We start from the raw sequence: 83,446 nt of genomic DNA, 5'->3' as shown, positions 1-83,446 counted from the left end.
TGAAGGCTGCCTGGATAAACGTCTGCCCATCCTGGATCGCGAAAAACGATGCGGGAGTGCCGTTGATGTCGTTGACCACGGCGAACCTGTCGGCATTGATGATGAACTGGCTCTGCAGGCCCGCTGGCCCGTTCTCGATGCCTAGGCCGATACCGGCAACAACGTACTTGCCTTGCGAGTTGAGCTGCATCTTCACAGCCCACATCGTCGAGGCCTTTTCATCGGCATTGACCTGGGCCTGGCTGATCGTCTGCACGGCCGCCGTCGTGTCATTCATCGTCGCTTCAAGCGTCTCGGTCTTGCGCACGATGACTTCATCGCGAGAGGCGCTGACCTTCACTTCCTCTGCAAATGCCGCTGTCGCGTCCCACTGGTGCAGCGCGCCGGCCAGATCGCCTTCGGCATCGGCGTCACGAGCAGACGCCCGCAGAGCCTGCAGGCTCTCGGCTGTCGCCGTGACCTTGCCGTCGACGGTCTCGATGTTGGTCTTGTTCGTCTGCACCTGCTGTGCAAGGCCGTTGGCCGCTTGCACAGACTGACCAACATCGATCCAGAGGTTCGCGTTCGGTGGAGAATTTGCACCCGAGGCATCGGCAGGAACAGGGCCTTTTGCCTGGTAGATCCGACCATCGACCACGACCATCTGGTCTTTCACGTATGGCTCACCTGGGTCGTATGCCTTGAGCCCGTCCAGCGCATCGATCTGGTCTTGCAGGCCATCGATCTTGTCGATGAGCTCCTTGCCCAGCTCAGTCTCGCCAATTTGCCCTGCAATGAGGTCGAGGATCGGCGAAGCATCCATGCCGCTCTGCCCCAGTACGCCGTTGCCCACGGGATACCACGGCCCGATGTTGCCAGTGCGGTCGACGAGGCGTGCCCAGAAGAAGAACGACACGCCCGCAGCCAGCCCCTGCAGCATGAAGTCACGCTGCGGGTAGGCCAGGTCGGTGAGTTTGGTTGCCACCGACAGGTCATTGCTTGGGCTGTACCAGATCTCGGTACGCTGTGTGTCCTCGGCGCCGGGCGGAAAGCCCCAGCGCAGGCCGATTGCGAACAGCTCGCTCGAGGCGTTCAGATAAGACACCGCCGGTGGCAGGCCTTCCTTGCCCTTGAGGTCGGTGAGTATCGAGTCTCGCCAGATCGACGAGATATCGAACGCGCTGACTGCGCGAACCCGGGCGAGGTACTGACCGGCGTAGATGCCAACCACATCGACTGACGCGGTGCCGGTGCGTTGAAGCCTGATCCAGTTGCCATTGTCCTTGCGCCACTCGACGTCGTATCCCACGGCCCCTTCCACCGCAGGCCAGGAAATGGTCATCGTGCTGACAGCCAGGCCCTGGCTGATCGCGTAGTCCGAGGTCAGGGTGACGCTCGCCGGCGGCGGAACAGTGGTCACCGGGATGACGCTGATCGGGCGCTCTTCCAGCTTGGCGCCGGTGTCGATCGCTGCAAACTTGCTCGGATTGAACTCCAACCCGGTGATCTCGTACTCGCCCTCTGCAGTGCGCGCAGTCTTCAGGACGCGAAACAGCTGGATGGCCAGGTCGTCGGCGTCGATGGCCCACTGTAGTTCCGGCTCCGGCTGGACCGAATAGGCCGTGGTCACGGTCACAGCACGACCGGCCACAGACTGCACGGTACGGCCCTGCGCGCTGCCGTTGGGCAGGTTGATGATCAGGCGGTCGCCGGCCTTGATCTGAGTGTCACGGTCCAGGGTCACGACCTTGCCGACCGCCGCAGCGATGCGGCCGCCATTGGGCCGTCCAGACAGCAGCTCATCGGCTACCGGGATGACGTGGCCAGGCAGCGGGATGCGACCCTCCATGCCAGTCTTGAAGGTGACAGTCCGATCCTGGTTGTTGCTCAGCAGCGCCCACTTGCCGCGGCGCTGGGCCTCGCTGGCCCTGGTGCAGCCAATAGCCGAGATCTCGATTGGGCGATCCTGGTACCGGCGCTGGAGCGCCAGGTCGGTGACCGGAATCACATCGGTATCGTAGTTGTTGCCGGGGTTGTCGTAGCTGACCAGGGCCCGGCTGTAGTGCGTGCTGCGCTCGGCGCCGCCGTAGGTGAACTCGCCATCGATGACGTTCGCGCGAGTGAACACATAGTCGAAGTCCTGTGCGCGTGGCATGTCGGCCTGCATGAACAGCGCGCCCTGCGCCCAGTACACCATGCCTCGGTAGATGGCAGAGAGATCACGCAGCAGCGTCCAGGCCTCGGCCTTGCCCTGCAGGTTCAGGTCGCACAGGAAGCGCGGTTCCTGCCCTCCGACGCCGTTTGGCACCCGCTGGTCGCAGTACTGGGCTATGCGGTACATCTCCCACTTGTCGACCATCCACGACTTGATGCGCTTGCCCAGGCCGAACCGGTCTTCCACGCACAGGCCATAGGTGACGAATGCAGGGTTGTTGGTCCACGCCTGCTTGAAGGTACCGTCCCATGTACCGGTATAGGTGCGGGCAATCGGGTCGTAGTTGGTCGGCACAGGCCAGCGGCGCGCCTTGCACTTCACCGTCACAGACGGGATGTTCTGGAACTGCTCAGCGTCGAACTCGATGTAGAGCAGCGCAGTGTTGGTATAGCGCAGTTTCTGGTCGATGATCTCGGTGTAAGCCGCCACGGTCATGGTGTCGGCGATGGTCCCGGTATTCGCGTTCGGTGTGATGCGTCGTGCGCGCATCACCCAGCCGGAAGTTGCCGGAGGCAGATCGACGCGAACCGACCGCTGATAGCCGTTGCTTGTCTTTCCTCTGACCGCCCCGCGGTTCGCTTCGACGAAAGCGCCACCGTCAGTTGCGATCTCAATGGCATACTCGATGGTGTAGCCACCCGTGCCGCCATTGCTTGGGTTTTGCTGGAGCAGCCGCGGCCAGGCGAAGCGCAGGCGCACTGCCGAGAGCTGAGTGTTGCTCAGTGCGCGAGTCCACGGCTGATCGCTCCGCAATTCAACGCCGACAGACGTTTCACTCTCGATCGCTGGGATACCCTGGATGTAGTCCTGCTCAACCGAGCCGCGACGGAACTCCCACTTCACGCCAGGGAAGTTCACGTTGCCGCTGGCATCCATGATCGGTGTGTTGTCGAGGTAGATGTCGCGGTCGGTCGGCGTGCCGTCAAACTCGCCCTCGCCCACCGCCAGAAGTATCTTGGCGATGTTGGTTGACCGCAGGCTGTCGGGGGCCTCGTAGGAAGCCTTGGTCTTCTTGCTGCCGCCTTTGGCGCCAGTGACGTCAGGTGGGAGTGCTGCGCCCATGCTTTCCTCCGGGCCATAAAAAACCGCCCGAAGGCGGCTTGTCATCTGTTCTAAGGCTACGCCTTGTCTTCGGCGTAGATGGACGCGGAAATGATCGCCCCACCCCACCGGCGCTCGCCGATGCAGATTGGCACGGGGTTTCCGCTGGCGGTGGTGTTGTTCGCACTGCCGAAGGCATAGGAAGGCCTGTTTTCTGGGGACGCGCTCATCGATAGACCCTTGGCCTGCGGGCTGAGCATCTGGATCACGCCGCCGATGGCCAGCGAAACGCCAACCGCACCAGTGATACCCCAAGCACCGCCAGCACCGATGGCCCCCAGGCCGGCCGGCGCGAAAATAGCAACCGCAGCGATCAAAGCGATACCGACCACTGTCTGTAGCAGGCCGCCGCGCTTGCTACCGCCGATCACCGGAACGATGCGCACCTCGCGCGCGCCGCCGCGACCGAAGTCTTCGGCGCCCACGTTCTTGCGGTTGCGGAACACGGCGAACCGCAAACCCATTCCATCCAGGCGCTGGATCTCGGCCTCAAACCCCTCCAGCGTTGCCTTCAGGGCCTTGAATACCTCCCACACCTCGCCGCTATCGATCTGTCGGCGGTGGGTGCGCCCGAACTTCTGGGCCAGCGATCCGGATAGCTTGATGATGGTCATGGGTGCATAGACGATGGTGCTCATCGGGCCTCCTTGTGGCGCAGGATCAGGCGCGCCCGGTCATGCCAGGGGCCGCCGTAGATGATGACCTCGGACGGCCTTCCGTACAGGTGGTGCAGCAGGAACGGACCCTGGCCGAACACCTGGACCTGCTCGCCGGGTAGTTGCGGGTCGGCGCCCAGGTAAATCCCAGCATGGTTAGGGTGCGACGTGCGCCCCACCTCCATGACGATCATGTCGCCGCGCTGTGGTCGGTCGACCTGGTAGAAGCCTGCCGCCTCATAGGCTTGCTCGTACAGGTTGGGCCCGGCGGCCTGCTCCCACCAACCGTCCTCCCGGGCGTAGGCCGGAAACTCCAACCCCCACTCCCGCTGATACCAGTCCGCGCAAACCTGCCAGCAATCCCAGGCGCCATGCACAAATGGCCGTCTCAGCAGCGGCGTGCTGCCGCCTGGAGTGATCGTCCGCAGGTCACCTTCCGGCCAGGACAGGATGTGCCAAGGCAGCCCGGTGGCCTCGCACATGGCCAGGTCACGCGGCGAAGGCCTGCTGGTGGCGTCCGGGTGAGAGTGAACGACGCCGATCACCTGTCCCTGGTCTTCCGCGCCGGCGTACTGCTCCGGCGCAATGCGGAACTCCTCGGTCGGCTCGGTTGCCACGTTCGCGCAGGGGAAGTACACCTGCCTCCGGCCCACGGCCAAGATTAGCCCGCAACACTCGCGCGGGTACTCCGCCGCAGCGTGCTTCTGCACGGCAGCAAGGATGTGTTTCAGCATGATCAGCTCCTGGCGATCAGGGAGACGGCAGGGAAGCCGCCGAAGGGCAGTTGGTTGCCTTGGCCGAAGCGCACCACGCAGCCAGTGTCGAGACAACCGTTGCACTGATCCTTGGCCGGGTCATCCGTGCGGTTGCCGTCGAAGTCGAAGTACGGCCCGGTGTACCCGCAGTTCGGCCCCCGGTAGCCGTTCGTCATGGCCCAGTGGCACAGCTGGGTCATCTGTCGGCCAATGCTCTCGCCGCCGACATCACCGGGGCTGGCCAGCTCCCACGACACGGTGGTGCCGTTTTCCGACACTTTCTGGTCGATGTACCAGACCTCAATCGCTTCCTCGGTCGGGTCTGCCTCTGGGTTGCCTCCCGGGAAGTTGATCGGGTCCAGGTACCGCCTCATCGTCTGCCGAATTGTCAGCTTGAACTCCAGCAGGTTGTCGAAGGCCAGGCACAAGGCTGTGATCCGCCCGTTGACGTTGCCGACCGAGATCGTTGGACGTACCGCAGTCCCGTCCGAATTTGCCTCGATACCTTCGACCTGGATGGGCCAGGCACCGTACTCATGTCCCTGCCACCAGATCGACTTGGCCGGCAGTTGGTCTGCGTTGACGCCGGCCGCCGCCAGCTCTTCAGGTGTATGGGGGATGGCGTGGCCGTGGAAGCGCAGAACATCAGCCCCCCAGTCCGAGCCATCCAGTTCAAACAGCAGCACCTCGCTGCCCGGCTGGAGCAACTGGATGTCTTTGATCAGGCTCATATGGCCTCACGGATGGAATGATTGCTGAAAGGTAGCGGTCAGGGTGTAGTAGTCACCCAGGCCATCGCTTAGGCTCGGGGGACCTCCCAGGTACATTCCCAGTTCGCCCAGCGGTGGCGTCCAGAGGAAAGACTTGGCGCCACCGTGTCGGTCCAAGAAGTTCTTGATCTCCTTGATGACAGCTCCCTTACCGCTGATAGAGACGTTCCACTCTTCAGATACGTTGTTTGGCCCATCCGCAACCACTTGCTCGTAGCCGCCGCCAAACCTGCTTGATCTGGTGGCATAGCTCGTGGTCCCGGATGACTGCGCGTGCACGCACCAGGTGAAGGTTTCCATGGCCATCACGCCCTCCCACTTTTCTGTCTGAAGCTAGTGCCGCCTGGGCGCCATGACCTGGCGATAGCATCTTCGGCGATGGCGCGCATCTGGGCCTGTTGCGCCTGCAGGTTTTGCTGTAGTGCCTGCTGATCCAGCTGCATACCCTCATCGCTGCGGTCGCGCACGCTGATGCTCATTGGCATGTTGATGGTCACCGATGGGGCCTGTCCTTGCCCGCCAGGTGCCGAAGACACGTATCCGCCAGAGGCATAGCCCTTCTTGTTCAGCCGGTCCAGGTGGTCCCGCATGCCAGGCTGGCTGACGACCTCTTTGCGAACCACATACTCGCCGCCGTGAACGACACCCTTTGGCTCGAACTTGCCGCCGTCGCCGGTGTAACCGCCAGACGAGAAGCCGAACTTGGTCGAGTACCCTGCGGCAGACGCTCCTAGCTTGGACGAAACTTCACCCGCGCTCCCGGATGTAAGCCCGTTTGCCCCGCCACTGAACCACCCCCCGATCGCACTCCCTGCGATACTGGCAAAAATGCCAGTAGCTGCCTGCCGCGTGGCGATCCTGGCCATATCAGCAAGAATCGACTTTGTGAAGTCCGAGAACGAGAGCTTGCCCGAGATGGCGAAGTTCGCCACCGCGTCCTCCATGGAACTGAAGGCGTTGGTGAAGAACGCGCGCGACTGGCCAGCAACGTCTCTGGCACTGTCCAGGTAGTCCTGGAATGCACCGCGCGCGCCGGCGCTCCAGCTAGATTGGGCCTGGTCAAGTTGTGCCCACCCTTCTCGCTGCACCGCCACGCGCTTGCCCAAGTACTCACGCTCGAGGTCGATCTGAGCCTGCAGGTCCTGACGCTGCTTCTCGCCCTTGGCGTTCGCCAGCTCAGTCTGCAACTGGAGGATGCGGTTGTTGGTCTCCTGCTCAAGCTGCAGGCGCTCTTGCATCCGCGCAGCATCCTTCTGCCCCATGCCTACGGCGTCAGCCTTGGCGGCATACTCCATCCGTTCAGTAGCCAGCCTGCGCTCCATCTGCGCCCGGTACTGCTCCGCCTGGGTCAGGCCCTGCGCGCCTTTGATCGCGGCTGCGTAGTTGATCGAGGCCTGGGCCAGGGCCTTGCCGTACTCCTCCTGGCTGATCTTGCCCCTGTCGAGGGCAAGCTGAAGCTGGGTTTGCTCCTTGGTCAGTGCCCGCGCCGCCTCTGCCGCTGGATCGTACTGAGCGTAGAGCTTGGCGAAGGTGTTCATAGCCTCCGGTACGCCCTTCAAGGCAGCGGAATTGGCTTTGGTGGCTGCCGTGGCTGCCGCTTTCGAGGCCTTCTCAGCTGCAACCTTTGCGTCTTTTTCCTCGGCGTACTTGAGGAGCAGCTTTTCCTGTTCCGGAAGCAACTTCCCTATTTCTCCCGTCTCAATGGCATAGCGAACCTTGGCAGCCTCGCTATTTTGCCCCTGTAAGGCGGCCTGTTTCTTGAGGTTGGCGAGGAGCTTTTCGTACTCCGCGTTGACTGGCGACACCGGGTTCTCGCCCTGCGGCTTTTGCGACCCGGTACCGGCCGCTGCCTTCTCCATTTTGGACACTATCGTCCGAATGGTTCCGGCCTTACCCTCCAGTTCGGCGATCTGCGCATCGATTTCCTTACGGTCGTAGAACTTGAACTTGAAGAAAACGGTATCGCTCGGATCGTCCTTTGCGAGTCGGGACCGAACGTCGTGCAGATCTCGAATACCGGACAGCGTGACGCTCAACTCGGCGTTGAGGCCCGCGACGGTCTGTTTGTCAGCCCTGAAGAAGTCGAGGAACTCGCCGGAGTTGAATCCATCCATGGCTCTTGCCAGGGACGCGATACCAGTTGCTAATCGGCTACTTGCGCCAGCGGCTTCATCCAGACGTCCCACGGTGGCGACGAGCGAATTGTTGAAGGCAGTGATCGCCTGGCTAACTGTAATGTTCAAGCTGGAACTGAGCTGATCAACCTGTTCTTTCTGGTCCTGCAGGGCCTTTACGATGGCCTCGGATGTCAATTTTCCTTCTGATCCAAGGGCTCGGAGCTGACCAATAGTCACGCCAAGGCCGCGCGCGATGGCCTGTGCGAGTGCAGGGGTTTGCTCAAGGATGGAGTTCAGCTCATCCCCCCGCAGCGTCCCAGACGCTAGGGCTTGGCCGAACTGAACCATGGCGGCATCTGCTGCCTGCGTGCTGGCCCCGCTCAGGGCAACGGTTTTGGCTACGGTCTCGGTAACGCTTGCAACGTCGGCAAAGCTTAGCCCAAGCTGGCGCCCGTTCTGAGCAATGCGCTGATAAACCTGAGCGGTTGCCTCAAGTGGCTGCCTGGCGTTCTGGGCGACCTCGTACACTGATTGCTGAGCATATGCCAGTTGCTCAGCTCCTTCGGTCACGAGCCTCAGGCGGTTTGTGAGGTTGGTGTACTGCTCTGAATACTGAGCAATTTTCGTAACGCTGAACGCGGCCGCAAAGGGTGCAGCCAGTCCTCCCACGACGCCGAGTAACTTATCAGTCTCGGCAGCCAGGCCGCCGACCTTTCTTGAACTGGCATCAGAACGTCGCCCGGCCCCTTCGATAGATGCGCCAGCCTTGTCCATTGCCGGCGCTACACTATTACCAGATGACTCAAGAGCCTCGAGCTCTCTTCTCATGGACGCTGCGTCACGCTGCGCGCCGCGCGAGTCAATCGTTACGGCTAGCCGCGATTCTTGGTCCATGCAATATCTCCAGGCATAAAAAAACCCGCGCTTTGCGGGTTCATTTTCATTGGGTCTCAGGTCACTCTTTGACCGGCTCGAGGTCGGATTGGCAGTGCTTGCACTTGACGGCTTCCTTTTGCACCACCTCTGCGCAGAATGGGCACTTCCGGTAAAGCGAAGAGACCCCAAACTTCCTGGCGATCTCAATGCTCTTCTGCTTGTCCACTCCCAGCGGATTTACCAGCCATACAGCGATAAGTCCAATTGCTGGGAAGATAAACCCAAGGATGAACCAGCCAACAGGATCTCTGCCTTTCTGCTTCGCGAAATAGGCAGTCACGCCAGCCAATGCCAGCCAGATGATAAACAGTTCCATGAGCCCTCCTTGTTGATGAGGTCAATCTACCATTTCATGATCGCCATGGGTTAGCCTTGCTCCACCTGTAATGGCTTAGTAGGTTGCCTTCGTGAACTGGCTAAAGCGTATTTTTTCACCGAAGGGCGCGGACAACTTCATCGATCAGCCCGTGAAAATTTCGGACATTGGTGACGACCTGTACCCCAAGGCGGTTGACCTTGTAATAAGGAACAAAACAGCCTCTGTGTCGCTCGTCCAGAGGGAGCTGAAAATTGGCTTCGCTCGTGCAAGTCGCTTCATTGAGGCCATGGAAAACGACAGGATCGTCAGCTCTATAGGCCCTGAGGGGCATCGGCATATCATTTCTCCTGACCAAAGATCTGAGACGGCTCAACAGCCTCCCGCTGTGCCGGTCAAGCGCCCAGCTGCCGATAGCGCGTTTGACCGTGAGCACTATTTTTTGCCCTTCCCATCCTTAACCACGCCGCACTCAGACCTCGTCCTTGTTGGCACAAAATGCTATCTAGGCGACAAGACATATGAGGAGCTTCTTGCCCGGCACGGAAGATGGGTCCCTTCCACAAAAGAAGGGAAGATTTCCGACGTATTCACCCACACGGATATTGGCCAGCTCGACTTGGCCATCAACGATTACATCAATTTCCTGATTCGAATCCGATCTGTGGCTGAAAGTGATATCCCAGTCAACAGCAAGATAGAAATGATACGTGCCATCTCAGAGCTGACGGGGCCCGAGGGGCATAGCCATTCTGAGTTTGTCCGCGCCCATGGGGGGCTCAGTCATGTCATCGAAAAGCTGATCGGCTGAGACCGGCGCTCGCCCCTCCCTGTCCACCCATCCACCCTGGACGGAAAGCCAGTACGTGGGCTGGGCTACGGCGTAGTAGCGTTGTGCCTCCCAACGAACCGCCCCGGTCCGCTGCCGGAAAGCCCATGGACTGGGGTCTGCACAAAAGGAATTCCTATGAAGAACAGTAAGAAGGTCGTCCACGAGTTGAATTCCGCTGTTCAGAAATTCAACCAGACGATGAGGTCCGTCGGCTCAAGCCGGCCAGATGCTCAGGCTGCAGCAGATTGCTTCAATCGGCTTGTAGCAGCCATTTCCGACATCGACCAACGCCTTGTAGAGCTGGAGGAGGCGCACGAGAGCGCCCAGCTAAAGGGGAAAGCTAGCTCAGTACCGCAGTGAACTCGATGGTGACATCTCCGTAACCTTCAACATCTGGAAGAATCCTTTCCAAATGCATTCGGGTCATCTCTCCATGATCGAACGACGGGTCGTTGCCGTACTTCAGACGGAGTGCGGCGATGACCTCCTCGGCGCTGAGTATGAACGTATCGATCCGGTGATGAATGGTGGTTGTGGTCTTGCCCATGCCCCTCTCCTGCGGACTGGCCGCGTCAGTCGTGGCTGTTCTGATCCGCCCATCTGGTGCGGAATTCTTCGTCCAAGGCGAACACCACGGCCTCGAGCTCTCCGCGATCGATGGCGGTCGGGTGTTGAGCCAGGTACTCGCTGACCATTCCTGCGGTGATCGGCGCTGGGGCGGCCATCATTCCGACGTACTGCCGGGACCGACTGATCGCGTTGTAAGCGTCGAGCAGCTGGTCAGTGACCGGGTCAATCTCCGGGGCCGACGGAACCGCGCCTACGCCGCTCAGGCGCTCGCGTTTCCAGCGCTTTTTCTCGTTCTCTTCGCCCGCCCAGTCGCGGCCCCATCGGTAGACGGCGAGAGCTTTCCCACCGACTCCTTGACGCGCTCCTCGACGCGGTTGGCGATGTCGACGCCGGTGCGCAGGGCCAGGAAGTAGACGCTTGGCATCTGCTCGATCAGGGCCTTGCCCAGTTCCGGAGTGTACGCCGCCGGCTCGCCCGGGCGTTCGGCCACGTCGACGCCCTCCCAGCCCTTGATCAAGTGGTGCGCCACCAGGTCCATGTAAAGCTCGTCATCGACCTCAATCTCGGACTGGGGCATCTGCGCGACGCTGAACTGCTTGGTGCCGACGCCGGTTTGGGAGTCGACTGCCGCCAGGTGTCGGTTGATCAGTGCGCGGTGGGATCGGTATACGGGGTCGGCGACGGAGCCAACCAGGATCTTGGCGCCCGGGGCGAACTCGACCCAGCGCTGGCCGTGGAGGTCCAGCTCGGGCTTGAGAGCAATGGTGAATCCCATGTTCTTCCTCTGCGGTAAAAGGCCCGACGCACCCCGCAGGGTACGCCAAGCGAAGGGTTACGCCGTGACGGTGATCGCCGCGGTGCCTTTCTTGGTGCCATCCACGGTGCTGGTGGCCGTGATGGTCGCGGCGCCGGCGGCCACACCAGTCACGACGCCGGAGGCGCTGACGGTGGCCTTGCCCGTATCAGAGCTGGACCAGATGACGGTCTGGGTCGCGCCGGCCGGAGCGACGGTAGCGGCCAGATTGGTGGTCGCGCCTTCTGCCAAGCTGGTAGTCGCCGGGGCCACGGTCACTCCGCTTGGTGCAGGTGGTGCCGGGCGGCGGGTGATGGTCGGCGACACGCGGCGGGCGGTGTAGGTCAGCTCAACTTGGATGATGTCGGTGGCGCCGCCATCCGGCCAGGACCCGCTGATCTCCATCTCGGGGATCAGGAAGTCATAGGCGCCATCGGCATTGCCCAGCGTGAACTCGAAGCTGATCGCGTCACCAGTCTGCTGCTTCTTCCACAGCTCGTAGGCCGTCTTCGACCAGCTCAGGGTGATGCTGCCCGATGGGGTGAAGATGGTTGGGATGATGTTGCCGGCGAATGGGTTGCCGTTGCCGATGCAGCGCTGGGTCTGGACGGCGTTGTCGAATTGCAGGTTGAAGGTGTCGACGCAGACGTTGTTGTCGCCGACCTGGACACCGTTGAGCTTGAGGCCAGAGACGTCTTTGAAGCCGTATCGGCGCTGGAACGCCTCAGCCACTGGCGTGAGGACGAAGTTGGTGTCGTCGGCCTTGTCCTGCCAGCCGGTAGCGGCGAAGGTGGTGGTCACCTCGATCTCGCCGTCGTTCGGCACCTGGATATTCATGGTGGCGACCTGGGCACCGGTGGCCTTGCCGGCGATGCCGACATCCGCGGCGTAGTAGCCCAGGCTGAAGCTGATGCGATCGTTGCCCATGGTCAGGACGTTGCTGTCCCAATCCTTGCCGAAGCAGGATGCCATGAACTCGTCCATCGCGCCGAAGCGCATCTTTGTACCGACGTCGCCGGCCACATCCACGGTGGTCTGTGCCGTGCCCTGCGACATTCGGTCTTCGCCAATCTCGTTGTTCTCGGCGGTGTTGTAGGCGGGACCGACCCCGAAACTGGTCCGCGTTAGAACGTTCCAGGGGCCTGGCGGAGTAGCGCCTGGTGTGATTTCACGAATCCAGGCCGTTGCAACTTTTGCTCCCGAACTCATCGGAGCCTCCTTAGATCATAATGATCCGGGGAGGCGTAGCGATCAGAGGGGCCTTTCGGCGTGTCTGGTCAGCGTGCCCGGTGAATTTGGGGTTTTAGATGTTCAGCTCGACCTCAACAGAGGTCAGGAGCTGCCGGCTTACCTCGCCAAAGGCTGTAAGGTCCGCGTACTGGAGATTGACGTATTGGACGCTGATCCCGGTCTTCTCGTTGAATGCCTTGAGAGCGCCATGGATCTGCTCGGCCAGAAGGCGGCGCTCTTCGCGAACCTGTTCGATCGTCATGCTTTCACTCATCGCTCTGCGCCTTCGATGTCAGCCAGCGCTCCCAGGCGGCAAGCGCAGCCTTGGCCGCACGGATCAAGCTGCGATGCAGCTCCACGGTTGTCTTGGACATGTTTGCCTCTCAGTAGGCCCTGTATGGGATGGACACATTGACCTGGTACCAGCCGTGGCCGTCGTCGCCCACAGTGCTGGCCGATGCCGCGTAGCAGTCGAAAGGCCCGGTAGGGTCGCTATAGAACTCGAAGTGCTGCACCAGCGTGTCGGCAGCCTTGGTGATGGCCAGGGTGCCCTTGTAGCTGGGCACGAACAGTTGAATGATGATGATGCCGGTCCGGCGCACGCAGGGGCCGATACCGACCTCTGGCGCACCAGCAAGCCCTGGCACATCAGCCAGTCGAGCCCAGATCGCTTTTCCGGCCGGGTCGAACGGTCCTTGCGGGCTATTCGGATAATCGACGGCAGCCGCGGGAATTCCCGCCCACTGCGTCATGCGGGCAGTGACGATGGCCCGGATCTGCTCAAGGGTCATGTCCTGTAGGCCTCGGCGACGCCGTTGAACGACACCGCGTAGATGCCAGCCGGCGCCTGCTTGGAATGGCCATCCTCAAGCGGGCCTGCATACGGCAGATTGTTCTGGATGAAGACCTGCGTGTATGGCTCCAGGCCGGTGATAGCCCGGACGCCGGCCTGGATGGTTTCTGCGCCCGTTGGATCGACGCTCACAGTGCTGGTGTAGACCGGCGCACCCACGCTGACGATGTTGTTACCCCGGAAGCGCCCAGTATCCACCGGTGAGCGAATAACGATTTCGTTGAGTAGCGCCATGGCGATGACTCGCACGCGCTGGCTCAGCTGCTCCTCAACTACGCCCGCGAACATGCTTGGCGGCGTACTCCACCCTCTTCCCTTTGCCATGGTCACTTCCTCAGCTGGATCTCGTAGTGGGCCTTGGCCGGGTCAATGCCAGGGCTGACGATGCGGTACGTGGCCTGCTGGCCGGTGAGAAGGTCTTCGGCGGCGATCTGGTGGCCAACCGCCGGCCTGTCCGTTACTTCATTGGCCAGGCAGATCAGCAGCACGTCGCCCACCAGGATGTTCACGCCGTCGATGCGTCGGCTGTCGTAGCTGTCGAGCACTCCCCGGCCGGAGTAGGTGACTGGCTGAGCGGTGGTCGTCTCGGTGACGGGATCGAACACGCCAGGCCCCATGTACTGCCCCGAGAAAGGCACAACTGCGTCTGCCAGGTCATCATCGAAGGCAGCGGCCAGGTCGATCTGGATATCGTCACGAAGCCCCATGCCCTACCCCCTCGACACTCGGAACGCGAATGGATTACTGCGCCAGGGCGAGAGCAGGGCCAGCGCCAACTGCACGCACGCCGGCTGGGCGGCCGTGCTGGTCTTGTCGATCGATCCGAAGGTCTTGCTGGTCGATACCGAACCAGCCTTGACAGTCTTCGCCTCAAGCGAACCCTCGGTCTGCTGCTGGTACAACTTGCCCTGGGACGCACACTTGGCCAGGCGGGCGCCGGCCTTCTTTACGTCTTCGGGAATGTCGTCCATGTCGATGCCGACCAGGTTGAGCGCGGTCAGGTAGGCATTCGCCTCGAACGCCGCCTCTTCCTTGAGCTCGTCAGCCGCCCAGCCAGCCCCGAGGATGCTATCCACGTCGGCCACAGTGATGTAGGTAGCCATCAGGCCTCCGCTTGAATGAGTTGGGCCAAAGCCCCTGTGTTACTGCTTGTCGAGCTCGGCGACCTGCTTCTGGAGCGACTCTTTCGAGGCGTTGGCGCGGTAAGTCACGCCGGCCTTGTCCAGGGCAGCCTTCAGCGCCTCGACCTCAGGGTCGGCGGCAGCAGCTTTGAGGGCCTCGATCTGCTTCAGCAGGCCGACCTTCTCTTGCTCCAGGTCGATTACCTTCTGGGCTTCGCCGTCGCGCTCGCGCTGCAGGCTGGCGATGCCGGCATTGGCCGCTTCCAGCACCTGAAGCAGGCGATCTGCGGTTTCGCCCAGCTCGCCCTCTGGACGATCCAGGCTCTGCTCAGCAAACGATTCGACGATCACGCCAATCGCGGCCAGCTCAGCCGTCAGTTGATCGACCACGTCCTGGCTCAGCCCACCAGCCTCGACAACCACAGCCACGGCCTTCAGCTCGGGGCGAATGGTCACCTCAGGCACGTCTTTGGCCTCGCCCTTGCGACTGGTAGCAGCGTTGGCATCAACGATTACCAAGCCGGCTTCCTTAGCCAGTGCCTTCACGTTCTCCTGATACTGGTGGAACGGCCCCGCCAAGTACCAGATGTTGTTTTTGCTCATGCTCACGTCCTCAGCGGGCCAGGCCGTAGGCCCAGCCCACCATCAGGGTTACTTGGAAGCGTCACCGATCAGAGCGACACCGGCGGTGTGCTTGATGCTGGTGGCGGTCTTGTCCCAGTTGGTGCCGGTTGCCAGTTCGGCATCGGTTGGGGACTTGCCGCCGGCGGTCACATCCCAGGTGTAGCCCTTGAGGCCCAGACCGAAGCTGTAGTCGGTCTGCAGTGTGGTTTCGATCCGCTCTTTGCCGTTGGTGGTCTGGACGTTGCTGATGATGTCGCGACCGTCGTGCACCAGAGCCGCACCCTGGACCAGGGACAGGATGATTTCCTTGTCCGGAGTGCCGTCCTGCATCAGCGCCGGGGCATCGGTCACAACCGAGACCTTGCCCAGAATGTCGATCACGCGGACGTTGCCGGCCTGGAACAGCTGCTGCTGGTTGGCCAAGTTCTGACCGACCAGCTTGTGGTAGGTGGTGCCCTGCATCACCTGGGTGACCAGATTCTGGCTCGCATCACCGAATTTCGCGTGCGCGTTGTTGAGGCCGGCGTAGGTGATGCCGGCGGTGGCCGACACATCGTTGACGGCAGCGGCCTGGGCAGTGATCGCTGCGACCAGGGCGGCGATTGCGGTGTTCAGCTGGTCCTTCAGCAGGATCTCGGCAAATGCCCGGGATGCGACCTCGATGCCTTGGGCGGTCGGGCGCTCCAGCCAAGTCATCTGCGAAGGCTCGTAGCGGATCGGGCCGAAACCACCAGCAACCTTCACCGAGGTGTTTTTCAGCTCGGTCAGGTCGGTGATCGGTGCGGTGCCGTTCGCAGCGTAGCGGTCCACGCGGCGCTGGGCGGCGGCCAGGGTCTGGAAGAACGACTCTTGCAGGAAGTCGCCGGTGAAGCCGTCCGGGGACAGCACGATGGCGCCGCGGCTGGCGGCGTTGAACGCAACGAGCATCTGGTCCAACGTCTCGATGGTCGCCGGCATGATGTATTCGTTGAAAACCTGCATTTGCGACAGGGACATGGGTGTATTTCCTTATTTCAATGGAAGGTCTGGGAACCGGCTGGCCAATGCCGCCGTGCGCTCCTCTTTGGTGCCGCCGATGTTGCCTCTTGCGGCCCCGCCGCCTTTTCCAGCACCCCCGGCCCCGCCACCGGATGCCTTGCTGCCAGCGATCAGTGGACCGAAGGCCGGATCGTTGGTGAATTCTGCTTTCAGCTCATCCAGCGTTGCCGCCGAGAGCTTGCCGGCGGCGTCAAGCACGACGACGGTAGGTTTACCATCACGCTGCTCGACGCTCAGCCGGCGTTCGATGTGGGGAAGCAATGCCTTGGCGCTGCCTGGAACAGCCAGGGTGGTAGCGATCTCGGTCGCGGTGCGCCCTACGGTCAGATCCCGGATCTGGCCTTGCAGGGTACTGTTGGTGCTTTCGAGTTGGGCGGTCAGCTCAGCTTCGCGGCGGGCGAACTTCTCGGACCAGGACTTCTCCAGGCCCTCGACGTCGCCGGCTTTGCGGGCGGCCTCTTCTGCCTCGGTGCGCGCCTTCTCTTCGGCCTCGCGACGAGCCTTCTCGGCGGCCTTCTTCTCACCCAACAGTTCTTCCACCTTGGCCTTCAGGCCGGTGACGTCTTCCTGCTGCGGAAGCCCATCAATGCCGAGAACGAACTTGCCGTCCTTCTCGACGTACAGGGCCTGGATGGATTCGTCGACGCCGTCGAGGCTGTCCAGTTGAAATTTCAAGGTCATTGCTGTCTCCCAGAGACGTTGAGCAGGCCCTGCCTGCGGTTTTGATTTGAAGCCTTGAATCGGCTTCATGTTTTTCGTATATTTCAGTTGGGAAATGAAAAGAGGAAATCACCATGACCCAAGAACTGAGCGTTCAGCTCATTAACGACAGCAACGGAAAGCCCGCCTTCGCTGTCCTCCCATACCATCAATTCGAGGTCCTTATGGCCAACCACCCACTGGCAGAAACACTGCCCCCCCCCTTGATAAGGGATGACCGCTACATTGATTTGCCGGAGGCGTCCGGCGAGTGCATCGACTTGGTTCGCCTTGTCGATTACTGCCTGCGTCAAGCAACCGTATCCATGGGCGCCGACGATGACCGCGCACAGAACCTAGAGCAGTACCGGGAAAGCCTTCCGGTGAATGCTAGGACCCAGGCCCTAGAGCGGTTCGACGCTCAGTTTTCCGGCGGTCTTGATCCGCTGATCCGCCGCTACTTCTTGAGCAAGGACTCCCCGTACCGGAACACCATGCAGGCAACAAAGGAGGTCGTAGATGCTCTGGTCAAGACCGGCATCTTCAAGCGGACCAAGCGGAAGTTCGACTTCTACAGGCCGGTCAACGCTCTGGACTTTGATGCAGAAGCTGGCGAGGCGTACCTTGCAGGCAAGCCTTCAGCGACCGACCCAATCCCGACCTACTTCTGGCTTGTTAAGGAGCCAGGCCAGTAAGTCACCCGTCCGATCGCAAGAACGCCAGCGGTTCGCGATCACGCAGTTGAGCCAAAGTAAGGGGCTTCCCATCGTCGTCGACAAAACGGTCGATGGTGAGCCCCCCTTTTCTGAACAGCTTGTACCTGGCGGGGCCAAGCACATCCTCTTGGAACGCTGCCGGCTGCCCTGCCAGCCATTCGCCGTAGCTGATCTTACTGCTCACTTGCTCAACGCCATCAGGGCCGACTGAGGACCGGGTGGAGCCAGGAATCTCCCGGGTGAATTCGTCTTTCAGCACAGGGATGACCGTGGTCCGGCACCGCCAGTGATACGGCGGCTTCGGCCCATCCAGCGGGATGACCGTCTGGTCGATGCTCATGCAGAACAATGTGGTCCGACTGTCCAGGGTGGCGATCCGGCGCATCCCCTTGAGAATGTCGTCGTTGTCCTTGAGCACTTCGACGCGCGCCGTGGTGGCGATGTGGTTGGTCATGGTGTTGACCAGGGCCTGAGCCTGATCGCGCTGCTGGACGCCCAGTGACGTCAGCCGGCGACTGATCTGGTCGGACGTCTCGCCCAGCGCGGAACCCATTCGGATCTCGCTGATGATCTCAGCGCTCTTCTTGGTGCCGTACTGGTCGAGCGCGCCGTTGATGCTAATGCGCTGCCGGCCCTTGCCGACCTCCAGGTCGAGAGGGTCAGCCAGCGCCGCTGCGGCAACCTGCACGATGTTCGGCCTGTTCAATTGCACGACCGCCTTCACGACCTTCCCAAGCAGGGTCATATTGAATTCGGCCTCGTAGCCACCGAATTCAGTCAGGTCCAGGACGGCCTGTTGCTTCATCTCGCCGTACACGCCCGCCAGATCGCCCTGTAGCTCTTTGATCTGCTTCTCGTACCGTTGGGTGCCGTACCGGCTCAATCCATCGGATACGCGCGATTTGGCGGTACTGATGGCCTTGGTGATGAACTTGGCCAGGCGCTTTAGGCTCCCCCCGGCATAGCGCTGGACGTACACCTGGTGGCGGGTCGCTGCGTCGGACAGGTAGCCGTCACTGCTCATCCTCCCCGCCTCCGGTGTCGTTGCCAGTCACTGGCGGCTGCTGGGCCAAGTCCTCGTCGATCAGCTCGTCGGTACGGTCAGCTTCAAGCACGCCGCCCTGGCGCAGATTGACGCGCACATCCTTCTTGGCGATGAAGCCCTGCTGCCACAGCTGGATCTGGGCAATGATGTCCTGGGCGGTCATGGTCTCGTCGAAGAACGACTGGTTGAGCCAGAACACCGTCCCAGCCTCGTCCGGCTCGCCCATCATGAAGCGCTCAGCATCGAGAATGGCCCGCTTCAGGGCCTCAGACACGTTGCCGGCGATGGTGCCCAGCACACTGTTGTCCGAGCTGTAGCGGATGCGCACCGCCTCGGCGGTCTCGGCGCCGCCCGCCTTCTGGACGATGCGAGCGCCGATCATCAGCATCTGCTCTTCCTTGTCCTTCAGCAGCGTCCGAGCCAGCTGGCTCTCGGTTGCCTGGACTAGGTTTGCGGTACCGCTCTTCCCGAGGTTGTAGCCGCGAGTCGAGCCGATATGCATGCCGTTCGGGTTCAGCTTGGCGAACTCATCTGCGCTGATGTCGGTCGTAATGAACAGGGTAGGCTGGCTGCTGATAAACCCGCTCTCCTCCACCGTGGCGCTGTTACCGTAGTGCAGGATGTTGACGTCGGCCAGGTCTTCCAGGGGCGACTTGTCGACGCTGGCGTCGTTGTTCTGGGCGCCGTAGAAGCTGAACAGGATGTGATCAAAGGGGCGGCCGTTCTTGTCGAGAGGCGCGACCTCGGTGTAGGAATTGCCGTCTTCGGTATAAACGCGCTGGACGTAGCGGCCATCAACCAGCAGCAGCACTCGGAACTGGGTGCCCATGGTCCGCTCCAGGCTCTCTGCACTGAACTCGGACACGCTCTCCAGCAAGCAGACATAGACAAGACGCTTCACGCCATCAATCACCTGCTCGTTCCAGTCGATGATCGACTCGGCACCGTAGTGGTGAATCAGCGCGCTTCGGCCTTTCATGTCGGCCATCGAGGAAACGCCCTCAACTGCCGGGAAGTCCACCAGGAACCCACCACGGCCGGCATCCAGGCATTCGCCTACCGCTTCCTTCGAAAGCTGTTCCAAGCTCGTGCCGTCGCCGCTGGCGTTTTCCTTGAGGTACTCGACCCCAGCAGGCAACTGTAGCTCGGCAGTCTTGCGGAACACCGCACCCAGCAGGCCGGTGCGCGTGCACCCGGTAATGTTCAGGAACATCGCCCGCTTCTTGTACTGCTTGTACCGCGCATGGTTCTCCGGTGATTTGTTCTCCGGGTCCGGCATCGGCAGATAGATATCGTGCTTGCGCACCTCTCGGGCGCCAGCCACGCAGCGCTTGACCAGCTGCCAGCCGGGCAAGGCCTCCGAGTACTCTGCCCGGGGGAGGAAATTAGGCATGGATGGCCTCAGAAAGTGAACGAGATCGGCACGTGAGTGACCGGCCTGCTGATCGGGTAGTCGTGGTGGATGAAGTAGCCGCCAGCGTCGTTCGCGTGGTCCACGCCGGATTTCTTGTCGGGCTCGCCGTTGGCTGCCCACACCTGCTGCTCCAAGCCATCCGCATAGGTCGGGCAGCGCAGCGGATTGATCAGGTAGCGGCGCTCGCCATTCGCGTTGCAGAACATCGCGTTCATGGCGTTGATGCGGTCTTTCACTGGCGGGTTGGCGTCGGGAGCGATCACGCCGAAGCCGGCCTGGCGAAGGATTGCGATATCGGTCTCGCTGGCATTGACCGACTTACGGGAGCCGCCCGAGGCATCCGGGTAGATCCTGATTTCGCAGGTTTTCTCGAAGTCCTTGCCGTTGTGCCGCCAGTAGCGCTCCTTGATGCGCCGGATCATGTCAGGGGTATCAAAGCCATCGATCAACTCATCAACCGCCCTGGGTTTGCCGTCTGCGCGCTTCACGTGCGTGATCGCAGCCATCTTGCCGACGTTGAAGTCCATGCCGATGAACAAGGGCTCGCCCGGCTCGACCGTGTCGAAACAGGAATTCAGCTTCCGGTCGTAGGCGTGGTAGATCGAGCCCGCGTTCAGGTTGACGAACTGGCCATTCAGGTACGCCAGGATCAACTGGGCCGGGTATGACTCCATCAGCGACGGGATGTAGTCCGGGGGCAGGTTCAGCTCGTTGTCGAACGTGCTGGCCTGTACCAAGCCGTACATGCCCTGTAGGGCTGGCTTCTCGCGCAGCTGCTTCACGAACTGCTGATAGACGAACTTGAATCCCTCGGGGGTGGTGGTCACATCAACGCCGTTCTTCAGCCCGGGCACGTTGTAGCGCATCCGGGCAATGATCTTGCGCCAGGCGTGCTCGGCCTTCAGCGCTGGCAGAACATCGAGCTCGTCGACCAGAGCGTGCCCGATCTTGAAACCCACGATGGTTTGCGGCTTCTCCATCGAGCGGCAGATGGTCGTGCTGCGGTACTGACCGCCGCTGTAGAACTCGACCTCTTTGTCGCTCTCCTTCGTCTTGACCTTCAGGCCCCAGTCGAAGGCGACCTCCTCGATCGTCGGGAAGAAGATGTCGCGGATCTGCGGGTAGGTAGGGGCGAAGTAGCCGGAGTCGATCCGAGGCCACTCCCACACGTGCTTGCACAGCGCGGCGCAGCCTACCCAGGTCTTGCCCGAGCCAAACCCAGCCACGAAGCCACGGAACTTGTTCTCCATCCGGAGGAAGTTAGCCTGGGGCACGTTAAGTGACGGCATCAGGCTTCCTCGCATCCACCACGTCTACCTGCACCCGAGTGGGCGGCACGTTGTCGTGGGGGTTTTCGTTCTTGGTCTGGCGATTCACGTAAACATCGCCGACCTCTTTGGCCGCCTGCTCCAGCAATTGGGCAGTCAGGGCCATATTCTTCATGGACTCAGCCTTCTCGGCCATCCTTCCCAGCGCTCGGAGCCGGAATGCCCGGTTGGCAATCGGGATCTCAGATGTCTCTTCACGGAACCGCTTGCGCGTGTCTTCGAACAGGATCCGCCAGCGCTTGGCCAAGTCTCGACCTGCACTCTTGGTCGGGTCATGGGACTCGCACTGCTGGCGGCTCACCTCTATGCCGAATTCTTCTCGGACAGAGGTCGCCACCTGTGCTGGGGTATCGAAACAGGCCAGGGCCTGAACGATAAAGGCTTTCACCTCGTTGCTCAGGGCCGCCATAGGTTCAATTCCGTCTTAGGTCTGTCAAAGGTCAGGCAGACTTGAGCAGACAGGTTCCGCAGGCCCTCGAAATGTTGATCTTGGCCACCTCAGGCGGCCGGCTTGCAGCTTCAATCAGCTGCTGAACGTCTTCCCCTGCTCCATAGCGGCGAACCACACCGACGAACTCTTCAACGTCGTGCCCGCGCATCTGTAACTTAGGGAGACCTTCTTGGGTGAACTTGGGCGCGCCGTACTGATCGGTCGCCTGGGCTATGTGGTAAAGCTCGTGCTCGACCAGGGCGCAGAACTCCGCGTCGGTGCATTGTGCGCAGTAGTCAGCGGCAAGGGTGATCAGGTATTCCGGCACATCGCCGAACCAGTCCCGAATCTGCTGCTCTTGGCGAGCCTTCTGCCAGCCACCGGCGCGGAACATGACCTGCTCGGCCTGGCCTAGCACCACCCTTCCCTTCTTGGTGAATCCAGAGGATGCCCAAAGCACGCCGATGTTGGCGTCGATCAGGTGAGCGTGGTCTTCGTTGTGGATGCTGCCGGTCTCGGCCAGGATCTCGCGCTGTATCCACCCCCATACATCAGATGCTGGCTGGAGCGTGAGCCACACTGAGTCGAGCAAATCTATCGTCGGTAATGGCCTGTTCATCCTGCTGGTCTCCACCGGTGCAAGTAGTAACTGCACCATGTTGAATAGCGCCTGCGTGCGCGTGGTGATTCAATCGACAGGCACTTAACAAAAGGAGATGTGCATGGAATTTTTGAAACCCCTGAGTATTTTTACTTTTGGCGCCTACTCCGCTGCCGGCGTAGCTGCAATGATCGCTCTCTACTTCCTCTTCTACGGGGCGCGATGCATGGACTTGTGGATGAAGCGTCAGCCAATGCCTTCTGACCGCGTTTGGGCATATGTCGTCATTGCCGCAGTGCTGGGTCTTATTGCTGGTAGCTTTGTTCAAGGGTTAGCAGACATCTACGCAGGGTGCGCGGCCTACGGACAGCCTGTAGGGCCATGCCTATTCCAGCAGATCGTCCAATAGGCAAACAGTCGAACCTGATTGGTTGGCGCTTTCGATCGCCTCCCAGTCGGGTTGCTTCGCAGACAAGGCTACCTACCTATTGAAATATGTCTGTTTCCCGGTAATTGTGAGCGTTTTACGACCTAAGGAGCCGAAAGGCCCATGACCGACATCACACGGCAAACACCTGACGAAAAAATGATCGAGATCACCGCTGAGTTTTTTGCAGCGCGCCTGGTCCTTGGCCAGTCACACCGCGCCTCCAGACCGGAAATTGACCGTGCTCAAAAAATGAACGACTCGCTTACCAACTTTTTGATAGGCGGCGGGTACGCACCAAACCTTGCCCATATGGGAACAATGCCGCAAAACGCCGATGGTTCATTCATCGTGGTCATCGGGCAAGACGGGGTACTCCCGCTCGCTGACAAAGTCGGGACTTATCGCGTTTCGGGGGAGGCGATTAAGTCGGTGATGGCCAGCCATTACAGCAAGTGGCTTCAGACTTGGGGCTAAGCATCAGCCTACCGCCATCCGCACGGATTGTGCCGCGCCTACCTGCGGCACTACTACTTCGCCCCAGGAGACCACATGGATATTGACCGACACGAGGCTGCCGCGATCAGAGATGAGCTGCAGCGATGGCACGACGAAGCCCGAAGCCTGATCAGTGACGCTTCTGACAAGTCGAGGCTTTCTGCAAGCAGTATTGAACACCTGAAATCAAGGCTTGTAACACTGAAAGCCGAGATCAAGGAAGCTGCAAAACATGAGACGCTTTCCCGGCGCAAGGCTGAGAGAACAGATCTCGAACGATGCTACTTTGGTCCGGCAGTCAGAAGCACCTCAGCGAACTTCCACATGCGAACAGACACCAATCCACGCAGTGAGCTTTGGTCGAGAGGGCTTTTCGAGGTGGAGATGGAGCTTTCATACAAGCTGCACGGTATCGAGAAGTTGCTGAACGACCAGTCTTAGGTTCGCGCCACGAAACGGCGCACTGCTATTTTGTGGCGCGGATCAGCCGAAGACGTGCCCGCGACGGGCCCAGGCATAGGCCACCACGCCGGCATGAAGCATCACACCGAATGGATTTACCCATTGCCCCTGCAGGGCGGTAGCGAATGCACCGAACCCGCCGATGGCAACCAGGTAGAAGGCGATGCTCAGCAGGGGCTGGTCAGCCGGGCGGACCTTGCGCAGGTAGTCACACGCTGCAGCCACCACCAGAACGCACAGGAACACGTCCAGAGCGGTCAGCGCTGAACCCAGGATGTTGTTCATATCAGGCACCTCGCGTCGCAGGGAATGCCCCTATGACTGCTTTGATGGCCGGGATGATGTTCATTGCCGTAAGGCCAAGCACGAAAGCCACGCCACACAGCAGGTCATCATTCACCCCCAAGTCAAGCTTGGGGGCCAGCCAGAGGGTTACGGGCTGGGTCAGGTACACCGAAAACCCGAAGCCGGTAGCTACAGCGGTTGCCGCCTGCCCTCGCGTCAGGTCCTTCAAGAAACCCAGGGACAGGATCGAACCGATGAAAGCAGCCATGACCACACCGTACTTGACCAGCACTACGCTGGCGGCAGTGCTCGCTGGTTCTGCCATAAAGGTCACTCCGAACAAATAACACAAAAATGTTGTATTACCACAAAATCGTGGTAGAATGGACTCATCCAAACAACGAGGCGAGGTGATGAAATACAGCGAGTTCAGACGATGGTTGAAGGCCCACGGGGTGACCTTCGAAGCCGGCAAAGGTAGCCACTTCAAAGTCACCGCCCCAAACGGCAAGCAAACGGTCTTTGCGGACCACGGCTCCAAGGAAATGAAAGAGCCAACCCGCAAAGGAATCATCAAACAGCTGGGGCTTGAATGAGCCCCCAGCTCACTCGCTTAGATCATCTCGCCTACAGAGAGGGCTGCACCATGTATGACTATCCCGTGATCATTCACGAGGACGAAAACCCAGGGGTGGCGGTAACCGCGCCGGACCTTCCAGAGTTCAACAGTGCCGGGGACGATGTCGCCGATGCGCTGCGTGAATCCGTGGACGGTATCGAAACTGCGCTGTCGATCTACGTTGATCAGCGTCGCGCCATTCCTGCCGCGTCCGAGCCCGCACCAGGCCAGCACGTCGTGCGACTGCCAGCGGTGACTGTGGCGAAGATCGTGCTGTGGAACGAGATGATGGCGCGCGATATGCGTAAGGCCGATCTATGCCGCCTGCTGGGCTTGGCCCAGACCCAAGGCGATCGCTTGGTCGACTTCCTGCACACCTCGAAGATGGAGGCTATCGAGAAGGCTTTGGCTGCGCTCGGCAAACGCCTTTCGGTTTCTGTCGAGGCTTTGCCCGAATTCATCGATTACGAGGTTCGCTACGTTCTGGATGGAAAACCAAGCGTTCTCCACTTCAAATGGAACGTTAATGCATCTGCCGATATTGCATGGAGCGTGATACAGAATCAGCTAAAACTGACCACCCCAGACGGCCTGGATGATCCAGCCCCTGAGAGCGTGTGTCGCGCCCATGGAATAACTGATGCCACCCTTCGGGCGATCTAGCGAAGACGAAAAAGCCCCGTTCAATGTCAGGACCCTGAATAGGTACGCGGTCTTTCCCGCCGTCCGCCAAGGACCATCACGCCGCCGGCACCCTGCCGCACCAGTCTCGGCGATCCAGTCTCGCGCCACCCATGAAGCGTACCGGGCATGGGTGCGCGGGCTGCCAGTGTTACTCCGTAGCACTGTACTACCGGCTTATCAGTGTCCAGGCCTCCCTAAGGCTGCCCTGGCTGCAGTGAATTCAAGTGGCTGGCGAGATATCCACGTAGTAGGCCTTGCCTACCTCCATCTTCTCGGCAACCTCAGTGACGATGCCGGCGCGGAACTCGCCATATGGCGTGTACTTGCCGTAGATCGAATCTTCGGTGGCTGGATCACTGGAGTAGATGGCGCCGAGCCGAACAGTGCAGAGCTGGCCCTGGCTGTGTTCGTTCGGGGTAACTTCGTGGCAGATCATTTTGCAGCGCATGCGATGCGACATAGCGGTTCCTCTGATGAAAGCAGGTGGGCCTATCAGTCTTTCGCCTGCTGAAAACGAAAATCCCGGCGCAGTGGCCGGGACTCTTGAGGCCCTCTTGGGGCAACAAAAAACCCGGCACTTGGCCGGGCTCTTTGTGGTCACTCCTAAACGCGCAGGAATGACAGGATGGGTTAATATTCGGCGAACCGGCAGGCCCTGTCAAGGCCCTCTATGCAACATCTTGCTCATCGAAGAACACTCCCTCCTTGGTCAGGAGCTCCCCAGCCTCAAGGAGCGCCTGATTCACCAGCGTATCCAACCCCTTGAATATCTTCCTGCGCCAGTCACGCCTGGTGCGCTCCGGCGTGCCATCGACGTCCCAGGTGTTCATGTCGTAGTTATGGGCTGGCAGGATGATGACTCCTTCACATGGCGCCTCATGACGCTGCTTGAGCTTGGCGTTGATAGCCTTCTGTGATTTCTCCACAGCCGCCTTTCTCCAGGCCGGAGCGTCATCATCCACCTCAAGCGTCACTTTCTCCACAGGCGCCCGCTCAGCGCCTCCCAGCTGCGGATACGCCCACGCTGTAACTGCCTTGGTCAGGAATAGGCGCGGGGCAGGCGAAGACACATGCGATACGATCCGCCCGATAGCGCCGACCTTCGATGCCATGTGCGTTGAGTAGCAAGCGTTCAAGGCCATCCAGTGCTTAGGCTCCAGGCAAGAGTGAAGTCTGCCAAACACCCAGCAGTCGGTGAGAAAGGCCGCCTCTTTGCCCACGATCTCGCCTTTGAGCTTGCTGGCCTGGATTTTTGGCGTGTAATCGCAGCCGCCGGCGCTATTGATCGTCTCGGATGCCAGTGCACGAATTACTGCAGAGATAACGTCGCGATAGATCATTGCCCACCCCCTGCTCGCTTGGATTTCCTCAAAATGAATTCTTCGTAGCTGCGCTTTCGGGCGACTGCGGCGCCCCAAGCAATCACGGCGCCGGATGCCACAAGCATCACGGCCAGAATGAAAAACGCCAATGCTGTGGTCATGCTGCAGCCTCCTTCAGCTGTTTGATCTTTGCCCGGTACTCGGCCTTGATGGCCTTGAGGTCGTCGATGGTGTACTTGCGGGCCTGATGAGGGCCTTCGAGGAAAGCCACCTGGTCGGCACCGATGCGCTGCACCAGCCGGATGCGGTACTCGACCGCGTTACCCGACAGATTGCGATTGCACTTCACGCACTGGCGGTGGACGTTGAGCGGCTCGAACCGCAGTTCCGGGCACGCGCCCACCGACCGGTAATGCCCGGCGTCCCAGCGGCTGCCGGTGATCAGGTCGTGATCGCTGGGCAGCGAGTCGCAGCTTATGCACGGCAGGTGCTGGTCGCGCAGGCGGATGTAGGTGTTGAATTCGGCCTGGGCCTCGCGCATGTAGTCGGCGCGGCTCTTCAGCTTCTCCTTGCGCACCTGGATCTCGCGGCGCTCACGCTGGTCGATGGCCTTGCGAGCCTTGTCACGGCTCGCCGGCGCGATGGCCAGGCCGCAGGCTGGACTGCAGACAGCCTGACCCAGGCGGCGCGGCGGGAAGCTGATGCCGCACGCGGGGTTCTTGCACTTCTTCGGGCGCGGTTGTTTGGTCGGGAGACTCATGCGGCCCTCCCCCGGCGCTCGCCGTAGATCGCCATCATCAGGTCATCCGGGTGTGGCAGCAGGAGCTGCAGATGCTCGGCGCAGTAGGCGTCCAGCAGCTCCAGGTAGGTGGTCATCTGCTGGGTGTTGAACTTGCGGGTCTTGGCCCGGCCTACGCGGTACCGGGTGCCGTCGGGCAGCTCCACCGGATGCACCTCGGCAGGCCAGAGCTTGGCCACGAAGATCTCGTGCCACTCTTCGGCGCTGGCCAGCTGGCCGTGTGAGTCGCGCAGGTGCGCCTGGATAAGCCCGTTCCACATCCACAGCAGGCGGTTCTGGGCGTCGCTGCGCTTGTTGCGCACTTCGACGATGGTCAAGCGGCGCGGCTTGGCCAGGTCCAGGCCGGTGAGGTAGCCGATCAGGCGGGCTCGATCTTGCTCGGTGCGAAGCATGAGGTCAGCCATGGGATGTCTCCTCGGCCAGTGCTGCATCAATTTTTTTCAGGACTTCAAGGGTGTGCCCACGGAACCCAACTGAGCGCTTCAGCTCCTCCAGCTCATCTCCAGATTCGGCAAGTAATCTGCGTAATGCCTTGGCCTCAGCCCTCGCATCATTCAGCGCAAATGCCAGCCTCATCTTGTCAGCGGCGTAGGCGTCGCGCGCTTCGCCAGCAAGATTCAGCTCTGCCAGCAGTTGGAGAGCGACCTCCTCCACGGTGTGCGCCCCAAGGAATCCATCCAGAGCGTCGGTATGCACCTGCAGATCCTGTTCTCCAGCCTTCCAGGCGCCTACCACCGCCCATAGCAGGGGCTGGAGCTTTGATTTGTCGATGGTCATGGGGACACCTTCAGGCCCTGGGCCTCGATGGCGGCCCTTACGTCCGCACAGAACCGCACTTCGTCGAAACCGCGAAGACTGCAGTACTTTCCTTCCTTGCGATTCGGCAGCTCCACCACCACGGCCTCGCTGGAGGCCTGCCAAGCCCACCATGCTGAACGCACGTTGACGGTGTTTTGCTCGAGCATGTGCAGGGCTGAGCTGCGGAACCCTTCGCCAAGCAGGCGAACCTCTTCCTCGACGAATGCTGCCTCGAACTCAGCGCGCATCTTGTTGGTGTCCATCAGTGCTTCTCCCAAGGCAGCAAGATCGCTTCGCAGGCGCGCGCGATCTCCGAAAAGTCTCTGCGGTTTTGCCAGAGCACAGCAGCCGCGAAAATCAGGGGCATCACGGGCAGGATCGTCAGCAGGTACATGCGGGCCAGCCAAGGGAGCCGGATCATCCACGGCTTGATGCCACGCGGATTGAACTTGCGCATCACACGCCCTCCCCGGCCGGCTGCCCGGCGCGCTTGATGTTCAACTTGGCCAGCAGGTGTGCACGGCACGCGGCGGCGCTGGATGGGATCTGCTGGACCTCGAGCAGGCGGGCCTGCTTCTGCCTTGCATGCTCTTCGGCAAGCTCGGCGGCGCTCTTCTGGCTGTCGTGGCCGATGCCGGTGGCGATCTTGCCGTCCAGTGGCTGGCCGTCCTGGGCGCGGCGCAGCACGATCTGGTAGGCGCGGTCGAAGCGCGCTTGCAGACCCTTGTCGCTTTGCTGGGCGGCGCGCAGGTCGAACAGGCCGGTGGCCACAGCGGCGATCTTCACGCCCTCGTGGCTGTACATGCCCATCAGCGCCTCAATCCAGGCGTCGGCCGGCGCCGGCATACCGAAGTCCTCAGGAGTCGGCTGGCACATGGCGATGAACTCGCCCACGCTCGGTGCGAAAGGCTTCTTGAGCCTGCGGCACTTCTCGATGCCGAACTCGATCTGCTCGATGGTGCGGATGCCTTGGGCGGCGAACTCCTTGATCCATTCTTCCTTGGCAGCCGCCAGAGCCTCTGTGGAGGGCCAGGCTTGGCGCCAAGCAGGGAAGATGCCCCGTAGGCGCCTGAACAGGCCGTTAACCACCTCAGCGGTCTCCAGGGAGACCACAACGGGGCCGCCATGCAGCTCTGGTGGCCGGTTGTTCATTGACGTCATCAGTTGGTTGGCTGATCTCATGTGCGCACCATCAGCCCTTCGGCCCAGGTCGAGTCGTTGAAGTCGGGTTCGTTGGAGCGGGTACCGCGTTGCTGTGCACCCGGCAGCACCTTCTCCGGGAACAGGCCGGTCCAGCCGTTGCTGATCGACTGGTTGATCACGGCGTCGGGTGCCGGGTGGTTGGCCAGGGCTTTGGCCTGCTGCTCGCACGTCTTGGCGGTCAGCGGCTTGCGGATCTCAACGCGGTGCTGGCACCAGTCGGCCCAGGTCTGCTCGCTGACGTTGCCGGGCTTGGCAGTCAGGGGATTGAACTTGGCCGACTTCTTCGCCCGAGAGGGAGCGTCAGCGACCGTGGGCTCAGTCCTTGATTGAGTAGAAGAATCCTTTATTGAGTAGTTGTCGGTTTTCCCACAGTTCGGAAAACCCACACTTCGGTTAACCGAATACTCGGAAACCTGTAGGTTCGGTTCGTAGTGGACGATGATGCGGCGACCCAGCACCTTGCCCGACCCTTCCTCGCGCATGACCTCATGGGTTACCAGGCCAATCTCGCGCAGGTAGGCCATGGCTTTCGAGTAGCGGTCGCGGCCGATGGAGAACCGGTCTTGCAGGTACGAGCCGATCACCTTCCAGTCGCTGGAGCGGGTTTGCAGGTAGATCCAGATGGCCAGGGCGTCTGGGTTCTCGATCAGGGCAACAACGTCGTTGCTGACCGAGCTGTATGGGGCCTGCTTGGCGTACAGGATGGTCGGCGTGGCCTTTTCCACGTTCACAGGCTTGGTCATTGGCCGCGCTCCTTGGAAATAGCTACGGCGGCCGCCCATACCTTGCACCAACCGCACTCAGTTCCAGCCCGGTCGCCGTTGTCTTCATCCCATATCCCTGGGACGGCATGGCAGTGACCAGGCGCATTACCATCGTTACGAGTAACGCGGCTGGGCACTTCGTTGATGACCGCTTGAATCGCAGAAACCAGCCTTTCGTTCTCGGTCTTGAGCTGGTCCCGCTCATCAAGAGCGGTTTTAACCCCCATGCGGCGACCCTCGTCGTAACCGGATTGCCACTCGCTCTTGTCCGGCTGGCAGCCACCGTGGAGTGAGCACATGCCCGGATGCTGGCAGCGCTGCATCGACTTTCTGCAAATCCAGTCGCTCATGCTGCACCCCGCACGGCCTTGTCGTGGGTGTGCAGGCCGTCCCAGTTCTTCTTCATGGGCAGATCGCCGGCCAGGTACAGCTCGTACAGGCGCACGGCGCCCTTGCGCAGCAGCACAGGTGTGAAGCTGATGAAGGGCTCCCTGCCGTGCGGGGTGATCTCCTGCTGATGCTCGGTCATGTACTTGTCGCGGGCGTACGAGCCGACGCGCCAGCGGGTGCCGGACTTGCTCTCGTTGTAGAGCCAGCTGCGGCCTTCCAGGTAGTGGCCGATCTGCATGACGTTGACCCCATTGAGGCCCTTGCAGAACTGGGTGGCGGTCATGCCTTCCTTGAACAGGTTTTCGAGGTGCTCAATCTTGGTGGCCTGGGCCTTCAATTCGACGGTCAGCAGAACGCGGGCCTTCTCCGACTCCAGCGCCATCTGGAGGATTTCCAGCTTGCTGAGGTCGGCGGGCTGGGCGGGGGCGGTATAGCCACCCGTTTTGCGAATGCTGGGCAGCACTTCGCTCACCACCCACTCCTCAAAGCGTTCGGCTTGAGGCATCTTCGAGCGCATTACCAGCCGGTATACGTCACGCTCGGGGATGATGTTTGCCGAAGGGCCAAGGGTGAACGAATCGTTCACCCCCACCGGGCGCGGGCTTTTGCAGTGGTCGCGCACGGCTTTTTGGGGATTGGAATAGCCGAGACCTTCAGCGACATCGCGGGCAGAGAACCAGGGCTCACCATCAACGAGCACGACACGAACGTCGAACCCCTCGAAATTGAACAGGTTTACTGTGCGCGCCACGAAATCGTGGTTCGCATTTTGTGGCGCGAGGGCGACGGTATTGCTTTGGATGGTCTGGTGCATATATGATGACCTCACACAAGCGTTACGAATGCAGTACAAGAAGCCGGTCTAGCCACCGGCTTTTTTGCGTCTGCGGTTTGGGTGTTGGTGTTTTCAACGGCAGTTCCTCATGAGTCCCTCAGGGGCTTATCAGCCCTTTCGAAACGACCGAACATTGCTTCGGCCGGGCTCTGTTCTCGTCATCCGGTCGAGAGCCTCATTGATGATTCGTGCCGCCAGTTGCTCAGGGGTTAAGCCCTTCTGCCTGGCAAGAAGCTCCAGATCTGAATTGCCCTTCCCGTCGAGCTGGATTCCCAGCTCTTTGCTTTCTGGCACAGGGCCTCCTCGGCCACTTCAGGCCGCGTCAGTGTTCGCGTTAAGCTCTTGCATCATCTGGTCGAGACCGCGCTCCAAAATTTCCCTGGCGAGCACAGCCTTCTGCGTGCGCTTGAAACGAGCCATCGCCGAAAGCAAGTCGTCGGCAGCCTCATCCAAGCGAACCTTGGTGGGCTTGTTGTGCAAGTGGTCGGGGTCGAAGTACGACACGGTGGGTTCCTTTGTGGTTGAAAGTGGTTAAGCAGCGGTTTTCTTGGTAATGGCGCTGGACTGGGAAGCGTCTTCCTTGGCTTCTTCCTCCAGGGCCTTGAAGACGTCTGGGCGAGCCACGCGCAGAAACATCATTCGGGCACGAGGAATGCCGTGCTTTTTCCAATCGCTCACCGATGGCGGGCGTACCTCGCACAGCTCGGCTACGCGAAATGTCCCACCCAGAGCGTCGATAATTGCGCTGGGGTTCATGCCTAGTCTCTCCGGCTGGAATCTTAGGTAGAGATATTAGGCATACCTTTTATCCAGGTCAATAGGAATACCTTAGATGCGCAGTGTTAGGCTGACCTAATGAGCACACTTCAAGAACGTTTGCGGCAAGTAATGGCTGGACCTCCGAAAATCTCGCAGGCTGCTTTGGCTCGGGCGTGCGGTATCAAGCCGCCGTCCGTGAATGATTGGATTTCTGGAAAAACCAAGACCATTGAAGGGCAAAATCTGCTTCGCGCTGCCGAATTTTTGAAGGTAACGCCAATGTGGCTGGCGACGGGAAAGGGTGCGATGCGAAAAGCAGGCCCTGCAGTTGCGCCAGTCTCGAATGCCGCCATGCTCGGCCCGATTTCCGTGTGGGACGACGACACCCCGCTGGATGATGACGAGGTTTACGTGCCGTTCCTCAAGGAAGTTGAACTGTCCGCAGGATCGGGACGCACCGTTATCGAGAAGTCGAGCAGTAGAAAGCTCCGCTTCGGCAAACAGACGCTACGCAACCAGGGCGTGCAGTTCGACCAGGCCGTGTGCGTGACGGTGCACGGCAATAGCATGGAGCCAGTCCTGCCGGACGGCAGCACAGTCGGTGTCGACAAATCATCGACCGCAGTGAAGGACGGCAAGATGTACGCGATCGACCACGGCGGCGAACTGCGCGTGAAAACGCTTTACCGGATGCCAGGCGGCGGTCTGCGCTTCCGCAGCTTCAACCAAGATGAACACCCTGACGAGGAGTACACCGCGCAGCAGCTGGCTGAGAGCGGGATCAGCGTGCTGGGCAAGGTGTTCTGGTACTCCGTCCTGCTCTGATCACCACCCTGGTGAAGAAGCCTAGGAATGAGAAGGTGCATGGGAAGGGCCCACTCGACACAGAAACTAGCTACCCTTTCCAGTCTCGTGTAGTTAAGGAAAACAAATGATCGAAGATTCTGAAACCTATTTAGGAAGGACGCTTTCCTTTGGTGATGCCGTACGATTCCTGGAGACGGTATGCCAGCCGGGTGTTTGCCCAATTTGCAATGCCAAATCTTGGCAGATCCCAATGCAGTCTGCGGAAAGTCCGGTCAGCCTGGTGCAGTCAGGATTGACATTTCATTCAGTGCCCGAGCTTGAGCTCAAAATGTTTTGTAATAAGTGTGGTTTTCTAAGGTCTCACAGCTTGTCATTCATTTTTAACTGGTTAGATCAAAACCCTGCGGATGGCGATGGTAGCAATGAGTGAGTACGGGAAATTAATACAGATGCCAGGTGTCCCTGCAGGTGACATATCGCGTGAGAAAGCTAATACTGAAGCCATGAACGATATCACCCGGGAAGAACTGAACGCGCGCCTTGAGAACCAACAACTCAAGGCTGACGCTCGCCTGAAAGATTTTGAAGGCCGGATTGCTGACGGATTCACGCAGATCAATCACAGCCTACAGCTCCTCGATAAGGACCTTTCAGGCGTAAAAGGACTGCGCGGCACGATCATCACGAATTCAATCGTCTCCGTGATAGCTATCGTCGGCATTGTTATCGCCGTAATGGCCTACGGCGTCTCTAATTTTGACTCGGGGCGAGACACCGCCGCAGCGATTCAAGAGGTCAAGCAGCAATCAGCAGAAGCAAAGGCTCTACTTGAACAGATCAAAGCGCAGCAAGCCAAGAGCACCGGTCCGTAAGCTATCAAATTCCAATTAGAGCCCGCCTGCCCCGCGGGCTTTTATTTGTCCGGATGATGACAAACGGCCGGAGTGTTAGGATGGCGCCTTCATGAAATGGAGGTCTTCCGGTGGAATCGCCTGACAAGAAGTGCCCTTACTGCGCCGAGGATATCAAGGCCGAGGCCATTCGCTGCAAGCACTGCGGCATGAGTTTGCTTACTGGCACCCATGATGGACAAGTTCCGGCAAAGCCTCGCAAGCCGATCTGGCCATGGATAGTTCTAACTCCCATCCTGCTGCTTGGGGCCCTGATGATCATCGGCGCCCTTTCAGGACCTCCAGACGAGAAAAGCAAGGCTAGAGCGGCCATCGACCTTTGCTGGAAAGGCGTGGATGACGAACTGCAATCTCTGGATGCTCGCAGGTTCGTCCGCGGCACTTGCCAGATGATGGTGGAAAAATTCGAAAGGCAGTACGGCCGATCTGCCTCGCTCCGTCGCGAATAACCCCGGCCTTCTCGCAACACGAGCCCGCCTAATGCGGGCTTTTTTGTGTCCGAACAAAAAAAGTTAGGAATACCTATTGACTGAAAAAGAAGGAATGCCTAATGTTCACCCCATCGAGGCGCTACACAGCCCCTCGGGAGGCCCTCAACCGGGCCGCCGCTCTTTCACATCGATGGGAACCTCGCGGATCGATCCCGGCAACGGTACAGCGCGAGCAATAAATTCGATCCCCATGCCAGCTCTGGAACTGGCTACTGCGAAGTGAACCTTCGCCTGCTCAACGTCACGACGAGCGCCAGTCAGCCAGGAACACAGGGTTGGCCGCGCAAGACGGGCCGAGGGTTGCGCTTCAAACCGTCTCCCTGAAAGGTCCAGCTAAAAGGGCATCTATAGGCGCTTGGAGTGACCGCAACATGAGATTTTCTCGGTGCCCTTCTCGCGAGGGGCATCCGGAAAATCAACCGGAGGGATTCACGATGTTCAACATGGCAACCATGGCGGCTGATGAATGCCGCATCGACGCTGAAGAGCGCGCCTACTACCGCTGGATCGACAAGGCATCCAAGGTGCTCGGTCAGCAGGTGGCCTTGGGCTCGCAGGAAGAAAGCGACCTGGGCGATTTCTACGCCGATGGCTGCACCCCGGCCGAGGCCGTAACTGAGCTGTTGGCGCAGCAAGCGCTTGAGCGCGCAGCCTGAACAACCAGCGCCACGTCAGCCTGACGTTAACTGCCCGATGCCCTGCTCCCCATCGCAGGCTGCATCGGAGGTGGCAATCCCGCTGAGCGGTTCGATTCCGCAAGCCGAGAGGCGATCAATGGTGCGGCCCGGATTGCCACCCCCGATGCAGTTTTCATCGATTTAAAGCGCATCACCGTATGCCGTATGCAAGTTAAGGCTCACCGCAGCAAACATTAATCGACGTACACGCAGGCGAATCCGGGGCCAGCCGGCCAGGCCAGATGCATGTGAGGTAGCGCTCACCGCCTGCACCCCTTCCCTTCACATCGACCGCATTGGCAGGCGCCAGGCCACCTTTCACGGTGGGTTTGGTCACCCGCGCCTGGCTCCTGACCAATGCGGTTGGCTACCGAGGTTTACACGATGAGAAAAGACACAAGCGGACCGGCATTTCCGGTCCCGCTGCCGAATGGCGAGTCATATCAGGGTCACCTTCCTCATGACGGCATGACGCTGCGCGATTACTTCGCAGCCAAGGCGCTGGCGGGTTTCTCTGCCAATCCGTCGATGATCGACAGCAACGACAGCAAGGCGATCGCCTACATGGCTGACTCTGCCTACCAAGTTGCCGACGCCATGCTCGCCGCCCGGGTGAAGCCATGAGCGGCTGGATCAAGTGCAGCGACAGGCTTCCTCAGCTGCCCAAGGGTGGCGGCAAGGCCTGGGTTATCGCCTACACACCAGCACGAAAAGCACAGAGCGCCTTCAACGGCGCCCGCTTCCTCTACTGGAACGGCATCGACTGGCGTTATGGCGATGGCTCACGTTTCGAGCACTGCGTGACGCACTGGCAGCCACACCTCACCCCACCCACCGAGTAACCCACCACCTGGAGGCCGCCATGGGCGCACTTCGAGCAGCACAGTTTGAGTACGACAACCGGCAGCCGCCTCCAGTGATCGATGCTCTGGCGGATGCGCGCTTGGCCTGGCAGGAAGAAGCCGGGGAGCAGTTGGCCCGGGGCTGCGACATCAAAGTGCAGCGCCGCCTGCGGGCGCCGCGCATCGTCACCTTCGCTGAGTTCAAGACCCACATCCAGATGCTCCTGCTGAAGCGCTGGGAGGACGGCGAGGACAAAGGCGACTGGTTGGCTGAGATCGTCATCCAAGCGGCCTTTGGCGAGCCCTGCAGGACCACAGCAGCGAGTCTGCTGGGCGACGACAAACCGGATCGTCGTCTCATCGATGTGGCGGCAGAGTTCCTTGAGCCGCTGGCCGATGACGCACTGATCGCCCAGCAAGAGGATGCCGAGCTATGAGCCCGCACATCCTGATCGACCAGGAGCTGGATGCTATGTCGCATCCAGGCACCCCGCTCAGCTGGAGCGTCATGCTCCAGCGCCAGCTCACCGAAATGATGGCGGATCAGCGCATCACCATCGAAGAGTTCAACCACTACTGCGCACGACTCAACAGGGTTGTTGATGGGCGCAAGGAGGCTGCATGACCACGCCAATCGTGAAGACGCTCATCGACGAGCAGGTCGAAGAAGTGAACGCCACCCAGGTGCGCGGCACCCTGCGGTTCCCGGTGGGCATGCGTGTCGCGGACCTGCCGTACCCGATCAAGGCCGACTGGCTGAAGCGCCGGCCAATCGCGCGGCCGAGGCCATGCCCATGACTGATCTTCTCAACATGGAAAAGATCAATGCGTTACCTCAGCCGATTTTTGCATGGCTGCACAGCGGCTGGTGGCCTGTGCACGACATTGAAGTTCAGACCGGAATGATGCGAATCGACGCGTGCGGAATGCTCGACGTGATGAGCTTTAGCGATGCACTGATGATCCGCGATGACGCTGGCCAAACCCACGATACCGACGATTTCTATCTGGAAGCTGGAGTCGGGCCATGACCAGCTACCAGCGCGCCCGCCGTCTGGTCATCTGGCGCGGCAGCTTCACCACCCTCTTCATCTGCACTGCCTGGATGCTTGCGAGCGCCCTGGCCGGCACCCTCACTTCCTGAATTCACACCCGGCGCACGGCGGGCCCCATCGGGGATAACCGTACCCCTCCGGGAGCGTAAGCGGCGAGAGCGCGCAACCATCCACCGCAGCCAGGGCCTGGAGCGTACCTCCAATCTGGGTGACCTGGCATTTCCCTATTCCAACTGACGGCGCCGGCCTGGCGCGAGGTGCACCAATGTCCGAATCCAACATGCGCATCTGGGCGCAGGTCGACAAGACCGATACCAGGTTCACCAAGGACGCCAAGGTCGGCGGCCAGCAGATCACCAGCCTCAATGGCACGGCGATGATCATGAAGGCCACCGAGGTCTTCGGCCCGGCCGGCATCGGCTTCGGCTGGAACGTGGTTGAGGAGCGCTTCGACAAAGGCGCCGAAATGTTCAACGGTGAAGGAGACAAGCGCGTAAGTCTCGGCTTCGAGCTGAACCACACCATCAAGATCACCTTCTGGTTCGTTCTGGACGGCCAGCGCGGCGAGATCGAGCAGTACGGCTGCACCCAGTACCTCTACAAGTCCAAGTACGGCACAACGACCGATGGCGAGGCGCCGAAGAAGTCGCTGACCGACGCCATCAAGAAGGCCCTTTCCATGCTTGGCTTCAGCGCCGACGTGTTCCTGGGCATGTTCGACGACGTGAACTACCGGCAGCAGCTTGAGGCTGAGCAGGCCATCGAGCAGGCAGAAGACCGCGACGCTGAAATCGAGCGACAGAAGCAGGAGCGGCTGGACTACATCAAGTCGGCGGTGGATGCCATGCAAGGCGCCCAAACACTGAGCGAACTCAAGAGGCTCCATGACGCCGCGGTGCGCAAACTCACTGCACGCAGAGACGAGCCGGGCGTGAAGCGCATCGCCAAAGAACTCGCGACTCTTTCACCGAAGTTCAACCAGGAGGCCGCAGCATGACCCAGCTCTACAAGCTCACCGGCCAAATGGCCGAGCTGGCCGCAATGTGTGAGACCGACGATGAAAGCCTGATCCAGGCCATTCAAGACACCATGGCTGGAATCCAGGGCGAGTTTGAGGACAAGGCTGACAACATCGTCATGCTGCGCCGGAATCTCGAGGGAGACATCGGCGCTATCGACGCGGAGATGGCTCGCCTCGCTGAGCTCAAGCGCATCAAGAGCAACAGCGTGACAGAGATAACCGACTACCTGCGCCGCAACATGGACGCGGCCAACATCAAGTCGATCAAGCGCCCGCTGTTCACCATCAGCTTGGTCTCTGGAAAGGAAAAAGTGATCGTAGACAACGAGCAGGCCCTCCCTGATGAGATGACCACGGTCGCCACCAAGATTGTTCCCGACAAGAACGCCATCGCCGCCAAGCTCAAGGCTGACCGCGAGCACAACGTAGCAGTTAAAAAGCGCATGGACGCCGGCGAAGACTGCGAGCACGAACTCATCCCTGAGCCAGCCTGGGCCCACCTTGAGCGCGGCGAGAGCTCCATCCGGATCAAGTGAGGATGCCATGACCGACAATCAAATCATCGCCGGCGCCCAGCGCCAGGCAGAACTGGAGGCAGCTAAGGCTGCCTTCTTCGCATCTGGCGGCCGGGTGGTCGAGCTCCAGGGGTTCAACTACAAGCCGCGCCCGCCCAAGGCAGCTGGCTCCGATCAGATCTTTTCCATCAAGTCGGAGGCCCAGAAGAAGCGCGCGGCAGAAGCCAGGCGAATCGCGGAAATCCGCGAAATGTCGAAAACCATGACGCAGGCCGAAGTGATGGAGTCCACGGGGTTATCCAGGAAGCAGCTGTTCAAGCTCTCTGAAAAGTACGGCATCGCTTTTCAGTCGGCCAAGGCCCGAGAGCACGAAGAATGCCGGCGGCGCCGGGAAGCGCTTTCAGGGTTCGTGCGGTACTGCGCAGAAGATCAGGGCATGAACAGGACCGATACCGCCGAGGCGCTGGGTGTCAGCCGGGCGCTGATCTCGACCATCCAGAAAGAGTTCGACATCAAATTCCAGGCGGCCCAATGAGGCGCATCAACAACCGAGTGCAGCAGCGCCGCCGGCAGTTGCACGTTCACTTGCCGCCCAGCGGTTTAAAGGGGGTGCCGTATGGCGATGACGCCGCAAGAGCGCGACGAGAAGCGCAGAAAGAAAGAGACGAAGGCCGGCATTGAAGACCTGAGGATGAAGGCCGGCCAAGGCACCCGCCAGGCCCTGGCCGAAATCATGGAATGGGCCAAGGTCGAGGAAAACGGCGAGGCCATGACCCTGATGATCCACCGGATCCATGAATTAGGGCCTGAAGCGGCCCGCCACTTCCTGAGTGCGCCGCGCCACGAAATCACGCTTTCGAGTTCTGTGGTGCGCAAACTCGACCAGTTCAGGCTGAGCCGCGAGCTGCGCGCTCCCGGCCTTGAGCTCGGCGACGACCCGGACGATACCGGTCTGATCCTGCTCGCAGAACGCGCCTGACTGATTCCGAATCAGAGCCCAAGTTCTGAGTAATGGGTGTCAATTACAGTCTGCGCTCGGCTCATAGCAGTTGTGGCGTAGCGGTAGAAAATCTGTAGTTCGTCATAACCAAGACCATTCAGCTCATAGTCTTGAAGCTGCCTGCATCGAAGCAGGGCAGTCTCAATAAGCCCGTAGTCCAAAATCTCGTTCGCAACTTCCTGACCTTCTGCGGCTCTGATTGCTTGAGCGATATTGCCCACCTCTACCAGTTTTGCCTGAGCGGCCTCGCTCCCGCCAATTTCAAGGTGACGGATCTTTTCCCACACAGAATCGATAACCGGATTTCTCACACCAACTCCTTTTGTCCGGCCCCATGCCGGTCACCCGTAATACCCCATCCCAACCCAAATTGCCACCATGCCGCATCCGGCCACGGAGGGCGGCGCATGCATGGAGAAAGCCATGAGCCAGTTCTATCTTCAAGACAGCCGACCGCACGCCTACGTCGGCGACGGCCTGTCGTTCTGGGGAGTCGGCGGATCAGGGTATGTCACGGACCTGGACAGGGCTCAGCTGTTTACCCAGGACGGCGCCCTCGATCACCGCGACACCGACATCCCATGGCCGAAGGACTACGTCGATGCACGAACCCGCCTGGGCGTCGACCACCAGTGCATCAGCCTGGAGGATGCCTTCGAGCAATACCCGAACTCAGCCGAGTTCTACCTGCAGAGGCCGAAGGTCTGGAACGGCAACAACCTGATCTGGCTGGGAGAGATGGTGAACTTCTCCAGCGACCTGAAGCTTGCCATCAAGGTGCCTGCGGCTGACGTAGCGACGGTTTCCAGGCGCCTAGGCCACCACGGTGCCGTGGCCTGGCCCTGCGCCTACATCGACGCGCACAGCCGCCGCCTGGTCGAGCGCGACGACGTCGATATCAAGGAGGCACTGCGCGGAACCGGCATCGTACTGCCCCAGCAGAGGAAGCCCCGAATGATGATGTTCAACTGCCACGGCTGCGGCCGCTTCATCAGCGACCGCCAGCGCTTCGAGAACAACTGCCGCAACTGCGGAGCGGACAACAGGCCATAGCCGGCTGACCCCGCGCTGCCCGCCAGCGCCTTCCCCTATTCAACGATAACTCCTGCAAGGATCTTGCACGATCTAGGCCTCACTCAAGAATGCCCGGATTCTTCCTCCACTCTCGATTAGGCATGTCATCTAGGGCCTGCTCACACCGGCGCCAATAATCAACAATGGCGTGCTTCGCCTGATCTACAGAGCCATAAGCGCTAGCAGGCAGATCAACACCTTCGACCGAATGATCAACTTCCACGAAGAATCTGTGATGGCCTACCACCTGTACTACTCGACCGGCAGTACGACTAGTCCCATTCGCGAAGTTTCCAGCCCGCAATTCGGCAACGATCTCGATTACTTCAATCACTTCTAACCCTCCATTGGTAAGCAGTGCAATTTAGCATGCTGCGAGGTATCCCCATGCCCACAGAAAACCGATCCAGCAACACCGAACAGATGGTCAGCGTGCCGCGCAGCCTCCTTGAGGAAGCGTGCAACGGACTTCGAATCACCCAAGATCGAGCGCGGAAGGAACTGCGCGCCCTTCTCGCCCAGCCAGCCGCCCAGCACCAGGGCGAGCCGGTGGCGCTGCCTGCGCGCAAAGACCCAACTCAGCACTGGGCTGAACCTGGTGGGGTCCACAAGGCAGAAGGCTGGAACGCCTACCACGACGAACTCGCCAGGCTGGGGCCGCTCTACACCAACCCCGACGCTGGCGAGCTGGAGCGCCTGCGCGCTGATGTTGAAACGATGCGGCGCAAGAACAACGAGTACTGGCACGAAAGCGAGGCTCTGCGCGCCCAGCTGGCCGGGCATGATGCGCTGCTAAATCGTTGGCTGGACGTTCCGCGACATCTCGGCAATGAGATGGCAAAGCTGGCAAACGACACTGAGGCCGCCCTATCCGCCAGCGCAGAGCCGAAGGTGAAGCTGTGAAGGTCCGTGAGCTGATAAAGCGCCTACGCAAGGAAGACCCTGACGCTACCGTATTGGTCCAGAGCCACGATCAAGGCGAAGACGAAACGGATGGCGGCATTTGCGCTGTCGAGGCAAGCGATAGCGTCGTGCTCCAAGAACGCTGTAACGGCCCTGTGGTGGTGATTCGATGAACGACAAATCAAGCGGTACTGACGCGGTTATCGCCCTGCGTGCCCAGTTTTCCGAGCACCTGGCGGCCCTGGATGCCCTGACCGAAATTGCAACCGGGTATAAGCGCGACCTGGACGAGGCGCATGCGCTGCTGCGTGGAATCCACGACGGTGAAATTTCCGGCTTTGAGCGGTACTCAAAAATCGAAGCACTCCTATCCGCCAGCGCAGAGCCTATCGCGCAACAACGCACTACTGGCAGCGATTACTTCGAGACTGCTTTCAGCCAGGAGCCGAGCGCGCCGGTTGAGATCGATGAGCGGGCGAAAGTACAAGAAGCGTTGTTTTGGCTGGACGACTTTGTGGCTCGATGTAATGGTGATGACCGTGGTTCCTGTTCTGCAATCGAGACCCTGCGCGCCGCCCTGGAGCGCAAGCCATAGCAGGAGAACATTTGTACTCCACCCGACGAACCGCCATCGACGGCTGAGCAATGCAGGAACAAAATACTGTTTATTTGAACAGTACTCTCTATGCACTTCCTCATCGTTCCAATGCGCGTGCGCGGCGTGCCGCGTAGCCAGAAGGAGATCCGCGCATTCAATCCGATCCGCGGCGACGTGCACCTGCGCCTGGATGAGTTCGCGCCGCTGGGTCGGGCTTCGAACTCGGCGTCGATCCTCAAAGTTCACCCGGGCGAGCCTGATTTGCCACCCTTGTATGAAGCAGTCATGACTGGTATGTCCACTCTGGGCGCGACGTTCACAGGAATCGAGATCATCGAAGGCGTTGCTTACGCCCAGAGTTGGTGGGTTCGCATCCCTTGAGATTTAGGCCTGCTTCGCAACTGCCCGAGCTGGTTCCTGCTCAACTGCAATGCGGCGAGCTCTACCTACGCCCCATGCCAAGGCGCGTGTCATTGATTCTTGCGGGCGTGAATCGTAAGCCTCTTCGAGAATGGCCACACCACATGCCGCATACACACCGATAAACATTTGTGTGGTGCCCGTCCTCGACAGCCTCACTTGAACGTCGATGGTTGTACCGTCGTCGAGCATTTCGTCGTGAGTTCTGGTGTGCAATCGAGGATCCGCCCACGCCCAGTAACACTCCCCACGATGTCTCATTTCGGACTCCTTTTTCCGGTGGTTAGCACTTGATCGTATTCAAAATGGCGAGTCTGGCCAGCCTATTAGGAATCTCTTTTTCGTATTTCAGACGACCGGACAAGTAACTTCTACATAACCTGTACACCTACAAATAAACGTACAACTTAAATCATTTGCTGCGGCCTGCGGCAGGAGAGAGTCATGCCTGAAGAAATCAAACTGATCCAGCCGGCGCCGGTCGTGCGCGACGAATACGGAATGTTCCAGCACCCGGACCTACCCGACTTCGACGAGGGTGATGGCGACAAGTGCAAGGCCTGGATTGCTGAGCAGGGCCTGGAGGTCTGCAAGGTCAGCCTGGAATACGCCGACGAGGCCATTGCTGACCGGTATTTCGAAAGCCACGACCCGGACTGCAGCTACTGGGAACCCTACCGGCCCGATGGCGATGGCTGGTTCTGCCTGGCCATCCACGACACCGACGACGGTCCGGTGTGCTGGTGGGGTCGTAGAGTGGTGACGCCATGACCGACCTGATCGAACTGAAGACGGCCGACCTGGTGGGCGAGCAACTGGCCTGGGCGGTCGCCAAGGCCGAGGGGCTGGATGTGCATGTGGCCAAGCCGCACTACGGCGCGCCGGCCAGGGTGTTCGTCCAGTACCGCGGCGAAGCAACCGAACGCTGCGAGCGGTACAACCCGCAAGAGAACTGGGTGCTTGGAGGGCCGCTGAAGACAAAGCATCAGATCGGCGATGGCCCAGTGCGGGGCGGATGGACGGCCTACCCCAGCAGGCCGAATGAGCCCACCGACTGGCTGATGGGCCCGAGCCCGCTTGTAGCGATCTGCAGAGCCGTCATAACCAAAATCACCGGCTGGACAGTCCAGGTGCCGAAGGAGCTGATGCCATGACGGAACAAAGCACCAAGGAATTCTACTCTGTCGATCAAGCCTCTCAGCATGCTGCTGAATGGTGCAAGCGCAATCCCGCATGGCGCAGGATCTCCGTGTTCGAAAAAACCTACGATGAGATCCCAAAGCGCGAGCGCGCCTACTGGGAAAAGAACGGCGGCGAAGAATGCTGGCGTGAATTCGGCGCCGGGGGAACCAAGGTGCCTACCGGATTCATCTCTGGAAAGGGCGAGTTCTTCGACCACGTCCTCAAAGTTCCGCTCCATCACAACATGATGATGGTTTACCGCGTGGGCAAGAGGTGGAAGCCATGATCGCCCTCGCCTATATGGCCTACCTGATCTACAGGGGGCCGCGATGAGCCGCGAAGTGACAGAGCTGGACTTCAGGAAGCCGGAATTCCGCGACGCAAAGGTTGAGGATTACGAGTTCCGCGAAGACGGCGCGCTGGTCAGAAAAGACCGGTGGCAAACCGGCATGTGGCGAGTTGCATCGCTTGTCGGCCAGTCGCGTGGCGGGTTCGAGATTGACACCGTTATCGAGAAGGTCCGCAAGCTCGCAGGAAATTGGTGCCCGCCAGATCCAGAGGAAGACCCTGGCCTCGAGCGGATCGATATCAGGCTTTCCTGCGGCACCATCCTGGCCAGCTGCGAGCGCACCGGCCCATTCGCCTACCGCTGGCCTTTCGGGAACATAACCTTCACCAGCAAAGACTTCGGCGCCGACATCGTCGAGTGGCAAGAGTCAGCCGCGCCGAAAGCCTAACCCCTCCCCCTACTACTCAAGCCCGCCGACATGCGCGGGCATGGAGAGCTATTGCCATGACGAAAGAAGAACTAGCCGGCCTGCCAGAGAAGGTGCGTGTGGCCACCGAGGCCGGCACCGCTGCCGCCAACGAATGCCAAGACGACGGCGGCAGCGCCAACCTGGACCGGGTAGTCATCCCCCTGCGCGGTCTGCGCTCCAGCCAGATCAAAGGCCTGCCTGGCGAGGTTTACCCGGCAAGCACTTATCACCCGCGAGGCCTGCACCTGTCGGCACCGTTTTCAGGTATCGGCAACCGTCGGTATGCCGGTGTGCAGGCCATGTACCGGTCGCTCAAGGACCAGGGCGTCGATTGCTACGTCTACTACCAACTGGACTGACCACCAACCTGCCGCCGCCGGCGGCGTGGAGACACGCATGGCGAATGCCACAGCAGCAAAGCCCTCAAGCATTCAGCCGCGGTTCATCCGGTTCGGCGATGCGCCTGGGTATCTCGGCATGTGCCGGGATGAGTTCAACAAGACGGTCAGGCCGAACGTTCGGGAATTCCCCATCGGAAAACAGGGCGTGGCCTTTGACCGCCAGGAGCTTGATGAGTGGGCCGACGCCTACATCGAGGCCAAGGCGATTGAAAAAGCCACCGGACAGGACAACAATCGGCCCCGCAGCGAGCGCCGAGGAGATGATACATGGCGCGAAAAACGATCACCGGCCTCTACGAGAAGGGCGGTGTCTGGCAAATCGACAAAGTCTATAGAGGGGAGCGAATTCGAGAGAGTACTGGCACTGGTGACCGGGAAGAGGCAGAGCAGTACCTGATCCACAAGCTCGAGCAGCTACGTCAAAGGAAGGTGTATGGCGTTCGGCAAGTGCACACCTGGGAGGAGGCGGCAATGCGCTACCTCCTTGAGGTCAAGGATCAGCCCTCCATTCACCTGACTGCCCTGTGCATGAAGCAGCTTCACCCTTACCTGGGCCACCTGCCGCTGACGCACATCGATGACCAGGCGCTGGAGCCGTTTATCAGGGATCGGCAGACAGAAAAGGTTCTGCCGGATGGGACCATTGAAAAGGCCGTGAGCAACCGGACGATCAACATCGCCATCGAGCGCGCGGTCCGGGTTTTGACGTTATGCGCCAGGAAGTGGCGAGACGATGATCGCCGGCCATGGCTGGACAGTGTGCCCATGCTGAGGAAGCTCGAAGAGAAGAAGTCGAGCCGCAAGCCCTACCCAATGTCATGGGAAGAGCAGTCGATCCTCTTCAACGAGCTGCCTGGTCACCTGCAGACGATGGCCTTGTTCAAGGTGAACACAGGCTGCCGGGAGCAGGAAGTTTGCAAGCTGAGATGGGATTGGGAGATATCGGTGCCGGAACTGGGAACCAGTGTATTTCTGATCCCCGCTGACTTCGGCGGGAGACACGCCCGGTCGGGCGTAAAGAATGGCGACGAGCGCCTGGTGGTGTTGAACACCGTGGCCAAGTCGATCATTGAAAGGCAGCGCGGGATCAGCAAGGAATGGGTATTCCCATACAACGGCACCGCGATGCACCGAATGAACGACTCGGCCTGGAAGAAGGCGCGGGTGAGAGCGGCGAAACTCTGGCAGGAGGAAAACCTTCGCCCCGCTCACCCTGGATATGCCTCTATCAGGATTCACGACTTGAAGCACACATTCGGTCGCCGGCTGCGGGCAGCAGGCGTTACTGAAGAGGACCGGAAGTCACTGCTCGGGCACAAGAACGGCAGCATCACCAGTCACTATTCCGGCGCTGAGCTGGGCAAGCTGATTGAGGCTGCAAACATGGTATCAACAACCGACTCGCGCGGGCCGGTGTTGACGATCTTGAAGAGGAAAATCGGATGATGTCCCGAAAAAGTCCCCACACGCAGAAATGAAAAAGCCACCCGAAGGTGGCTAAGTCATTGAAATATATGGTCGGGACGGAGTGATTCGAACACTCGACCCCTTGCACCCCATGCAAGTGCGCTACCGGGCTGCGCTACGCCCCGACTGGGCTTGAAGCATGTTCCCCTTGTTGCTGAGAACGATGAAGAATTTACCTTAACCTTTTGAATTATGGAAGCTTTTTTTCCAAAATTCCTGAAACGGCCTCGGTCACTTCTTCAACACCACCAGCACATCCTCCAATTCGACAATCATCTGCCGAATCATCTGTTTGTACTGGGTCGTGTCATCCTTGGCTTCATCCCCCGACAGGCGCAACCGCGCACCGCCGATGGTGAAGCCCTGGTCGTACAACAGCGCCCGGATCTGCCGGATCATCAGCACGTCCTGGCGCTGATAATACCGTCGGTTACCGCGGCGCTTCACCGGGTTAAGCTGGGGAAACTCCTGCTCCCAGTAACGGAGCACGTGCGGTTTTACCGCACAAAGCTCGCTCACTTCACCAATGGTGAAGTAGCGTTTGCCTGGAATCGGCGGAAGCTCGTCGTTATGACTTGGTTCCAGCATAGGCCTCAACTCGGGCTTTCAACTTCTGCCCTGGACGAAAGGTGACGACTCGACGCGCCGTGATCGGGATCTCTTCACCCGTTTTCGGGTTGCGGCCCGGCCGCTGGCGCTTGTCACGCAAGTCAAAGTTGCCGAAACCCGACAATTTGACCTGCTCGTTGTCTTCAAGAGCGTGCCTGATCTCTTCAAAAAACAGCTCGACCAATTCCTTGGCCTCGCGCTTGTTCAGGCCCAGCTCCTCGTACAGCCGTTCGGCCATCTCAGCTTTCGTCAGAGCACCCATACGCTATTTCCTTAACGTGGTGTTCAACCTTTGTTCAAGCGAGGTGAGAATGTTTTGCGTGGTGGCGTTCACCTCATCGTCGTTAAGAGTGCGCGATGGATGCTGCCAGGTCAAGCCGACGGCCAGGCTTTTTCTATCAGGATCAATACCTTTACCCTGATACACATCAAACAGCCTGAGGTCGGTGAGCCACTCGCCTGCGTTTTCACGGATTACATCCAGCACCGCGCTGGCCGCCACATCACGCCCTGCGATCAACGCCAGGTCACGGCGTACTTCGGGGAAGCGCGACAGTTCGTGGAACTTCGGCAGGCGCCCTTCCACTACATCCGCCAGCACCAGCTCGAACACATACACGGTGCGATCCAGGCCCAGGGTCTTGACCAGCTCGGGGTGCAAGGCGCCCAGGTAGCCGACTTCGACGCCGTCACGCTCGATGCGCGCGGTCTGGCCTGGGTGCAGCGCCGGGTGTTTGCCGGGCACGAAGGTGAAGTCGTCGAGCGAACCGGAGAAGCCCAGTACCGCTTCAACGTCGGCCTTCACATCGAAGAAGTCGATGGTGTCGCGGCCGTTGGCCCAGCCTTCCGGCAGGCGGCTCCCGCAGACCACACCAGCCAGCATCGGCTGTTGCTTGAGGTCGCCCAGCTGGCCGACGAAGCGCTGGCCGCTCTCGAACAGGCGCACGCGGTCTTGCTGGCGGTTGAGGTTGTGCTGCAGTGCCTTGACCAGGCCCGGCCACAGGCTGACACGCATGGCCGCCATGTCGCTGGAAATCGGGTTGGCCAGCAGCAGCGGCTCTACGCCAGGGTTGAACAGCTCGAACTGCTTGGGGTCGATGAAGCTGTAGGTGATCGCTTCCTGGTAGCCACGGGCAACCAGCAGGCGACGCAGCGCAGGCAGTTCGCCACGCACTTCAGACCTGGCCTGCGGGGCCAGGCGCGCTTGCGGGTAACGGACCGGCAGGCGGTTGTAGCCGTACAGACGGGCCAGCTCTTCGATCAGGTCCACTTCCAGGCTGATGTCGAAGCGATGGCTGGGTACTTCGACCTGCCACTGCCCCGCCTCACCGCTGGTTTTCAGGCCCAGGCCGTTGAGCAGTTGCTCGACTTCGGCGCTGTCCATCTCCATGCCCAGCATCTGGGTGATACGCTCGGCACGCAGGGTGACCGGGGCGATGTTGGGCAAGTGCTCTGGGCTGACGGTCTCGATGATCGGGCCGGCTTCGCCGCCTACGATATCCAGCAGCAGGCCAGTGGCGCGCTCCATGGCTTCGCGGGCCAGTTGCGAGTCGACGCCACGCTCGTAGCGGTGCGAGGCATCGGTGTGCAGGCCGTAGGAACGGGCCTTGCCAGCCACCGAGATCGGCTCGAAGAAGGCGCTTTCAAGGAAGATATCCTTGGTGGTGGCCGCAACGCCGCTGTGCTCGCCACCCATCACGCCGGCAATGGCCAGGGCGCGATCGTGGTCGGCGATGACCAGCGTGTCGGCACGCAGGGCAACTTCCTGGCCATCGAGCAGGACGAGCTTCTCGCCCTCCTCGGCCATGCGCACTCGGATGCCACCGTTGATTTCAGCCAGGTCGAAGGCGTGCAGCGGCTGGCCCAGCTCGATCATCACGTAGTTGGTGATGTCGACGGCAGCATCGATGCTGCGCACGTCACTGCGGCGCAGACGCTCGACCATCCACAGCGGGGTCGGGCGTGACAGGTCGACGTTACGGATAACGCGGCCCAGGTAACGCGGGCACGCGGCCGGCGCCAGCACGTCTACCGGGCGCACGTCGTCGATGCCTGGCGCAATGGCCGGCACGGTCGGGCGGGTGACCGGGGCGCCGTACAGGGCACCGACTTCACGGGCGAGGCCGGCCAGGGACAGGCAGTCGCCGCGGTTCGGGGTCAGGTCGACCTCGATGCTGGCATCGTCCAGGTCCAGATACCCGCGAATGTCCTGGCCAACCGGGGCGTCTGCCGCCAGTTCCAGCAGGCCGTCGTTCTCTTCGCTGATCTGCAGCTCGGCGGCCGAGCACAGCATGCCGTTGGACTCGACGCCACGCAGCTTGGCCTTCTTGATCTTGAAGTCGCCTGGCAGTTCGGCGCCGATCATGGCGAACGGGATCTTCAGGCCAGGGCGCACATTCGGCGCGCCGCACACTACCTGGAAGGTCTCGCTGCCATTGCTGACCTGGCACACGCGCAGCTTGTCGGCGTCGGGGTGCTGCTCGGTGCTCAGCACCTCGCCCACCACGATGCCGCTGAATTGACCGGCGGCCGGGGTTACGCTGTCGACCTCAAGACCGGCCATGGACAGACGTGCCACCAGCTCGTCACGGGATACCTGCGGGTTGACCCAACCGCGCAGCCACTTTTCACTGAATTTCATCCTGCTCTCCTAAAGATTCGTTACGGGTGCGCGACCTAGCGAAATTGCGCAAGGAACCGCAAGTCGTTGTCGAAGAACAGGCGCAAATCGTTGACGCCGTAACGCAGCATGGCCAGGCGCTCGGCCCCCATGCCAAATGCGAAGCCCGAGAACTCTTCGGGGTCGATACCAGACATGCGCAGCACGTTCGGGTGCACCATGCCGCAGCCCATGACTTCGAGCCAACCGGTCTGCTTGCACACACGGCAGCCCTTGCCGCTGCACATCACGCACTGGATATCGACTTCAGCCGAAGGCTCGGTGAAGGGGAAGAACGACGGACGGAAACGTACCGCCAGCTCTTTTTCGAAGAACACGCGCAGGAATTCTTCGATGGTGCCTTTGAGGTCGGCAAAATTGATGTCGCGATCGATCAGCAGGCCTTCGACCTGGTGAAACATCGGCGAGTGGGTAATGTCCGAGTCGTTGCGGTACACGCGACCCGGGCAGACAATGCGAATCGGCGGCTGAGTGGACTCCATGGTCCGCACTTGCACCGGCGAGGTGTGGGTGCGCAGCAGCATGTTGGCATTGAAGTAGAAGGTGTCATGCATTGCCCGGGCCGGGTGGTGGCCGGGAATGTTGAGCGCTTCGAAGTTGTGGTAGTCGTCTTCGACTTCCGGGCCTTCGGCGATGCCGTAGCCGATATGGGTGAAGAACTGCTCGATGCGTTCGAGGGTACGGGTGACAGGGTGCAAACCACCGGAGGTCTGGCCACGGCCAGGCAAGGTGACGTCAATGCACTCGGCAGCCAGGCGAGCGCTGAGCTCGGCTTCTTCATAGGCGGCTTTGCGGGCGTTGAGCACCTCGGTAACGCGTTCCTTGGCTTCGTTGATCAGCGCGCCGACTTTGGGCCGCTCTTCAGCCGGCAGGTTGCCCAGGGTCTTCATCACCTGAGTCAGTTCGCCTTTCTTGCCAAGGAATTGAACCCGGATCTGCTCCAGGGCATTGATGTCTTCAGCGCGCTCCACAGCCTCGAGGGCTTGGGAGACCAACGCATCCAGGTTTTCCATGTACAGACTCCAGATACAAAATAGGGGAAGAGCTTACAGGCTCTTCCCCTATCTATGACGTTTAACATCCGCCGCCGACATCGACGGCGAATGATTGTCGTGGGTACTTAAGCCAGAACGGCTTTAGCCTTTTCGACAATCGCAGCAAACGCCGCTTTTTCGTTCACTGCCAGATCAGCCAGAACTTTGCGGTCGATTTCGATCGACGCTTTTTTCAGGCCAGCGATCAGGCGGCTGTAGGACAGACCGTTGACGCGAGCACCAGCGTTGATACGAGCGATCCACAGAGCGCGGAACTGACGTTTTTTCTGGCGACGGTCGCGGTAGGCGTATTGGCCTGCCTTGATGACCGCTTGCTTGGCAACACGGAATACGCGCGAGCGAGCGCCGTAGTAACCTTTAGCCAGTTTCAGAATTTTCTTGTGACGCTTACGAGCGATGACGCCACGCTTTACACGAGCCATGAGTAATTTCCTCTATCTATAACCAAAAATTAACGAAGGCGCAGCATGCGCTCGACTTTTGCAACGTCCGACGCGTGCAGCAGGCTGCTACCGCGAAGTTGACGCTTACGCTTGGTCGACATTTTGGTCAGGATGTGGCTCTTGAAAGCGTGTTTGTGCTTGATGCCGTTAGCCGTTTTCAAGAAACGCTTGGCTGCACCGCTTTTGGTTTTCATTTTTGGCATGTTCGGATACTCCGCATTCAGTTGATAAACATAACCGCAAGGCCTGCCGTGCCCTGGTGGTTATTTCTTTTTCTTGGGGGCGATGACCATCAAAAGCTGGCGTCCTTCCATCTTAGGATGCTGTTCGACGGTCCCGTATTCGGCAAGATCAGCTTCGATCCGCTTCAACAGTTCCATACCCAGCTCCTGGTGGGCCATCTCACGACCACGGAATCTCAGAGAGATTTTGGTCTTGTCCCCATCAGTAAGGAAACGTACCAGGTTGCGTAGTTTTACCTGGTAATCCCCTTCCTCCGTCCCTGGACGAAACTTGATTTCTTTGATCTGGATGATCTTCTGGTTCTTCTTCGCCGCAGCCTGCTGCTTTTTCTTCTCGAACAGGCTTTTGCCGTAGTCGAGGACTTTGCAGACAGGCGGAACGGCGTCAGCAGAAATTTCTACCAGGTCCAGTTTCGCTTCTTCAGCGATACGAAGCGCTTCTTCAATCGAGACGATGCCCAACTGCTCGCCGTCAGCGCCAATTAACCGAACCTCACGTGCCGAGATATTCTCGTTGATCGGGGCTTTCGGTGCAGCTCGTTTATCTTGTCTCATATCACGCTTAATAGTAATTACTCCGAATCTTGGCGACCACGCCGGGAAACCGCTTGCGCGAGCAGGTCCGCAAATTGGGCGACGGGCATGGAGCCCAGGTCAGCACCTTCGCGGGTACGCACAGCGACAGTTTGCGTTTCGACTTCCCGATCCCCGATAACCAGGAGATAGGGAACCTTGAGCAAGGTATGCTCGCGGATTTTAAAGCCGATTTTCTCATTTCTCAAGTCGGACTTGGCACGGAAGCCGCTTTCGGCCAGAGTTTTTTCCACTTTCTGGGCGAAATCCGCTTGTTTGTCGGTGATATTCATGATCACCGCCTGCGTAGGCGCCAGCCAGGCTGGGAATGCACCTTCGTAGTGCTCGATGAGAATTCCGACGAAACGCTCGAACGAACCGAGGATGGCACGGTGCAGCATCACCGGATGCTTGCGGCCGTTGTCTTCGGAGACGTATTCGGCGCCCAGACGGATCGGCAGGTTGAAGTCGAGCTGCAGGGTACCACACTGCCACACACGACCAAGGCAATCCTTCAGCGAGAATTCGATTTTCGGGCCGTAGAACGCCCCTTCACCCGGCTGCAGGTCGTACGGCAGGCCGGCGCTGTCGAGCGCGGCGGCCAGTGCGCCTTCGGCACGGTCCCACAGGTCGTCGGAACCCACGCGCTTTTCAGGGCGCGTCGAGAGCTTGAGCTCGATGTCCTTGAAGCCGAAGTCCTTGTACACGTCCAGGGTCAGCTTGATGAACGCGGCGGACTCGGACTGCATCTGTTCTTCGGTGCAGAAGATGTGCGCATCGTCCTGCACGAAGCCGCGCACACGCATGATGCCGTGCAGGGCGCCCGAAGGCTCGTTGCGATGGCAAGCGCCGAACTCGGCCAGACGCAGCGGCAGCTCGCGGTAGCTCTTCAGGCCCTGGTTGAACACCTGTACGTGGCACGGGCAGTTCATCGGCTTGATGGCGTAGTCGCGGTTCTCGGACTGGGTGGTGAACATGTTGTCACCGTAGTTGGCCCAGTGCCCGGACTTCTCCCACAGCGTGCGGTCGACCACTTGCGGGGTCTTGATTTCCAGGTAGCCGTTGTCGCGTTGCACCTTGCGCATGTACTGCTCGAGCACCTGGTACAGGGTCCAGCCATTGGGGTGCCAGAACACCATGCCCGGCGCTTCTTCCTGGAGGTGGAACAGGTTCAGGCGCTTGCCGATCTTGCGGTGGTCGCGTTTTTCGGCCTCTTCGATGCGCTGGATGTAGGCGGCCAGCTGCTTCTTGTCAGCCCAGGCCGTGCCGTACACACGTTGCAGTTGCTCGTTCTTGGCGTCGCCGCGCCAGTAGGCACCGGACAGCTTGGTCAGCTTGAACGACTTGAGAAAGCGCGTATTGGGCACGTGCGGGCCGCGGCACATGTCGACGTATTCTTCATGGAAGTACAGGCCCATGGCCTGTTCGTTCGGCATGTCTTCGACCAGGCGCAGCTTGTAGTCTTCGCCACGGGCCTTGAACAGCTCGATCACCTCGGCGCGCGGGGTGACCTTCTTGATGACGTCGTAGTCCTTCTCGATCAGCTGCTGCATGCGCTGCTCGATCGCCGCCAGGTCTTCCGGGGTGAAGGGACGCTCATACGCGATGTCGTAGTAGAAGCCCTCGTCGATGACCGGGCCGATCACCATCTTGGCGGTCGGGTACAGCTGCTTGACGGCATGACCGACCAGGTGAGCGCAGGAGTGACGGATGATCTCCAGCCCCTCTTCGTCCTTGGGCGTGATGATTTGCAGGCTGGCGTCCTGCTCGATCAGGTCGCACGCGTCGACCAGCTTGCCGTCGACCTTGCCGGCCACGGTGGCCTTGGCCAGGCCTGCACCAATGGATGCGGCGACCTCGGCTACGGTTACGGCCTTGTCGAACGAACGTTGACTGCCATCGGGAAGAGTAATAGTGGGCATGGCGCCTCCTCTCCTAGTGGTGACCCCTACCAAAGGTCACGTGGGTTGGGATGAGCCAGTACGCGATTCGACCCTGTCTTTGCAATGCAAAGCCTGCCTCACAGTGGCAGAAGCCCAAGGGCCTGCCAGGGTACGAACCAGAGTGACTGGATACATATATATAGAAAGATTTGAGCGGCAAGACGAATCGGCCAAATCCTGAGCCAGGCATGCTAGCACAAAGCTTTCGGCGCGTAGGGCCATGGGCCGGGGATATGCAGAAATATTCTGAAATTAGACCGATGCGGTGAACTTGAGCGGTTTTTTTCCGCTCAGAGATTAGGAAGCGACCTACTCTAGATACACCCGACCTAATAAAGGAGTGACCGGTATGCGACTTCATTCTCTTCTGGCCTTGGCGGCCACTGGTGCCCTGCTGCTGCCGCTTGGCGCCAACGCAGGCACTGTTCCACCAGGCTACCTGACGTCCTGCGTGGCCACCGCCTCTGCCCAGCCGGGCATGACGAAACAATCCGCCGAAAAGCACTGCAGCTGCAGCGTGAATGTGATCGAAAAAAACTTTTCGGACGCAGAGATCAAAGAGCTCAACAGCACTGACGGCGTAGACCAGAAGCTCATAGACAAGGCAACCCAGCTGGTTACGAAGGCCTGCAAGCCCCAGAAATAAGGGCGCAGGCCATACAAAACTCAGTTAATTTGCGCCAGATCAGCATTCGGCACACGTAAAAGTCACCACAAGCGCAAAATTAGACTATGATGCCTCTGTGCACCTTGTTGGCCTCGGCGACACCGCACTACTGAAAAACATCATGTTTCCTGGAGATACACCCATGTCCAATCGCCAAACCGGCACCGTCAAATGGTTCAACGATGAAAAAGGCTTCGGCTTCATCACTCCACAAGGTGGCGGCGACGACCTGTTCGTACACTTCAAGGCCATCGAGTCTGACGGCTTCAAGAGCCTGAAAGAAGGCCAGACCGTCTCCTTCGTTGCCGAAAAAGGCCAGAAGGGCATGCAGGCTGCACAAGTTCGTCCAGAGTAAGTTCTGACGAATTAAAAAAACCCGTCCTTGGACGGGTTTTTTTGTGCCTGCCGTTTATGCAACGGCAGGCCCGGGGCGGAATCAGCCGCAGTTGACCCGGGTGACCACGCCCTTGTCGTCGGCGTTGAGGTTCAAGCGCTCGGAACGGTACTCCAGGGTGATCATGTCGGTCGGCTTGAGCACGCGGGCGATCTGCGCCCCGCTCGCCTTGCGCGCCTGCTCCAGCAGCTCGGGGGTTGCCGGCTTGCCGACGGTGAATGCGGCGTTGCTGGCATCGCAGCGACCATCGAGGTTCGGTGCTGCCGCTACCTCTGGCGCCTTGGACGATGAGCCATCGGTACTGCAACCTGCCAGAACCACGGCTGCCAACAGGCTCGCCAATGTTGCACGCGTGCGGAACATGAATCCTCCTTTCAAATACTGGAATGCTGTCTGATACGACAGTTTTAAGCACTTTTGGTTGCAAAAACGTCCCAGTCTGCCTGAGACGTGCTCGTCAGGGAAACCTCAATCGTGACCGGATTTTGCCTGAGCGCAGCGGTTCAGTAGATATCGATGTAGTCGCTGGCGGGCTTGGGCCAGTTGCTGGCCAGCACGTTGTACACCTGCATGACCCAGCGTTCGTCGTCGGCGGCAACAGGGCCCACGCAGCCCGAGCCGGCGGCCCAGGTCTCGAGGCGAAACAGCAGGCCATCGAGCTCGCGCCCGCCGGTAATCTGCGACAGGTAGGCAATGCCGCCGCGGGTGACGCGCAACTGGTTGTGGATTCGGTCGTTGCCTTCGGCCAGCAGCTGGCGCACCTGCTGGGGGATGAGCTGCTCGGGGGTGTTCAAGTCGATCTGCACGGGGTGTCCTCGGGCGTGCGCGGTGGCTGTGGGGTGCAGGGTACATCAGGCGGACTCTGTACGCCCTCTTCGCTGGCAAGCCAGCTCCACGGCTACCGCGCCGACCCAAGTGCCAACGAAGAATCGGTACAGACGTCACGAATAGGCGAACCCAACCACCATTTAGTTTGCCTAGCCCCGCTGCTTATGCATAAGTAGCAGTGCCGGCCCTGTTGCAACATGTTTAACTTGTACCAGTTGGCGGAGCGCAATCATGCCCCCGCTGTAGACGCCAGGGCCCGGCATCTGCACCAAACAGCACGCGTATTTTCGATCGAGACCCCCATGAATAGCCCCACCCTGGACACCAACATCAAGGTCACATGGCCTGACGGCCATCGTTCCTACAGCCCCGGCACCACCGAAGAGCTGTTCATCATCGCCGCCGACCTGCTGCTTCAAGACCTCGGCCACGAAGCTGCCCGCACCTTCGTCGACCAGGTGTTCGAACGCCACTGGCCCGCGACCGAACACCAGCCCACACCCATTACTGCAATCGAGCAAGACGCTCGCTGAGCAAATCGAAAAAGCCCTGGGCATCGCCGCTCTCGATCCACATCACATTGGCCGGTAGCTCGAGCGTGCCGTACCAGTCCGCAATGGTCTGACCAAAGGTCGGGCCTTCGCGGCTATCCACGCTCATGTGAATCTGCCGGCCACTGAACAGCTCGGGCTTGAGCAAGTAGGCAATCACGCTGGCATCGTGCACCGGCCCACCCGGCAGGCCGTAGTGCGCCATGTCCCCCTTGACGTAAGCATCCAGAATATCGCCCACCAGCTTGCTGGCGTGGTTGTTCAACCCGCGAATCTGCTTCAGGCGCGCCTCGCTGGTGAGTACCTTGTGGGTCACGTCCAGCGGCAGGTAGGTGAGCTTGACCCCGCTGCGCAACACGACCTCTGCCGCCTGTGGGTCGGCGTACAGGTTGAACTCGGCCACCGGGGTGATATTGCCGCCATTGAAGTGGGCACCGCCCATCACCACCACTTCCTTGATGCCCTTGACGATCTGCGGGGCCTGAATCAGCGCCAGTGCCAGGTTGGTCTGCGGGCCGAGCATGGCAAGGGTGATGCTGTTGGGTTCAGCGCCACCGAGGGTGTCGATCAGGTACTGCACCGCGCTGCCCTGGGCCAGGCCCTTTTTCGGCTCGTGCACCGCCACGCCAGGCAAGCCCTCCTCGCCATGGATGTTCTCGGCATAGATGGGCGTGCGCACCAGCGGCGTGGGCGCGCCGGCGTACACCGGCACCTCTTCGCGCCCCGCCCACTCCCGGGCCAGCCGTGCGTTGCGCGAGGTCTTGTCGAGTCGCACATTACCGGCCACGGTGGTAATGGCGCGCACCTTCAGTTCCTCTGGCGACGCCAGGGCGAACAACAACGCCACCACGTCATCCGCGCCGGGGTCGGTATCGATGATCAGGTCGCGGGGCGCGGCCAGCACGGCAGCACTCGACAGGGCAGACATAAGCACTACACCTCGCAGCAAACGTTTGGCTTTTTGGACACGTTCTGGCATCGGGCACTCCTTGTGCTCAGGGGACAACAGTCAAAAGGTCACGCCCGCCACCAGCGCGATGTTGGTATAGGGCTGGCATTCGCCGGTGCGCACGATGGCCCTGGCCTGCGCACCGAGCTGCTTGAACGCCGCATGGCTCATCAAATGGCGCGCGCCCAGCTCGCCGCGGGCATGCAGCAGCTCGATGCCTGCCAGGGCCGGCGGCCTGTGTTGCAGGGTCTCGTCGGCCAGCACGTGGCTTTCGACCTGCATTTCGGCCAGCACCGTGTGCAAGGTACTAATGAAATCCGGTATGCCGGGCGTCAGTGCAAGGTCGATCAGCTCGACACCGGCAGGCACGGGCAGGCCGGCGTCGCCGATCAGCACCACATCGCCATGCCCCAGCGACGCGATCAGGCGCGACAGGGCGATATTGAGCAACGGGGTCTTCTTCATGGCGTGCTCCCCTGCAGTTCGCTCAGATACGGAATGGAGGGCTGGGCACCGGCGCGGGTGACCGAAATGGCGGCGGCCTGCTGGCCGAAGGCAATGGCCTCGCGCTCCGACCTGCCAGCGGCCAACGCAGCGGCAAAGCCACCGACGAAGGTATCCCCGGCCGCCGTGGTGTCCAGTGGCTGCACCCGCGTCGCCGGAAAATGCGCAAAACCCTGGCCATCGGCGAACAGAGCGCCTTGCGCGCCCAGGGTGACGATCACCTTGCCCACCCCCAGCGCCAGCAGTCGGCTGGCGGCTGCCTGCGCCTCCTGCAGCGAAGCCACCGGCAGCCCGGTCAGGGCGCTGGCCTCGCTCTCGTTGGGGATCAGGTAGTCGATGTTGGCAAACCAGTCAGCCGGCAGCGGCCCGGTGGCCGGTGCCGGGTTGAGGATCACGGTCTTGCCCAGCGCCCGGCCACGGGCCAGGGTATGTGCCACGGTGGCCTGCGGTACTTCGAGCTGGCAGATGATCACATCGGCAGCCTGCAGCAGGCTGTCCAGGCGCTGTACCGATGCCGGCAGCAAGTGCCCGTTGCCACCGGCCACGATGACGATGGCGTTCTGGCTGCTGGCATCCACCACGATCAGTGCCACACCACTGGAAACACCCGCCGCCGTGTCCACGCCCTGGCAATCGATGCCCTCGTCGAGCAGGGCCTGACGCAACTGCGCACCGTAGGCGTCCTCCCCCACACAGCCGATCATCGCCACCGCTGCCCCCAACCGAGCAGCTGCTACCGCCTGGTTGGCGCCCTTGCCGCCCGGCACGGTGCCGAACCACTCGCCGGCCAGGGTTTCACCCGCCTGCGGCAGGCGCTCGGCGCGGGTCACCAGGTCCATGTTCAGGCTGCCTACCACCACTACATTCGCTTGCATGGCATGTCGGTCCTAGCGGTAATCATTGAAGAGGTCGGGACGCGGCCCGGTGGACTCGCGCAGCACGATGCTCGGCGCGACGATGCGCTGCTCTACCCCACTGCGCTGCGGCTCACCGATACGCCGCAGCAACAGTTCGGACGCCATCTCGCCCAGCTCGCGGATCGACTGCCCTACCGTGGTCAGCGCGGGGTAGACATACTGGCTCATCTGGATATCGTCGAAACCGATCACCGACAGTTCGCTGGGCACGCAGATGTTGCGCTCGGCCGCGGCACGCAGCACGCCCATGCCGATCATGTCGTTGGCCGCGAAGATCGCGGTCGGGCGGTCGTGGCCCAGCAGTTGCGCTGCGGCGCCATAGCCGCCCAGGCTGGTGAAGTCGCTGTCCACCACGCGGCCCTCGCGCAGGGGCACCCCGGCCTGGGCCAGTGCCCGGTGAAAGCCGGCCAGGCGCATCTTGGCCACGCTGGTGTGTGCCGGGCCGTTGATGCAGGCGATGTCCTGGTGTCCCAGCTCCAGCAGGTGCCGGGTGGCCAGGTAGGCCCCCTGCTCGTGGTCGATGCGCACCAGGTCGGCGTCGACGCCCGCCAGCGCGCGGTCGACGATCACCATGGGCGTGCGCACGCTGGCCAGGCTGTCGAGCAGGTCGGCCTCCTCGCCCACCGAGGCCACGATCAGACCGTCGATGCGTTTCTCCAGCAGCACGCGCAGGTAGCTGCGCTGCTTGCGCGGGTCGTCGTCGGAGTTGCACAGGATCACGCAGTAGCCATTGCGCTCGCAGCCATCCTCGATGCCCCGCGCCAGTTCGGCGAAATACGGGTTGACGCTGTTGGGCACCAGCAGGCCGATGGTGGCCGTGCAGCGCGCCTTGAGCGAGCGCGCCACCGCACTGGGCACGTAGTCCAGCTCGGCAATCGCCGCCTCTACCTTGCGCCGCACCGGTTCGCTCACCGGGCGGGTCTTGTTCAGCACGTGGGAAACGGTGGTATAGGAAATACCCGCCAGCGCCGCTACATCTTTGATGGTTGCCATTGTTCAGGTCCGCCGGCGCGCGCGCCGGCTGCGGTAAGTGTCGAGAACCACGGCGATCACGATGACCGCCCCGGTGATGATGCGTTTGGTCGGCTCGCTGGCGCCGATCTGCGCCAGCCCTGCGGCCAGCACCGAAATGATCAGCACACCGAAGAAGGTGCTGATGACCGAACCGCGACCGCCCATCAGGCTGGTGCCGCCGATCACCACGGCGGCAATCACCTGCAGCTCCAACCCGGAGCCGGCGTTGGGGTCGGCGGCCTCCAGCCGCGAGATCTGGAACAGCGCCGCCAGGCCGGCCAGCAGGCCCATCAGCGAGAACACCAGAATCTTGTACGGGCGCGGATCGATGCCGGCCAGGCGCACGGCCTCTTCGTTGGTGCCGATGCCGATCAGGTAACGGCCGAACACGGTGCGGGTCAGTACCAGTTGCGCCACCACAATCACCAGCAAGGCGATGATGAAGGCCGGCGAAATGCCGAAGGCCACCGGCTCCGACAGCCAGGCAAAGGCATCACCGATGTACGCGGTGCGCGAGTCGGTGAGCTGGTAGGCCACGCCACGCGCCATTTCCAGCACACCCAGCGAGACGATGAACGAAGGGATGCGCCAGGCCACGGTGATCGAGCCGGTAAGGGTCCCGGCCAGTGCCGCGCACCCCATGCCGAGCAGTGCCGCCGGCAGGACGCTCCAGCCCCAGCCCAGAATCGCCACACTGACCGCCGACGCGGCCAGGGCCAGTACCGATCCCACCGACAGGTCGATGCCGCCGATGATCAGCACGAAGGTCATACCCACCGCCAGCACCATCAGGTCGGGGATCTGGTTGGCCAGGGTGCTGAAGGTGCCGTACGACAGAAAGTGGCTGCTCAGCAACGAGAACAGCACCACCATCGCCAGCAGCGCACCGGCCAGGCCCAGGTAGGTCCCCAGGCCGAGGTAGGTACCGCTGCGCCGGGCCGGTGGGCCAGGCGGTGTGTCTATCGGGGAGGTGTTCATGCGGGGTTCCTGGGCACTGCGTCTTGCAGCAGCGCGTCACGTTTCTGATAGCCGGCAAAGGCAGCGGCCAGTAGCTGGTCCTGGCTCCAGTGCTCACGCTCGAAGGTTTCAATCAGGCGCCCTGCCGAAAGCACGCCGATGCGATCGCAGATCAGCATCAGTTCGCGCAGGTCGCTGGACACCACCAGCAGCGCCTTGCCCTGGCGGGTCAGCTCGGCGAGCAGCCCATAGATGTCGAACTTGGCGCCCACATCGATACCGCGCGTGGGTTCGTCGAACAGCAGCACGGCGCAGTCGCGCTCCAGCCAGCGGCCGATCACCACCTTCTGCTGGTTGCCACCCGACAGCTCGCCCACCGTTTGTGCGGGCCCGGCGCTGCGGATGCGCATGGCCTGGATCTGGCGCTCGGCCAGGGCACGCTCGGCAGCACCATCCACCAGGCCCGCGCGTGAGATCGCCGGCATGTTGCCCAACGCCAGGTTGGCACTGACCGACTGCGACAACAGCAGGCCTTCGCCCTTGCGGTCTTCGGTAATCAGGGCCACGCCGTGGCGCACTGCAGCCATGGGCGAGTCGATACGCACCGGGCGCAGCGGGCTGCCCAGCTCGATGCTGCCACTGTCGGCCGTGTCGGCACCGAAGATCAGGCGCAGCAGCTCGGTACGCCCGGCACCGATAAGCCCGGAGATGCCGAAGATTTCGCCGCTGCGCACCTCGAACGAGACGTCCTGCACCTTGTCGCCCCGGCCCAGGCCGCTGACACGCAGTACCGGCTCGCCGATCGTGCGGCGCCCCAGGTCGATATGCTCGCCCAGCTCGCGCCCCACCATCAGGTTGACCAGTTGCTCGCTGCTGTAGCGCTGCATCGGTTCCACGCACACCAGCTTGCCGTCGCGCAGCACGGCAATGCGCTGGGCGATGCGCTTGAGCTCTTCGAGGCGGTGGGAAATGTAGATGATCGACACACCCCGTTGCTGCAGGCGCTCGATCTGGCGGAACAGCAGCTCCACCTCGCGTGCGGTGAGCATCGCGGTGGGCTCGTCGAGAATCAGCACATGGCAGTCGCCGATCAGGTTGCGGGCGATCTCCACCATCTGCTGATGGCCGATGCCAAGCTCGCCGACCAGCGTATCGGGGTCGATCGCTTCGAGCCCCACCTGCGCCATTGCCGCGGTCGCCAGTTGGCGCAGGCGCGTGCGATTGACCCAGCCGGCGCGGCTGGGCAGGTTGTGCAGAAACAGGTTCTCGGCCACGCTCAGGGTCGGCAGCAGGTTGAGCTCCTGCATCACCATGCGCACGCCCTGGCGCTCGGCCGCGGTGCGGCTGGCGGGCTGATACACCTGGCCCTGGTAGAACATCTGCCCGGTGGTGGGGGTTTCGAGCCCGCCGATGATCTTCGACAGGGTGCTCTTGCCGGCACCGTTCTCGCCAGTCAGGGCCAGCACTTCGCCGCGCAGCAGGGACAGTTCGATATCGCCCAGCACGGGCTGAGCGTAGGTCTTGCCGATTGCACTGACCGACAACACGACATCCGCAGTCGCCGACATAAGGTGTTCTCCTGGCGCCCGCACCACGGCAGGCACCGTCAGCGGGCTAGGGCTGCTTGACCAGCTCGACCGGGGTCTGGATGACGTTGTCGGCATCCACGTCCGGCTTCTCGCCGCGCAGCATCTTCAGGGCCGCCTCGATACCGAACACCGCCTGCTTGGCGGCGTATTGATCGGCCGTGGCCAGCACGCGACCGTCGCGCAGCATCGGCTGGATCGCCTTGATGTTGTCGTAGCCCACCACCTGCACCGCACCGACCTTGCCTGCCGCGCGCACCGCCGACACCGCGCCGAGCGCCATGCTGTCGTTGCCGGCCAGCAGCGCCTTGAGGTCGGGGTATTCGTTGAGCATGGCCGAGGCCACGGCATTGCCCTTGTCGATCTCCCAGTTGCCCGATTGCACCGAGACGATCTTGATCTTGGCTGCCTCCATGGCGTCCTTGAAACCGGCGGTACGCTGCTGGGCATTGGTGGTGGTCGGCACGCCCTCGATGATGCCGACCTGATCGCCCACGCTCAGGCGGGTGGCCAGGTACTCGCCCACCAGGCGCGCGCCCTTGCGGTTGTCGGGGCCCACGAAAGGCACGCTGAGGTTCTTGCTCTTGAGTACATCCGGGTCGAGGCGGTTGTCGATGTTGACCACGGTGATCCCCGCGTCCATGGCCTTCTTGACCACTGGCACCAGGGCCTTGGAATCGGCCGGGGCAATCACCAGCGCGTTGACGCCGGAGACGATCATCTGCTCGACGATGCGGATCTGATTGCTGGTATCGGACTCGTCCTTTATGCCATTGGACACCAGGTCGAACTCGCCTGCGTGGTCTCTCTGGTAGGCCTTGGCGCCGTCTTCCATGGTGAGGAAGAACTCGTTGGCCAGCGACTTCATCACCAGGGCCACCTTGGGCTTGGCGGTGTCGGCATGGGCGTGGCTGAAGGGTACGGCGGTGGCGAGGGTGGCCAGCATGGCAACGGCCAGCAGGCGTCCAGCGAAGGGCAGCGTCATGGGTTCACTCCGAATCTTATGATTTTTGTCGGGTCGCAAACGTTTGCGGTTAACAACTATGGAAACGCTACCGGGTTTTGTCAAATCTGCCGACCGCCCTTCATGGCCCCAATAGTGCCGGGAATTATCCTTAAAATCTTCGGAAAACCGAACATCCGGCACCGCAATAATTCGGGTTTCCGAAAACAGTGCCGGGCAGCACGGGGCATAAGCCCAAATAAATTTCTTATAAATCAATGAATTGACGTGAACGCTCAGTTAATTGGGCAACTGGTACGCTTTCTGCTGAACTTGTGTGGGCAACACAGCAATTTCACTCATAAGGAACAATAACGATGAAAGCTGCGCTTCACTCCTTCGCTCCGGCCGCCCTGGCCCTGTTCATGTTCTTCCCTGCTGGCGCCTACGCCAAGGAAGCCGAAACCCAACAGAAACTCGCCAACGTGGTTATCCTCGCCACCGGCGGCACCATTGCCGGTGCTGGTGCCAGCGCCGCCAACAGCGCTACCTATCAAGCCGCCAAGGTGGGCGTCGACAAGCTGATTGCCGGTGTTCCGGAGCTGGCCAACCTGGCCAACGTACGCGGCGAGCAGGTGATGCAGATCGCCTCCGAAAGCATCACCAACGAAAACCTGCTGCAACTGGGCAAGCGCGTTGCCGAACTGGCCGACAGCAAGGACGTGGACGGCATCGTGATCACCCACGGTACCGACACCCTCGAAGAGACCGCCTACTTCCTCAACCTGGTGGAAAAGACCGACAAGCCGATCGTGGTCGTGGGCTCCATGCGCCCCGGTACCGCAATGTCGGCCGACGGCATGCTCAACCTGTACAACGCCGTGGCCGTGGCCAGCGACAAGCAATCGCGCGGCAAGGGCGTGCTGGTGACCATGAACGACGAGATCCAGTCCGGTCGCGACGTGAGCAAGTCGATCAACATCAAGACCGAAGCGTTCAAGAGCGCCTGGGGCCCGATGGGCATGGTCGTGGAAGGCAAGTCGTACTGGTTCCGCCTGCCGGCCAAGCGCCACACGATGGATTCGGAATTCGACATCAAGACCATCAGCAGCCTGCCTGCCGTGGACATCGCCTACAGCTACGGCAACGTCAGCGACACCGCCTACAAGGCCCTGGCGCAAAATGGCGCCAAGGCCATCATCCATGCCGGTACCGGCAACGGTTCGGTGTCTTCGCGCGTAGTGCCGGCCCTGCAGGAACTGCGCAAGAACGGCGTGCAGATCATCCGTTCGTCCCACGTCAACCAGGGCGGGTTCGTGCTGCGCAACGCCGAGCAGCCTGACGACAAGAACGACTGGGTAGTGGCGCACGACCTGAACCCGCAAAAAGCGCGCATCCTGGCCATGGTCGCCCTGACCAAGACCCAGGACAGCAAAGAGCTGCAGCGCATCTTCTGGGAATACTGAGTGCAGTAGCCCGGCAGGCCGCCCTTCCTACAGCGGGGCGGCCTAACCTCTTGTAACCTCGCCACTTTTATTTTGCCCACGGTGCAGCAAAGCCTGCGCCGTGTGGTCACATGGGTTCTTTGAGCGACACGCAGTTGCGAAAAGCCTTACAGTAAAATACTGTATGCGCATACAGCAAAAACAAGGAACCTGTACCTGTGGCCACCTCCTCCGCCGCCAAGCCCGTCAGCAGCTACGAGCAACTGGGCATCCGCATTCAGAAAATCATCAACTCGCCAACCGCGCAGAAGTCCCGCGCGGCGCTGATCTTTCGCCTGGAGCACGAGTCGCCTGCCGACTGGGAGACCCTGCTCGAGGAAATCGCCGAAAACGACAACGTCACCCTGGCCTACCGGGATGACGGCGGCGTGCAGATTTTCTGGGTTGTGCCCAAGGAAGACTGAAGCCGTCGCCAGGCGCTGCCCGCCCACCCTGCTCCGACTTGTCGCCCTTCTGGGCGATGGTGTTATCCGTAGAATCTGGAAGTAATGATGTTCAAGAATCTTGCAGCTGCAGTGATGCTGCTGATGTTGTTGTGTGGCCAGGTGTTTGCTGAAACGCGTATCGGCACCTGGAACCTGGAACACCTGAGCGACCGCCCCAACAAGGACTTCAAGGCCATTGCCAAGGTCGCCAAAAATGTGGATTTTCTGGCTGTGCAGGAGCTGATGAGCGAAGCGGCCCTGGACAAGCTGGCCAGGGAACTCAGCCGCCAGAGCGGCGAGCCCTGGAGCCACATGGCCTCCGATGCGGTAGGCAGGTCTTCGTACAAGGAAATGTATGGTTTCGTGTGGAAGGACAGCAAGGTCGCCTATGAAGACGGTGCGGTGTCCTACCTGGACCGCAAGAAGATCTTCGAGCGCGAGCCCTACTCCGCGCGCTTCAAGTCACTCACCGACAATGCCTATTTCGTGGTGGCCACGGTGCATATCGTGTACGGGAAAAAGCCGTCTGACCGGGTCGCGGAAATCGATGCGCTGTCGAGCTACTGGACCTGGCTGAAGGAAGTCTACCCCGGCAACAATCACATCCTGCTGATGGGCGACTTCAACATGCCGCCCACTTCACCTGCCTGGAAGTCGCTCAATGCCGCCGCCAGACCACTGGTGGTCGCAGGCGCCAGCACGCTGTCAACAACCGACGGCAAATTCGCCAACCTTTACGACAATATCTTCGTCAGCCATTCCTCGCCGCTGAAGGTCAACAGCGTGGGCGTGTACGACTACCCGAAACACCTGGGCATGACTCACCAGCAAGGCCGGGCGAACATCTCCGATCACGCGCCGATATTCCTGCGTGCAGAGCTGGGGCAAGGCAAGGGCACGGCCACGACCGCCGCTTCACCAGCAAGACCCGCCGCACCCGCCAAAACCAAGGCTGCAACCGTGGCCGACGCCACCGGGCAAGTGCGCGGCAACCGGGCCAAGAAGCTCTACCACCGCCCGGACTGCCCGTCGTACAACAGCATTGCCGAAAAGAATCGGGTCGAGTTCAGCAGCGAATCTGCCGCCCAGGCAGAGGGCTACAGCATCGCCGGCAACTGCCAGAAGGCCAGCTGAGGGGATAACGGTGCAGCCTTGACGCCAAGGCTGCACCTGAAGATCACTTGACCAGCTGGAACTGACTGGCGCCCTGCAACTCCAGACGCGGCACGCCTTTGTACTGCTCGATACGCCCTATCACGCACACCGTGCGCCCCTCCAGCGGCTGCGCCAGCAACGAGGCGAACGCCGGGCGATGCTCGCCCCATACCACCAGCCCCAACCGTCGCTTGCTGGGGAAGCTGGCACCCAGGTCGATCCAGGTCGGCTGGCCCCTGGACGACGGTTTGTAGGTCACCTTCATGATCGGGCCCAGCACCGCAGCGCTCTGCCCGATATGGTCGGCGGCCTGACGCCAGTCCAGCGGGTTGTCGCAGGTGGCGCCCTGCAAGGTGGCGGGTGACGCCGGCGCCGCCACTGCCTGGCTGACCACGGCCGAGCCTGCAACCGACTCGGTGCCCTTGAACGCAAACACCACGATCAGAACCCCGATCAGCGCAGTGAATGACATGATCGTGTACTTCATGACCGAAACCTCCTTGTTGAGCCCTTTGATCCGGCTGCCCTGCGCCTGCGCCAACTGCTGCACGCTGGCGCTCTGGCGCGTGCTCGACAGCAGGTCGTGGGCTTTTTTTCGCTCGGCATCGAGCAGTACGCTGATATCCCGAGCACAACGCTGCGGATGATCCCTGACGTCGCGGTTGGCAAAGCGCAGCACCCGCCAGCCCTGGGAAGTGAGTGCAGACTGTCGCCGCTGCCAGTCGATGAACTCGGGGTGCGACATGCCGGTACCCGTACCGCTTTTGTCATAGCCATCGATTTCGATGGCGATGCGCACGTCTCCCTCTTCATTGATGACAAGGTCGCAGTAGCGTTGCTTGCCATCATTGTCCTTGAAGGGGTATTGCGCACTCAGCGACTCGTAACGGATGCCCGCCACGAGGCTGAGCACGTTGCTGGCGAACAATCGTTCGTAGTCACTGCCGAACCGCGCCGCATTGGCCTTCAACCACTCGTCCTGGGTCATGTCCTGTCGTCTGCGCTGGAAAGTCGGGCCGGTGCAAAAGCACCCACTCTCGACCGATGCAGTCAAAAAGCCATAACGCAGCCGAGCCGCCGATTCTGGCCGACTCTGTAGGAAAAGTCGATTTTCAAGTGGGATCAGACGGCGGTCATTCGGGCGACTTCGCCGGCAAGGCCGGCCCGTGCAGGGGGTGACCGGTGGCGCTCAACATGGCTTCGCCCACTGCTGGTTTGCCCGACGCCTTCAACCCCTGGGCGGCGCCCTGGATATCCCGCGCCTCCTTGTTCTGGCCCAGCTTGAATTTGCCGACCAGACGGGTGATCTCGATCTCGAGCCCGACGATGGCCTTGAGCATGTCGCGGATGTAGTCCTTCGGCGCGTCGGACATCTTCCACGGCACGGGCTGGGATGCTTCGTGGGTTCGCGTGAGCAGCGCCACCAGGCCACGCACGTAGTGCTCGTCATCGTGCAAGGTGACGCGGCCATGGGCGTGCACCACCTGATAGTTCCAGGTGGGCACCTGTTTGTGGGTCTCGTGCTTGCTGGGGTACCAGTTGGGCGAGATGTAGGCATCGGCGCCGCGGAAGATCACCAGCACTTCATCTCCATCCTTGAGTTCACGCCACAGCGGGTTGGCCCGCGATACGTGAGCATGCAGCACCCCCTGCGTGCCCTCCTGCGGCTTGAAGTGGAACGGCAGATGGTTGGCATCCAGCCCACCCTCGCCGTGGCTGACCAATACACCCAGCGGGTTCTGCATGATCAGTTGATGCAGCACCTCGGGGCGCGACTCGTTGAAAGACTGCGGTACGTACATGGTTTGCATCCATCAGGCACAGGGCGATGGCAAATTGTGTGGCGCAACTGGCCCATGGTATAGATCCACTATCGAACAAAATGACTGGACCAGAAAACATGGCGCGCAAAGCCAACGTGGTGGATATTCCTTCGCTGGGCACGCTGGACCGCAGCAGCGGCCAACTGGGGCGCCAACTGGCCCAGGCGCTGCGTGCGGCGATCCGGCGCGGCGACCTCAAGCCCGGCGAGGCGCTGCCCTCGACCCGCATGCTGGCCAGATCGCTGATGATCGCGCGGGGCACGGCCATCGAGGCGTTCGAGCAACTGACGGCCGAGGGGTTTCTGGAGTCCCGCGGCCGTGCCGGCACGCGGGTCGCGCACAGCCTTGAAGAGCCACCTGCCGCGCACACGACAGGTGTGGCGCGGCCCGCCGCCAGCTCGGCACGCATCGAACGCTTTGCACAACTTGCCCGCCGCTTCGGCGAGGTACCCCAGGTACCGTTCGCCGTCTCGGTACCGCTGGGCAAGGCCGCGCCGGATGATATCTGGCGGCGCCTTGGCAACCGGGTGCGCGCCCGCGGCCCGGGTGCCCCTGCCGGCTATGGCGACCCGCTGGGGGAAATCGAGCTGCGCGAGGCGGTGGTGGACTATGTGCGCAAATCCCGCTCGGTACGCTGCGAGGCCAGCCAGGTGATCATCACCTCCGGCACCCAGCAGGGCCTGTACCTGGCCTGCCAGGTGCTGCTGGACATCGGCGATTTCGCCTGGGTCGAAGACCCGGCCTACCGCGGTATCACCGCCATTCTCGAAAGCGCCGGGCACAGCGGGCAGATGGTGCGCGTACCGGTGGACGCCGAGGGCATGGACGTGGAACACGCCGTCGCTACCTGCCCCCACGCCCGCGCCGCCTTCGTCACCTCTTCGCACCAGTACCCGCTGGGCATGCCGATGAGCATGACCCGGCGCGAGGCACTGCTGAGCTGGGCCAGAACCCACAATGCATGGGTGATCGAGGACGACTACGACGGCGAGTTGCGCTATGCAGGGCACCCGTTCCCCTCGTTGCAGGGGCTGGACCCTGAACGGGTGATCTACCTGGGCACCTTCAGCAAGATCCTGTTCCCGTCACTGCGCCTGGGCTATGCGATCGTGCCGCCGGACCTGGTGGACGCCTTCTGCGGTGCCCGCGTGCTGATGGACCGTCATCCGGCCAACGCCGACCAGCAGGTACTGGCGGCCTTCATCAACGAAGGCCATCTGGACCGGCACATCCGCCGCATCCGCGGTGTGTACGCCACCATCCACCGCCAGGTGAACGAAGCGGTGGCGCGCTGGCTGGAGCCTGAGCTGGCCTGGTTGCAACCGACCGACCAGGGCATGCACCTGGTGCTGTGGCTGGCAGCCGGTATCGACGACAGGCAGGTAGCGGACCAGGCCGCAGAGGCCGGGGTGGTGGTGCGCGCGGTATCCCCCATGTATGCGGGGCCGCACGGCAGGCCCGGGCTGGTGCTCGGCCTGGGTGGGTTCAGTGGCGAAGCCATCGATGCGGCGATGCAGCGCCTGGCACGGGTGATCGAAAGCGCCAGCGTTCAGGCCAGCGCCTGCAGGTAGGCGCTGGCCTGTTGATAGCGCTGCAGGCGCGCGATGTCTTCGGGGCCGGGCATGGCGATGCGCGAAAGGTCGCTGTTGTCGGCAAGGTCGGCAAGCTTTACCACCCGTGCCAGCGGGTCGCTGCCCAGCCGTGCGACGAAGGCCTCGTAGCTTTCGTCATCGCGCCGGCTCAGCGCCTGCACCGCCGCCAGTATCTTCAGGGCGAAGCCTTCGCGGGCCAGGTCCGACAAGCTCATGCTGGTATCTTCAAGCACGTCGTGCAGCACCGCGACGATGCGCTGTTCGGTGGTCTGCACCCTCAGCATCACCCGCAACGGGTGCAGGATATACGCAGTGCCGCCCTTGTCCTGCTGCCCTTCATGGGCCCTGGCGGCAACCGCAATGGCTCGCTCCAGTGTGGACATAAGCCCCCTCCTCTAACCCTCGCGCCGTCGCAGGCGCGCCATGCTGCAGGCATCGGTGAACACACCGTCACGTAAAGCATAGTCGCGCAAATGCCCTTCCACCTCGAAGCCGTGGCGCCGGTACAGCGCCAGTGCCGGCTGGTTATCGGCGTAAACAGTGAGTTCGACGCGCTGCAGGCCCATCCAGTTGTCCGCCACCTCGAGCACCGCCGACAACAGCCGTGTGCCCACCCCCTGCCCTTGCCAGGCCGGGGCGACGCCCATGCCGATGCCGCCGCAATGACCGCGACGTACACGTATGAACTGCTCGAGCGTACAGCTGCCGATCACCTCGCCTTGATGTAAGGCCACCAGAAACACCATTCGTTCGTTGTCGGTGGCGATGCGTTTGCGCCACAGGTCGGCGCTCTGATACGGCATCTGCAGCACCTGCCGCGCCACCTGTGGGTGGTTGTACAGGGCCGTGAGCCCCTCGACGTGCTGTTCGGTACAACGTTGAAGGGTAATGGCGAAGGGCGAATCACTCATGACGGCTCATCCTTGAAGACAAGCCGTGAGTGTAAGAGGCGCCGCCGCGTGCTGGCTAGCGCTCGGCGCCGTGCTGGATGACCACCGAATCGGTACCCAGGCGCGCCATCACATCGTTCTTGCTGGCCAGGGCCTCCTCTTTTGTCGGGTAAGGGCCCAGCAGTACCACCGGCTTGCCGTCGCGGTACACCACCGAGGATGGAATCTGTTTTTCGATCAGGCGCGCGGTCATGTCGCTGAGGGCGCCCATGTTCGGGCCCTGGATGATCTCGACGTCCCAGCCTTCGGGCGCGCGCTGGTCGGCCAGGGCATCGGCACGGCGCTGCAGGTCGGCACCACCGCAGATTTCGCGGATGCGCAGGTCGCCGCCGGTTTCGTCGATGATGATCTGGTAGTCGTCGCCCTGCTTGATGGCCACGTAGCTGCGGTAAGGCTGGAACACACCGGCCGCGTCCTTGCCACGGAACTGGCCGCAGATATCGCCCTGCTTGTTGAATCGCACGTTGGCGAACTTGGCCGTCTTCGGGTTATCCAGATGCTCGGCAACCTGCTTGTGTACCCGTTCGGCATCGTTGTCACAGCCGGCCAGGGCCAGCACTGCCATTACCACCGCCACTTTGCGCACGCGTCTATCTCCAGGTTTCAAGCGGCGGATTTTAGCATCTGTGCAAGGCCGGGGGTTACAATCGCCCGGCCTCGAACTTCCATAGGGCATTCCATGCGCCAGGTACTGCTGATTATCGACGTACAACCCTCGTTCAACCCGCCGCAATGGCTGGTAGACGGCATAGCATCACTGATCGGCCGCATGCCGTCGGTGGCGAGCGTGGAGCGCCATGATGAATCGGTGACCCCGTTTCAACGTCAGCTGGGCTGGCAACCGGCGGCGCACGACCAGAGCCTGGTGGCGGCAGATCGTATCTTCATCAAGCATGGCTACGCCCCGACGGCCGAGATGCTGGATTACCTCAGGCAATTGAACCCCGAGCGCGTGCTGGTGTGCGGCATACAGACCGACACCTGCGTGCTGGCGGCGGGGTTCGCGCTGTTTGATGCGGGGCTGCAGCCGACCCTGATCAGCGACCTCACGGTAGGGTCGTCGCTGGATCGCTCGGGGCAGTTGGGGGTGAGCCTGTGGCGGCATCATTTCGGGCACGTGGTGAGTACGCAACAGTTGCGGTGAAGGCTTCGCCGGCAAGGCCGGCGAAGCGGCCAGCACAAACCATCCCTCATTCGCGGATGCAATCCACCGTATACACGTCCCCCACCTCATGCTGCAGCCCGTGCACATCGGCCACAAACCCGGGGAACCCACGGTCGAACGCCCGTGCAAAGCCCAGGTAGTCGATGATCGAGCGCGTCGACTCGGTAAAGCGCTCCCCGGGCATGATCAACGGAATCCCCGGCGGGTACGGCACCAGCATCACCGCCGCCACCCGCCCGATCAGGCGCTCGATCGGCACCGCCTCGACCTCGCCGCGCACCAGCTTGTCATACGCATCCCCCGGCTTCATCACCACCTCGGGCAAACGCGTGTACAAGCGCTTGAGCTGCTTGGCCGTGGCGTTGGCGCGGTAGCATTCGTGCAACTGCTCGCACAGGTCGCGCAGGCCCATGCCGTGGTAGCGCAACGGGTCCAGTTGCGCCACGCACGGCAGGCTCTGCAGCAGCGCGGTATTGGCGTCGTAGTTGCGCTTGAACTCCAGCAGTTCGGTGAGCAAGGTGCTCCACTTGCCCTTGGTGATCCCCATCGAGAACAGCACCAGAAACGAATACAGGCCGGTCTTCTCCACCACCAGCCCGCGCTCCCACAGGAACTTGCTGACCACTGCCGCAGGAATACCATGCTCACCCAGGCTGCCGCCCGCATCCAGCCCCGGCATCACCAGCGTGACCTTGATCGGGTCGAGCAGCACGTAGTCTTCGCTCAAATCGCCAAAACCGTGCCATTCGGCCTGGGGTTGCAGCAGCCAGTCCTCGGTCGCCACGCGGTGAATGCCACCCACCTGCGGCGGTTGCCAGATACTGAACCACCAGTCGTCGTCGGCCAGGTGCTCGCGCAGGTTGGCCAGCGCACGCCGAAAGCTCAGCGCCTCGTCGAACATTTCCTGCAGCAGCGAGCGCCCAGCCGGGCCTTCCATCATCGCCGACGACACGTCCAGCGAGGCCAGGATGCTGTACTGCGGCGAGGTGGAGATATGCATCATGAACGCCTCGTTGAATCGATCACGGTCGAGCTGGCGTGCACCGCCGTCCTGCACGTGGATCATCGAGGCCTGGCTGAACGCGGCCAGCAGCTTGTGGGTGGAATGGGTGCTGAACACCAACGGGCTGTCGGCACTGCGCGAAGTACCCATGGCGTAACGCCCGGCAAAGAATTCGTGAAACGCCGCGTAGGCGTACCAGGCCTCGTCGAAATGCAGCACCTCGACACTGTTGCCCAGCACCTGCTTGATCATCTCGGCGTTGTAGCACAGCCCGTCATAGGTGGAGTTGGTCACCACCGCCATCTTCACCCGCGGCTCGCGCCCTGCGGCCAGCGGGTTGGCCTCGATCTTGGCCTGGATCGCCTCGCGGCTGAACTCGCTCAGCGGGATGGGGCCGATGATGCCCAGTTCGTTGCGCTCCGGACACAGGTACAGGGGGATTGCGCCGGTCATGATGATTGCGTGCAGCACCGACTTGTGACAGTTGCGATCCACCAGCACCAGGTCGTCACGCCCGACCATCGAGTGCCAGACGATCTTGTTGGCGGTGGAGGTGCCGTTGATCACGAAGAAGGTGTGGTCGGCGCCGAAGTTGCGCGCCGCACGCGCTTCGGCCGCCGCCAGGGGGCCGGTATGGTCGAGCAGCGAACCCAGCTCCGGCACCGACACCGACAGGTCCGAACGCAGGGTGTTCTCGCCGAAGAACTGGTGAAACGCCTGGCCCACCGGGCTCTTGCGATACGCCACGCCACCGCCATGGCCCGGCGTGTGCCAGGAGTAGTTCGATTGCGCGATGTGCTGCACCAGGGCCTTGAAGAACGGCGGCAGCAGGCCGTCCAGGTAGTTGTGCGCCGCCCGCGCCACTTGCCGGGCCAGAAACGGCACGGTGTCTTCGAACAGGTAAAGGATGCCGCGCAACTGGTTCAGTTCGCTCATGGCGTCGGCTGGCGCGTTCTCCAGGGTCACCTGCTCGCCCAGTGCGAAGATCGGCAAGTGCGGTGCGCGCACCCGCGCCAGGCGGATCAGCTCGACCATGTTCTGCAGCAGGTGGGTGTTTTCCCCCGCGCCTTCGGCCGCAATCAGCATGCAGGCCAGGCCGTGGTGGGTGGCCGCTACCAGGCGGCCCTCGGCGTAGTCCACCGCCGGCAGAATGGTAAAGCCGTCCTGGGCCAGTTCCTGGGCAATGCCGCGCACGCGATCACCGGCCACACTGTCGGCCTTGATATCGCGGTGCACGATGAGTATCGGAAACTTGAGGTCCTTGTACATGGGCGCCGGCACCTTCTGAGCGACAGGCCGTGAGGCCGTTCATTTCAGGGTAGAAGGTCGGCGCCAGGTACGCGGCGGGATTTGCTTCAGCGGGCCTCGAGCAGTTGCTGCCACAAGGCCGGGCCACCGGTGGATTTTGCCACTGCTTCAAGGCGCGCCATGTGCGCTTGCAGCTCTGCCTCGGTGGCCGGGATGATGCGCCCCGGCTGACGCCCCACCAGCCGACGGATCTCGCTGCCCTGGCTGGACTGGCCTTCGCCCTCGCTGTCGCTGCCGGCCAGTGACAGGCTGGTCTGGCCGCCGGTCATGGCCAGGAACACGTCCGCCAGCAACTCGGAGTCGAGCAACGCGCCGTGCAGTTCGCGGCCGGAGTTGTCTACGCCATAGCGTTTGCACAAGGCATCGAGGCTGTTGCGCTGGCCGGGGTGACGCTCGCGGGCCATCAGCAGGGTGTCGAGCACCTCGCAGTGCTGTGCGATATCGGCGCGATCGTGCTGGCCGAGCATGGCGAATTCGTTGTTGATGAAACCAACGTCGAACGCCGCGTTGTGGATGATCAGCCGCGCGCCCTTGATGTACTCGAAGAACTCGTCGGCGATTTCGGCGAAACGCGGCTTGCCCACCAGGAATTCGTCGGTGATGCCGTGCACCCCGATCGCGCCCTCGTCGCTTTCGCGGTCGGGCTGCAGGTACACGTGGAAATTGCGTCCGGTCATGCGCCGGCCGACCAGCTCGATACAGCCGATTTCGATGATGCGGTGACCATCGGCCACCGGCATACCGGTGGTTTCGGTGTCGAGCACTACCGACCTGTTGTTCTGCATCTCCACGTCGGTCATCTCCTGCCGCGTACTGCCTGAATATTGAAAGCGGCGAATTTTACCTCACCCGGGGCAGGATGTGGCGAATTCGCTAAAGGGAGGGTTCAGCGTTGCTTGCGCAGATCGTCGACGCCACGGTTGGCCAACTGGTCGGCACGCTCGTTGCCGGCGTGGCCGACGTGCCCGCGCACCCACTGCCATTTCACGTTGTGGCGGTTGACCTGTTCGTCGAGCTGCTGCCACAGGTCGGCGTTCTTGACCGGCTCCTTGGCGGCGGTCTTCCAGCCACGCTTCTTCCAGTTGACCATCCACTCGGTGATGCCTTTCATCACGTACTGCGAGTCGGTCACCAGCAGTACATCACACTGGCGCTTGAGCGCCTCGAGGCCCTTGATGGCGGCCATCAGTTCCATGCGGTTGTTGGTGGTTTCGCGCTCGCCGCCCCACAGCTCCTTTTCGACGCCCTTGCAGACCAGCAGCGCGCCCCAGCCGCCCAGGCCAGGATTGCCCTTGCAGGCACCATCGGTGTAGATCTCGACGCTTTCGACGCTTTCGCTCATGTACAGCCTTTACTCATCATTGAAGGTGCGGCCCTCGGGGTGAGGCGTGCGCCGGTTGACCTTGGCCATCGGCAACGGCAGCAGCTTGCCCATCGGCTCGCGGCGCACCTGGCGCAGCGGGCGCAGGCCCACCACCATCTTGCGCGCCACCAGCACGTACACACCGCCACCGGATATCTGCCAGCGCCCGGCAGCACGCTCCCAGCCAGACAACCGTGCCTGCCAGGCCGGCGAGGCAAGCGGCGGACGATAGCACCCGAAGCGGCGTTTCTCCAGCGCGAAGCCCAGCAGGTTGAGCCAGTCGCCCACCCGCGACGGCGAGATGCAGCGCGCTTTGCGCAACGCATCATGGGCAAACACCCGGCGCAGGCCCCAGGTGCTCCAGGGGTTGATCCCGACGATCAGCAGGTGCCCGCCAGGGCGCACGCTGCTGGCCGCCTCGCGCAGCAGGCCGTGGGGCGAGAGGCTGAAGTCCAGCCCGTGCTGCAGCACCACCACGTCGGCGGCGTGCTCGCTCAGGGGCCAGGCCTGTTCTTCGCACACGATCTCGACGCCCGGCAGCGGCGCCCCCAGGCGCACGTTGCGTTGCACCTGCGGGGCATTGGGCGGTGCCTCGGCGCAAGGGCCGTAATGCACCAGGTAGCCACCGAAGAAGCGCCCCAGCTCCTCTTCGAGCAGGCGCTGCTCCCCGGCGAGCAGCTGCTGGCCCAGCGGGCCGGCGAACCACTCGCGCGCCTGGCTGATCAGCTCGAGCCACTGCGGGTCGGCCTGGGCAAAGGCTTGATCGGTCATTGCTGTCTCCCTTGGAAGGTTCTCGACAACGCACATAGCTACTAAGATGCACCCATGTCCACCGTTTGGCGAATCGCACGATGATACAGATACAGGCCCTGCCCGCTTTCAGTGATAACTACATCTGGTTGTTACAAGATGCCGTGAACCAGCGCTGTGCGGTGGTCGACCCGGGCGATGCCGCCCCCGTGCTGGCCTGGCTGCAGGCGCATGCCGACTGGCAACTGACCGACATTCTGATCACCCATCACCACCACGACCATGTGGGCGGCGTTGAGCAGCTCAAGGCGCACACCGGCGCCCGCGTCAGCGGCCCGGCCAACGAACGCATACCCGCCCGCGACCAGGCCCTGAACGACAATGACCGCCTCGAGGTACTGGGGCTTGAGTTCCAGGTGTTCGCCGTACCCGGCCACACCCTGGGGCACATCGCCTATTACTGTGCCCAGCCGCAGTTGCCGATGCTGTTCTGTGGCGACACGCTGTTCGCCGCCGGCTGCGGGCGCCTGTTCGAGGGCACGCCGGAGCAGATGCACCACTCGCTGGAGCGCCTGGCAGCGCTGCCGGCGGCCACCCAGGTGTATTGCGCCCACGAATACACCCTGAGCAACCTGCGCTTTGCCTGTGCGGTCGAGCCGCAGAACCCGCACGTTATCCAACGCTTCGAAGACGTTACCGCACTGCGCGCGCAAGATCGCATCACTTTGCCCTCCACCATCGCGCTGGAGAAGCTGACCAACCCGTTTTTGCGGGTAGCAGAAACATCCGTTAAACAAAAAATAGACGAACGGGTGGGCCGCATAAACCCTACGCCCAGTGCTGTTTTTGCAGGGTTGCGGGCCTGGAAAGACACGTTCTAAACAAGCGCTGTGAAGGTCGGAAAATTCTCAAAGGTTGACCGATGGGGGGTGCCTTTCTAGAATCGCCCGACATTTTTGCCCGGAACTTTCCCCCAGCCAATGTCGTCCCCTAGCCGCAGAACCTTCAATTCCGTTGCCCTGACGCGCCTGGCCCAAGCCAGTGCGCTGGCCCTGGCCGCCACCCTCGTGGGCTGCCAGAGCACGCGCCAGGTCGATGAATCCGATAGCGTTCGCGCGCACAACTTCCAGGCGCGGATCAAGCAGAAACCGATCTTCGTGCATGACAAGAAGCCGGTCGAGCCAGCCGTGGCCCAGGACGTCTGGGAACGCATGCGCCAGGGCTTCCAGTTGCAGGACGGCATTGCGGTGAACCCGCGCATCGAGCAGCAGCGCCTGTGGTTCGCCAGCAACCCTTCGTTCCTGGAAGGCGCCGGCGACCGCGGCAGCCTGTACATCCACTACATCGTCGAGCGTCTTGAAGAGCGCGACATGCCGCTGGAGCTGGCCCTGCTGCCGGCAATCGAAAGTGCCTACAACCCGATGGCCTATTCCCGCGCCCACGCGGTGGGCCTGTGGCAGTTCATCCCGTCCACCGGGCGCTACTTCAACCTGCGCCAGACGCGCTTCTACGATGGCCGTCGCGACATCACCGCCTCGACCAACGCGGCGCTGGACTACCTGACACGCCTGCACGACATGTTCAACGGCGACTGGCTGCTGGCCCTGGCGGCCTACAACGCCGGTGAAGGCACGGTCAGCCGCGCCATCGAGCGCAACGAGAAGCTCGGCCTGCCAACCGACTACTGGAACCTGCCGCTGCCCAAGGAAACCCGTGACTACGTGCCAAAGCTGCTGGCCCTGTCGCAGGTGGTACTGACACCGCAGGCGTATGGCGTGAACCTCAACCCGATTGCCAACGAACCCTACTTCGAAGCCGTGGCGATCAAGGACCGGCTCGACCTGTCGCGGGTCGCCGCACTGGCCGAGATCGACGAAGACGAACTGTTCCAGCTCAACCCGGCCTTCAAGAAACGCATGACCGTGGACGGCCCGCAGCAGTTGCTGGTACCCACCGCCAAGGCGCAACTGCTGACCACCAGCCTGTCGAACATGAAGCCCGAAGAGCTGCTCAGCCTGCAGCCGAAAAAGGCGGTATTCGAGGCAGCCCTGGCCGAAGCCTCGACGCCGGTGCGCAACAGCCGCTACCGGGTCAAGCGTGGCGACAATCTGGGCAGCATCGCCCGGGCCAACAAGGTCAGCGTCAAGGACCTGCAGCGCTGGAACAAGCTGCGCGGCAACAACCTCAAGGTCGGCCAGACCCTGGTGATGCAAGGTGCGCAGCCTGCCAGCGCGGCCGGCAACCAGAAGAAGCCTACCCAGTACAAGGTGCGCAAAGGCGATTCGCTGTACATGGTGGCCAAGCGTTTCAACGTTGAAATGCAGCACCTCAAGCGCTGGAATCCGCGCAGCGGCCACGCCCTCAAGCCCGGCCAGACCCTCACCGTCTACCTGCCGCACTGAGACCCGGGCCAGGCCCGCCTGGCCGCGGCCCCGGCGATCTCCGGGGCTGCTCTTTTTCCTGCCGATACAAGCTGTTACTGTAGCCGCAATAAAGCCCAAGCCCGGATCGGATCGCCGACTTGATACGTCCCCTCCTGTTGCTGTCATTCAGCCTGGCCTTGAGCTTTCCCGCGGGCGCGACCATCAGCGAAAGTCACGGTTACGCCCAGTTCGGCACGCTCAAGTACCCAGCCAAATTCACCCATTTCGATTGGGTAAACCCGCAAGCGCCCAAAGGCGGCACCTTGCGCGCCATGGCATTCGGCACGTTCGATTCCCTCAACCCCTATACCTTCAAGGGCTCAAGCCCGGTCACCACGCCCAACTTCCTGCAGTACGGGGTGAACGAGCTGAACGAGACCCTGATGGTGGGCACCGGCCAGCGCGACCCGTCCGGCGATGAAGCCACCTCCAGCTACGGGCTGATCGCCCGTTCGGTGGAGTACAGCGAAGACCGCAGCTGGGTGGTGTTCAACCTGCGTCCCGAGGCACGCTTTCACGATGGCCGGCCGATCACCGCCGCCGACGTGGCGTTCTCCTACCGCACCCTGCTCAAGGAAGGCCACCCGCTCTACCGCACCAACCTGCAGGAAGTGCAGCGGGTCGACATCCTCAACCCCAAGCGCATCCGCTTCGTGTTCAAGCGTGCCGGCAACCCGCTGCTGATCTTGCGCCTGGGCGAAATGCCGGTGCTGCCCCAGCATTACTGGAAAGGCCGCGACTTCAAGGCCACTACCTTTGAACCGCCACTGGGCAGCGGCCCGTACCGCATCACCCAGGTACAGCCAGGTCGAAGCCTGGTGTTCGAGCGGGTCAAGGACTACTGGGGCAAGGACCTGGCAGTCAACCGCGGCAAGTACAACTTCGACCGCGTCGAGTTCGAGTTCTACCGCGACAGCGATGTGGCCTTCGAGGCATTCAAGGCGGGTGAATTCGATGTCTACATCGAGCACCAGGCCAAGAACTGGGCCACCGGCTACAACTTCCCCGCTGTGCGTCGTGGCCAGGTGATCCAGGCGCAGATCGCCCACCAGATCCCGACCCAGACCCAGGGGTTGTTCATGAACAGCCGGCGCGCCGCCTTCAGCGACGACCGCGTGCGCCAGGCGCTGGGCCTGATGCTGGACTTCGAATGGACCAACCGCACCCTGTTCAGCAGCGCCTACAAGCGCGCCAGCAGTTACTACCCCAACAGCGAGTTCAGCGCCACCGGCCTGCCGGTGGGCAAGGAGTGGCTGCTGCTGGCGCCGTACCGCGACCAACTGCCTGCCGCCCTGTTCACCCAGCCCTACAGTGTGGGCAAGACCAACGGGCGCGGTATCGACCGCGATACCCTGCGCCAGGCCCTCAACCTGCTCGGCCAGGCAGGCTGGAAGCTCAGCGGCCAGCGCCTGCTCAACAGCAACGGGCAACCGCTGAAGCTGGAAATTCTGCTGGTGAACCCGAACCTGGAGCGGATCCTGCAACCTTATGTCGAAAATCTTGCCAGCATCGGTATCGACGCGCGCTTGCGCACGGTAGACCGGGCCCAGTACAAACAACGGCTGGACCAATTTGATTTCGACATGATTCTGATGACCCTGAACCAGACCCTGAGCCCGGGCCTTGAGCAGTGGCTGTATTTTCATTCCAGCCAGGCCGCCACCAAAGGCAGCAAGAATTACGCGGGCGTGAAGAGCCCGGTGGTCGACCACCTGCTAGAGTCCCTGCTCAATGCACAGAGCCGCGACGACCAGGTGGCTGCGGCGCGCGCCCTCGATCGAGTGCTGCTATGGCAGCACTACATGGTTCCCAACTGGTATCTCGACTATCACCGCCTGGCCTACCGCAACCGGTTTGCCTTTGTCGCCACGCCGCCCTACACCCTGGGGCTGAACAGCTGGTGGCTCAAGCCCACGGAGAACGCCCAATGATGCCATTGCCGTGCCTGCGCCTGATCGCAGGCGGCCTGCTGCTGGCCAGCCTGAGCCTTCAGGCCCTGGCCGCCCCGCAACATGCAGTGACCCTCTACGACGAAGCGCCCAAGTACCCGGCCAACTTCAAGCATTTCGACTATGTGAACCCCGACGCGCCCAAGGGCGGCACCTTTCGCGTCAACGGCTCCGGCAGCTTCGACAGCCTCAACCCCTTCATCAACAAGGGCGTGCCGGCCGACAACATCGATCTGGTATACGACACCCTGGCGCGCAATAGCCTTGATGAGCCATTCACCGAATACGGGCTGCTGGCCAGGCAGATCGAAAAAGCCCCCGACAACAGCTGGGTGCGCTTCTACCTGCGCCCCGAGGCGCGCTTTCAGGATGGCCATCCGGTTCGTGCCGAAGACGTCGTGTTCACCTTCAACACCCTGGTCACCAGCGGCGCACCGCTTTACCGCGCCTACTATGCCGACGTCGACGAAGTGATCGCCGAAGACCCGCTGCGTGTGCTGTTCAAGTTCAAGCACAAGGGCAACCGTGAACTGCCGCTGATCCTCGGCCAGTTGCCGGTGCTGCCCAAGCACTGGTGGGCCACCCGCGACTTCACCAAAGGCAACCTGGAGATCCCCCTGGGCAGCGGGCCGTACAAGGTCGCCGAGGTCAAGGCCGGGCGCTCGGTCCGCTACGTGCGCGACCCCGACTACTGGGGCAAGGACCTGCCGATCAACCGCGGCTTCTACAATTTCGACACCATTCGCGTCGACTACTACCGCGACAATACCGTGGCGCTCGAGGCGCTCAAGGCCGGCCAGTTCGACTACTGGCTGGAGGTCAGCGCCAAGAACTGGGCCACCGCCTACAACATCCCGGCAGTTCGCCAGAACCGCCTGATCCGCGAAGAGATCGCCAACGGCAACCCGACCGGCATGCAGGGCTTCGTGTTCAACCTGCGCCGCCCGATCTTCCAGGACGTGCGCGTGCGTGAGGCACTGAGCCTGCTGCTGGACTTCGAGTGGACCAACAAGCAGCTGTTCAATGGCGCCTACACCCGCACCACCAGCTACTTCGAAAATTCCGACATGGCGGCCAGCGGCCTGCCGGATGCGGCCGAACTGAAACTGCTGGAACCGCTGCGCGGGCAGATCCCCGACAAGGTGTTCACCGAAGCGTTCAAGAACCCGGTCACCGATGGCAGCGGCATGATCCGCGAGCAGCAACGCCAGGCCTACAAGCTGCTGCAGGAAGCCGGCTGGCGCATCCAGGACGACAAGATGGTGGATGCCCAGGGCAAGCCGGTGGTGATCGAGTTTCTGCTCGCCCAGACCGAGTTCGAGCGCATCCTGCTGCCCTACAAGCGCAACCTGGCCGACCTGGGCATCGAGCTGAACATTCGCCGGGTGGACGTATCGGAGTACATCAACCGCCTGCGCTCGCGCGACTTCGACATGATCGTGGGCGGCTTCCCGCAATCCAACTCGCCGGGCAACGAGCAACGCGAGTTCTGGCAGAGCGCGAGCGCCGACAAGCCCGGCAGCCGCAACTTCATGGGCCTCAAGGACCCGGCCGTGGACACCCTGGTGGACGGCCTGATCAATGCCGACTCGCGCCAGAGCCTGATCGAACACACCCGTGCCCTGGACCGCGTGCTGCAATGGGGCTACTACGTGGTACCCAACTGGCACATCAAGACCTGGCGCGTGGCGTACTGGAACCATATCGGCCACCCGGCCACGCCGCCCAAGTACGACATCGGCATCAACACCTGGTGGATCAAGCCGGACGTGAAACCGGTGGTGCCGGGGGCCGCAGATGCCGCCCCAGCCGATGCTGCCCCAGCGGGCGAGGCACCTTGACATGCTGGCCTATATCTTTCGCCGCCTGTTGCTGATCATCCCCACCCTGCTGGGTATCCTGATCATCAACTTCGTGATCATCCAGGCCGCGCCCGGCGGCCCGGTGGAACAGATGATCGCCAAGCTCGAGGGCTTCGACGGCGCCACCAGCCGCATCGCCGGTGGCGGTTCGGAAGTATCCGTGGCCGGCTCCAACTACCGTGGCGCCCAGGGCCTGGACCCTGCCCTGGTCAAGGAAATCGAGCGCATGTACGGCTTCGACAAGCCGGCGCCGGAACGCCTGTGGATCATGATCAAGAACTACGCCCGGCTGGATTTCGGCGACAGCTTCTTCCGCGACGCCAAGGTCATCGACCTGATTGCCGAGAAGATGCCGGTGTCGATCTCGCTGGGGCTGTGGAGCACGCTGATCATGTATCTGGTGTCGATCCCCCTGGGCATCGCCAAGGCCACGCGGCACGGCAGCCACTTCGACGTGTGGACCAGCTCGGCCATCATCGTCGGCTATGCGATCCCGGCATTCCTGTTCGCCATCCTGCTGATCGTGCTGTTTGCCGGCGGCAGCTACCTGGACTGGTTCCCCTTGCGCGGGCTCACCTCGAACAACTTCGATGAACTGAGCACCACGGGCAAGATCCTCGATTACTTCTGGCACCTGACCCTGCCGGTGACCGCGCTGGTGATCGGCAACTTCGCCACCATGACCCTGCTGACCAAGAACAGCTTCCTCGACGAGATCAACAAGCAGTATGTGATCACCGCCAAGGCCAAGGGCCTGAGCCCCAACCGGGTGCTCTACGGGCACGTGTTTCGCAACGCGATGCTGCTGGTGATCGCGGGCTTCCCCTCGGCATTCATCGGCATCTTCTTCACCGGCTCGCTGCTGGTGGAGGTGATCTTCTCCCTCGACGGCCTGGGCCTGATGAGCTTCGAGGCGGCCATCAACCGCGACTACCCGGTGGTGTTCGGCACGCTGTTCATCTTCACCCTGCTGGGCCTGGTGGTGAAGCTGATCGGTGACCTGACCTACACCCTGGTCGATCCGCGTATCGACTTCGACAGCCGGGAGCACTGAGATGACCCTATCCCCTCTCAACCGCCGCCGCTTCGAACGCTTCAAGGCCAACCGCCGAGGCTGGTGGTCGCTGTGGCTGTTCCTGATCCTGTTCGGGCTGAGCCTGGGCGCCGAGCTGATCGCCAACGACAAGCCGCTGGCGGTGCGTTACGACGGCG

117 protein-coding genes and 1 tRNA gene (1 of these 118 cut by a window edge) are annotated in these 83,446 nt (G+C 61.5%); 48 read left to right on the top strand and 70 right to left on the bottom strand.

The genetic code is table 11. The annotated features are described in order from the left end of the window. The 7 genes from MF6396_RS03265 to MF6396_RS03235 all read right to left on the bottom strand — a co-directional run. Positions 1-3,256, bottom strand: a 3,256-nt coding sequence (locus MF6396_RS03265) for a host specificity protein J (protein ID WP_078479712.1), incomplete at its 3' end; no start/stop codon positions are given. A 56-nt stretch (positions 3,257-3,312) separates the two neighbouring features. After that, entirely contained in the window at positions 3,313-3,933 is a 621-nt protein-coding gene (locus MF6396_RS03260; RefSeq protein WP_078479711.1) for a tail assembly protein, read from the bottom strand. Then, positions 3,930-4,685, bottom strand: coding sequence for a C40 family peptidase (locus MF6396_RS03255; RefSeq protein ID WP_078479710.1), 756 nt, complete (start codon positions 4,683-4,685; stop codon positions 3,930-3,932). Before MF6396_RS03255 ends, MF6396_RS03260 begins: the two co-directional genes overlap by 4 nt. Before the next feature lie 2 nt (positions 4,686-4,687). After that, complete coding sequence (locus tag MF6396_RS03250; protein WP_078479709.1) at positions 4,688-5,437, bottom strand: phage minor tail protein L; 750 nt, start codon at positions 5,435-5,437, stop codon at positions 4,688-4,690. 6 nt (positions 5,438-5,443) lie between these two features. After that, a complete protein-coding gene (locus tag MF6396_RS03245; RefSeq protein ID WP_078479708.1) occupies positions 5,444-5,782 on the bottom strand; it encodes a phage tail protein in 339 nt (112 codons plus the stop codon). Further along, on the bottom strand, positions 5,782-8,487 hold the full coding sequence (locus MF6396_RS03240; protein WP_078479707.1) for a phage tail tape measure protein: 2,706 nt from the start codon (positions 8,485-8,487) through the stop codon (positions 5,782-5,784). The genes MF6396_RS03245 and MF6396_RS03240 overlap by 1 nt, the downstream gene beginning before the upstream one ends. Positions 8,488-8,548: 61 nt before the next feature. Further along, positions 8,549-8,845: a hypothetical protein gene (locus MF6396_RS03235; protein ID WP_078479706.1), complete on the bottom strand. Its 297-nt coding sequence runs from the start codon at positions 8,843-8,845 to the stop codon at positions 8,549-8,551. Between the two features lie 91 nt (positions 8,846-8,936). Here MF6396_RS03235 and MF6396_RS03230 point away from each other — a divergent pair, with 91 nt between their 5' ends. Both MF6396_RS03230 and MF6396_RS03225 read left to right on the top strand, forming a co-directional pair. Continuing rightward, a complete protein-coding gene (locus MF6396_RS03230) occupies positions 8,937-9,656 on the top strand; it encodes a DNA translocase FtsK (protein WP_078479705.1) in 720 nt (239 codons plus the stop codon). A 156-nt stretch (positions 9,657-9,812) separates the two neighbouring features. After that, positions 9,813-10,037, top strand: coding sequence for a hypothetical protein (locus MF6396_RS03225; RefSeq protein WP_078479704.1), 225 nt, complete (start codon positions 9,813-9,815; stop codon positions 10,035-10,037). On the opposite strand, the gene MF6396_RS03220 is transcribed toward MF6396_RS03225, so the two are convergent. From MF6396_RS03220 to MF6396_RS03165, 12 genes are all read right to left on the bottom strand, one after another. Then, positions 10,018-10,224: a hypothetical protein gene (locus tag MF6396_RS03220; protein ID WP_078479703.1), complete on the bottom strand. Its 207-nt coding sequence runs from the start codon at positions 10,222-10,224 to the stop codon at positions 10,018-10,020. The two genes, MF6396_RS03225 and MF6396_RS03220, sit on opposite strands and share 20 nt — an antisense overlap. 25 nt (positions 10,225-10,249) lie before the next feature. Then, positions 10,250-10,405 carry a hypothetical protein gene (locus MF6396_RS28895; RefSeq protein WP_202971258.1) on the bottom strand — a complete coding sequence of 52 codons (156 nt, stop codon included), beginning with the start codon at positions 10,403-10,405 and terminating at the stop codon, positions 10,250-10,252. 101 nt (positions 10,406-10,506) lie between these two features. Beyond that, the gene (locus MF6396_RS03210; RefSeq protein ID WP_238596408.1) at positions 10,507-11,022 is read right to left on the bottom strand and encodes a hypothetical protein; all 516 of its coding nucleotides are present in this window, start codon (positions 11,020-11,022) and stop codon (positions 10,507-10,509) included. 57 nt (positions 11,023-11,079) lie between these two features. After that, positions 11,080-12,249, bottom strand: coding sequence for a phage tail tube protein (locus tag MF6396_RS03205; protein WP_078479701.1), 1,170 nt, complete (start codon positions 12,247-12,249; stop codon positions 11,080-11,082). 94 nt (positions 12,250-12,343) lie between these two features. After that, positions 12,344-12,532, bottom strand: coding sequence for a hypothetical protein (locus MF6396_RS03200; RefSeq protein WP_161493024.1), 189 nt, complete (start codon positions 12,530-12,532; stop codon positions 12,344-12,346). Positions 12,533-12,653: 121 nt separating this feature from the next. After that, positions 12,654-13,061 (bottom strand): phage tail terminator-like protein, encoded by a 408-nt coding sequence (locus tag MF6396_RS03195; RefSeq protein ID WP_078479699.1) that lies wholly within the window; start codon positions 13,059-13,061, stop codon positions 12,654-12,656. Next, positions 13,058-13,447 (bottom strand): hypothetical protein, encoded by a 390-nt coding sequence (locus tag MF6396_RS03190; RefSeq protein WP_078479698.1) that lies wholly within the window; start codon positions 13,445-13,447, stop codon positions 13,058-13,060. Before MF6396_RS03190 ends, MF6396_RS03195 begins: the two co-directional genes overlap by 4 nt. A gap of 2 nt (positions 13,448-13,449) precedes the next feature. Next, on the bottom strand, positions 13,450-13,830 hold the full coding sequence (locus tag MF6396_RS03185) for a glutamate 5-kinase (protein WP_078479697.1): 381 nt from the start codon (positions 13,828-13,830) through the stop codon (positions 13,450-13,452). 3 nt (positions 13,831-13,833) lie between these two features. Then, on the bottom strand, positions 13,834-14,226 hold the full coding sequence (locus MF6396_RS03180; RefSeq protein WP_078479696.1) for a protein singed: 393 nt from the start codon (positions 14,224-14,226) through the stop codon (positions 13,834-13,836). A 39-nt stretch (positions 14,227-14,265) separates the two neighbouring features. After that, positions 14,266-14,847 (bottom strand): hypothetical protein, encoded by a 582-nt coding sequence (locus tag MF6396_RS03175; protein WP_078479695.1) that lies wholly within the window; start codon positions 14,845-14,847, stop codon positions 14,266-14,268. 48 nt (positions 14,848-14,895) lie between these two features. Then, on the bottom strand, positions 14,896-15,864 hold the full coding sequence (locus MF6396_RS03170; RefSeq protein ID WP_078479694.1) for a major capsid protein: 969 nt from the start codon (positions 15,862-15,864) through the stop codon (positions 14,896-14,898). A gap of 12 nt (positions 15,865-15,876) precedes the next feature. Next, complete coding sequence (locus tag MF6396_RS03165; RefSeq protein WP_078479693.1) at positions 15,877-16,587, bottom strand: hypothetical protein; 711 nt, start codon at positions 16,585-16,587, stop codon at positions 15,877-15,879. A 113-nt stretch (positions 16,588-16,700) separates the two neighbouring features. Between MF6396_RS03165 and MF6396_RS03160 the strand changes: the two genes are divergently transcribed. Beyond that, positions 16,701-17,300, top strand: a complete 600-nt coding sequence (locus MF6396_RS03160; protein WP_078479692.1) for a hypothetical protein — start codon at positions 16,701-16,703, stop codon at positions 17,298-17,300. A 1-nt stretch (position 17,301) separates the two neighbouring features. Here the strand turns inward: MF6396_RS03160 and MF6396_RS03155 are convergent, their stop codons facing one another. From MF6396_RS03155 to MF6396_RS03135, 5 genes are read right to left on the bottom strand one after another with little or no spacing between them, the layout of a single operon-like run. Further along, positions 17,302-18,345 carry a phage head morphogenesis protein gene (locus MF6396_RS03155; protein WP_078479691.1) on the bottom strand — a complete coding sequence of 348 codons (1,044 nt, stop codon included), beginning with the start codon at positions 18,343-18,345 and terminating at the stop codon, positions 17,302-17,304. After that, entirely contained in the window at positions 18,335-19,759 is a 1,425-nt protein-coding gene (locus MF6396_RS03150; RefSeq protein ID WP_078479690.1) for a DUF4055 domain-containing protein, read from the bottom strand. The genes MF6396_RS03155 and MF6396_RS03150 overlap by 11 nt, the downstream gene beginning before the upstream one ends. 8 nt (positions 19,760-19,767) lie before the next feature. Then, a complete protein-coding gene (locus MF6396_RS03145; RefSeq protein WP_078479689.1) occupies positions 19,768-21,069 on the bottom strand; it encodes a terminase large subunit domain-containing protein in 1,302 nt (433 codons plus the stop codon). Further along, positions 21,056-21,517 (bottom strand): DUF2280 domain-containing protein, encoded by a 462-nt coding sequence (locus MF6396_RS03140; RefSeq protein WP_078479688.1) that lies wholly within the window; start codon positions 21,515-21,517, stop codon positions 21,056-21,058. Before MF6396_RS03140 ends, MF6396_RS03145 begins: the two co-directional genes overlap by 14 nt. A 31-nt stretch (positions 21,518-21,548) precedes the next feature. Beyond that, a complete protein-coding gene (locus tag MF6396_RS03135; protein WP_078479722.1) occupies positions 21,549-22,157 on the bottom strand; it encodes a putative metallopeptidase in 609 nt (202 codons plus the stop codon). A gap of 103 nt (positions 22,158-22,260) precedes the next feature. Here MF6396_RS03135 and MF6396_RS03130 point away from each other — a divergent pair, with 103 nt between their 5' ends. The 3 genes from MF6396_RS03130 (at position 22,261) to MF6396_RS03120 (ending at position 23,505) form a co-directional block, all read left to right on the top strand. Then, positions 22,261-22,548 (top strand): hypothetical protein, encoded by a 288-nt coding sequence (locus MF6396_RS03130; RefSeq protein ID WP_078479687.1) that lies wholly within the window; start codon positions 22,261-22,263, stop codon positions 22,546-22,548. 141 nt (positions 22,549-22,689) lie between these two features. Beyond that, a complete protein-coding gene (locus MF6396_RS03125; protein ID WP_078479686.1) occupies positions 22,690-23,043 on the top strand; it encodes a hypothetical protein in 354 nt (117 codons plus the stop codon). A 75-nt stretch (positions 23,044-23,118) separates the two neighbouring features. Beyond that, a complete protein-coding gene (locus tag MF6396_RS03120) occupies positions 23,119-23,505 on the top strand; it encodes a hypothetical protein (RefSeq protein ID WP_078479685.1) in 387 nt (128 codons plus the stop codon). Positions 23,506-23,547: 42 nt separating this feature from the next. Here MF6396_RS03120 and MF6396_RS03115 read toward each other — a convergent pair whose 3' ends face one another. Together MF6396_RS03115 and MF6396_RS03110 are read right to left on the bottom strand one after the other, a co-directional pair. Next, the gene (locus MF6396_RS03115) at positions 23,548-23,811 is read right to left on the bottom strand and encodes a hypothetical protein (RefSeq protein WP_078479684.1); all 264 of its coding nucleotides are present in this window, start codon (positions 23,809-23,811) and stop codon (positions 23,548-23,550) included. Position 23,812: 1 nt separating this feature from the next. Further along, on the bottom strand, positions 23,813-24,136 hold the full coding sequence (locus MF6396_RS03110; RefSeq protein WP_058540472.1) for a hypothetical protein: 324 nt from the start codon (positions 24,134-24,136) through the stop codon (positions 23,813-23,815). Between the two features lie 88 nt (positions 24,137-24,224). Here MF6396_RS03110 and MF6396_RS03105 point away from each other — a divergent pair, with 88 nt between their 5' ends. Both MF6396_RS03105 and MF6396_RS03100 read left to right on the top strand, forming a co-directional pair. Then, positions 24,225-24,407 carry a type II toxin-antitoxin system HicA family toxin gene (locus MF6396_RS03105; protein WP_058540473.1) on the top strand — a complete coding sequence of 61 codons (183 nt, stop codon included), beginning with the start codon at positions 24,225-24,227 and terminating at the stop codon, positions 24,405-24,407. A gap of 50 nt (positions 24,408-24,457) precedes the next feature. Further along, the gene (locus MF6396_RS03100) at positions 24,458-25,093 is read left to right on the top strand and encodes a type II toxin-antitoxin system HicB family antitoxin (RefSeq protein WP_338013423.1); all 636 of its coding nucleotides are present in this window, start codon (positions 24,458-24,460) and stop codon (positions 25,091-25,093) included. 241 nt (positions 25,094-25,334) lie between these two features. On the opposite strand, the gene MF6396_RS03095 is transcribed toward MF6396_RS03100, so the two are convergent. From MF6396_RS03095 to MF6396_RS03030, 14 genes are all read right to left on the bottom strand, one after another. Further along, positions 25,335-25,574, bottom strand: a complete 240-nt coding sequence (locus tag MF6396_RS03095; protein ID WP_058540474.1) for a hypothetical protein — start codon at positions 25,572-25,574, stop codon at positions 25,335-25,337. Between the two features lie 208 nt (positions 25,575-25,782). Further along, on the bottom strand, positions 25,783-26,454 hold the full coding sequence (locus MF6396_RS03090; RefSeq protein WP_058540475.1) for a hypothetical protein: 672 nt from the start codon (positions 26,452-26,454) through the stop codon (positions 25,783-25,785). Beyond that, a complete protein-coding gene (locus MF6396_RS28765) occupies positions 26,451-26,597 on the bottom strand; it encodes a hypothetical protein (RefSeq protein WP_177346314.1) in 147 nt (48 codons plus the stop codon). Before MF6396_RS28765 ends, MF6396_RS03090 begins: the two co-directional genes overlap by 4 nt. Further along, positions 26,594-27,196: a recombination protein NinG gene (locus tag MF6396_RS03085; RefSeq protein WP_078479683.1), complete on the bottom strand. Its 603-nt coding sequence runs from the start codon at positions 27,194-27,196 to the stop codon at positions 26,594-26,596. Before MF6396_RS03085 ends, MF6396_RS28765 begins: the two co-directional genes overlap by 4 nt. Then, the gene (locus tag MF6396_RS03080) at positions 27,193-27,639 is read right to left on the bottom strand and encodes a recombination protein NinB (RefSeq protein WP_078479682.1); all 447 of its coding nucleotides are present in this window, start codon (positions 27,637-27,639) and stop codon (positions 27,193-27,195) included. The genes MF6396_RS03085 and MF6396_RS03080 overlap by 4 nt, the downstream gene beginning before the upstream one ends. Then, the gene (locus MF6396_RS03075; RefSeq protein ID WP_078479681.1) at positions 27,632-28,012 is read right to left on the bottom strand and encodes a hypothetical protein; all 381 of its coding nucleotides are present in this window, start codon (positions 28,010-28,012) and stop codon (positions 27,632-27,634) included. Before MF6396_RS03075 ends, MF6396_RS03080 begins: the two co-directional genes overlap by 8 nt. After that, positions 28,009-28,296, bottom strand: coding sequence for a hypothetical protein (locus tag MF6396_RS03070; RefSeq protein ID WP_078479680.1), 288 nt, complete (start codon positions 28,294-28,296; stop codon positions 28,009-28,011). Before MF6396_RS03070 ends, MF6396_RS03075 begins: the two co-directional genes overlap by 4 nt. Beyond that, on the bottom strand, positions 28,296-28,490 hold the full coding sequence (locus tag MF6396_RS03065) for a hypothetical protein (protein WP_078479679.1): 195 nt from the start codon (positions 28,488-28,490) through the stop codon (positions 28,296-28,298). The genes MF6396_RS03070 and MF6396_RS03065 overlap by 1 nt, the downstream gene beginning before the upstream one ends. Continuing rightward, on the bottom strand, positions 28,490-29,215 hold the full coding sequence (locus MF6396_RS03060) for a replication protein P (protein WP_078479678.1): 726 nt from the start codon (positions 29,213-29,215) through the stop codon (positions 28,490-28,492). Before MF6396_RS03060 ends, MF6396_RS03065 begins: the two co-directional genes overlap by 1 nt. After that, positions 29,212-29,979, bottom strand: coding sequence for a DNA-binding domain-containing protein (locus MF6396_RS03055; RefSeq protein ID WP_078479677.1), 768 nt, complete (start codon positions 29,977-29,979; stop codon positions 29,212-29,214). The genes MF6396_RS03060 and MF6396_RS03055 overlap by 4 nt, the downstream gene beginning before the upstream one ends. Then, positions 29,976-30,350 (bottom strand): hypothetical protein, encoded by a 375-nt coding sequence (locus MF6396_RS28380; RefSeq protein ID WP_153046060.1) that lies wholly within the window; start codon positions 30,348-30,350, stop codon positions 29,976-29,978. The genes MF6396_RS03055 and MF6396_RS28380 overlap by 4 nt, the downstream gene beginning before the upstream one ends. Continuing rightward, positions 30,347-31,204 (bottom strand): BRO-N domain-containing protein, encoded by an 858-nt coding sequence (locus MF6396_RS03045; protein ID WP_078479675.1) that lies wholly within the window; start codon positions 31,202-31,204, stop codon positions 30,347-30,349. The genes MF6396_RS28380 and MF6396_RS03045 overlap by 4 nt, the downstream gene beginning before the upstream one ends. Before the next feature lie 333 nt (positions 31,205-31,537). Beyond that, positions 31,538-31,729 carry a hypothetical protein gene (locus MF6396_RS03035; RefSeq protein WP_024718054.1) on the bottom strand — a complete coding sequence of 64 codons (192 nt, stop codon included), beginning with the start codon at positions 31,727-31,729 and terminating at the stop codon, positions 31,538-31,540. Between the two features lie 27 nt (positions 31,730-31,756). After that, complete coding sequence (locus MF6396_RS03030; RefSeq protein WP_058540486.1) at positions 31,757-31,981, bottom strand: hypothetical protein; 225 nt, start codon at positions 31,979-31,981, stop codon at positions 31,757-31,759. Positions 31,982-32,080: 99 nt separating this feature from the next. Here MF6396_RS03030 and MF6396_RS03025 point away from each other — a divergent pair, with 99 nt between their 5' ends. From MF6396_RS03025 to MF6396_RS02965, 15 genes are all read left to right on the top strand, one after another. After that, complete coding sequence (locus tag MF6396_RS03025; protein ID WP_078479673.1) at positions 32,081-32,809, top strand: LexA family transcriptional regulator; 729 nt, start codon at positions 32,081-32,083, stop codon at positions 32,807-32,809. A 106-nt stretch (positions 32,810-32,915) separates the two neighbouring features. Continuing rightward, entirely contained in the window at positions 32,916-33,221 is a 306-nt protein-coding gene (locus MF6396_RS28375; RefSeq protein ID WP_078479672.1) for a hypothetical protein, read from the top strand. Next, a complete protein-coding gene (locus tag MF6396_RS03015) occupies positions 33,214-33,663 on the top strand; it encodes a hypothetical protein (RefSeq protein ID WP_078479671.1) in 450 nt (149 codons plus the stop codon). The genes MF6396_RS28375 and MF6396_RS03015 overlap by 8 nt, the downstream gene beginning before the upstream one ends. Before the next feature lie 110 nt (positions 33,664-33,773). Further along, positions 33,774-34,151: a hypothetical protein gene (locus MF6396_RS03010; protein ID WP_078479670.1), complete on the top strand. Its 378-nt coding sequence runs from the start codon at positions 33,774-33,776 to the stop codon at positions 34,149-34,151. A gap of 476 nt (positions 34,152-34,627) precedes the next feature. Continuing rightward, positions 34,628-34,849 (top strand): hypothetical protein, encoded by a 222-nt coding sequence (locus MF6396_RS03005; protein ID WP_078479669.1) that lies wholly within the window; start codon positions 34,628-34,630, stop codon positions 34,847-34,849. Positions 34,850-35,254: 405 nt separating this feature from the next. Further along, positions 35,255-35,494: a hypothetical protein gene (locus MF6396_RS28370; protein WP_153046059.1), complete on the top strand. Its 240-nt coding sequence runs from the start codon at positions 35,255-35,257 to the stop codon at positions 35,492-35,494. After that, positions 35,491-35,712 (top strand): DUF551 domain-containing protein, encoded by a 222-nt coding sequence (locus tag MF6396_RS03000; RefSeq protein WP_078479668.1) that lies wholly within the window; start codon positions 35,491-35,493, stop codon positions 35,710-35,712. Before MF6396_RS28370 ends, MF6396_RS03000 begins: the two co-directional genes overlap by 4 nt. 20 nt (positions 35,713-35,732) lie before the next feature. Next, positions 35,733-36,149 carry a hypothetical protein gene (locus tag MF6396_RS02995; RefSeq protein WP_078479667.1) on the top strand — a complete coding sequence of 139 codons (417 nt, stop codon included), beginning with the start codon at positions 35,733-35,735 and terminating at the stop codon, positions 36,147-36,149. Then, positions 36,146-36,337, top strand: coding sequence for a hypothetical protein (locus MF6396_RS02990; RefSeq protein ID WP_058540494.1), 192 nt, complete (start codon positions 36,146-36,148; stop codon positions 36,335-36,337). Before MF6396_RS02995 ends, MF6396_RS02990 begins: the two co-directional genes overlap by 4 nt. Then, positions 36,334-36,510, top strand: coding sequence for a hypothetical protein (locus MF6396_RS28760; protein ID WP_177332956.1), 177 nt, complete (start codon positions 36,334-36,336; stop codon positions 36,508-36,510). The genes MF6396_RS02990 and MF6396_RS28760 overlap by 4 nt, the downstream gene beginning before the upstream one ends. Beyond that, positions 36,507-36,743: a hypothetical protein gene (locus MF6396_RS02985; RefSeq protein ID WP_078479666.1), complete on the top strand. Its 237-nt coding sequence runs from the start codon at positions 36,507-36,509 to the stop codon at positions 36,741-36,743. Before MF6396_RS28760 ends, MF6396_RS02985 begins: the two co-directional genes overlap by 4 nt. A 289-nt stretch (positions 36,744-37,032) precedes the next feature. Continuing rightward, the gene (locus tag MF6396_RS02980) at positions 37,033-37,764 is read left to right on the top strand and encodes a hypothetical protein (protein WP_078479665.1); all 732 of its coding nucleotides are present in this window, start codon (positions 37,033-37,035) and stop codon (positions 37,762-37,764) included. Continuing rightward, complete coding sequence (locus MF6396_RS02975) at positions 37,761-38,324, top strand: siphovirus Gp157 family protein (protein ID WP_078479664.1); 564 nt, start codon at positions 37,761-37,763, stop codon at positions 38,322-38,324. Before MF6396_RS02980 ends, MF6396_RS02975 begins: the two co-directional genes overlap by 4 nt. Before the next feature lie 7 nt (positions 38,325-38,331). Further along, positions 38,332-38,838, top strand: coding sequence for a hypothetical protein (locus tag MF6396_RS02970; protein WP_078479663.1), 507 nt, complete (start codon positions 38,332-38,334; stop codon positions 38,836-38,838). Positions 38,839-38,919: 81 nt separating this feature from the next. Beyond that, positions 38,920-39,282 carry a hypothetical protein gene (locus MF6396_RS02965; protein ID WP_078479662.1) on the top strand — a complete coding sequence of 121 codons (363 nt, stop codon included), beginning with the start codon at positions 38,920-38,922 and terminating at the stop codon, positions 39,280-39,282. Between the two features lie 11 nt (positions 39,283-39,293). Here MF6396_RS02965 and MF6396_RS02960 read toward each other — a convergent pair whose 3' ends face one another. Further along, complete coding sequence (locus MF6396_RS02960) at positions 39,294-39,614, bottom strand: hypothetical protein (protein ID WP_078479661.1); 321 nt, start codon at positions 39,612-39,614, stop codon at positions 39,294-39,296. Between the two features lie 112 nt (positions 39,615-39,726). On the opposite strand from MF6396_RS02960, the gene MF6396_RS02955 reads away from it, so the two are divergent. Then, positions 39,727-40,356 carry a hypothetical protein gene (locus MF6396_RS02955; protein ID WP_058540502.1) on the top strand — a complete coding sequence of 210 codons (630 nt, stop codon included), beginning with the start codon at positions 39,727-39,729 and terminating at the stop codon, positions 40,354-40,356. Between the two features lie 79 nt (positions 40,357-40,435). Here MF6396_RS02955 and MF6396_RS28365 read toward each other — a convergent pair whose 3' ends face one another. Beyond that, positions 40,436-40,711, bottom strand: a complete 276-nt coding sequence (locus MF6396_RS28365; protein WP_153046058.1) for a hypothetical protein — start codon at positions 40,709-40,711, stop codon at positions 40,436-40,438. Between the two features lie 53 nt (positions 40,712-40,764). Between MF6396_RS28365 and MF6396_RS02945 the strand changes: the two genes are divergently transcribed. The 3 genes from MF6396_RS02945 (at position 40,765) to MF6396_RS02935 (ending at position 42,259) form a co-directional block, all read left to right on the top strand. Then, positions 40,765-41,280: a hypothetical protein gene (locus MF6396_RS02945; protein WP_153046057.1), complete on the top strand. Its 516-nt coding sequence runs from the start codon at positions 40,765-40,767 to the stop codon at positions 41,278-41,280. A gap of 169 nt (positions 41,281-41,449) precedes the next feature. Continuing rightward, positions 41,450-41,875, top strand: coding sequence for a hypothetical protein (locus MF6396_RS02940; RefSeq protein WP_078479658.1), 426 nt, complete (start codon positions 41,450-41,452; stop codon positions 41,873-41,875). Between the two features lie 90 nt (positions 41,876-41,965). Continuing rightward, the gene (locus MF6396_RS02935; protein WP_078479657.1) at positions 41,966-42,259 is read left to right on the top strand and encodes a hypothetical protein; all 294 of its coding nucleotides are present in this window, start codon (positions 41,966-41,968) and stop codon (positions 42,257-42,259) included. A 3-nt stretch (positions 42,260-42,262) separates the two neighbouring features. Here MF6396_RS02935 and MF6396_RS28955 read toward each other — a convergent pair whose 3' ends face one another. After that, a complete protein-coding gene (locus MF6396_RS28955; RefSeq protein ID WP_078479656.1) occupies positions 42,263-42,559 on the bottom strand; it encodes a hypothetical protein in 297 nt (98 codons plus the stop codon). A gap of 183 nt (positions 42,560-42,742) precedes the next feature. Between MF6396_RS28955 and MF6396_RS02925 the strand changes: the two genes are divergently transcribed. From MF6396_RS02925 to MF6396_RS02900, 7 genes are read left to right on the top strand one after another with little or no spacing between them, the layout of a single operon-like run. Further along, positions 42,743-43,069, top strand: a complete 327-nt coding sequence (locus MF6396_RS02925) for a hypothetical protein (protein ID WP_078479655.1) — start codon at positions 42,743-42,745, stop codon at positions 43,067-43,069. Further along, positions 43,066-43,452 (top strand): phage protein NinX family protein, encoded by a 387-nt coding sequence (locus MF6396_RS02920; RefSeq protein WP_078479654.1) that lies wholly within the window; start codon positions 43,066-43,068, stop codon positions 43,450-43,452. The genes MF6396_RS02925 and MF6396_RS02920 overlap by 4 nt, the downstream gene beginning before the upstream one ends. Beyond that, positions 43,449-43,766 carry a hypothetical protein gene (locus MF6396_RS02915; protein WP_078479653.1) on the top strand — a complete coding sequence of 106 codons (318 nt, stop codon included), beginning with the start codon at positions 43,449-43,451 and terminating at the stop codon, positions 43,764-43,766. The genes MF6396_RS02920 and MF6396_RS02915 overlap by 4 nt, the downstream gene beginning before the upstream one ends. A 43-nt stretch (positions 43,767-43,809) precedes the next feature. After that, positions 43,810-44,217 (top strand): hypothetical protein, encoded by a 408-nt coding sequence (locus MF6396_RS02910; RefSeq protein ID WP_078479652.1) that lies wholly within the window; start codon positions 43,810-43,812, stop codon positions 44,215-44,217. 56 nt (positions 44,218-44,273) lie between these two features. Further along, entirely contained in the window at positions 44,274-44,597 is a 324-nt protein-coding gene (locus MF6396_RS02905) for a hypothetical protein (RefSeq protein WP_078479651.1), read from the top strand. Positions 44,598-44,634: 37 nt separating this feature from the next. Further along, positions 44,635-45,036, top strand: a complete 402-nt coding sequence (locus MF6396_RS28950; protein ID WP_229589440.1) for a hypothetical protein — start codon at positions 44,635-44,637, stop codon at positions 45,034-45,036. Then, positions 44,922-46,085: a tyrosine-type recombinase/integrase gene (locus MF6396_RS02900; RefSeq protein WP_229589452.1), complete on the top strand. Its 1,164-nt coding sequence runs from the start codon at positions 44,922-44,924 to the stop codon at positions 46,083-46,085. Before MF6396_RS28950 ends, MF6396_RS02900 begins: the two co-directional genes overlap by 115 nt. A 69-nt stretch (positions 46,086-46,154) precedes the next feature. Here MF6396_RS02900 and MF6396_RS02895 read toward each other — a convergent pair. From MF6396_RS02895 to thrS, 9 genes are all read right to left on the bottom strand, one after another. Next, a tRNA-Pro gene (locus tag MF6396_RS02895) sits at positions 46,155-46,231 on the bottom strand. A 106-nt stretch (positions 46,232-46,337) separates the two neighbouring features. Beyond that, a complete protein-coding gene (locus MF6396_RS02890) occupies positions 46,338-46,694 on the bottom strand; it encodes a MerR family transcriptional regulator (protein ID WP_043860798.1) in 357 nt (118 codons plus the stop codon). Then, positions 46,675-46,977 (bottom strand): integration host factor subunit alpha, encoded by a 303-nt coding sequence (gene ihfA / locus MF6396_RS02885; RefSeq protein WP_002553164.1) that lies wholly within the window; start codon positions 46,975-46,977, stop codon positions 46,675-46,677. The genes MF6396_RS02890 and ihfA overlap by 20 nt, the downstream gene beginning before the upstream one ends. Positions 46,978-46,980: 3 nt before the next feature. Next, the gene (pheT, locus tag MF6396_RS02880) at positions 46,981-49,356 is read right to left on the bottom strand and encodes a phenylalanine--tRNA ligase subunit beta (RefSeq protein WP_078479649.1); all 2,376 of its coding nucleotides are present in this window, start codon (positions 49,354-49,356) and stop codon (positions 46,981-46,983) included. Between the two features lie 35 nt (positions 49,357-49,391). Further along, the gene (gene pheS / locus MF6396_RS02875; protein WP_054915262.1) at positions 49,392-50,408 is read right to left on the bottom strand and encodes a phenylalanine--tRNA ligase subunit alpha; all 1,017 of its coding nucleotides are present in this window, start codon (positions 50,406-50,408) and stop codon (positions 49,392-49,394) included. A gap of 107 nt (positions 50,409-50,515) precedes the next feature. Then, the gene (gene rplT, locus MF6396_RS02870; protein WP_043860801.1) at positions 50,516-50,872 is read right to left on the bottom strand and encodes a 50S ribosomal protein L20; all 357 of its coding nucleotides are present in this window, start codon (positions 50,870-50,872) and stop codon (positions 50,516-50,518) included. A 29-nt stretch (positions 50,873-50,901) separates the two neighbouring features. Further along, positions 50,902-51,096, bottom strand: a complete 195-nt coding sequence (gene rpmI / locus MF6396_RS02865) for a 50S ribosomal protein L35 (RefSeq protein WP_027620572.1) — start codon at positions 51,094-51,096, stop codon at positions 50,902-50,904. Between the two features lie 60 nt (positions 51,097-51,156). Next, a complete protein-coding gene (gene infC / locus MF6396_RS02860; RefSeq protein WP_173925091.1) occupies positions 51,157-51,708 on the bottom strand; it encodes a translation initiation factor IF-3 in 552 nt (183 codons plus the stop codon). Continuing rightward, positions 51,708-53,630, bottom strand: coding sequence for a threonine--tRNA ligase (gene thrS / locus MF6396_RS02855; protein ID WP_043860803.1), 1,923 nt, complete (start codon positions 53,628-53,630; stop codon positions 51,708-51,710). Before thrS ends, infC begins: the two co-directional genes overlap by 1 nt. Before the next feature lie 370 nt (positions 53,631-54,000). Here thrS and MF6396_RS02850 point away from each other — a divergent pair, with 370 nt between their 5' ends. Further along, the gene (locus MF6396_RS02850; RefSeq protein ID WP_043860804.1) at positions 54,001-54,297 is read left to right on the top strand and encodes a hypothetical protein; all 297 of its coding nucleotides are present in this window, start codon (positions 54,001-54,003) and stop codon (positions 54,295-54,297) included. 163 nt (positions 54,298-54,460) lie between these two features. Next, positions 54,461-54,673 carry a cold-shock protein gene (locus tag MF6396_RS02845; RefSeq protein WP_003179963.1) on the top strand — a complete coding sequence of 71 codons (213 nt, stop codon included), beginning with the start codon at positions 54,461-54,463 and terminating at the stop codon, positions 54,671-54,673. 81 nt (positions 54,674-54,754) lie between these two features. Here MF6396_RS02845 and MF6396_RS02840 read toward each other — a convergent pair whose 3' ends face one another. Both MF6396_RS02840 and MF6396_RS02835 read right to left on the bottom strand, forming a co-directional pair. Beyond that, positions 54,755-55,075, bottom strand: a complete 321-nt coding sequence (locus MF6396_RS02840) for an I78 family peptidase inhibitor (RefSeq protein ID WP_043860805.1) — start codon at positions 55,073-55,075, stop codon at positions 54,755-54,757. 140 nt (positions 55,076-55,215) lie between these two features. After that, on the bottom strand, positions 55,216-55,518 hold the full coding sequence (locus MF6396_RS02835; protein WP_078479648.1) for a hypothetical protein: 303 nt from the start codon (positions 55,516-55,518) through the stop codon (positions 55,216-55,218). A 324-nt stretch (positions 55,519-55,842) separates the two neighbouring features. On the opposite strand from MF6396_RS02835, the gene MF6396_RS02830 reads away from it, so the two are divergent. Next, a complete protein-coding gene (locus MF6396_RS02830; protein WP_043860807.1) occupies positions 55,843-56,073 on the top strand; it encodes a hypothetical protein in 231 nt (76 codons plus the stop codon). Here MF6396_RS02830 and MF6396_RS02825 read toward each other — a convergent pair. From MF6396_RS02825 to MF6396_RS02795, 7 genes are read right to left on the bottom strand one after another with little or no spacing between them, the layout of a single operon-like run. Next, positions 56,045-57,070: a nucleoside hydrolase gene (locus MF6396_RS02825; RefSeq protein ID WP_078479647.1), complete on the bottom strand. Its 1,026-nt coding sequence runs from the start codon at positions 57,068-57,070 to the stop codon at positions 56,045-56,047. The two genes, MF6396_RS02830 and MF6396_RS02825, sit on opposite strands and share 29 nt — an antisense overlap. 30 nt (positions 57,071-57,100) lie before the next feature. After that, positions 57,101-57,505 (bottom strand): D-ribose pyranase, encoded by a 405-nt coding sequence (gene rbsD / locus MF6396_RS02820; protein WP_043860809.1) that lies wholly within the window; start codon positions 57,503-57,505, stop codon positions 57,101-57,103. Then, positions 57,502-58,419, bottom strand: a complete 918-nt coding sequence (rbsK, locus tag MF6396_RS02815; RefSeq protein ID WP_078479646.1) for a ribokinase — start codon at positions 58,417-58,419, stop codon at positions 57,502-57,504. Before rbsK ends, rbsD begins: the two co-directional genes overlap by 4 nt. Positions 58,420-58,431: 12 nt before the next feature. Next, positions 58,432-59,454: a LacI family DNA-binding transcriptional regulator gene (locus tag MF6396_RS02810; RefSeq protein WP_043860811.1), complete on the bottom strand. Its 1,023-nt coding sequence runs from the start codon at positions 59,452-59,454 to the stop codon at positions 58,432-58,434. A 3-nt stretch (positions 59,455-59,457) separates the two neighbouring features. After that, on the bottom strand, positions 59,458-60,453 hold the full coding sequence (locus MF6396_RS02805; protein WP_054915267.1) for an ABC transporter permease: 996 nt from the start codon (positions 60,451-60,453) through the stop codon (positions 59,458-59,460). After that, positions 60,450-62,000, bottom strand: a complete 1,551-nt coding sequence (locus tag MF6396_RS02800) for a sugar ABC transporter ATP-binding protein (RefSeq protein WP_078479645.1) — start codon at positions 61,998-62,000, stop codon at positions 60,450-60,452. Before MF6396_RS02800 ends, MF6396_RS02805 begins: the two co-directional genes overlap by 4 nt. Before the next feature lie 46 nt (positions 62,001-62,046). Further along, positions 62,047-63,003 carry a sugar ABC transporter substrate-binding protein gene (locus tag MF6396_RS02795; RefSeq protein ID WP_043860814.1) on the bottom strand — a complete coding sequence of 319 codons (957 nt, stop codon included), beginning with the start codon at positions 63,001-63,003 and terminating at the stop codon, positions 62,047-62,049. 335 nt (positions 63,004-63,338) lie between these two features. On the opposite strand from MF6396_RS02795, the gene MF6396_RS02790 reads away from it, so the two are divergent. The 3 genes from MF6396_RS02790 to MF6396_RS02780 all read left to right on the top strand — a co-directional run bounded on the left by MF6396_RS02790 (position 63,339) and on the right by MF6396_RS02780 (position 66,025). Next, positions 63,339-64,427 (top strand): asparaginase, encoded by a 1,089-nt coding sequence (locus MF6396_RS02790; RefSeq protein WP_043860815.1) that lies wholly within the window; start codon positions 63,339-63,341, stop codon positions 64,425-64,427. A 197-nt stretch (positions 64,428-64,624) separates the two neighbouring features. Further along, entirely contained in the window at positions 64,625-64,870 is a 246-nt protein-coding gene (locus MF6396_RS02785; protein ID WP_043860816.1) for a DUF1654 domain-containing protein, read from the top strand. Between the two features lie 87 nt (positions 64,871-64,957). Beyond that, positions 64,958-66,025, top strand: coding sequence for an endonuclease/exonuclease/phosphatase family protein (locus MF6396_RS02780; RefSeq protein WP_078479644.1), 1,068 nt, complete (start codon positions 64,958-64,960; stop codon positions 66,023-66,025). Positions 66,026-66,068: 43 nt separating this feature from the next. On the opposite strand, the gene MF6396_RS02775 is transcribed toward MF6396_RS02780, so the two are convergent. Both MF6396_RS02775 and MF6396_RS02770 read right to left on the bottom strand, forming a co-directional pair. Continuing rightward, positions 66,069-67,034: a DUF559 domain-containing protein gene (locus tag MF6396_RS02775; protein ID WP_078479643.1), complete on the bottom strand. Its 966-nt coding sequence runs from the start codon at positions 67,032-67,034 to the stop codon at positions 66,069-66,071. Positions 67,035-67,179: 145 nt separating this feature from the next. Next, complete coding sequence (locus tag MF6396_RS02770; RefSeq protein ID WP_078479642.1) at positions 67,180-67,848, bottom strand: FMN-binding negative transcriptional regulator; 669 nt, start codon at positions 67,846-67,848, stop codon at positions 67,180-67,182. Positions 67,849-67,946: 98 nt separating this feature from the next. Here MF6396_RS02770 and pdxR point away from each other — a divergent pair, with 98 nt between their 5' ends. Then, complete coding sequence (pdxR, locus tag MF6396_RS02765; protein WP_043860820.1) at positions 67,947-69,440, top strand: MocR-like pyridoxine biosynthesis transcription factor PdxR; 1,494 nt, start codon at positions 67,947-67,949, stop codon at positions 69,438-69,440. On the opposite strand, the gene MF6396_RS02760 is transcribed toward pdxR, so the two are convergent. From MF6396_RS02760 to MF6396_RS02750, 3 genes are read right to left on the bottom strand one after another with little or no spacing between them, the layout of a single operon-like run. After that, positions 69,419-69,844 carry an HD domain-containing protein gene (locus MF6396_RS02760; RefSeq protein ID WP_043860821.1) on the bottom strand — a complete coding sequence of 142 codons (426 nt, stop codon included), beginning with the start codon at positions 69,842-69,844 and terminating at the stop codon, positions 69,419-69,421. The two genes, pdxR and MF6396_RS02760, sit on opposite strands and share 22 nt — an antisense overlap. 12 nt (positions 69,845-69,856) lie before the next feature. Then, positions 69,857-70,372, bottom strand: coding sequence for a GNAT family N-acetyltransferase (locus MF6396_RS02755; protein WP_043860822.1), 516 nt, complete (start codon positions 70,370-70,372; stop codon positions 69,857-69,859). Positions 70,373-70,427: 55 nt separating this feature from the next. Continuing rightward, entirely contained in the window at positions 70,428-70,997 is a 570-nt protein-coding gene (locus MF6396_RS02750; protein WP_078479641.1) for an SPOR domain-containing protein, read from the bottom strand. Positions 70,998-71,090: 93 nt separating this feature from the next. On the opposite strand from MF6396_RS02750, the gene MF6396_RS02745 reads away from it, so the two are divergent. Further along, entirely contained in the window at positions 71,091-71,555 is a 465-nt protein-coding gene (locus MF6396_RS02745; protein ID WP_043859730.1) for a cysteine hydrolase family protein, read from the top strand. 46 nt (positions 71,556-71,601) lie between these two features. Here MF6396_RS02745 and MF6396_RS02740 read toward each other — a convergent pair whose 3' ends face one another. The 4 genes from MF6396_RS02740 to MF6396_RS02725 form a co-directional block, all read right to left on the bottom strand. Beyond that, positions 71,602-73,848 carry an Orn/Lys/Arg decarboxylase N-terminal domain-containing protein gene (locus MF6396_RS02740; RefSeq protein WP_078479640.1) on the bottom strand — a complete coding sequence of 749 codons (2,247 nt, stop codon included), beginning with the start codon at positions 73,846-73,848 and terminating at the stop codon, positions 71,602-71,604. 86 nt (positions 73,849-73,934) lie between these two features. Beyond that, positions 73,935-74,687, bottom strand: coding sequence for a DNA polymerase III subunit epsilon (gene dnaQ, locus MF6396_RS02735; RefSeq protein ID WP_229589435.1), 753 nt, complete (start codon positions 74,685-74,687; stop codon positions 73,935-73,937). Positions 74,688-74,773: 86 nt separating this feature from the next. Then, positions 74,774-75,229 (bottom strand): ribonuclease HI, encoded by a 456-nt coding sequence (gene rnhA / locus MF6396_RS02730; RefSeq protein WP_043859728.1) that lies wholly within the window; start codon positions 75,227-75,229, stop codon positions 74,774-74,776. A gap of 9 nt (positions 75,230-75,238) precedes the next feature. Beyond that, positions 75,239-76,021: a class I SAM-dependent methyltransferase gene (locus MF6396_RS02725; RefSeq protein ID WP_043859727.1), complete on the bottom strand. Its 783-nt coding sequence runs from the start codon at positions 76,019-76,021 to the stop codon at positions 75,239-75,241. Positions 76,022-76,101: 80 nt separating this feature from the next. On the opposite strand from MF6396_RS02725, the gene gloB reads away from it, so the two are divergent. The 6 genes from gloB to MF6396_RS02695 form a co-directional block, all read left to right on the top strand. Further along, positions 76,102-76,881 (top strand): hydroxyacylglutathione hydrolase, encoded by a 780-nt coding sequence (gene gloB / locus MF6396_RS02720; protein ID WP_043859726.1) that lies wholly within the window; start codon positions 76,102-76,104, stop codon positions 76,879-76,881. 99 nt (positions 76,882-76,980) lie between these two features. Continuing rightward, entirely contained in the window at positions 76,981-78,402 is a 1,422-nt protein-coding gene (locus MF6396_RS02715; RefSeq protein ID WP_043859725.1) for a LysM peptidoglycan-binding domain-containing protein, read from the top strand. A gap of 119 nt (positions 78,403-78,521) precedes the next feature. Continuing rightward, positions 78,522-80,354 carry an extracellular solute-binding protein gene (locus tag MF6396_RS02710; RefSeq protein ID WP_202971257.1) on the top strand — a complete coding sequence of 611 codons (1,833 nt, stop codon included), beginning with the start codon at positions 78,522-78,524 and terminating at the stop codon, positions 80,352-80,354. Beyond that, positions 80,351-82,213, top strand: a complete 1,863-nt coding sequence (locus tag MF6396_RS02705; protein WP_058541305.1) for an extracellular solute-binding protein — start codon at positions 80,351-80,353, stop codon at positions 82,211-82,213. The genes MF6396_RS02710 and MF6396_RS02705 overlap by 4 nt, the downstream gene beginning before the upstream one ends. 1 nt (position 82,214) lies before the next feature. Next, positions 82,215-83,288: a microcin C ABC transporter permease YejB gene (locus MF6396_RS02700; RefSeq protein ID WP_043864486.1), complete on the top strand. Its 1,074-nt coding sequence runs from the start codon at positions 82,215-82,217 to the stop codon at positions 83,286-83,288. A gap of 1 nt (position 83,289) precedes the next feature. Further along, positions 83,290-83,446, top strand: the 5' portion of a protein-coding gene (locus tag MF6396_RS02695; RefSeq protein WP_043864487.1) for an ABC transporter permease. The gene runs 863 nt beyond the window's last position; 157 of the gene's 1,020 nt are visible here — the first part of the coding sequence; the start codon lies at positions 83,290-83,292; the stop codon falls past the right edge of the window.

It is taken from the genome of Pseudomonas sp. MF6396 (assembly GCF_002018915.1).
Lineage (GTDB): Bacteria > Pseudomonadota > Gammaproteobacteria > Pseudomonadales > Pseudomonadaceae > Aquipseudomonas > Aquipseudomonas palmensis.
The sequence above is the reverse complement of the archived record's forward strand: the minus strand, read 5'-3'. Positions and strand labels throughout refer to the sequence as shown.

What these genes read in the sequence shown, in the direction of transcription:
- MF6396_RS03030 (WP_058540486.1), bottom strand. Translation starts at nt 31,981, where the DNA reads ATGAACCCCAGCGCAATTATCGACGCTCTGGGTGGGACATTTCGCGTA.
- MF6396_RS03165 (WP_078479693.1), bottom strand. Translation starts at nt 16,587, where the DNA reads ATGACCTTGAAATTTCAACTGGACAGCCTCGACGGCGTCGACGAATCC.
- MF6396_RS03220 (WP_078479703.1), bottom strand. Translation starts at nt 10,224, where the DNA reads ATGGGCAAGACCACAACCACCATTCATCACCGGATCGATACGTTCATA.
- MF6396_RS02755 (WP_043860822.1), bottom strand. Translation starts at nt 70,372, where the DNA reads ATGAGTGATTCGCCCTTCGCCATTACCCTTCAACGTTGTACCGAACAG.
- pheS (WP_054915262.1), bottom strand. Translation starts at nt 50,408, where the DNA reads ATGGAAAACCTGGATGCGTTGGTCTCCCAAGCCCTCGAGGCTGTGGAG.
- MF6396_RS02825 (WP_078479647.1), bottom strand. Translation starts at nt 57,070, where the DNA reads ATGCCAGAACGTGTCCAAAAAGCCAAACGTTTGCTGCGAGGTGTAGTG.
- MF6396_RS03090 (WP_058540475.1), bottom strand. Translation starts at nt 26,454, where the DNA reads ATGATCTATCGCGACGTTATCTCTGCAGTAATTCGTGCACTGGCATCC.
- MF6396_RS02810 (WP_043860811.1), bottom strand. Translation starts at nt 59,454, where the DNA reads ATGGCAACCATCAAAGATGTAGCGGCGCTGGCGGGTATTTCCTATACC.
- ihfA (WP_002553164.1), bottom strand. Translation starts at nt 46,977, where the DNA reads ATGGGTGCTCTGACGAAAGCTGAGATGGCCGAACGGCTGTACGAGGAG.
- MF6396_RS02700 (WP_043864486.1), top strand. Translation starts at nt 82,215, where the DNA reads ATGCTGGCCTATATCTTTCGCCGCCTGTTGCTGATCATCCCCACCCTG.
- MF6396_RS03115 (WP_078479684.1), bottom strand. Translation starts at nt 23,811, where the DNA reads ATGAACAACATCCTGGGTTCAGCGCTGACCGCTCTGGACGTGTTCCTG.
- MF6396_RS03025 (WP_078479673.1), top strand. Translation starts at nt 32,081, where the DNA reads ATGAGCACACTTCAAGAACGTTTGCGGCAAGTAATGGCTGGACCTCCG.
- MF6396_RS03085 (WP_078479683.1), bottom strand. Translation starts at nt 27,196, where the DNA reads ATGAGTCTCCCGACCAAACAACCGCGCCCGAAGAAGTGCAAGAACCCC.
- thrS (WP_043860803.1), bottom strand. Translation starts at nt 53,630, where the DNA reads ATGCCCACTATTACTCTTCCCGATGGCAGTCAACGTTCGTTCGACAAG.
- MF6396_RS03100 (WP_338013423.1), top strand. Translation starts at nt 24,458, where the DNA reads ATGTATGACTATCCCGTGATCATTCACGAGGACGAAAACCCAGGGGTG.
- MF6396_RS03140 (WP_078479688.1), bottom strand. Translation starts at nt 21,517, where the DNA reads ATGGCGGCCCTGAGCAACGAGGTGAAAGCCTTTATCGTTCAGGCCCTG.
- MF6396_RS02945 (WP_153046057.1), top strand. Translation starts at nt 40,765, where the DNA reads ATGCCCACAGAAAACCGATCCAGCAACACCGAACAGATGGTCAGCGTG.
- MF6396_RS28950 (WP_229589440.1), top strand. Translation starts at nt 44,635, where the DNA reads ATGGCGAATGCCACAGCAGCAAAGCCCTCAAGCATTCAGCCGCGGTTC.
- MF6396_RS03105 (WP_058540473.1), top strand. Translation starts at nt 24,225, where the DNA reads ATGAAATACAGCGAGTTCAGACGATGGTTGAAGGCCCACGGGGTGACC.
- MF6396_RS03055 (WP_078479677.1), bottom strand. Translation starts at nt 29,979, where the DNA reads ATGACCAAGCCTGTGAACGTGGAAAAGGCCACGCCGACCATCCTGTAC.
- MF6396_RS02940 (WP_078479658.1), top strand. Translation starts at nt 41,450, where the DNA reads ATGAACGACAAATCAAGCGGTACTGACGCGGTTATCGCCCTGCGTGCC.
- MF6396_RS02905 (WP_078479651.1), top strand. Translation starts at nt 44,274, where the DNA reads ATGACGAAAGAAGAACTAGCCGGCCTGCCAGAGAAGGTGCGTGTGGCC.
- MF6396_RS03065 (WP_078479679.1), bottom strand. Translation starts at nt 28,490, where the DNA reads ATGCGCAAGTTCAATCCGCGTGGCATCAAGCCGTGGATGATCCGGCTC.
- MF6396_RS03240 (WP_078479707.1), bottom strand. Translation starts at nt 8,487, where the DNA reads ATGGACCAAGAATCGCGGCTAGCCGTAACGATTGACTCGCGCGGCGCG.
- MF6396_RS03060 (WP_078479678.1), bottom strand. Translation starts at nt 29,215, where the DNA reads ATGAGATCAGCCAACCAACTGATGACGTCAATGAACAACCGGCCACCA.
- MF6396_RS02760 (WP_043860821.1), bottom strand. Translation starts at nt 69,844, where the DNA reads ATGTCCACACTGGAGCGAGCCATTGCGGTTGCCGCCAGGGCCCATGAA.
- MF6396_RS03000 (WP_078479668.1), top strand. Translation starts at nt 35,491, where the DNA reads ATGAGCGGCTGGATCAAGTGCAGCGACAGGCTTCCTCAGCTGCCCAAG.
- MF6396_RS03070 (WP_078479680.1), bottom strand. Translation starts at nt 28,296, where the DNA reads ATGGACACCAACAAGATGCGCGCTGAGTTCGAGGCAGCATTCGTCGAG.
- MF6396_RS03125 (WP_078479686.1), top strand. Translation starts at nt 22,690, where the DNA reads ATGACCGACATCACACGGCAAACACCTGACGAAAAAATGATCGAGATC.
- rbsK (WP_078479646.1), bottom strand. Translation starts at nt 58,419, where the DNA reads ATGCAAGCGAATGTAGTGGTGGTAGGCAGCCTGAACATGGACCTGGTG.
- MF6396_RS02775 (WP_078479643.1), bottom strand. Translation starts at nt 67,034, where the DNA reads ATGACCCAGGACGAGTGGTTGAAGGCCAATGCGGCGCGGTTCGGCAGT.
- MF6396_RS02705 (WP_058541305.1), top strand. Translation starts at nt 80,351, where the DNA reads ATGATGCCATTGCCGTGCCTGCGCCTGATCGCAGGCGGCCTGCTGCTG.
- MF6396_RS03170 (WP_078479694.1), bottom strand. Translation starts at nt 15,864, where the DNA reads ATGTCCCTGTCGCAAATGCAGGTTTTCAACGAATACATCATGCCGGCG.
- MF6396_RS03175 (WP_078479695.1), bottom strand. Translation starts at nt 14,847, where the DNA reads ATGAGCAAAAACAACATCTGGTACTTGGCGGGGCCGTTCCACCAGTAT.
- MF6396_RS03015 (WP_078479671.1), top strand. Translation starts at nt 33,214, where the DNA reads ATGAGTGAGTACGGGAAATTAATACAGATGCCAGGTGTCCCTGCAGGT.
- MF6396_RS03145 (WP_078479689.1), bottom strand. Translation starts at nt 21,069, where the DNA reads ATGCCGTCACTTAACGTGCCCCAGGCTAACTTCCTCCGGATGGAGAAC.
- MF6396_RS02955 (WP_058540502.1), top strand. Translation starts at nt 39,727, where the DNA reads ATGAGCCAGTTCTATCTTCAAGACAGCCGACCGCACGCCTACGTCGGC.
- MF6396_RS02990 (WP_058540494.1), top strand. Translation starts at nt 36,146, where the DNA reads ATGAGCCCGCACATCCTGATCGACCAGGAGCTGGATGCTATGTCGCAT.
- MF6396_RS02985 (WP_078479666.1), top strand. Translation starts at nt 36,507, where the DNA reads ATGACTGATCTTCTCAACATGGAAAAGATCAATGCGTTACCTCAGCCG.
- MF6396_RS28765 (WP_177346314.1), bottom strand. Translation starts at nt 26,597, where the DNA reads ATGACCACAGCATTGGCGTTTTTCATTCTGGCCGTGATGCTTGTGGCA.
- MF6396_RS28375 (WP_078479672.1), top strand. Translation starts at nt 32,916, where the DNA reads ATGATCGAAGATTCTGAAACCTATTTAGGAAGGACGCTTTCCTTTGGT.
- MF6396_RS03245 (WP_078479708.1), bottom strand. Translation starts at nt 5,782, where the DNA reads ATGGCCATGGAAACCTTCACCTGGTGCGTGCACGCGCAGTCATCCGGG.
- MF6396_RS02925 (WP_078479655.1), top strand. Translation starts at nt 42,743, where the DNA reads ATGCCTGAAGAAATCAAACTGATCCAGCCGGCGCCGGTCGTGCGCGAC.
- MF6396_RS03190 (WP_078479698.1), bottom strand. Translation starts at nt 13,447, where the DNA reads ATGGCAAAGGGAAGAGGGTGGAGTACGCCGCCAAGCATGTTCGCGGGC.
- MF6396_RS02935 (WP_078479657.1), top strand. Translation starts at nt 41,966, where the DNA reads ATGCACTTCCTCATCGTTCCAATGCGCGTGCGCGGCGTGCCGCGTAGC.
- MF6396_RS28895 (WP_202971258.1), bottom strand. Translation starts at nt 10,405, where the DNA reads ATGATGGCCGCCCCAGCGCCGATCACCGCAGGAATGGTCAGCGAGTAC.
- MF6396_RS02800 (WP_078479645.1), bottom strand. Translation starts at nt 62,000, where the DNA reads ATGTCGGCGACTGCGGATGTCGTGTTGTCGGTCAGTGCAATCGGCAAG.
- MF6396_RS03135 (WP_078479722.1), bottom strand. Translation starts at nt 22,157, where the DNA reads ATGAACAGGCCATTACCGACGATAGATTTGCTCGACTCAGTGTGGCTC.
- gloB (WP_043859726.1), top strand. Translation starts at nt 76,102, where the DNA reads ATGATACAGATACAGGCCCTGCCCGCTTTCAGTGATAACTACATCTGG.
- rbsD (WP_043860809.1), bottom strand. Translation starts at nt 57,505, where the DNA reads ATGAAGAAGACCCCGTTGCTCAATATCGCCCTGTCGCGCCTGATCGCG.
- rplT (WP_043860801.1), bottom strand. Translation starts at nt 50,872, where the DNA reads ATGGCTCGTGTAAAGCGTGGCGTCATCGCTCGTAAGCGTCACAAGAAA.
- MF6396_RS02780 (WP_078479644.1), top strand. Translation starts at nt 64,958, where the DNA reads ATGTTCAAGAATCTTGCAGCTGCAGTGATGCTGCTGATGTTGTTGTGT.
- MF6396_RS02745 (WP_043859730.1), top strand. Translation starts at nt 71,091, where the DNA reads ATGCGCCAGGTACTGCTGATTATCGACGTACAACCCTCGTTCAACCCG.
- pheT (WP_078479649.1), bottom strand. Translation starts at nt 49,356, where the DNA reads ATGAAATTCAGTGAAAAGTGGCTGCGCGGTTGGGTCAACCCGCAGGTA.
- MF6396_RS03045 (WP_078479675.1), bottom strand. Translation starts at nt 31,204, where the DNA reads ATGCACCAGACCATCCAAAGCAATACCGTCGCCCTCGCGCCACAAAAT.
- MF6396_RS03110 (WP_058540472.1), bottom strand. Translation starts at nt 24,136, where the DNA reads ATGGCAGAACCAGCGAGCACTGCCGCCAGCGTAGTGCTGGTCAAGTAC.
- rpmI (WP_027620572.1), bottom strand. Translation starts at nt 51,096, where the DNA reads ATGCCAAAAATGAAAACCAAAAGCGGTGCAGCCAAGCGTTTCTTGAAA.
- MF6396_RS02795 (WP_043860814.1), bottom strand. Translation starts at nt 63,003, where the DNA reads ATGACGCTGCCCTTCGCTGGACGCCTGCTGGCCGTTGCCATGCTGGCC.
- MF6396_RS03235 (WP_078479706.1), bottom strand. Translation starts at nt 8,845, where the DNA reads ATGGAACTGTTTATCATCTGGCTGGCATTGGCTGGCGTGACTGCCTAT.
- pdxR (WP_043860820.1), top strand. Translation starts at nt 67,947, where the DNA reads ATGGCGCGCAAAGCCAACGTGGTGGATATTCCTTCGCTGGGCACGCTG.
- MF6396_RS02840 (WP_043860805.1), bottom strand. Translation starts at nt 55,075, where the DNA reads ATGTTCCGCACGCGTGCAACATTGGCGAGCCTGTTGGCAGCCGTGGTT.
- MF6396_RS03250 (WP_078479709.1), bottom strand. Translation starts at nt 5,437, where the DNA reads ATGAGCCTGATCAAAGACATCCAGTTGCTCCAGCCGGGCAGCGAGGTG.
- MF6396_RS02890 (WP_043860798.1), bottom strand. Translation starts at nt 46,694, where the DNA reads ATGCTGGAACCAAGTCATAACGACGAGCTTCCGCCGATTCCAGGCAAA.
- MF6396_RS28370 (WP_153046059.1), top strand. Translation starts at nt 35,255, where the DNA reads ATGAGAAAAGACACAAGCGGACCGGCATTTCCGGTCCCGCTGCCGAAT.
- MF6396_RS03255 (WP_078479710.1), bottom strand. Translation starts at nt 4,685, where the DNA reads ATGCTGAAACACATCCTTGCTGCCGTGCAGAAGCACGCTGCGGCGGAG.
- MF6396_RS02995 (WP_078479667.1), top strand. Translation starts at nt 35,733, where the DNA reads ATGGGCGCACTTCGAGCAGCACAGTTTGAGTACGACAACCGGCAGCCG.
- MF6396_RS03005 (WP_078479669.1), top strand. Translation starts at nt 34,628, where the DNA reads ATGTTCAACATGGCAACCATGGCGGCTGATGAATGCCGCATCGACGCT.
- MF6396_RS02725 (WP_043859727.1), bottom strand. Translation starts at nt 76,021, where the DNA reads ATGACCGATCAAGCCTTTGCCCAGGCCGACCCGCAGTGGCTCGAGCTG.
- MF6396_RS28955 (WP_078479656.1), bottom strand. Translation starts at nt 42,559, where the DNA reads ATGAGACATCGTGGGGAGTGTTACTGGGCGTGGGCGGATCCTCGATTG.
- MF6396_RS03150 (WP_078479690.1), bottom strand. Translation starts at nt 19,759, where the DNA reads ATGCCTAATTTCCTCCCCCGGGCAGAGTACTCGGAGGCCTTGCCCGGC.
- MF6396_RS03260 (WP_078479711.1), bottom strand. Translation starts at nt 3,933, where the DNA reads ATGAGCACCATCGTCTATGCACCCATGACCATCATCAAGCTATCCGGA.
- MF6396_RS02965 (WP_078479662.1), top strand. Translation starts at nt 38,920, where the DNA reads ATGGCGATGACGCCGCAAGAGCGCGACGAGAAGCGCAGAAAGAAAGAG.
- MF6396_RS03180 (WP_078479696.1), bottom strand. Translation starts at nt 14,226, where the DNA reads ATGGCTACCTACATCACTGTGGCCGACGTGGATAGCATCCTCGGGGCT.
- MF6396_RS03225 (WP_078479704.1), top strand. Translation starts at nt 9,813, where the DNA reads ATGAAGAACAGTAAGAAGGTCGTCCACGAGTTGAATTCCGCTGTTCAG.
- MF6396_RS02980 (WP_078479665.1), top strand. Translation starts at nt 37,033, where the DNA reads ATGTCCGAATCCAACATGCGCATCTGGGCGCAGGTCGACAAGACCGAT.
- MF6396_RS02915 (WP_078479653.1), top strand. Translation starts at nt 43,449, where the DNA reads ATGACGGAACAAAGCACCAAGGAATTCTACTCTGTCGATCAAGCCTCT.
- MF6396_RS03185 (WP_078479697.1), bottom strand. Translation starts at nt 13,830, where the DNA reads ATGGGGCTTCGTGACGATATCCAGATCGACCTGGCCGCTGCCTTCGAT.
- MF6396_RS03205 (WP_078479701.1), bottom strand. Translation starts at nt 12,249, where the DNA reads ATGAGTTCGGGAGCAAAAGTTGCAACGGCCTGGATTCGTGAAATCACA.
- MF6396_RS02770 (WP_078479642.1), bottom strand. Translation starts at nt 67,848, where the DNA reads ATGTACGTACCGCAGTCTTTCAACGAGTCGCGCCCCGAGGTGCTGCAT.
- MF6396_RS03160 (WP_078479692.1), top strand. Translation starts at nt 16,701, where the DNA reads ATGACCCAAGAACTGAGCGTTCAGCTCATTAACGACAGCAACGGAAAG.
- MF6396_RS03120 (WP_078479685.1), top strand. Translation starts at nt 23,119, where the DNA reads ATGGATATTGACCGACACGAGGCTGCCGCGATCAGAGATGAGCTGCAG.
- MF6396_RS02920 (WP_078479654.1), top strand. Translation starts at nt 43,066, where the DNA reads ATGACCGACCTGATCGAACTGAAGACGGCCGACCTGGTGGGCGAGCAA.
- MF6396_RS03155 (WP_078479691.1), bottom strand. Translation starts at nt 18,345, where the DNA reads ATGAGCAGTGACGGCTACCTGTCCGACGCAGCGACCCGCCACCAGGTG.
- MF6396_RS03130 (WP_078479687.1), top strand. Translation starts at nt 22,261, where the DNA reads ATGGAATTTTTGAAACCCCTGAGTATTTTTACTTTTGGCGCCTACTCC.
- MF6396_RS03195 (WP_078479699.1), bottom strand. Translation starts at nt 13,061, where the DNA reads ATGACCCTTGAGCAGATCCGGGCCATCGTCACTGCCCGCATGACGCAG.
- MF6396_RS02740 (WP_078479640.1), bottom strand. Translation starts at nt 73,848, where the DNA reads ATGTACAAGGACCTCAAGTTTCCGATACTCATCGTGCACCGCGATATC.
- MF6396_RS28760 (WP_177332956.1), top strand. Translation starts at nt 36,334, where the DNA reads ATGACCACGCCAATCGTGAAGACGCTCATCGACGAGCAGGTCGAAGAA.
- MF6396_RS02970 (WP_078479663.1), top strand. Translation starts at nt 38,332, where the DNA reads ATGACCGACAATCAAATCATCGCCGGCGCCCAGCGCCAGGCAGAACTG.
- MF6396_RS03095 (WP_058540474.1), bottom strand. Translation starts at nt 25,574, where the DNA reads ATGTCGCATCGCATGCGCTGCAAAATGATCTGCCACGAAGTTACCCCG.
- MF6396_RS02715 (WP_043859725.1), top strand. Translation starts at nt 76,981, where the DNA reads ATGTCGTCCCCTAGCCGCAGAACCTTCAATTCCGTTGCCCTGACGCGC.
- MF6396_RS02830 (WP_043860807.1), top strand. Translation starts at nt 55,843, where the DNA reads ATGAATAGCCCCACCCTGGACACCAACATCAAGGTCACATGGCCTGAC.
- MF6396_RS02805 (WP_054915267.1), bottom strand. Translation starts at nt 60,453, where the DNA reads ATGAACACCTCCCCGATAGACACACCGCCTGGCCCACCGGCCCGGCGC.
- MF6396_RS03075 (WP_078479681.1), bottom strand. Translation starts at nt 28,012, where the DNA reads ATGACCATCGACAAATCAAAGCTCCAGCCCCTGCTATGGGCGGTGGTA.
- MF6396_RS02975 (WP_078479664.1), top strand. Translation starts at nt 37,761, where the DNA reads ATGACCCAGCTCTACAAGCTCACCGGCCAAATGGCCGAGCTGGCCGCA.
- MF6396_RS02910 (WP_078479652.1), top strand. Translation starts at nt 43,810, where the DNA reads ATGAGCCGCGAAGTGACAGAGCTGGACTTCAGGAAGCCGGAATTCCGC.
- MF6396_RS02845 (WP_003179963.1), top strand. Translation starts at nt 54,461, where the DNA reads ATGTCCAATCGCCAAACCGGCACCGTCAAATGGTTCAACGATGAAAAA.
- MF6396_RS03200 (WP_161493024.1), bottom strand. Translation starts at nt 12,532, where the DNA reads ATGACGATCGAACAGGTTCGCGAAGAGCGCCGCCTTCTGGCCGAGCAG.
- MF6396_RS02790 (WP_043860815.1), top strand. Translation starts at nt 63,339, where the DNA reads ATGAAAGCTGCGCTTCACTCCTTCGCTCCGGCCGCCCTGGCCCTGTTC.
- MF6396_RS03080 (WP_078479682.1), bottom strand. Translation starts at nt 27,639, where the DNA reads ATGGCTGACCTCATGCTTCGCACCGAGCAAGATCGAGCCCGCCTGATC.
- MF6396_RS28380 (WP_153046060.1), bottom strand. Translation starts at nt 30,350, where the DNA reads ATGAGCGACTGGATTTGCAGAAAGTCGATGCAGCGCTGCCAGCATCCG.
- MF6396_RS02850 (WP_043860804.1), top strand. Translation starts at nt 54,001, where the DNA reads ATGCGACTTCATTCTCTTCTGGCCTTGGCGGCCACTGGTGCCCTGCTG.
- dnaQ (WP_229589435.1), bottom strand. Translation starts at nt 74,687, where the DNA reads ATGACCGACGTGGAGATGCAGAACAACAGGTCGGTAGTGCTCGACACC.
- MF6396_RS03210 (WP_238596408.1), bottom strand. Translation starts at nt 11,022, where the DNA reads ATGGGATTCACCATTGCTCTCAAGCCCGAGCTGGACCTCCACGGCCAG.
- rnhA (WP_043859728.1), bottom strand. Translation starts at nt 75,229, where the DNA reads ATGAGCGAAAGCGTCGAAAGCGTCGAGATCTACACCGATGGTGCCTGC.